Raw genomic sequence first — 114,209 nt, forward strand, 5'->3', positions numbered from 1 at the left:
GTTTATCAGTGCCAAATGTTTTATTCAGTGCGGAATGAACAGTCCATGAGTCTGGTTTATTTGAGTTCCTCAGATAATTTGTCCTCTGTCCTTCAATCAATAAGCCATCGCGCTCAAATCGCGGTTCGTCAACTTCAGCAAGCTTGAGTTGGCCGGACTTATTAATATACGTTGCTGTTGAAGCACGTTTAAACTTAACAATCTTGTCGCCTGGCATTGTTATTTCATCGTCACCAATAACAATCTTTTTATAAGATGGCGAAAAACCCGTAATCATATCCAGCGAATCGTTAAACGGTATCCACACATCAGGCAGCGGCGGCACTATATTCGCATAGGGCTCTGCAGTCACTTCCGCTGCGGCTTCTGCGCGGTCTGCCGCCTTTTCAGCTCGTGTCGCTGCCGACAGAGCCTCATCCTTTTTCTGCCCGGCCTTTGTTGCGTCTGCTGCGGCCTCCCGCGCTTTTGTGGTGGCGACTCCGGCATTTTCAGCGGCTGACTCTGCATTACGGCGGGAAGCCTCTTCACTGTCTGCGGAGGCTTCTTCTGACGCACGGGCATTTGTCTCTGAACGTTCTGCCGCTGTTGCTGCGTTTTGTGCGGCTGTTTTTGAAGAAGCTGCCGCTTTCGCGCTGTTACCTGCATTCGTCTCTGATGTTTTCGCCGCGTTCTTCGATGATGCCGCTGCAGTTTCGGATTTCTTTGCCGCCGCTGCGCTCTGAGAGGCGGCTTCAGCGTTGCGTGCCGCTTCTTCCACCATTTCCTCAAAACGACGCAATGCCTCCGGCATGACATCATCTTCCGTCATGGCACCGAGAAAATCATTCAGCGTACCTGGTCTGGAACCTTCATAGACGGTAATGGTTCCGGCATGTGAAGGCGGAAAACCTTCAACCAGCAGGGTGACGCTGTACTGGCCATACTCAACATCCATGCTGTAACGCCCGGCTTCATCCGGATTTTCAGAGGCCACTGTGTTGACCAGTACCGTGGTGCTGTTACGCTTTGCCTTCAGTTGAATAGTGCAGTTCTGTATTGGTTTTCCCGCACCATCTTTCAGCACACCTGAGATTTTTACTGCTGCCATATCCACTCCACAAAAAAGCCCGCCTGAACCGGCGGGCTGTCATAACACTGTGTTACCTGGCTAATCAGAATTTATAACCGACACCAACGATGAAACCGTCAGTGCGCCAGTCGCCACTGCCGGAACCTTCATAAGCAATATCAATGGCCACGGATTCGGTCGGGTTAAACTGCACGCCAGCCCCCCATGCCAGAGACGTGTCGCTGTGGCGACCGTCATCACTTCCGGTCAGCACATCGTGCGTTTTCCCCTTGTTGTCAGTTACGCGGATATAATCTCCGGAGAAAGTCGAAACACGGCTGTAAGCCATACCCGCCATCGCATACGCGCTGAACCATTCATTCACGCGCACAGACGGCCCCGCCATCACGCTGAACCAGCGGTTACGCACGGAATCTTCATGCCAGCGGATATCGCTGTAATGCGTTTTTTGCTCATCTTTGGCATTGGCATAACTGAATGACGTCACCAGCCCCAGCGTGTCCGTAAACTCATAACGGTATTTCACGTTAATCCCGTTCAGATCATCGCTGCCGGGAACGTTCGTCGAGGCATGAAGATACCCCGCGCTCAGCGTGGACTGATGTTCAGACGCCCATGCAGACGCACCGGATACGGCCAGACAAATGGCTACGGACAAAATGGCGGCATAAAGTTTACGCATAATTACCTCTCGCTTTTCTGCAATAAAAAAGGCGTCATTTCTGACGCCCGTTATGGGTTATAAAATTCAGCTGATACTGATGCCTGCGGTGGCTTTCTTCATCACCACAACCAGCAAATCGCTGATACTTGCTGTGGGATACCAGTCATTTACCAGCCATGCTGACACCGAAAACTCCAGCGTCATGTGGCCGTGACCAGCTGGCATATCAATAACGCCACTGTAAATCAGCGTATTATCCAGCGCGGTACGGTTATAAATTTCAGCACCGTTTTTCCGCACTATCAGACGGCATGAGGAGTAAATATCAGTATGCTCTCTCTCATGTTTAGCACCGCTGAATGCCACCGCCGGAATAACAATCTGCCGGTCAAACGGCTGATCGTCATAAATCCTGACGGTAATGGTCCCTGATGGCCACCGCTCCGGTGCCCGGGAGTCCCGCGGGAAAGCCTTACCCACTGTTTTGACAATATCGCCTTCAATCTGGTTGGCTGACAGTTTCCCTTTAATCTGACAGTTCTCATTTATCGTAACGTTGTTGAGCGTCCCGGCGTTCGCATTCACACTGCCACTGATATCCGCATTTTTCGCCGTCAGTCGCCCGTCCGGTGTCAGGGAAAATGCCGGAGGATTACCGCCGCTGGTAATGGTGGGAGCCGTCAGATATTTCAGGAACACGTCATTCATGAATATCTGATCGCCCTGACCAACAAACATCGGCTTTGTGTTGCCATTCGCAGGATTAATCATCGCAATCCTGTCTGCCGCCAGCAGCACCTGACTCTGCATGCCGTCGGGGGTGTTCTCAATACCGGCACCGATACCCGCAATATAAAGGCGTCCGTCCTGCATCTGCTGCAGCTTCACTGCCCACATGCTGTTCAGGTTATTATTTGTATCAACCTGAACCTTCTGTATCTGCTGGATCGCTGCACTCTGGTCTTCCAGTTTCTTATTGACGGTCTGTGTTATTTCATTGCTGACATCCGTTATGGACGTCCTGATTTCAGTCAGGTCAGGCGCAAGCTGACCGTTATCAATCTGCGTCCACAGCTCCTGAGCCAGATGGGTTTTCCCTATCTTGCCTTTGAAAAAATCCAGATAGCCGGATGCATCATCACTCGGCTGACCAACAGCCTCCACGAATGCCGATTTGCCAACGGTGTTCACACTGCGAACGTAAAAATAATAATCATGGCCCGGTTTGATATTGATACTGGCGGCTATCCAGTACAGCGCCGTACCAAGATAACGCGCGCTGGTTTCAACCTGCCTGATATCAGCAATCCGTTTTTCCGAGAACCAGAACTCAAACTGTACCGTCGGATCATAAACCGCAAGATGCGGCGTGGCGGTTATCTGAAAATAGCCCGGCGTCAGCTCAATCCGCGACGGCGCTGCCGGTGCGGCAATCCGGAACGATACCGACGCCGGATCGCCCTGCTGCCCCCACGCATTTACTGCCCGGACTGTCAGCCTGTAGTTCCCCAGAGCCAGTTGTGTGAAGCGGTAAGTGGTTTCCGTCGTCCGGGCCGTGCTGACCAGCCGCTCACTGCCGTCATCCGCTGCCACGGTCAGGCGAAGCAGGAAGCTCACGCCCTTCACCACCTTCGGTGTGTCCCATCGCGCCAGCACCTGATATTCCCCGCTGTCTGCAGTGACTTCTGCGGTCAGGTGCTGCACTGCTGGCGGCGTGACACCATTCACCGTGCCGCTCTGGTCACCGTCAAAGTGCGCCCCGTTATCCACGATGGCTTCTTTCTCCGGTACATGCTGCACGGCAGTGATGGCATACGTACCGTCATCGTTCTCACGGATACTCACACAGCGGAACAGACGCTGGCGCAGCGTCGGCAGCTTCAGCCCCCATACGCTGTATTCAGCAACACCGTCAGGAACACGGCTCACTTTTACCTTCACGCCGTCGGTGACGGACTGAACCTCCACGCTGACCGGATTGCCACTTCCGTCAACCAGGCTTATCAGCGTGGTACCGGAGGATGGCAGCGTGATTTCACGGTCGAGCGTCAGCGTCCGGGTCTGGCTGTTCACCGCCAGCACGCGACCACCGATGCTGATACCGGCATAGTCATCATCACAGATTTCAATGACATCGCCCGGTACATGGCGAAGCCCTTCTGCGCCCACGCTGAAGTCCACGGTCTGCGTTTCCAGCAGTTCCGTTTTAATCAGCCACAGCCCGGCGCGGTGCGCCTGCCCCCGGCTGGTACAGCCAAAAGCATCCATCTTCGTGACGTTACGACCGTAACGGGCAATGGCCTGCGTGTCCTCCACAAGCTCTGTTGCCGTTTCCCAGCCGTTATCCGGGTCAATCCAGTTCACTTCAACGGCATTATGGCGGTCCTTCAGGGCGCTGAAGCTGTAGCGGAACGGCGCGCCATCATCCGGCATCACCACATTACTGCGGTTATAGGTCCACACCTTATCCGACGGTCGGTCCTGCACGAACGTCAGCGTCTGCCCGTTCCATACCGGCATACAGCGCATCGCCGAGCAGAAATCACTGAGCACATCCCACGCCTTGCGCTGTGTGGTCAGGTACGCATTACAGGTGATGCGCGGCTCCGTGCCGCCAAAGCCGTCCGGCACTGACTGGTCGCAGTACTGGCCGATGACATACAGCGCCCATTTATCCACATCCGCCGCACCAAGACGTTTCCCCATGCCGTAGCGCGGATGGGTCAGCATATCCCACAGACACCAGGCCATGTTGTTGCTGTATGCTGGTTTTAACGTTCCGTCCCAGATACCGCTGTATTGTCGCGTCTGCGGGTTATAGTTCGACGGCACCTGCAGAATGCGCCCGCGAAGATGATAATTACGACTCACCTGCTGGCTGCCGAACTGCTCCGAGTCCACCTGTACGCCGACCAGTGCCGTGTTCGGGTAGCACTGTTTCACATCGATGATTTCGGTGTATGACGACCAGAGCGTTTTGTTCTGCAGCTGGTCTGTAGTGCTGTCCGGCGTCATCCTGCGCATCCGGATACTGAACGGGCGCGGCGGCAGGTTACCCACCACCACCGAGGCCAGATACTGTGAGGTGGTTTTGCCCTTAATGGTGATGTCTTTTTCCGTCACCCAGCCACCGTTACGTTGTATCTGAACCAGCAGGCGGACTTCCGACGGATTCCGGTCACCCTTTGAGGTGGTTTCCACCAGTGCCTGCACACCAAAGGTAAAGCGCAGACGGTCGATATTTGCAGACGTGATGGTGCGGGTTATCGGCGTGTCGTATTTCACTTCCGTACCCAGCACCGTCTCGGAGCCGGAGGATTCAAAACCCTCCGGCGGTGTCTGCTCCTGCTCACCTGCCCGGAACACCACCGTGACACCGGCGATGTTGGTATTCCCTTCGCTATCCAGCACCGGCGTACTGTTCAGCAGCACGCTTTTTAATCCATCCACCGGACCTTCAATCGGCCCTTCGCTGATGGCATCGATCACACTCAGTAACTGCGTGGATTTCAGGTTGTCCTTCGCTTCGCGCGGGGTATGCCCCTTACTGCTGCCTTTACCCATTCCTAACGCTCCATAAACGACAAAACCGCCCGGAGGCGGTTTCACATAAAATATTTTGCATCAGCGACCAATCACCACAACCTGACCACCGTCCCCTTCGTCTGCCGTGCTGATCTCCTGAGAAACAACACGTGACCCCACACGCATTTCACCGTACAGAACCGGTAACGGATTACCCTGGGCAATCATATTATCCAGCGAAGAAAAATAGGTATTCTGCTTGCCGTTATCCGTTGTCTGTGTACGGGGGGTTTTGGGTTTAGGAGCCAGCATCTGTGCAACACCGCCAAGCGTCATACTGGCACCGAGAGAAAACAGCAGATTACTCGCCATTATTCCTACCCCCGGCATCCATATAGCAACCGCCATAACAGCAGCTCCCAGCACTGCCTGAAACACACCGCCACTTTTGGCTCCTGCCAGACGCGGCACGATGTGGATCACTGCTCCATTCGCCAGCGGTTCATTAAGACGAGCTGATAATTCGTTTTCGCCTGCATCACGCCCGGCAATGCGCACCTGATACCAGCCGTCGCTCAGTTTCTGACGAAACGCCGGAAACTGCATAGCCAGCGCCCGGATGGCTTCGGCTCCCGTTTTCACACGCAGATCGATGCGGCGACCAAATCGTTGTAAATCCCCGTAAAGGCAGATGCGTGCCATGCCCGGTGACGCCAGAGGGAGTGTGTGCGTCGCTGCCATTTGTCGGTATACCTCTCTCGTTTGCTCAGTTGTTCAGGAATATGGTGCAGCAGCTCGCCGTCACCACAGTAAATGGCGGCATGATTCGGCACCGATGAACCAAAACAGCACAACAGCACATCGCCCGGTTGTGCTGATGACAACGGCACCTGATACAGCCCCGTGGCCTCCAGATTATCCAGATAGAGATTCTGACCGTTACGCCACCAGTCATCCCCGCGATGAAAATCCGGCATCTCAATCCCCGCCAGATGATAAGCATCCCGGAACAGCGTGTAACAATCCGTCACCCCGTGCTCAAAGCGCCGCCCGGTGAGATGCGGCACACAGCGGAACTTATGAATCGTCCCCCGGCAGACCAGCCACCACGGCAAATCACTCTGCACCTGCAGCCGCCGGTCGGCCTCACTCAGCCAGGGCAGACCACCGGGGTGGCTGTGGACCAGCGCCACAATCTCACCCTGCATTTCTGCCTGCAGCCAGTCTTCCGGCGACAGCCTGAAATACGCCTCCGGCTTACCGGAGATATTCACACAGGGAAAATATCTTTCCCCTTCCGGCGTTCTCACCACGAAGCCGCACGACTCCGCTGGCGCACATCGCCGGGCGTGCGCCAGAATCGCTGATTCTGTCTCTGTCATGGGTTTACTGCGAAAGTTTGTTAATGGAAAGGAAGCCGCCAAAGTTGCCGACGTTATTGCGGAACTTACATCCGCTCAGGCATTTGCTGCATTTATCCTTCGTGATATCGGACGTTGGCTGGTCATATTCATCCGCGACCGCCGGACCGTGATAACCGCACTCATCGCCGCGATAGGTCCAGGTGCAGGTGTTGGCCAGCATGATACGTCCCGGAAAAACAGCGCCGTCCGTTTCCGTCGACGTGGCCAGTACAAAGGAGGCACTGACCGCGCTCAGTTCGCTGCACTGCTCGATGCGCCAGTGGCTGATCACCTCCTGCTCCGGATCGGCGTCGCTGTTTCCGTTGACGAAGTTCACCGCATCCAGAAAACGGGCGTAAACCTTACGCCTGACCACCGTTCCGCCGACCAGACTCTGCAGGTCTTCCGCCATCCCGGTGACCATGCCGTGCAGGTTAGAAACCGTCAGTGTCGGACGGGCAGCACTGCCCTTGCCGTTCAGTTCAAATCCCGTCCCCTGAATGGGATATGCCTGATACTGCCGCCCCTGCCAGGTAACCGGCTCACCTCTTTCATTCTGCTCATTGCAGAAAAAGTAGCGATCCCCGCCTACCTCTGTCAGGTCGATTTCCCAGAGCACCACGCTGGCCGACTGCTCCGCCCGAATGCATTCATTCAGTGTTTCCTGTTGTATGTCCTGCATCAGATCACCACTTCGTCAAACTGACACGAAAAATCGGTATAGGTGATATGTTCTGTCGCTGACCACGTTCGACACACCACTCTGATTTTTCTGTTAATACCCGGCGGGCGCCAAAAAAAAGATTTATAGCCTTCATGCCGGGCTAAAAATTTTTCAAATGAATCACGTTCATTCGCCTCAACTTTGAAATCACAGGTAAAAACGCGCAGAGAATGATTAAGTCCATTTGGACTTCGTTGCTCATAACCATCGCCAAGTCTTACAATTTTTATCGATGGTTTATTTTCTGTTTTCATTCCATCCTCTGGTAACCAGTGAAATTCTTCCGTATTAGCCACTTAACATTCCCCCATCACGTCGCATATTTAACAGAGTGCCCTGCACCCGCTGATCAACCATCCCCATAAGTGCTTTTATTGCCTGAGGGCCAACCTCTCCATTCTGGCCGTCATTTTGAATAGTGATTTGGTATACAGGGGCATAGGTAATATCTCCGCCTCCATTACCACTTTTACTATTAATAGCTCTGACACCAAGAGAACCATCGGAAGTTCGTGTTAATGGCATAATGGCTTCCGGTCCAGCCTCACCAAAAACACCCGCCCCTTTTGCAAAAGCAAAAAATTGCGGGGAATCATAAATACCGTTCGAATACGTGCTCAATGACGGAGACTCATAAACACCGCCCTTTGCATTCGGAATAAATTTACTAATAGCACTCCCGATAGTTCCTAAAATCCCCCCAGAAGAACTGTTACTAATGCTGTCGAAAATCCCAGTAATTGAAGCCTTTAATGCTATTCGACTAAGATCCGAAATCACGGAAGTAGCGAAAGAACGAAAATTTGCCTTGCCTGTCGTGACAAAATCACCCAGCGCATCGGTCATCCCATCAAACATCTGAGTCGTGGTTGATTTTATCTGCTCACTGATATCCTTAGTGTCATCCAGCCAGTTATTGAATCCCTGGGAGGCACCACTAACCCAGTCTCCTGCCTGAATATCGACCTGCTCGTTTTTCTGTCTGACAATTTCTTTTTCTCGTTCCAGAGCATCATTCAGAGCCTGCATTTTCTCCTGAAAAACATGATCTGACATTCCACGGGATTTATCTGCATAGTCACGTTCAAGTTGCAGACGCTGGTTGTTATATTCACGTTCAATCCGCAGTAATTCCTGCTGACGTTGCTGATTTTTATCGCCAAGCCCATAACCAGCAATCTGAATATCATACCCCTGCTGACGATTATCAATCGAAGCCTGCAATGAATCACGCCATGCGGCTATTTCGGTTGATTCCTTGATTAGCCTGTTATTTTTTTCAATCGCAACATTTTTCTCCATCAACGCGGTTATTTCTTCCCGGTGTAAGAGAAGCGATTTCTGATCCTGGGTTAATTTCGATGACGGTCGTGACTCCAGGTCGGCAATCTGCTGACGCCACTTAACCAGTTCCTGTTCAGAGGAACTTAATTTAACGGTCAATTCAGCTTGTGAACTTAGTAACGCATTCTGTTGATTCAGATGATCAATCATTCGTTGGGCAGCATCATCCGAATAACCTTTCGCCTTTGGTAGCTTTGGATCTTTATAACGCTCATTTATTTGAGCGACAAGATTATTATATTCTTCCTTTGAATACTGACTCTTTAGCTTTTCCAGTTTTGCAAGTTCACTGGCTCTCTGCTGCTCCCGGGTCTGATATTGTTTTGAAAAGGCATCTGCTTTCTGTCTGAGTTCAATTCCTTCCTGTTGTCGCTTGTTGTAATCGGTTATTGATGAATTTAGTACGTCCTGAGCAATTTTTTCTGCTTGAAGTACGCCCAATTGCTGCTTTAATCGTGCCAGCCTTTTATTTTGAGCGCCGCCATCCCCAATGCCACCTAACCCGAAAGCTCCGGGTCGGGTATTTTTTTCTATTTCATCAATTTGATGGAGAACATCTGAGATTTTTTGATCAAGGGAGGCATCACGACCAATATCCAGCATGGAATCCCATGCCCATTTTGCGGACTCAGCGACAGCTTTCCATGCAGTCTCAAGATAACCAAGATTTTCTTTAATCTGGTTGGTGCGCTGGATCATTGAGGATGAGTATGCTTCTGTCGCAATGCGGGCGGCCTCCTGCTGGTTCCCTTCATCCTGTAGCGCCTTAATCTGGTTATAAGTCGCAATTGTCAGAAAATGGTACTGATCATTAAGTTTTGATATGGCACTGACAGGATCCTTTGCAATTTCATTGAAGTCATTAACCAGTTGTTCGGTTGATATTCCTGTTACTTCGCTCGTTTTTACTATCGCTGTCGTCACTTGCTCCAGCGAACTGCTCGCTACCTTTCCCGAACGCACAAGCTGGTTTAATACTGCCGCCGCAGCGCCAGTTGTCGAATCAGCCGCATTCCCGGCACGTTGAGCTATATCGGCCAATTGCCCGCTGGTTGTCCCCAACTGATTTCCGGTAAGAATAAGAGATTTATTAAATTCGTCCTGCTCCTGAGAGCCTTTATAGTAAGCCAGCCCTAAGACGCCAACGGCTGCTGCGGCCAGGGTAAAAGGATTAATTAATCCCAGCACATAAGAACCAACACCTTTGATCGCCGGGCCAATCCCACCGAACATATCTTTTAGCTGGCCGCCCTGCTGCATTAACACCATAAAAGGCGACTGACCAGTGGACAACCCAACAACAATATCCGTCATTTGTGCAGGCAACATGCGCATAGCAAAAGCCGTTTGTTTTGCCGACATTCCGGTTTTGCTTAATTGAGATTGAGTAACCTCAAGCTCACTCCGCATAGCACGAAGTTTTCCAGAAAGTTCCTCATACATTTCAGGAGAGAGCATCCCCTTAGCTTTTGCTTCATTGAGCTGTTTCTGTTGTTCTACCAGACGATTAAAAGCAGTTCCGACAGGGTCAAGTTGAGCAATCAGACGTTGCAAAGCAGCAACCTGTTCATCATGCGCTTTTGCTGCTTCTCGCTCTGCCTGAGCCTCTCCGGTAAGCTCTCGCCGTGTTTCCTGTATTTTTCGGCTATAATTCTCAAACTGAGAACCATTTATTTTCCCGGATGCAAACGCAGCATTAAGTTCATCCTGCTGTTGTTCAAGATTTCTTAGCGCCGCAACCAGAGGGTCGATCTTGTCCAGCATTCTTTGAAAGGCCTGAGCCTGCGATTCCTGCTGGGCGGCAGCAAGTTTTCCGGCCTTCTCGGCTTCTCTCTGCGCTTGCGCAACCCCGCTCAATTCCTCTGTGGTTTCATTAAGTTTACGGACAAGAAATTCATATTCTTCTTTATCAATAAGCCCTTTATCGAAAAATTTCTTTAATTCAGAATAGCGTCGACCGACAGTATCAATTGCGGCACCAACTGGATCAATAGCTGCTTTTAATTTTGCGAGCGCGTTCTTCTCATCTTCTGTTGCCTTAGTCACTTTCCCTGCGCTATTTGCAGCAGTTTCCCCGGCCTGCGTCATTTTGACTAATGAGGAGGTCAGATTGTCAGCATTATTTTTTGCTCCAGTGCTATCAATAATTATTGCGAGACGCGAGGTTTGCTCTGCCATTTATTAAAACTCCAGACAACAAAAAGCCCACCGAAGTGGGTTTCAGGCGACATAATAGTAGATATAGCGATTACGAGGCCACGCAATGCTTTTCTCCAGGAGCATCATCGATTTAATTAAAGACACCATCACATCTCTGTAACAGAGTGTACGTAATTAACAACTACACACACTGCTCCTGAAAATACTGGTCATCCAGTGCAAAGATCACTGCTTCAAACTCATCGCGCTCAATCAATACCGGATGAGTGGCTAAATATTCATTTATCTCTGTCAGAGATATAGGCAAAGGCACCCCGGTCATTCCAGCATAACGTCGGGCACGGGATATTACCGAATAGGCGTACAACAATTCCTTAAGCACCGGGTCTATTTCTGGTTCCGGTATCGGTGGCAACCTGAGTTTTTCTCGCTTCCATCTTGCCTTTTCCCCCCTTTCTCCCCCGAACTCCGATAACCACCGCTGGGCGGCTATGGCTTTTTTATCGTATCCTGCTTCTGCAGCTCTTTACCCTGGGCGATGCTGGCTGCTTCTGCAAGGATCTGCCAGTACAACTCTGGATTCTGCTTAAGCAGCGCGATCCCTCGTTCTGGCGTATATTCCAGTGCAACCTCAGCACCATTAACCAGTTCACCAACCCCTTTCCAGTCTTTCAGCAGATAACGAGCAGCATTATCAATGAGTAAATCATCAACAGAATCTACCTCGGAAACCTTTGAAATATCAAACTCCTTCGTTCCGACGTGCAAACTGGCATCCATTTTCTCAATGTGACGACGGATTAATGCATTACGGGAGCGATACTGATCGTTATCGCTGCTTGCCACCAACAGTTTTAACCCGTCTACAGGTTTTAAGTCCTTCATTGGCGTAAACCAGCGTTCTCCACCGATGATAATTTTCTGATTAAGAATAAACATCCATAACCTCATTCAATGCGTCCCCCTGTAGTGCAGTACCACAGGGGGAATAACGGAAAATCAACTAATCGCATCAGCACTGGCTTTTGCGATCACGGCAGTCGGGGAGCATTTTTTTCTGGTTATCGTAGGTGCTTCATCTGCTGCGGTAATGCTCAATTGAACCTGGATAATGTCAGTATTACCCCCATCAGGCCATTCACCTGACACCTGAACCTTCGGGAAACTGAAAGTGTATGCCCCCTCTCCATTCGAAAGCGTGAAGCTGAACGGAACTGTTTCTCCAGTCAGTGTTTTACTCCAGATTTCCCACGCGGCTTTAGACCATGAAAGCGTCACCGTACCGGACGGTGTAAAAGTAGTCGGAATATTTGCTCCTGCATAAGGCGAGCCAGTCCCGATACAACGCTGTGTCTGGAGTTTGTTATCGAACTGAATATCAAAACTGTCGATACAAAAACCGTTACCTCCGGCAACACCATTCAGGCTTACTGCTGAAACCTCCTTAAACGAATAGCGTAACTTTCCTGCACTATCCACAGGTTCGCCTTTGATAAAATTCGTATCATCGGCCTTTGATTCCCAGCCCAGCCCGGCAAAGGTTACGGTCGCTGTAATATCGCCGTCGTTAGGGATCTGCATTTTCCATGAGCCAACCTGCGCTCCTCTGACGACAGAGGCAATTCCGACATCGGACGCATAGGTCGCCAGAGAAAATGTTATTCGCTCATTCCCCATTGTCAGAGAATCGCCTGACCATTCCGCGCCGAAACAGGATGCAAGAAAATCATCATGTTGACCCCAGCGAAATTTGGTACCAACATCACCGCCGACATCCACAGTGCCAGGCGTCGCCCCCTGAGCCATCCGGGAGCCACCAATCTCATTATTTTCGCCTTTATTCTGGGTGGGTTTTACTCCCCAGCTTGTGCGTTTTAATAAACTCCAGTCACCACTTGCTGGCGTAGTGCCTGCAACTGTCTCCCGGATAAATGCCGAGATAACCTTTGCACCTGAACTCACAGGAGCCTCCTATGTCATTAATTGCGCTAGAGCGCGCGATATGGAATTTGAAGATTAAGCTGGAACCAGCCATTCTTTTCGCCGACGGCTATTGAGGAAACAGCCTGGTAACTGAGACGATCGTCATCCTGAAACTCAAACAGTTCCCGCAATTTATCGGCTGTCTCAGTAATGAGTTTTGAACCAGAACCTGCGGGGACAAATAACTGAATAATGATTATCCCCGTGCGATAAACAACCGGCCCCGCGCCAATTTCATTAACTCCAGCCTGCCCGGGAATATTACTTAACCGCGCCCAGATTAACTTACCGGAAGGATCGAACGTTGGCGCGTTCGGATACAATACGTCTTTTCCATCAATAATCGTCTGTGCCGTCATTCTGGAAATAACCGTATTTCTGATTTCAGTAAACGTCATTTGTAAGCCTGTAAAACACCATGAAAAGCGTTGGCATACACGCCAGTTGGCGCTTGTTGTGAATGACCGTTTTCAAGAGCCTCTGCATAAGGAAGGTTATTCTGGATATAAATAACTCCGTAATTTGCAGCTTTCGAAATAACCCCGATCCCACGCTGAACAGCAATCGTACCGTTCGGATCCACGTTATCAGATATACCAAAATCGGGATGCTGTAACGACACCAGGTTGTTATTTCTGAAACGTCCGGTATCAACCGGAGCAGCAATATCAATAGCAGTAAGAATCTGAATAGCGATGTAGCGAATCTTCAGCCCTACATCTTCCTCAATCATCCCGGCAAATATTGACGGTTCTATATCCCATGCCTTTGCCATTTACGCTCTCCTTAACTGGATAGAGTAAACTGATGCGGAAGGATCTACACTTGCTGTAATTACCTCGTATCGTTGTAACTGCCTTGATACAGGATCATAAATCTCAATAATATGGTCGACAGCTGGTTTATCCGTAACCTCGCATACCAGAGCGGTTAATTTAAGGTCACCATGCAAAATATTAATCCCATCAATTCTGCCCAGCTTATAACGTGTCAACACGCCTCGCCCGGTATAGATTTCGGTGGATTCGCCGCCAGTTTCCGTCACAGGATCCCAGTGCCGGTGCGTAACGTAAGAACCAGAAAAATCACTCACGGCGTCCGCTAAATCCTCATCAAAAGCAGCGGCAACCTCTGACTGAATCTCTTCACGAAGCCCCATTATCCCCCCCTCACAACCCTGACTTGTGAGCGACTAAGTCCGTACGGTTTCAGCAGTGCTATCGCAAGCTGTAAATCGGGTTCAAGCAATGCAGTGCTGTTTGCTGGCAACTCAGAAAATGATTTCGATACACTGACCCCGTCAGCCGACACGGCTTTACTGATAACAACGCCAGAATCATTTTTCTGCTGAAACAACTTACCGAATGAGGCAATTCTGGCTGCATATGCTCCCGCAAGTTTTACCTCTTCCGGAATACGGGATGGGTTAATTTTCAGGTTGAAGCCATTAAGCCAGGCATTAGCCATTAAAACAGCTTTATTTTTAGCGTTCTCACTCGTCCAGGCGTTCCCAAACGCATTATCAACGTCATCACAGGTCACGTAAGTGATCATGTGTTACTCCTGAGTTTTCCAGCCCATAGCCTTCCAGTTGTCAACTTCATCAGGATGAACATTAGCGATAGTTGGTGCGCCGGGAAACATCTGATAATCGGTCACCATAACCACTAACTCAATTTGCGTTTTTTGTGCGGCTTCACGCTGTGCTCTTTGCTCTTTAGTTAATCCGGCCATATGCCCCCCATTAAAAATGGGGCCGAAGCCCCGTTTGAATGTTTAACCAAGAATCAGACAACCATGTGCCGGCTTCACTGATGAAACACCCCATGCCAGTCCAACTTCATAGCGCACCTGGCGATACTGACGATACAGTGCAATCTGGAACGTAATCCCTGAAATCGGGTCCGTAACATTCATTACATCATCAGCATTATCGCCACCTTCCGGCATTGCCGGAGTACGGGATGCCAGCAGAAACGCGTTGCGATCAAACGCCATATTTGCAGTAAAGGAGCCAACAACTGTGATTGCAGTATCATCGGCCAGATCCTGACGCAGTCCGGGCGCTGCAAGAGTAATCAGATTGCTGGTCGCTGCTGCCACAACATACTGATTCGGATCGCCAGCGAACGTAACAATCTGACCTGCAGAAATACTCCCCGAACCAGTATCAATGGAAATAAGAACATCGCCTTCTTTTTTCTCGCCATTCACGAGATAACCAGTTGCAGCAACCTTTGGCGCTCGTTTTACACCTGCCGAACTGTGAATATTGAATCCCTCCAGACGCCCCAACACGCCCTCACGCAGTAGCTGTTCAGTGCCGGATTCATTCACTTTAAACAGTACAGACTGTTTTCCGCGCAAATTAGCAATGGCAGTGGAGCCAAGCACCATCTGCAGATCGGTTGTCGGTGCGCCGTTATCCTCCAGAACCTGACGAGCCAGAGCAGCATCAGAAAGATCATCTTTAACACCAAACGGCGTTGTCCCTGCGGTTCCCACGGCGCGGGAAGCACCGAAATACAACGCACCAAGATCAGCCTCAACCTCGTTTGCAAGGGCGCGAAAAGCCTGCTTGAACTGATCAGCCAGAATGGTGTTGTAAGTCCCTGAAGGGCCAAGAGCCAGTTGTTCTTCACCATTCCATTTAACCGGTGCCATTTTGGATTTAGTAATTTTCACATCAACAGTGCCAATATTTTGATCACCGGTATTCGGAGCTGACGGCCCCGGTACGATATCTTCGGTTTTCGCCTCAGGCGCAACTGGCGCGGTTACCGTCTGATCTTTTGCTGCGGCGTCAGCTTTTGCGTTTTTTGCTACCGCAGGGATAAAACCTACCTGCTCACGGGATACAATATCCAGGGCGGTATAAATAGTCGGGATCAACCCGGTCAGGGTATTTCCAGCCATAATTAAATATTCCTTAAAAATTTGCGTAATTGTGAATAGATGGAGTAATGAGCTATCCAGCCCTGACACCAGCTCCCATCCGGAAGCTGACAAATGTGTTAATCAACAATTGTGATACCGTCTTTCAATGCGTTTTGCTTACCTGCAACATCCAGTGCATCAAAAGCAGAGCGTTTCATCGTTTTCTGACCAACATCATGCTGTGTCGGACGGGAGCCGCCGCCATTGTTGCCACTGGCTTTCAGGATGTAGTCTTTCTGAGGGTAATTTTCGACGAGGAACTCCAGCGCCTCATCAAACTGCGCCAGTTCGCCAGGCTTCGCGCGGGAATAAATTTTGTTGCCGGAAGCGTCATAAGCAACGATCTTCCCTTCTTCCACTTTGAATGCCTGCCCGAAGCGGGCTTGTAATAAATCTGCCGGGATCGCAATTTTATCGGCAATATATTTTGAACCCGCAAAACTACCGCCAATCATAGAATCGTAAAGCTGCGTCTCCAGCATCTGAGAGCGTTGCTTTTCTTCATCTAATTGCTGCTGAAAATTTTTCGTAATTTCTGCCTTAACCTGGTCAACCTGTCCCGCATCGATCAGCTTTTTCTGGTCGATTTTTGACAGCATTTCCAGTGCCTCGATCGCCTTCTTCGGGTCTTCGATAGCGGCAAACTTAGCCAGTTTTTCCTCTGCAGCTTCTTTAGCCAGGCGATGATTTTTTGCCTCGCCATTAAGCTCTGTAATTTTTTTTATCGCCAGCGGTGCATCGAAGCCGATTTCTTTACCATCGTCGTGCACATAAACTGGCAGGCCAGCAGTATCAATTTCTGCGTATTGTTTTCCGTTAATCTCGACCGTTTTCAGTTTCATATTAGTACCTGGTTTAAGTCTTCCGACAGTTACGCTGCTCACCATCCGGATCGCAGCAATAAAAAAGGCCACCCGAAGGTAGCCTGTTGTAATAAATGATTTATTTAAATCCCTGCTTTTCTGAATACCTGTGCATCACGCTCACGGAGTTGCTTCAGCGTCAGCCATTCGCCTTTATCGGTGTAAAATTCATCTGGCGACATACCGCCATCCCGAATCAGCTTTGCCCGGGTTTCCCCCACAATCTGTTTTTGTCTGGTGTAAGGCTGACGCAAAAACCATTCCCTGTAGGTTGTATCTCCGGCCACCACGCCATCCATGCTGGCCCGCTCAGCCGGGGAAATATCACGAACATCAATACCCAGTTCCTTCGCTGATTTCAGAATGAACGTTTCCGTTGAGCGGCAGCAGAAATGAATTTTTCCCGGCCCATGCAAATAAGGCACACTGTGACCTACAGGTTTATTATCCAGCGTATATTTGAGGCGATCCCTGATTCGACATTGTGGCGTAGTACGATTATCAAGCGTTGATAACCATTGCTTACCCTTAATCAAATCATTATTCGCGCTGGCAAAACTCTCACGGGCAGTAGCAGCAAGATGTCCAACCGCTGTTTTTGCAATGCTGGCCGCATTAGCCCGGCTCATCTGCAATGCACCATCCTGAAATCCCTTGCTGACATGTCCCCGAATTTTTCTTGCGATCTGCTCATTGGTATCCCCCAGCAAAAAACCCTGACGCACCGTATTTGTTATGCGTCTGAGCCGATCCGCCTCAAGATCCAAGGCCCACTCACTGAGCAGTCGTCCCTGGAATGGTCGCGCCATTGCAGCGGCGTAAAGTGCATCAGAAGATATACCAACCAGAGGGTGAACATCAGCAACAAAATCAGGTAGCAGAGAATCAAACAGACTTAACTGATAACCAGCCTCATAAATTGCCAGCTCGTTCAGCTCTCCGGAGAGACTGGTAAACATGCTGTTAATAGCAGCGCGGTTAACCTCTCTGACACTCGCCAGAAGTGACTCCAGGCGCGTAACGGTAAAACTACCAGGATCGAGGCTGTCCAGTGCTACCAGCAGGCGAGCTGTAAGCTCCGCATCGCTGTCATTCAGTATTTTCACCATTCTGGCAGCCACACCAGTGCTATAGCGGGATATCCAGACTGCATGAGCAATTGATTCATCACGCAGCCGTTCATTCACGGTTTGCATCATTGATTTCCATCAGCATTACACTCTGATTTTTTAATTCATCGATCACTTCCTCTGGACGGGAATCCTGATCGATAAATTTCAACGCCTGCAACACCCGAACCGCATCAATCTGACGTATATCACCGCCCTGACGCAATGACTGAACAGCCAGCGCGGAGGATGAGTCAAACACCTGGGCAGATACATCCAGTTCAGTGCGCACATCCACATTGCCACCGCAACTCTCTCCGCTCCATTCCGCCATTATCTGGAGAATATTATCGAGGGCATCTTCGAGGGAGTTCGCCATTGTATAAAGCGGCGAGTGTTCCTGCATCCGCTCTTCATTAGTCTGATCAACAGATTTGGTGGATGTATTTTCAGCCCGCAGAAGTTTAGCGCCGGCATGACGCATCTGATTTTCCAGCTTCTCAAGTGATGTTTCGCCAGATTCTATCGCTGCGCCACTATGTTCAACATATTCGAGGCCATTTTTTGTTCTGTCCTCAAAAATCGTAGCGGTGGATGCACCAACCGTCAGTTCTTCATTCCTGTCCAGCCCGTAGGCCACCAGCAATGGAACGCGGGCAACATGAAGAATATTGTCCTGCTCGCTCTGGCTTTGCCAGTGCTTGATATTCAGCAAGCCAAGATTAAGCAATGGCGGTGTACCACGCATAAACCCTGTTTTCTTCGTATACAGTGTTACCAGAGGAATATCATCACGGCTGGTATTCCATGACTCATGAAGCATCCAGACAGATTCGCCATTAGTACCTTCGCTGCGTCGATAAATTTCTACTCGACGGGGCATAATATGGCGGATCTGCTCCACCTTCTTCTGCCCGAAATCATCACCATCAATAATGATGACCTCTTTTATACGCAAATCAGTGAGAACAACTTTCCCTTTTTCAACTTTCGATTTCCATCCAATAACCTGGCGTGGATTCAGCATCGTAACGTACGGGCGACCACCGGCCGCGTTTTCATCGGCTTTTGTCCGAATCTCGTTCATATCCGTTCGTGGATAGTCCACCAGCGCATGTGCCACACCATACTGAAATGCGAGACTGAAAAATTGCTGCGCCCACACATCCAGTCGGCTCCCCTCCATGTCGATATTTTCTGCATATTCCCTGATTTTTTCCGGCGTTTCCTCACTCAATACTGTCGGCTCTGCAAATATTCGCCCAATATTTTGTTTGATGCTTTCTTCATACACAGGAAGTAGCGTAGCCACAGACAGGCGTTTTTTATAAGCGTCTTCATCTTCATTAGGCCATTTGGGGAGATAATTTTCCCCCTGCCTGCGCATTTCAAGCGTACCGCCCATCAGTGCGTCGTTAATATCCCACGCCTCCAGCATATCGTTATAGTCGAGGTTGGGTGTTGATATATCAGCCATAATTAAATCCGAAGTGATGTGACTCTTCCGGTCGGTTTGACAATAGGGAATTGCTTAACGATGAAATAACCTCCGGCATCATTCGGGTGATCATTGCCAGATTTTTTATCAGGCTCCCCCTTATCATCCCAGACCTGTTGCTCCAGAGATTCGGCATATACCGGACAACGCTTCACATTAACTTTATAGCGACGCTCACCATTGGCATTGCAGAACATTGCATTCATTGAGTTAACGCGATCTTTTACTGGCGGGTTCGAGCTGTTCACCACAACGTTAAAACCTGCCTGCTTAAGCTGGGCTATATCCGTCGTACTTGCGTTACTTGATTTTCTGGAATCTCCGGAAGCATCTGGATAAATATAAATCTCCCTCACTTTCCGGTAATCATGCCCGTCATACGGCCAGAAGCGTTCTTTAATGATGCGGATCATATCCGGCGTATCGTAGGCATTGATGATTTCAGTTACCGCACATGGAAGCCCCAAACGCAGCACATGGACGATTCCCGCCATCTTTCCAACGTTAAAATCCATCCCAATATAAATCGGCTCCCCTGGCTGCTCCACTTCTTCGCAATTATTCAGTTTCCGGTCAAACTGATGGTAAACAGTACCACTTGTCAGGTTAGTAAACTGTCCTCGCAGATAGGCTTTAATCAGCTCTGGAGGGTATGATTCAAGAAGCGAAGGAATGTAATCTGCTGGCAGGTTCTTTTCATTATCGAAAGTAGATGCCTGCACCAGACCATACAGTGAGGCCAGCTCTGTTTTTTCACGCACGGCTTTAACAAACTGCTCGTAGACAAATTTGAATCCTTCCGGCGTGGTTGTAACGTCAATACCGTTGCGAAGTCCATCAATCTTATAACGCATACGCGCAATTATCTTGCGCCACGCCGTTCTGGCTTTTTCCTTCGGCAAAATGTCCAGTTCATCCACCAACGCATTACCAATTTTGAAACCGACGATCGTTTGTGGCTTCTCCATCGATCTGCAGATAGTGGTTCCCCGATACTGGCGTCCGTAATAAAAGTGAACCTCTTTATTTCCCTCATTAATTTTTACGTTCAATCCCCAGTCAGCAGCAACTTCTTCCACTGTAGGGTAAAAAATATCGCGAATTTGGGGATACGTTGGCGCAAAATATCCCTGATTTATACCTGGATGCTCCCAAATCCCCTTGCATATGCCGCCACACCCAACCCATGTTTTGCCCGAGCCAAAACCAGCAATATAGGCTTTAAATTTATGGGGCATTGAAAGAAATCGCGCCTGAGGCACATTAAGCGTCGGAGAGATCATCTTCATCACTCCTTACTCTGGCATCAACCACATTAATATTGATCGCCACAGGCTGGGGATGTTCATTATCTTCCACCGTTTCGATCTCTTTGCGCAGCTTCTGGTTTTCCATTCTGCGCCGTTCAATTTCCAGTTCCTGTAGCCGCTTATCTGCACATAAAGCCCCGCCAGCAGAAAGCAAACGCAACAATTCACGCCGGGCGGCAGCCTTATCCTCCAGCAGGATCTCAACGCCGAATTTTCCGAATTTTGCCCCTGCATATAATTGCCGCGCATCCCCATCAAGCAGAGTGGTATCAGCCATATAAAGCTGTCCCGTTCCCTCACCGCAGCACTTCGGGCAGTCCGGATTGGGTATGGCGTTATCAACAAAGCCGAGGCCTCCATATTCCGGTTCGGGTTTGCCATCTCTGGAAGCCTGCGCCGCTGCCTTGTCGAATTCTGCTATATCGCGCCACTGGTAGAGATGATTCTCGCCCCAGCAATAACGGCAGTTAACACGGCGAAATTGTGCAAGCTGATTGGGGTCGGCCAGGACAATGGCCATCAACTGACTCACTAGTAAATCCAGGTCTGCGGTATAGCGTTTCTGGTACTGATTGCGGAAGTAGCTGATAGCGCGAAAAACCCTGGCATTTCTAAGCATACGACTGGCGTTGCTGTTAGCTGTCGCACCTTGCCCCTCATAACCGGCTAGTCGGTACGCCTCTGTCGGCTTTTTACCCTGAGCAACAAGCATCGCAAACTTAGCCTGCTGGTCAGAAATGCCGAATTCATCGGGACAGAACGAAAATTCCTCCGCGTCGCCCTCATTCAGGCCCGCATCGAATACTGGCTTTTTTTCCTGAGATTTTTCGTTCCGCTTTTGTGCAGTCTGCGTAGATTTTTTCTGCGCACTTTTTTGCGCAGTTTTGCGCATTTCTGTCTGCGCATTTTTCGGAGTTTTTTTGATGTAACGACGGGCTGTTGCGTAATTCAGTCCCCTTGCTTCACACCATGCCACCGGAGATATACCGGAGCGGGTGTATTCAGCAATATACTCCTGCTGCAACGCCCCCCAGTCCGGTCTGCTCATCAGTTAGTCCTGATTTTTATCCACCCTGAGTAGTTCGCGCAGAGCAAAGGCATCCCCTTTTCTGGCAAGCTTAAACAATGCCGCTCGTAACTCGGCTTCACCTTTCGCTCTGCCCTTACGGATGGCCGCATAAAAATCTGTCATTGCTTCCCGATTTTCTTTCAGTCGGTTCAGATCAACATCCAGAACGTCAGCGATTTGTTGTGCAGTCATCCGGCACGCTGCCAGAGACTCGACTTTCGAATACGGAATCATTTGTCACCCCCATTGATATGCAGGGTGTCTTCTTCCTGTATTTTTCGTGAAGGATTTTTACTGCAGCGTTGTTCCAGGTGACCTGATGGTGAATGCGTTTATGGCTGGCACCCATCAGTGAAATTTTTACGCACGACGGCGCATACATGACGGAGTAAAAACTTTTAACGTAGGTTCCGGAATCCAGATACAGCTCGGTCATTCCGCCGCTGTTTTTCTGCGTCTGTTTCTGCCCTAACTGGACAGCACCGATCGTCATAAACAATTCACCACAGCGACCGAGATTCGTGTACGTATTCACATCCTCGTTAATGCGCCCCATGAATGAGAACGGTCGATCAACCGAACAGATAAAGCTGTTCATTGCCTTGCGTTTCACCCACGAAGCATGGCCGCCATTGTCACCAAGAAAATCCCCGCCCTGCGACATAGCGATGGAAAGAGCAGGTATTGATTCGTAGTACGCCAGCATTTCAGAAAGGATCGCATCCAGTTTCCTTATCGGAAAATAGGCCTGGTCATAGTTGCGATCCACCCGAAACTGGAACTCGTGATAATCATCATCGAGCTGAATGAAGTATTTACACCCGACCAGTTTTGCCAAGTCGAAACAGGCATTACGGGCGTAAAAAATTGAGCGGCGGTCACAGAAATTATCGGCTTCGTCAAAACGACTGGCGATATCGGCTTTGGAAAACACCAGCACCTGTTCACCAAATTCAGCCATGTACTGATGCCGTGTCTTATCTTCATCATCAACAACGATAAAAATTTTCCCGGTATAGCCAGCACGACGCAACGTCCGGTAAGTCAGAACTTTGTCCGGTCGCCCGTGAGTCAGAATAAAGGCGCAAAAATCATCACGCATATTCCTCCTCCTCACCACCATGCATGATCTCCACCATGCGCTGCGTCATCCGGACAAATCCATTTTCAATAGCCTGCTGATAATCAATGATCACCAGCGCCGACTCCTCGAAAAAACACTGAATTTCAGCGGGGGCGTGAGCGTAATAGTCCGCAATTCTGCTGAAATTAAACACCGTGTGACGTTCTGCCGCACACAGGAGGAATTTCTCAATATCAGGCTCAAGGGAAGCCAAACGTATCCGGCTGATCAGCTCCTGCGTTTTCGTATCGTCGTACAGTTCACTGATATCCGGTTTACCGCCCGACGGCTCATAAACAGGCGTATCAATTTTCGTCGTATACGGCTCCTCCTCATTTCCTGTACCGGGCAAAACATCCGTCAACAGTTCATCAATTTCTGTCGGGATGAAGCCTGTCAGGGAGACATCAAAATCAGCATTGATTAGGTCCGACAGCTCCATCCGCAACAGATCTTCATCCCAGCCAGCATTCATCGGCAGGCGATTATCTGCCAGGCGGTACGCCTTTTTCTGCTCATCCGTCAGGCCAGACAGAACAATGACCGGAACAGAATCCATTTTGAGCATTTCAGCCGCCATAACACGACCGTGACCCGCAATAATTTCGCCCTTTTCGTCAATCAGCACCGGATTAGTCCAGCCGAATTGCTTAATACTTTCTACCAGTTGTGCCACCTGCTCAGGGCTGTGCGTCCTGGCGTTGTGCGCATACGGTGACAATTCTTGTAATGGGCGATAGACTATCTTTAATTTCTCGCTCATACATCCTTGCTTTATGAATAAAACGCACCCCAGCAGCCAGTGCTACTGGGGGCGGAGGTGTTGCTGGTAAAGTTAGGTATTGGATCAATGAGTGAGTCAACATAATATTAAACTCACAATTATAAATCAGCCATATATTAGGAGCGCCAAAAAAAACCTGAAAACAATATAATAACAGGATAAATTTCAAGGCGACCAAGAATCATAGCTATGCACATTAAATATTTTGCAATGTCATTAAGCACTCCGAATGACGATGCAGTAGCCCCAAAACCTAATCCCATATTATTAATACATGCAGCCACTGTTGCAAATGATGTAAGAAAATCATATCCCATACCATTTAACACCAGTATAAAAAACACCGTGAAGAGAGTATAAAGAAAAAAGAAACTCCATACAGACCTCATTACACGATCTGTAACTATCTTCCCTCCTACATTTACACTCAACAACGCTCTGGGATGAGAAAGCTGATTTATCTCGTGTTTGCTTTGTTTGAAAAGTATAAGAAATCGAAGTGACTTAATTCCACCACAAGTTGAACCTATACATCCCCCAAAGAAACTTGACAACAGCAAAAACACTATCGTGTGCGTGGGCCAGCTTGCATAATCCTGCGTAGCTAAACCATTATCAGTGAGCATGGAGCTGGCAAGAAAAAACGAATGAATAAAACTTCCATGCAAGTCATACATACCTATATGCCAGACCTGGAAAGAGGTAACAATGATCACCCCTAAGGCTATTAACAGAAAGAAACGAAGTTCAATATCTCTGATTAAAGGTTTTATCGTTTTCCTGCTAATAACAATATACCAAAGAGTGAAGTTGAAAGCCGATAGCAGGGAAAAAGAACCAGCCACCAGCTCAACCAAATAGTTATTAAAATATCCGATACTCTCGCTATGAGTTGAGAAACCACCAAGCGAAACTGTGGAAATCCCGTGACAAATAGCATCAAACAAAGGCATTCCTGCAAGTCTATAACAGACAATACAAGCAATACCTAATAAAGAATAAGTTATCCACAGTGTCCGTGACGTATCGGCCAGGCGGGGAGTGAGTTTGTCATCCTTAAATGGCCCCGGCATTTCTGACTGATAAAGCTTTGCACCACCAATACCCAATAATGGCAATACAGCAACCGCCAGAACAATAACTCCTAAACCACCTATAAAATTTAACTGTGACCGATAGTACAAATATGCCCGAGGTAATGAACTAACATCATCAATTACAGTTGCTCCTGTTGTTGTTATTCCAGAAACCCCTTCAAACAGAGCATCAATGAACGTTAAATTAAGTTCTGAGTCAATCCATAAAGGGAATGCACTAATAACAGAAAACAAAATCCAAAACATTACAATTATAATAAACCCATCACGGGTACGTAATTGAATGCCAGATTTCTTAGTTGTATACCACGCTCCGCCACCAATGCAAAAAAATATAACGAAAGTTATAAAGAAAACGAATAGGCTTTTTTCTTTATAAAACAATGCTACAACCATTGGTGGCAACATTGAAAGACTATAGAGCCAAACCAGGAACCCACACATATGAGTAACAACTCTTACATGAGATGTATTCATATCTAAATATTCTTTCAATTATAACCACCTTGCTGCAATATTATGATTATACTGTATAAAATTTAACTCCTCTTAGATCTTACTTCACTGTTCCTTATGAAACAATCATCAAAATGAATCATATTGTAGTTAAGATTTTACTTTAAACACTGTTCGGTTATGTATTGCTGAGCACCTTCAAGTTGGGCCTGCATCATTACCAGTCGTTCCCGGAGGGTGAAATAATCCCGTTCAGCGGTGTCTGCCAGTCGGGGGGAGGCTGCATTATCCACGCCGGAGGCGGTGGTGGCTTCACGCACTGACTGACAGACTGCTTTGATGTGCAACCGACGACGACCAGCGGCAACATCATCACGCAGAGCATCATTTTCAGCTTTCGCATCAGCTAACTCCTTCGTGTATTTTGCATCGAGCGCAGCAACATCACGCTGACGCATCTGCATGTCAGTAATTGCCGCGTTCGCCAGCTTCAGTTCTCTGGCATTTTTGTCGCGCTGCTCTTTGTAGGCGGTGGCGTTATCACGGTAATGATTAACAGCCCATGACAGGCAGACGATGATGCAGATAACCAGAGCATAAATAATCGCGGCGACTCTGCTCACTGATCTATCCCCCAACAGGCTAATGCGCTTTCCTGGTCACGACGAATAACCTGTCCATAGCAGTTATTTGAACGTATGCGGCAATCGCGCCCACCATCTTTTATCCACCAGCGAATCGCCTCGCATGCACCCTTACGATCACCGGCATTCAGCCGCTTATAAAACGTCGACGGGAAACACTTACCGGGGCCAATGTTATAGGGACAAAATGACGCTATACCCGCTTTCTGTGGTTCGGTCAGTGGTACTTTAATATTGCGCTCCACCCATGCCAGCGCCTTATCACGTTCAATAGCGTTAACCTGGTCGCATTTTTCCTTCGACAGCCTCATTCCCGGTATGACGGGCTTACCATCCACCATTGTGGCACCACGACAGATGGTCCATATACCGGAACCATCGCGGTATGCCGTTGTGTGGTTACCTTCTTTTTCATCCAGAAACTGGTCGAGAATATCAGGCGCAGGCGCACCGACGGCAATCAGTGCCAGAACGGCAGCCGACAGGCCGTATCTGATTTTTGCGTTCATGGATATTTATCAGGATTTATCGGTTTCTGAACCCTGGATATGTTTATCTGTCCCGGCCTGTTGAATCAGGCAAGGAATAGTTAAATACAATAGAGAGGATTGTTTATGGACAATAGCACCATTTCTCTACAGGAGTTGCTCGACTGCATTTCCAAGCTTCGGGATGATGTAAATGCCCTTACTGTCGCATTTTCATATCTGGCATTCTCAATTCCCAAGGAACAAATGCAACCAACACTGGCATCGCTCCAGCTTGAATCACTCAACCCCAAATGGTCCCAGCAACAACAAAATTCTTTCAAGTGGCTGGCGGTATTACTGGAAGAAAAATATGCTGGTGAAATTACCATTTCGGCGGAGTCTTCAGTGAACCAGTAATTCTTCCCGGCAGTTTTCCTTTGTAGGTTATCCACACACCCTGCGCCTCTAAAATTATGGGGCGCTTTTCCGGTGACTGCTCATCCCCTTCACATAACCCTGCAGCAACATCCAGGAAGACCTGTCTGATGCTCCTTCTGGCTGCTGCCTCATAAAACTCCAGCGCGGCACCTTCAACACGGTCCAGCGAGATGTCCAGGTCTAAAATTTCACCGTCAAAGCGTTTTTTGTCCCGTAACGCTAAAGTTACCGTAACTTTATTCTCAAAATTGCGGATCCCTTTCACAATCAGTTCATAGTTTTGAGTCATTGAATTACTCTCCCCGTGCAGCCTTACGCTTATCTTCTTTAATCTTGAAATAAAGATTTGTCAGATACGTCAACAGGCCAAACACCAGACTACCCAGCACACCTATTGCTGCCCACTGTGAGGGCGTGACTCTATCGAGCAACTGTAAAAACCAGTAGCCAGCACTGCCTGCGGAGGTGCCATAGGCGACACCTGTTGTTAACTTATCCATGGATTTCATAACCCCCACCTCGCAGATGCGGGCGCTGTGTAATGGAAACAAAAAATGGCCACCAGCGGCCCGTAAAAAACACCCCGTCAAAAGCACCGGCATCCGCAGATGCCCTTTGCGTGGCGTTATTTGATGCGCGCCAGGTGTGGCGCAAAGAAATGAAATAAGACTTATCGAAAATTAAGGTTAATTTGATGATTTAAACCACTTCTGAAGCTTAGTAGTATGAACATGTCCCCAGAAGGGGCCAATACTTATTATTCTTCATGGACTTTGTCCCGCGGTCTTAATCCGACGACCGCGCTACTTTTCACCCTCTCGCAAATTGCTATCTAAAGGACGTTGTCCCACGAGTATTCCTGTATGCTCGTGTCTTTTTTTGTCCTGAGAAAGGAATAAAAAAAACCGCCAGATATGGCGGTTGGTCAATGCAAGGGATGAATTTTTTAATTGTTATTAAACCGAGGCGTCGGGTGCCTCCCGAAGTATTCCGTGCTGCATGGATACTGTGGTTTCCCGCTAAACCGACTCTTTAAACCACCCTCGCACTGAGGAGCGCCTCTGTGGTGCTTTTACAACACCAAAATGATGCATCACCGACCCTGCCAGGAAATACAAAATCTCCACCGATAATGCACCATTCTGCTGCCGTAAAAAATTAGCACTGAGGCTACACCCGGCCTCAAATCATAGCCAGAGAACAGAATGCTTTTTCAAAACAACCTGCTCCCACGTAATAAAAAAATACGCCAGTGCCGTAATACAATAAGGCTTGTTTTAAATGCTGGAGCGGGTAGCGGGAATCGAACCCGCATCATCAGCTTGGAAGGCTGAGGTAATAGCCATTATACGATACCCGCATATGGTGCCGACTACCGGAATCGAACTGGTGACCTACTGATTACAAGTCAGTTGCTCTACCTACTGAGCTAAGTCGGCATTGGTTCTTCAGGGGAGCGATATCACCGAGCGATATCACCGAGCAAAGAAGAGTTCCCCCTCAGAACCGTTTTCGATGATACGATTTAATATTCCAATCGCAACAACACTTTGCGTCAAGCTATGTAAATTTATTTATGTATTTTTATTTTATGTGAACATTTCACCTTCACTTAAAATATACGCGACAATATATAAACAAATTTATTTTGAAGGCAATATTAAATGTCGTTTCTTATATCACACCATAATAACAACAAAACCCGCTTGATGGCGGGTTCTATTAAAGTTTAATTGCGCTTGATTCGCCTCGCGATACAGCTTTGCGAAGCGTAGCAAAATTGAAGCAGTTTACGCGTAAAAAATCAAGCCGTTTTTTGAGCGAATGATTCTCGCATGGGAATGTATAGCGCATACTCAGCAACGGCCAACCAATTAGCAATTCGCTTTTCGCATGTGCTAAAACACCACTCTGGGTGTGCATCATTTAGCAATTCAGCCATTTTGCGTTTGGTCATCCCCCGCCCCTCATACCGTTGCCGAAGGACGCTAATCAATCCTGGATGCTCTGCCAGCACCTCACTTATGACCCGATCAATACATAACGCCTCTGCATCAGTACAATGCGCCAGCCAGCTCTTTTGCTTGCCGTTGATCATCTCTCTCAAAAACGCTTCCAGCTCAGCTTTCTCTATTCCCGCTTTTTTCATTCTGCGCAGGGCTTCATTGATGGCTGTTTTCGTCAATTTTTTGGATGCCAACAACTGATTGAACATATTTCCTGACCTGCCACCGCCAATATACGACCAGCGCCCCCACATACGCAGTTTGCCCTGAATCCAGACACTTTCCAGCGTGGCGAGACGAAGGTGTTCTCCGCTTTTTCCTGTATTCGTTGGGTAAATCACAAATATCCCTCCTTTCTCCAGATTTCTTGTGTGCGAAAAACACCTTCTGCATGCATCAGGCGTAATTCTTCTTTGGTGTAATCGCTGGTTTTTACCCGCCCGTCGATTAGATCGTGGCATGAGCTACAGGCAATCGCCGCCTGCATATCGTGTGGTTTTGTCGCTATTCCGCACGTTCCCGCCAGTCGGTAATGCGCCAGCACAGACGTTTCCGGATCGTGATTGCAGTAGCCAGGAATTCTGACGGTGCACATCTGCCCCCGCGCCGCTTTACGTAAATCCACCATTACGCAAACTCCAGCAGCTGCGCGGCCACATTTTCGACTTGTTCCGGAGAGGAAAATTTACGGAACAGAATCCAGTTCCACAGCACATTCAGAACAGATTTATAAACCTGCTGAAACTCGGTTTCGTCCATATTCGCAAAAGCGATGGATTTCGCCCGACGCCCATGGCTACCGTCCGGATAAAAATGTTCGGTGTAAAATCCAGCCTGAATGGTTACCCACTCGCGAAAAGCCTCAAACGACTTTAGCAATGCCGTATCCCGAGTTCTGCGTGTCGCAACTGTATTCAGATATTGCTCTGCGGCATCACTCAGGGCTGGCGTGTGTTCCCGACCAACTGATTCGCACAGGTAATCAACGAAACCAGACAGCAGTTCTCGTTCGCGAGGCGTGATCGCCCCACCGACCGGAGTCCAGTAATCGAATCCCAGTTGCAGGAGTTTGAAAAAACGCTTGTGGAATGCGTAGTTACGCACACGCTTAAAGTCTGCGTGTATCCACTCACCTATTTTGATTTGATGCAGAAAATCGCAACTCTCCGGCGTCGCCGGGAGAAGTAAACCAGAAGAAGTTTGTTTGACCAGTTGTATATGCGCCATTTCTCAATCTCTCGATGGCGCAGTGCAGCAGATGCCAGTTGTTCAGGCTGACGTATAAAGTATAAATAAACTGGTTCCAGTGTAAAGCCCCCACCTTAATGGAATAAAAACCAAACAACAGATTGCTGGGATACAAACAACGCTTATTATTAAAAGTGGTTAAACAAATTAAATTTTAATGTTATGCAAATTTGTCAGATCACCATAATATCTCATTTGAAAACCGCTGAAATAACAACCCTATCAGGGTTAATCATATTAAGGTGAGTAAATATGGAAAACAACAAATCTGCACATTACGTTCCTTTTTTATCTGTAATACTTTTTGTTTTATGCTGTGCGTGGGCATTATTTTTATAAAAATATTTACAGATGAAGTAAACCCGCCAATCAGGTTAACTGTGGCTGCGTTGAGGATGCATAATACATCAGAGGTTGCGGGGATTTCTCCCCGCTGGTCCTCTTACTCCCCAAGTTCGTAAGCTTTGAAGACAGCGACCTCCGTCTGGTCGGTTCGGATTCGTACCTCGCAGAGGTCTTTCCTTGCAACCTGCACCGTCATAATAACGGTAAATGTTGAATCGTTCGTAAATTAATCTATACAGATTATTATATAGCTCTCATTACGATTTTGATTACTCTCACTTAAAAATACCGAAAGATACATGATCTTTCGGTAAAGATTGAATTACTTACATTTATTATTTAAATAGACCCTTATGTACTGATCGAGCAGTTTACCTAATTGTTTATTAACTTCGTCATGTTTTTGCGGGCTTCTCATTTTTGACAGATGCCTTTCAAGGAACTTAGAGGGTAACTTCACAACTAATTTATTATGATTATCATAAATTTCTTTTACCCACGTAAGCTCTTTATGTTTTTCTAAATTCTCTGTGTGATCTCTATTTATGATAAAAGCTATCCGCCCATAGTCTTTAAACAAATAGGAATTTACCTGTCTATATTCTGCAGCACCTAATGTTTTATAGTTTTTCACTTCAAAAACAACTTGCCGTGTCTGATAATCTGTCAGAATTCTCTTCCAAACTGGAGTGTCAGCTATATTTGTCGCTATAATATCTCTTTGCTGCAACCCATTTTTATTGGGATGCAACTCAATGTTTGTTAAATTCGTAGCAAATAGTAACTTTATAGTTTTGAGCGCCCATGCTTCAAAATCGACAGCACCTTCAGGTCCTTCAGGTATATTATGTAGTTCTTGGAGCAACGAACCGATTCGTTGTTTCCTCTGCTCTTCGGAAACAGAGCTGACCTCAATATCATATTCATCATGAATATCATCAGCAGCATCGGGAGTCATCTCTGATTCATGAACACTTAATGCTAGCCAGTAGCATGGATGCAATAGCAATTTTGAATCTGGTGTAAATTCTTTTTCAGGTTCCTTACCGTCATGGCAAAATACATATGAAGATGACTGCTGGTTATACAACCCAATAAATCCAACACTGTAAAGTCGTTGAATCACCTGGATTGGCCCTTCAAAAAGAAGTAAATCCTGCATTTTCATCTTGTCAATAACGCCATTGAGATCAAGGGCATATTGTATCTTAGATGACGCTTCAGAAACACTGTAGTAAGGTTTGCTATTAGCAAATTGCGATGTAAATATATCTAATGCAGGAAATACATTCTCATATTCTTTTAACAAATCATTGAGTCTATTTTGTGAAATAGTATTCGCTGTTGCTTGAATGTCATCAATGACAATACGATTACGATCATGTGTGTTTGCTCGCAAGAATGCATTATTTAACAAAACCAAAATATCTCTTGGCCTATATAGAGTCAGTTTCAATGTTTCTTTAAAACCGGTATTAGACTGTAATTCATTTGCGGTGTAAGCATTCCACACCCTCGTGTTGTTCTCAATGGTTGAGTTAAAAGCGACCCTCATTCTATTGCATACAAGATTAAACAAGTTATATTCATCCCAATGTAATCTCAGTACTTGCCCTTCAATATTTCGAGTAAAATCAGGGTCCATTTTTGATATGGCTCGATGAATATTATCTCTAACAAATGCAAAGGCAATAACCTTTTCATTCATATTTTGTTTTATATCAATCACAGCCTGAATGAAACCATCAACTATTGCAACACCAAGATTATCCGGTGTATAGCCTTCATCAAGCCTATCAGCAAAAATAACAAATTGATTATTTGACTTCGAAATTGCTTCTTCTATCACCTCTTCCAATAAGTCAAGTTCAAATTTATCGGATAGTTCGGCTATTCTTGTAGCTGGTTTTATATTTTTGTTATCATCGAGAATAGCGTTCAATTTTTTTCTTATTTTGCTACTTATATTTTGTCTCTTCGGTCCCCAAGATAATAAATGCGACTCTACACTTTTGTAGTCAAGATCGTTTTTCATCTTGTAATGACTTGCGATCTCAGAAAGCAGCTCCATATAAATAGCATATCGCCATGCTAACTTGCTACCGGCTTTTATATGTAAGTAATTTTCACCAAATAAAGAAATAACATCCCTTAATCCAATAATTTGTTCTTCAACCGGACTAATAGTCATCACATAGGTTTTTGGCTTAGCATGCCAATGTTTGGAAAGCATATGCACCAGAGCACTTTTTCCTGTTCCTCTGCGGCCAACAATGATGCATCGATCGTAGGATTCGAGAAGAGCTTTATAATCAGTTGTTTGCCAAAATGAAGCTTCCAACATCTTTTCGTCATGTTCAGCTCGGATATCCCCAAGAATATTACCTTTCATCCAGATTCCTTTTTAACCCATTGAGGTGACAGCACAAATAGTATCTTAACACCTGATGATTTCATCAGAACCTGATAAATAGACGTGATATAAATATGACTAAGATCACATTTCATGAAAAAATTCGACGAGTTTATATTAACTGCAGCGAATACAAATCACCGCAGTTTTCATTACCCCTATCTGAAGAACTCTGCACAACCGATCATATTGGTCACAACTGCAGCAGGATGACTCATATAATCAGGAGTATTTATTTCTCCATACCTGCTGCAATAACTTTATGGACAATATCCCAGTGCTTGTTCAGCTCCCGCAGCGCGGCGCAGACTCGCTCCCACTTCTGGACATGATTCTTCGCCCTACGCAGTTCGCGGTTTGCCATATGCAGCGATGGCAAAATCAAATCATCTTCTCGCGTTGCAGTAAACGATGGCAGCGACTGCACAATGTCCGCTACAGTTTCTGTTTTAATATCTTCCTGTGTTGCATCTTTCTGTACCGGTAACGCAACACCTGCTGGCTGAGGAAAGGCTTTAAAATCAGTTTCCGTTACCGATGCAGCTTTCGGCTCTGCTGGTAAATTATCGCCCGGTATGCAGTAACGAAATTTACCGTTCTGGTTTACGCGAATCAGGCGTCCTTTGCTGATTGCCATTGCCAGCGTTGAAGCAACTTTGCGGGATGTTGTACCGAACAGCGTAGCCAGTTCATCCGCCGTTTGTGGTCCGCGTTGTTCAATCGTCGCGGTTAAATCGCACTCTGAGATTTTCACTACAGTTGCCGTGGTGGTTTCTTCCGGCAGTTCTGCCTGCATTGGCTGTTCCTGCTGAACGTTGTTATCAGCCACACGCCAGGTGTACGCGCTTTTATCAACGAAACCAGCTTTTTTCAGTTCCCATAGTTCGTTCAGCACTGCTTCACGACTGATATCAAGTCGCGCAGCAAGTTCTATGGATGTGGCTTTTCCCATTGCTTTCAGTGCGTCAAAAACAGTCTCCATAAAAATTTCCTCCCGGTAAAAATTACTTCTCAATTCCTAGCTGACCAACATTCGGACGCCAGCTCTCCCAGTTAAAATTCACCCATCGCCCGCCGTTCATGGTCATGCGATCCATAATCCGCTCGCCGAGCAATGTTTTCATGGCCTCATAGTTCAGGTTTGTCAGCATCCCCACGCTACGCATCGACGCTGTCCGGCGATCAACAATCTGGTGCAGCACCACCTGCTCGTTTTTCGTCTCGCGCTGAATGCCAATTTCATCAAGAACCAGCAGATCCACTTCGCACAGTTCCCGCAAAAATTTTTCGCCTGACTGCCCATCGTCATAGCTGGCGTGCAGGGCACTCATAACATCAGCCACGGTAACCACAATCACTGTCTGACCGTCTTTCAGCAGGCGATTCCCGATAGCTGCCGCTAAGTGGTTCTTCCCGGTACCAGGTTTTCCGCTGAACGCAAAATTTGTACACCCGGTCATCAGTTCATCAGCGATGGATTTCGCCTGACTCAACGCGTATCGCTGCGCTTCGTTCTGCACCTGGTAATTCGAAAACGAGCATTTGCGGTGCAATGGCTGGATGCCAGAGCGATTCAGAATTTTTTCCACCCGCAACTGACGATTCTGACGGTTGATCTCCTCACAACGTTTCTGGCCTTCGGAAAGTTGCCACTCGCGCCACTCCGCTACCGTCTTGAATGGCGCGGTTACATGTGACGGGGCCAGTCTGCGGATACGTTCAAGAACGTCGCCTGTCGCAATATTTTTCATGGACAGTTACCCCCTGAAGCCTGGCGGGATCGCACTATCCGGTAACGAGACGGTGTTAACCTGTCGGAGTAACGTCTCAGGTCGAACACCTTTCGGCGCGAACAAGCCCTGGTATTCATTGGCGATGCTGTGTCTAATCACCTGCTCAGGTGAAAAACCCTGCTGGCGGAATTTTTCCAGCTCCCGTATCGCCCCGTTAGCGCCCTGCTCCGTTCGAATCGGTTTTCGCAATGCCTGGCGAAATTCAACCCACTCACGCCAAAGCGAGACAGAAATCCAGTTCGGCAAAGCAATATCCAGAGGGTCAAACTTTTTGACACCTAGATTCCCCCGGGGGGGATTTAGGGGGGGATCTGTTTTTAGATCTTTATCTGTATCTTTATTAGTTGCCTTTGTGTTGACATCATGTTCAAACACCACTTCAACATCTGTTTGAACACCTGTTAAATTTCTCTCTTGTTTTGTTTGAACATCTGCTTCCTTTCTGCTTCTTCTGGCCTGAACAGATGCTTTTCCTGCGGCTGATTTTTTGGTTAATTTTTCCCTGACTGATGCCAGATCTTCCTCAATCCGAAGATGCACCCATTCCTCGCCGTTATCGCAAAAAAACTCCTGCAAGGATGGTTCAACATCAGCCCATCGCTCGTTAGTCAGACGGGCAATTTTTGCCAGCCTGTTTTTAGGTATTGGCTTTCCTGTTTGCCAGTAATTGAACATCAGCAACAAATACGCACCATGCTCCTCTGCTGACAAATGCATGGTGTCAGCCAGGTAATCAGCTATGTACAGTTGCATGTATGGTAATGCGGCCATAATTGCCCCGTATGATGCTGCCCGGTGGCTTAGAATAAGCACAAACAGCATGAAAACTTTTGCTTAATGAACAATGACAGAATCGTCGGAAGACCCGCCGCCGCTGAAATGCGCTTTCCGGTAAACGGCTTGGACTGCATCATCATGCGCATCAATTGCCGTACTTAACGCTTCCTGCGCCGCCAGTAATGCACGGCGTTCCAGGGTATCGAAGATGCAGAGTCGGTGACGCAGCTCGCGCGGAAGGATTGCCAGAATTGCTGGGATCAGCTTCTGAATTTTTTCCCTTTGCGCATTCGTTTCACCTTTCAACCAACGGTGATAGATATTCTGCTGATTGTTCCAGTCCTTGCCTGGAACCAGGGGCAATTCGCCGCCCCCCTGGCGCAGATATTCTTCAGTAATTGCATTGGCTACCCATGCCTGCCCTTTTTCGGCTGCCAGGGCAAACAACACCGATTCGATGTGCTCATGCTTGATTTTCATGAATCATTTGCCTCTTGATGTTTCAGGTATGATCAAATGAGGATTTGTTACTGTCATTTAGTTGCTTCACTGACATATTCTGCGAACAACATGCCGAACGTCGTAAATATGACCAGTCAATATCAGGACGAAGTTCTTCGCACAGCACCTCACCTCTTGTTGCACGTTCAATTGCTGGACATCTCTCGGCAGGCAATTGACGTACCCCTTTGATCCATTGATTTACGCTTGGAGGTGATACACCTAAAAGCCTAGCCATTGCTGTTTGCCCACCGACAACAGCACAAGCTTGCTTGAATGAATAGTTCTCTTTTTTCATCGAATGAACTCCAAAAACACACAGAGATATTAGGCGACGCCTAATACAAATGTCAATAGGCTATGCCTAATACAATGAGAGTAGGGATTGCCTAATGCAATGAGCATAGGAGAATATTAAGCAATGCTTAGTGGTAAAGACTTAGGCCGAGCGATAGAGCAGGCCATTAACAAAAAAATCGCATCGGGATCCGTCAAATCAAAGGCGGAGGTCGCACGCCACTTCAAAGTCCAACCACCATCAATCTATGACTGGATTAAGAAAGGCTCCATAAGTAAAGATAAACTTCCAGAATTATGGCGTTTCTTTGCTGATGTTGTTGGTCCAGAGCATTGGGGGCTTAACGAATACCCCATACCAACCCCCACCAATCCAGATACAAAAAGTGAACTTTTAGATATAAACAACCTTTATCAAGCAGCCTCTGATGAAATAAGAGCGATTGTAGCTTTCCTGTTATCTGGAAATGCTACAGAACCAGATTGGGTTGACCACGATGTTCGCGCCTACATAGCAGCGATGGAAATGAAAGTGGGTAAGTATCTGAAAGCTCTAGAATCTGAACGGAAAAGCCAGAACATCACAAAAACTGGAACTTAAACTTATATGGTCTGACGGAAAACTCCTGGATTCCGTTATTTAACCCCCCCATCACTTTCTCCAGTCGCCATCACCTATTAGGTTACGCTTAAAACATTAGGCATAGCCTATTGACAATCAATTAGGCATTACCTATAGTTCCAGCATACCACCCAACCCGCCCCACAGAACGCCGGGCAATACTTCGAGTTACCAGGCAGTGGTCAGGGGTTAAGTAGCCAGCCCGAGGCGTATGAACATGACGGCGGGATTCAAATTTTGCAGTGCAGCAGTTAGTTCCGCCACCCGGCGTTAAGGGGATAGATAAGATGGTGCATTACGAAGTAGTTCAGTATTTGATGGATTGTTGCGGTATCACTTACAACCAGGCTGTGCAGGCTTTACGCAGCAACGACTGGGATCTCTGGCAGGCAGAAGTCGCTATACGTAGCAACAAGATGTGAGATTCGCAAAATGCAAAAAATCGACCTCGGCAACAACGAATCCCTGGTGTGCGGCGTGTTCCCCAACCAGGATGGAACGTTCACTGCCATGACGTATACCAAAAGCAAAACATTTAAAACCGAAACTGGTGCGCGCCGATGGTTGGAGAAGCACACAGTAAGCTAACGATTAAAACGTCTACTCCTGCTGTTCCAGAATAACTTCATAAAATGGGAGTATTTTTCGGTGACGAGATAATAAGAACAGTTTGCGCTATCACTCTGATGTTGAATGATGCCCTTCCGTTCTAATTTTTTCATAACCGGGTTACGGCAAGGAGAAGTGATAATAAGATTTCCTGTTTTAAGGAAATCTTTAAATACAGCGATTTCTTTCTCAGATAAACGAAGCAATACTCGTTGCTCTGGTAGTAATGAATAATGCTTTTGAATATGTGCTCGCAATCTTGAGAAGGAAATGGCGACCACGAAAGAAAAGGCAAAAACGATAATCTGAAAGAGCCAAGGTATTTCAGTATAAGCATTGAATGCGACAGTAAACTCTTTCGGTATCAGCCAGAGAGTGAGACCAAAAATGATAATCGTATACATAAGTCTTTCGAGTGGCTCGTTAGCAAAAAGTTTCAACAATGGAGTAAATACATCCAACATATCAATAACTCTCAACTGTAAGGGTATTGAAATGTTAACACAAGCTCTCGCTGTAGGGGTATAGCCGAGACCACCGAAGCCCGGAGGTGGTGAAATAAAACCGGGCACAACACGAAGGCGCATTTCCGATATCCATAAAGAGTCGGTCTTGTCTGTTAAATTTAAATGGTGGGAGTGCGCCTCCGGTTGTAAATAACGACATTGCTGTGTGTAGTCCTGGCGGCATCAGTTTTTTTCTTGAAGTTCGGCTGATGTCCGCCCTTTTTAAAGTGAATTTTGTGATGCGGTGAATGCGGCTAAGCGCACGTGGCACAGTTAAAAGTCATGTTAGTCCTTATTGGTTTGGGTGGGAAAGCCGACTGTAATTGTTAACTGGTTGCAGTCACCTGGAGGCACCAGGCACCGCATCAACAAAGTTCATTTGTAAAAATGGAGATAATTATGATTGCACATCACTTCGGAACTGATGAAATACCACGTCAGTGTGTGACTCCTGGTGACTATGTTCTTCATGAAGGCCGGACATATATTGCCTCGGCAAACAATATTAAAAAGCGAAAACTTTATATTCGTAACCTGACCACAAAAACATGCATTACTGACTGCATGATTAAAGTCTTCCTCGGTCGTAATGGTTTACCTGTAAAGGCGGAGTCATGGTGATGACTAAGAAAATAAAATGTGCTTACCACCTTTGCAATAAAGAAATTGAAGAAAGCAAAAGTATTAAAAGACCACTTCATTTCATGCGTGGAGTTATCCAAACGACGGAAATGAAAAAATATTGTAGTGAAAGTTGTGCCGAAAAAGACCAGATGGCACACGAACTTTAATTAACTGACTATGCGAAACTGAATTTATGCCAGCAATGGCAGGGACTCGCTCAACCTTAATTAAGGAGAAAACATGATTACCAGTTATGAGGCCACTGTTGTAACTACTGATGACATTGTTCACGAGGTTAATCTGGAAGGAAAGCGTATTGGCTACGTGATTAAAACAGAAAATAAAGAAACCCCATTCACTGTGGTTGATATCGACGGTCCATCAGGCAACGTTAAAACACTTCACGAAGGTGTCAAAAAAATGTGCCTGGTGCATACCGGAAAGAATCTGCCCGCAGAAAAAAAAGCCGAATTTCTGGCAACTCTAATTGCAATGAAATTAAAAGGTGAAATCTGAAAGAAATAGCCTGCGTATGGCGCAGGCTATGAACAGTGTGTATCCGGCAAGATCATTCACTGAACAAAACGAATTTTAATCTGAGTTGAGGTTAAAAAACAATGAGCACAAAACCACTCTTCCTGTTACGGAAAGCGAAAAAATCATCCGGTGAACCTGACGTCGTCCTGTGGGCAAGCGACGATTTTGAATCGACCTGTGCCACTCTGGACTACCTGATCGTTAAGTCAGGTAAAAAACTGAGCAACTATTTTAAAGCTGTTGCCACAAATTTTCCTGTCGTTAATGACCTTCCCCCTGAAGGTGAGATCGATTTTACCTGGAGTGAACGCTATCAACTCAGCAAAGACTCCATGACATGGGAACTAAAACCGGGAGCAGCGCCAGACGACGTTCACCACCAGGATAATGCTCAAGAAACCAACGAACTGGCGGGAGGCCAGGAAGAAAACGCGCAGGCAGACGCCCACGAGGATTGCCAGGATTGCGAAGTCTCTGTAGCCACTTTGCGGTTCACACAGCGTCTTCTGCACATTTTTACGTATGCGGCCGGGGATCGGAAATACCTGCATCATGCCACCCGAGAACAACGCGAACACATTACTGCTCTTGAGATGGATCAGGAAAACAGCTATGTCCAGAATCTGCTGTTGGCCATACGCGGCATGGCAGAACCGACAACTCTGGATAATGCCGCCCTGCTCCACCTGACTGATGCAATTAAGGCAGTTTTCTCTATCACTAAAAAACATCAGCCCTATGAATTTAAGAATTTCATTTCAGCCTGGCTGGATACCGAACACATTGATCGCGGTCTTCTGACAAAAGAATGGCGAAAAGGGAATCGTGTTTCACGCATCACTCGCACGGCTTCCGGTGCTAATGCTGGCGGCGGGAACCTCACAGATCGCGGCGAAGGTTTCGTCCACGATCTGACGTCACTGGCGCGCGATATAGCCACTGGCGTACTGGCCCGTTCAATGGACGTGGACATCTATAACCTTCATCCGGCACACGCTAAACGCATTGAGGAAATTATCGCTGAAAATAAACCGCCCTTTTCTGTTTTCCGCGACAAATTCATCACCATGCCTGGCGGGCTGGATTATTCCCGCGCCATCGTGGTTGCGTCCGTGAAAGAAGCACCAATTGGGATCGAGGTCATCCCCGCTCACGTCACTGCATATCTGAACAAAGTACTGACTGAAACCGATCATGCCAACCCTGATCCGGAAATCGTGGATATTGCCTGCGGTCGCTCCTCTGCCCCGATGCCGCAGCGAGTAACAGAAGAAGGAAAACAGGATGATGAAGAAAAACTGCAACCATCTGGAACAACGGCAGATGAACAGGGAGAGGCTGAAACAATGGAACCGGACGCAACTAAACATCATCAGGACACGCAGCCGCTGGATGCTCAGTCACAGGTAAATTCTGTTGATGCGAAATATCAGGAACTGCGGGCAGAACTCCATGAAGCCCGGAAAAACATTCCATCAAAAAATCCTGTCGATGCCGATAAATTGCTTGCTGCATCACGTGGTGAATTTGTTGACGGAATTAGCGACCCGAACGATCCGAAATGGGTTAAGGGGATCCAGACTCGCGATTCTGTGTACCAGAACCAGCCAGAAACGGAAAAAACCAGCCCGGATATGAAACAACCTGAGCCAGTAGTGCAACAGGAACCGGAAATAGCCTGCAATGCCTGCGGCCAGACTGGCGGGGATAACTGCCCTGACTGTGGTGCGGTGATGGGCGACGCAACAAACCAGGAAACATTCGATGAAGAGAATCAGGTTGAAGCTAAGGAAAATGATCCGGAGGAAATGGAAGGCGCTGAACATCCGCACAATGAGAATGCTGGCAGCGATCCGCATCGCGATTGCAGTGATGAAACTGGCGAAGTCGCAGATCCCGTAATCGTAGAAGACATAGAGCCAGGTATTTATTACGGAATTTCGAATGAGAATTACCACGCAGGTCCCGGTGTCAGTAAGTCTCAGCTCGATGACATTGCTGATACTCCGGCACTGTATTTGTGGCGTAAAAATGCCCCCGTGGACACCACAAAGACAAAAACGCTCGATTTAGGAACCGCTTTCCACTGCCGGGTACTTGAACCGGAAGAATTCAGTAACCGCTTTATCGTAGCACCTGAATTTAACCGCCGTACAAACGCCGGAAAAGAAGAAGAGAAAGCGTTTCTGATGGAATGCGCAAGCACAGGAAAAATGGTTATCACTGCGGAAGAAGGCCGGAAAATTGAACTGATGTATCAAAGCGTTATGGCTTTGCCGCTGGGGCAATGGCTTGTTGAAAGCGCCGGACACGCTGAATCATCAATTTACTGGGAAGATCCTGAAACAGGAATTTTGTGTCGGTGCCGTCCGGACAAAATTATCCCTGAATTTCACTGGATCATGGACGTGAAAACTACGGCGGATATTCAACGATTCAAAACCGCTTATTACGACTACCGCTATCACGTTCAGGATGCATTCTACAGTGACGGTTATGAAGCACAGTTTGGAGTGCAGCCAACTTTCGTTTTTCTGGTTGCCAGCACAACTATTGAATGCGGACGTTATCCGGTTGAAATTTTCATGATGGGCGAAGAAGCAAAACTAGCAGGTCAGCTGGAATATCACCGCAATCTGCGAACCCTGGCTGACTGCCTCAATACCGATGAATGGCCAGCTATTAAGACGTTATCACTGCCCCGCTGGGCTAAGGAATATGCAAATGACTAAGCAACCACCAATCGCAAAAGCCGATCTGCAAAAAACTCAAGGAAACCGTGCACCAGCAGCAATTAAAAATAACGACGTGATTAGTTTTATTAACCAGCCATCAATGAAAGAGCAACTGGCAGCAGCTCTTCCACGCCATATGACGGCTGAACGTATGATCCGTATCGCCACCACAGAAATTCGTAAAGTTCCGGCGTTAGGAAACTGTGACACTATGAGTTTTGTCAGTGCAATCGTACAGTGTTCACAGCTCGGACTTGAGCCAGGTAGCGCCCTCGGTCATGCATATTTACTGCCTTTTGGTAATAAAAACGAAAAGAGCGGTAAAAAAAACGTTCAGCTAATCATTGGCTATCGCGGCATGATTGATCTGGCTCGCCGTTCAGGTCAAATCGCCAGCCTGTCAGCCCGTGTTGTCCGTGAAGGTGACGAATTTAATTTCGAATTTGGCCTTGATGAAAAGTTAATACACCGCCCAGGAGAAAACGAAGATGCCCCGGTTACCCACGTCTATGCTGTCGCAAGACTGAAAGACGGAGGTACTCAGTTTGAAGTTATGACGCGCAGACAGATTGAGCTGGTGCGCAGCCAGAGTAAAGCTGGTAATAACGGGCCGTGGGTAACTCACTGGGAAGAAATGGCAAAGAAAACAGCTATTCGTCGCCTGTTCAAATATCTGCCCGTATCAATTGAGATCCAGCGTGCAGTATCAATGGATGAAAAGGAACCACTGACAATCGATCCTGTAGATTCCTCTGTATTAACCGGGGAATACAGTGTAATCGATAATTCAGAGGAATAATTCAGTCTGGCGGTGTAATGCACCGCCAACTTGAAATATTTTTTATGAGAAAAATTATGAGATATGACAATGTTAAACCATGTCCATTTTGTGGTTGTCCATCAGTGACGGTGAAAGCCATTTCAGGATATTACCGAGCGAAGTGTAACGGATGCGAATCCCGAACCGGTTATGGTGGAAGTGAAAAAGAAGCACTCGAAAGATGGAATAAACGAACCACTGGAAATAATAATGGAGGTGTTCATGTATAAAATTACCGCCACTATTGAAAAGGAAGGTGGCACTCCTACTAACTGGACAAGATATTCAAAATCTAAACTAACGAAATCAGAATGCGAAAAAATGCTCTCAGGTAAAAAAGAAGCAGCCGTTTCCAGAGAGCAGAAAGTAAAACTGATAAATTTTAATTGCGAGAGACTTCAGTCCTCGTGAATTGCATTGTATTCAAATTAAAACTTCATAGCTGATTATTAATAATCAACATCGGGCGTCAATTTCAGTCTAACATTGGCGCCTGCCAGAGGTGATGCGATGGCACAAGTAATCTTTAATGAAGAGTGGATGGTTGAATACGGCCTGATGCTTCGCACTGGTCTGGGGGCCAGACAAATTGAAGCATACCGCCAGAACTGTTGGGTGGAAGGCTTCCACTTCAAACGAGTATCTCCTTTAGGGAAGCCAGACAGTAAGCGAGGGATTATCTGGTACAACTATCCAAAGATAAATCAGTTTATCAAAGACTCATGATATGTCTAAATTACCAACAGGTGTCGAGATTAGAGGTAGATACATTCGCATCTGGTTCATGTTTCGAGGAAAACGATGTCGGGAAACATTAAAAGGCTGGGAGATTACAAACAGTAATATTAAAAAGGCCGGAAATTTAAGATCGCTGATAGTTCATGAAATAAACTCCGGTGAATTTGAGTATTTAAGACGTTTTCCCCAGTCCAGCACTGGGGCAAAAATGGTGACAACGAGAGTCATAAAAACGTTCGGAGAACTTTGTGATATCTGGACAAAAATTAAAGAGACAGAGTTAACAACAAACACAATGAAGAAAACGAAATCACAATTAAAAACACTCAGAATAATAATTTGTGAGAGTACCCCGATATCACATATTCGTTATAGCGATATCTTAAACTACCGGAATGAACTGCTGCATGGAGAAACGCTTTACCTGGATAATCCAAGATCCAACAAAAAAGGAAGAACCGTGCGCACAGTTGATAACTATATCGCCCTGCTCTGTTCGCTGTTGCGTTTTGCGTATCAGTCGGGATTTATATCAACCAAACCATTTGAAGGAGTAAAAAAATTACAGCGAAACAGAATAAAGCCTGATCCGTTATCTAAAACAGAATTCAATGCATTAATGGAAAGTGAAAAAGGACAGAGCCAGAACTTGTGGAAATTTGCCGTTTACTCAGGACTTCGTCACGGGGAACTGGCAGCTCTGGCGTGGGAGGATGTGGATCTCGAAAAGGGAATAGTGAATGTCAGAAGAAACCTGACGATACTTGATATGTTCGGTCCCCCAAAAACAAATGCCGGGATCCGGACAGTAACACTACTGCAGCCTGCTCTTGAAGCACTGAAGGAGCAATACAAACTGACCGGGCATCATCGCAAAAGCGAAATCACTTTTTATCATCGGGAGTACGGCAGAACCGAAAAGCAAAAACTGCATTTTGTTTTCATGCCCAGAGTGTGTAACGGAAAACAGAAACCTTATTACTCGGTAAGCAGTTTGGGTGCGAGATGGAATGCAGCAGTAAAACGTGCTGGTATTCGCCGCCGTAATCCGTACCATACGCGGCATACTTTTGCCTGCTGGCTGTTGACGGCAGGAGCGAACCCGGCGTTTATAGCCAGCCAGATGGGGCATGAAACTGCGCAGATGGTGTATGAAATTTACGGTATGTGGATTGATGACATGAACGACGAACAGGTAGCCATGTTGAATGCGCGGTTATCGTAGTTGCAAAGTTTGCCCCCAATTTGCCCCATTTAGTACCAGAGAACTGAAATAATGAAAGAAAATCAACAAATTACAAAGAAAGAACAATACAACCTGAACAAATTGCAAAAACGTCTGCGTCGTAACGTAGGCGAAGCCATTGCTGACTTCAATATGATTGAAGATGGCGATCGCATTATGGTTTGCCTCTCCGGTGGTAAGGACAGCTATACCATGCTGGAGATTTTGCGTAATTTGCAGCAAAGTGCGCCAATCAGTTTTTCGCTGGTTGCCGTTAACCTCGACCAGAAACAACCTGGCTTCCCGGAACACGTTCTGCCGGAGTATCTCGAAAAGCTGGGCGTTGAGTACAAGATTGTTGAAGAGAACACTTACGGTATCGTGAAAGAGAAGATTCCTGAGGGCAAAACTACCTGCTCACTGTGCTCTCGTCTGCGTCGCGGTATCCTTTACCGCACTGCAACGGAGCTGGGTGCGACGAAGATCGCGCTGGGTCACCATCGTGACGATATCCTGCAAACGTTGTTCCTGAATATGTTCTACGGCGGCAAGATGAAAGGTATGCCGCCGAAACTGATGAGCGATGATGGCAAACATATCGTGATTCGTCCGCTGGCCTACTGCCGCGAAAAAGATATTCAACGTTTTGCCGATGCGAAAGCGTTTCCGATTATTCCGTGCAACCTTTGCGGTTCACAGCCTAACCTGCAACGTCAGGTGATTGCCGATATGCTGCGTGACTGGGATAAGCGTTATCCGGGGCGAATTGAGACGATGTTCAGCGCGATGCAGAATGTTGTGCCGTCTCATTTGTGCGATACCACTCTTTTCGATTTCAAAGGCATTACCCACGGTTCCGAAGTGGTTAACGGCGGTGATCTGGCGTTTGATCGCGAAGATATCCCACTACAGCCTGCGGGCTGGCAGCCTGAAGAAGATGAGAATCAGCTGGATGAATTACGGCTGAATGTGGTTGAAGTGAAATAACCAGGATAGCGCCCGATGCGCAAGATTATCGGGCAACTGTTGTTTAGGCCGGATAAGACGCAACCAGCGTCGCATCCGGCATTACAACATTTCATTATTTTAATAACCGCACCCGGCACGTTTTCCCTTTAATCTTCCCGCCCTGTAACTGCTTCCATGCCTTATGGGCAACACCCTGACGCACTGCGACATAAACATGCGCCGGATGCACAGTGATTTTGCCAATATCTGCGCCATCAAGACCAATATCGCCCGTCAACGCACCTAACACATCACCCGGTCGCATTTTGGCTTTTTTCCCGCCATCAATGCACAACGTCGCCATCTCTGCTTCCAGCGGCACAATGGAACTACTGGCTGGCGGCGTTTGCCAGTTAAGTTTTATCTGCAACATGTCAGAAATGATATTGGCGCGCTGTGCTTCTTCCGGGGCACAGAAACTGATCGCCAGTCCGCTATTTCCTGCACGCGCTGTACGCCCGATGCGATGTACATGAACTTCGGGATCCCACGCCAGCTCAAAGTTCACTACCAGTTCAAGAGATTTGATATCCAGACCGCGCGCTGCGACATCGGTCGCTACCAGCACGCGGGCGCTACCGTTAGCAAAACGTACCAGGGTCTGATCGCGATCACGTTGCTCCAGGTCGCCATGTAACGACAATGCACTTTGCCCTACTTCATTAAGCGCGTCACACACAGCCTGACAATCTTTTTTGGTATTGCAAAACACCACGCAAGAGGATGGCTGATGCAAACTTAATAACCGTTGCAACAGCGGAATTTTGCCTTTGCTGGATGTCTCATAAAATTGTTGTTCAATGGGTGGCAGAGCATCTGTTGAGTCAATTTCAATCGCCAAAGGATCGCGTTGAACACGACCGCTAATCGCGGCAATTGCATCTGGCCAGGTCGCCGAAAACAAAAGCGTCTGACGAGAAACCGGTGCAAAACGGATCACCTCATCAATGGCATCACTAAATCCCATATCCAACATGCGGTCGGCTTCATCCATCACCAGCGTATTCAACGCATCCAACGATACCGTGCCTTTTTGCAGGTGATCCAGCAAACGACCCGGCGTTGCCACGATAATATGCGGCGCATGTTGCAGCGAATCACGCTGCATACCGAACGGTTGACCACCGCACAAGGTCAAAATTTTGGTATTCGGCAGAAAACGCGCCAACCGACGTAACTCCCCGGCAACCTGATCCGCCAGCTCACGCGTAGGACACAGTACTAAAGCCTGGGTCTGAAACAGCGACGCATCAATTTGCTGTAACAACCCGAGGCCAAATGCCGCCGTTTTGCCGCTGCCGGTTTTCGCCTGCACGCGAACGTCTTTTCCGGCAAGGATCGCCGGAAGCGCGGCGGCCTGTACCGGTGTCATGGTTAAATAACCCAACTCATTAAGGTTAGTGAGCTGGGCGGGAGGCAAAACGTTCAGGGTAGAAAAAGCGGTCACAATCTATTCTCGTGGTCATCGACGCAAAATTAGCAGGCGCGTATCCTCGCAGATCTACGCTCACGATGCGACAATTTAATCGGTTCTTCATCTGGCGGCGGGTCGGGCATAGGTTGCGGACGAGGAATCGGATCAGGCACAGGAATGGGATCGCCAGGAATCGGTTCAGGGACAGGAATTTGCAAATAAATGAGTGTCGTCATATTTCCCTCCGGTCATTGGGTGGACTCTTAAAGGGTAGACGCTGACAAATAACAGGCAAAAAAAAGCCGACTCATCTAAGTCGGCGTCGTACGAATCAATTGTGCTATGCAGTAATTCAAAAAAGGAAGTAAGACAATATGGAGCGCAACGCCCATCGCTTGACGTTGCATTCACCTGCGAGGAAGATATTGCCCTGAATGGGTAGAGAGTTTATTGACTTCGCTCAAACTTTACGGCGTTTTTGTATACAGGAAGTAGACAAATTTTCTTTTGTTACAACCATTTACTACGATGCAACCATAAAGCAACACCACCAATAAGAACAACTAACAGAATACAAAAAAGCGAAAAACCGAATTGCCATCCCCCGCCAGGAATACCACCAAGGTTGACACCAAATAATCCCGTTAAAAACGTACTGGGTAAAAAGACCATTGCCATCAAGGACATCGTATACGTGCGACGCGCTAAGTTTTCCTGCATGACCTGGGCGATTTCATCCGCCATCACGCCAGTTCGGGCAATACAAGCGTCAATCTCATCCAGACCACGTCCGAGACGATCGGCAATATCCTGCATTCGGCGGCGCTGGTCGTCATTCATCCACGGCAGGCGCTCACTGGCAAGACGAGCATAAACATCACGTTGAGGCGCCATATAGCGACGCATAACAATTAATTGTTTACGCAGTAGCGCCAGGAAACCGCGCGGAGGAATTTGTTGATCGAGTAGATTATCTTCCAGGTCGATAATTTTATCGTGCAGTTGTTCTATAAACTCACTGGAATGATCGGTCAACGCATCACAAACATCCACCAACCAGCCGCCGCAATCGGTCGGACCAGTGCCCTCTTCCAGATCGCTAACCACATCATCCAACGCCAACACTTTACGTTGTCGGGTCGAGACAATTAACCGTCCGTCCATATAAACACGCATGGCCACCAACTGGTCGGGACGTTCATCAGTACTGCCATTAATGCAGCGCAAAGTAATCAGCGTCCCTTCGCCAAGACGACTGACTCTGGGCCGTGTACTTTCTCCCGCCAGCGCATCGCGCACATTATTTGGCAGCAGTGGTGTCGTCGCCAGCCACTGGGCGCTGTCATGGTGCACATAATTGAGGTGGAGCCAGCAAGGATGCGCTTCATCTATCTCATCTGTATTTTCCAGCGGTTTAACGCCACCTTTGCCATCCAGAATCCAGGCAAATACTGCATCCGGGACATTTACGTCCGCTCCCTTAATCACTTCCACAGTTGCCTCCATCATCAACGGATTATTTTGTAGTCTAGTCTTCTGGTCATGTTACGCAAAATCTCATCACCCCATTACCCTGAAATGATTAATAAAATCCTGTCAAAATTAAATACAGAAAGCAAAATACTTTTCCTGATTTGAAAACGTGTAAAGCGTTAAATAGCGTCTATCATTATCAGAATTATCTGATCATTTGTCGTGGCATTTTTGCGATCAGGTAGTAACAAAAGATTGATAAAAATAACGGGATTTCAATGACTACGCACAACTTCAATACTCTGGACTTATTAACAAGTCCTGTCTGGATCGTTTCCCCTTTCGAGGAAAAATTAATTTATGCCAATAGTGCTGCGCGACTGTTGATGCAAGAACGCACTTTTAGTCAGCTACGTACCGGGCTCTATTCCATCTCCTCGCAAAACGAACTGCCAAAATACCTGACAGACCTGCATAACCAGCTTGATATTGTAGAAATCCTCACTGTCCAGCGTAATGGTGAAGATACAGCATTAAGCTGTCGGTTGACCCTCAACGAGATTAGTGACACTGGAAAAGTCATTATATTTGAAGGAATGGAAACACCCGCAACTCTGGGTTTAAAGGCCAGCCGTTCAGCGAATTATCAACGTAAAAAACAAGGGTTTTATGCTCGTTTTTTTCTGACTAACTCCGCGCCAATGTTGTTGATAGATCCCTCGCGTGATGGCCAAATCGTCGATGCTAATCTGGCCGCGCTTAATTTCTATGGCTATAACAATGAAACAATGTGTCAGAAACACACCTGGGAAATTAATATGCTTGGGCGTCGCGTTATGCCTGTCATGCATGAAATTTCACGTTTGCCCGGCGGGCATAAACCCCTCAATTTTGTCCATAAACTGGCAGATGGTTCCGTTCGACACGTACAAACTTATGCTGGGCCAATTGAGATTTACGGTGACAGGTTAATGTTATGTATCGTACATGATATTACTGAGCAAAAACGGCTGGAGGAACAGCTGGAACATGCTGCCCACCATGATGCGCTAACGGGGTTACTTAACCGTCGACAGTTTTACCACATAACTGACCCAGGACAGATGCAGCACCTGGCAATCGCTCAGGACTACAGTTTGTTGCTCATCGACACCGATCGTTTTAAACATATCAATGACTTATACGGTCATCAGAAAGGGGATGAAGTGTTATGCACGCTTGCCCGTACACTCGAAAGCAGCGCCCGCAAAGGCGATTTGGTGTTTCGCTGGGGTGGTGAAGAGTTCGTCTTATTATTGCCCAGAACCCCTCTGGATACTGCACTTTCCTTGGCTGAAACGATCCGCTTGAGCGTGGCAAAAGTGAGCATTTCGGGCTTGCCGCGCTTCACCGTCAGTATTGGCGTGGCGCATCACGAAGGAAATGAAAGTATCGATGAACTGTTTAAACGGGTCGATGATGCGTTGTATCGGGCAAAAAATGATGGACGCAACCGCGTGCTGGCAGCATAAGCCACGGAAGCGTCCCGTGATCAACGGCTGCGTTTAGCGTGGCGCTCCCAGTTTTCCTGCTTCGCCTGCGCCGTTTTACGGAGTGCGACGTAACACGCCCCGCTGCCGCCATGATGCGGTAGCGCGGTACAATATGCCTGGACATCATCAAATTCAGTCAGCCAGCGCGCCACATAGCTGCGAACAATGTTGGCGTGCGATTTATCGTCCCGCCCTTTGCCATGAATAATCAGCACGTTACGTAAACCATCCGCCAATGCCTGTTGAATAAAAATGAACACCATTTTGCGGCACTCTTCCACCGGCTGACGTAGAAGATTCAGGCTGGCCTGCTGCGGATATTTACCGCTGCGTAACTTATCCAGCACCCCATGTTGCAGCCCTTCTCGCCGAAACTCCAGCGGCTGGCTTCGCGGGATGATGTCGAGAAATCCAGTAGTAAGGAAATTATCAAGTTGCAGCGTGTCGATACGCTGCGGCGCACGTTGGTTACGCGTTGGATGCCAGTGGACATCTGTAGCGCGCTTCAGTGGCTGGACATCTTCCATGGCGTCAAGAAACAGCGATTTGTCGTCAAGGTTCATGTAACCTCCTATGCACCTTCACACATCTGATATTTGCGGCATCGTTCACTTCACAGATTGAAACAATACTTTGCTCCATACCTGCTGGTGTCTGCACTGGCGGGGCATTTTATACTAGCCTGGTGACAGTATCGAACAGTTTAGACCGGGTTTAATTCAGCACAGGCATCCGATCAGGGTGATTTGTTCATCGCAGGAGTCAACATAAATGCGATGAGTAACAGACCACTGATTAGCAGAAAGGTATCCGAAAATGCCATAGTTTGTGCCTCCCGCAACATCAATTGACTCAACAATTTGGTTGAAGCCAGTATTTCCGATGTCTGGTCACTTCCACTGCGATTAAAAAATAAAGCACTTCTGGAAATGAAGTCATTCACCGTATGGGGAACAGAAACCATTTTTTCACCCATTCTCAAAAAATGAAAATTAGTTCGGTTATTGAGAATAGTGCCACACAGGGCAATACCAATCGCGCCCCCAAGATTACGTGTTAAATTAAATACACCTGAGGCTAACTTCAGCCGTTCTTTGGGAATTCTTCCCAGCGTTAATGTTACGATGGGAGCCATCGCAAACTGCTGCGAAATCCCTCTGATGGCCTGTGGAAACAGTAACTCCTGCCATCCCCATTCGTGGGTTATAGGGGTAAAAAGATACATTGAAAACACAAATCCCCCCAGCCCCGCCATCAACAGCCATCGCAGATTTATTTTTTTAGTTAACCAGAAGTAAAAGGGAACAGAAAGTAACTGGAAGATACCTGTTGTGCAAACGGCAAAACCTATCTCTTCGGCATTTAATCCGCGAACCCGCCCCAAAAATACAGGTATTAAATATACAGTAGAGAATATCCCAACTCCTCCAGAAAAAGAAAAAAAACATCCCAGCGTAAAATTTTTATCCTTAAAAGCATGAAGATCCATGATCGGATTGGATATTGTAAGTGTACGCGCAGCAAATAAAGTAAAACTCACCAATGCCAGAACTGATGTCAGCAAAATAGTATTGTCATTCAACCATCCCCAGCGCGCTCCTTCTTCAAGGGTATATTCCAGACATCCTAGTGTCAGAGCCAACAGGATAATACCAGGATAATCAGCAACTTTCAGTAAAGAGAGATCAGGTTTATCAAAATTAACCAGAAAAGGAATACTCAAAACTAAATATATGCCCGGTAATATATTGATATAAAATAGCCATCGCCAGTCGAGGTTATCAGTGATCCAGCCCCCCAGAGTTGGCCCTAGCGTCGGTGACAATGAGGCCAGCGCACTGACTACCGCAGCAGCCAACCCCAACTCTTTGCCCTGGTAATAAATAAATGCCGTCGTGAAAACTAAAGGGATCATGGATGCGCCAGCAGCTCCCTGTAAAGCACGAAACAAAATCATGCTCTGAATATTCCATGCAAGACCACAAGCGATACTCATTAAAGTAAATATTCCCGCAGATAGCGTAAAAAGCCAACGAGTGGAAAATACTCGTGACAGCCACCCAGAGAGCGGAATAATAATAATCTCAGCAATTAAATAGCTGGTCTGAAGCCAGGCCATTTCGTCTTTACCTGCGGACAGATCACCACCTATTTCATTTAGGGATGACGAAACAATTTGAATATCAAGCTGAGCAATAAATAACCCAATACACATACTGGCGAAGGCAATATGTTTACGCATAGCCATCCCCATCATCATTTTTCATCAATACTAACAGTGACTGACAGCCCCGGACGAAGGAGTTGCTTTAATTCTGTTGGCCTGTCAAAGGCAATCCGTACCGGAACACGCTGGACAATTTTGGTAAAATTTCCGGTGGCATTTTCTATCGGGATCAAACTGAAACTGGCACCTGTCGCTGGGGCGAGACTCTCAACATAGCCCTTGAACACTTTCCCTTTGAGCACATCTGCGCGGATCTCAGCCTTCATTCCAGGCTTCATTCCCGCTATTTGGTTTTCTTTAAAATTTGCATCAACCCACAACTCACTGACTGGTACTAGTGAAACTAACGATGTGCCGCCCTCCACCCAACTGCCTGTATGGGCGCTGCGGTTTGCGACAATGCCATCAATCGGCGCACGAACAAGGGTATATTCCAGATCCAGTAGTGCCTGAGTCAGAGCGGCCTGAACTTCTTCGATACTCGCACGTGCATTTTCTTCCTGAGCAGATAAAACCGCCAGCCGTTGCTTCTCCACCAGGAAATCGTTCGCGGCTTTGCGCTCCTTTGCTGCGGCCTGCTGGTAGTCAAACCTGGCGTTATCAATAATTTGTTGCGATATTGCCGCTGATTGTGCGAGTTTTTCATAACGTTCAGTATCTCGCAGGCGCTTTTGCGCCTCATGTTTTACTGCCTGCCATGTTTCACTGGCACTTTGAATTATCGACTGCTGCATCGCAATAGTGGCTTGAATACTTTCGAGATTGGCTTTGCTACTTTTTATTTTTGCCTCAAGCCTGGCGACATTTGCACGATAATCCCGATCATCGAGACGCAGGATAATATCGCCTTTTTTTACGCTCTGATTATCGAGCACCTCTATAGCAGAAATATAACCAGAAACTTTACTTGCCACCGTGGTGATATTACCACCAATGTAAGCATCATCCGTCGTCTGTATAAATCTTCCTTTGCTTACCCACCAGATAAAAAAGACAACGCCAGCCAAAAGAATACCGATCGCAACCACCCCAATAAGCTGTTTTTTAGAAATTATCATCACTCTTTACACCGTATATATCCGGAAACTTGCATACGTCATATTTAAAATTTAACATGGCTTATTTGATGATTTCTGACAAAATACCTACTGTAAATGACAATCACACTGCAACCCAAAGCATCACCAGGGCATCACATTATCGGACTGGATTCGGAACATCTGAATGGAGGCACAGTTCCCTGGCATAAACATCTCTATGCCCAGTTGCTTTACCCGGCTGAAGGCGTCGTTCGTGTATGGGCTGGAGAAAGCGTCTGGCTAGTCCATGCCAGCAGCGCGCTTTGGCTGCCTCCACAAATGCCGCATAAGTTTGTTGCGACGGGCAACGTACTTTTAAAAACCGTACTGGTTTCAGAAGCGGAAAGTGAAACGCTGGGAAAAGTTTGCTTCATGACCGGTATTTCACCCCTGTTAAGGGAATTACTAATTGCAATTAACCAACTTCCACCGTCGCAAAATACCACAGATAAACAACAGTTACGTTTTTCAGCCCTCGAGACACTGATACTTCAGGAAATAAAAATGGGGGTGAAAATGTCACTTGAACTCCCCTGGCCAAATGATGAGCGGCTACAGCAGCTTTGTGAGAATTTGCTAAACAACCAAGGGTATCTGCCAACACTGGATAATCTGGCGGATAAAATTAACGTCAGTAGCCGTACACTCATGCGCTTATTTGTTAAAGAAACGGGATTAACATTTCGCCACTGGGTTCAGCAAATGCACGTTATTTCTGCAGTAACGCTTCTTGATGATGGATATTCGTTGGCCAAAATTGCCCATCGTCTGGGCTATGCCTCAGCCGAATCGTTCGGCAATATGTTTAAGCGTCGAACGGGTTACTCGCCCGGTAAATTTACCAGTCGATTAGCGATGCATGATTATGCAATCACGAGACGAATGATTTAACTTATATTTTCGTGAAATCTGTCACTGAAGAAAATTGGCAACAGATGGGCAAAACCGTTATAACACTGTCACCGGTCACCAGGAACCCAGGCCGGATTTAAGACGCGGATGCACTGCTGTGTGTACTGTAGAGTCTGGCGGATGTCGACAGGCTCTATTTTTTTATTCATTTTTAGCTCTGTAAATAACCACATTCTCGCCGGGATTGGGTGATGAATGACGAGATCAGTGGTGCCTGGCGGCTATCACGCTGCTGAATCAAATAACAGGTCGCCTTCGGTAAAATTTCGCTGACTGGAATTATTCCAGCCTCGATCCATGTGAAGGATTGCCCTCATTTCTTCAGGCTGAAAAATCAAAAAATCGCTTTATGCTACCAGACTGCGACAAACCAGACGCGAAACCAGCTACTTACTCTTTGTTAGTCTTAATCTTTTTGGTGGTATGGCTGCTAATGTTGCTGGCGTGGTATCTTATCGGTCTGCCTATTGGTTCGGGGATTTACCCACGTTTGTCTTAAGCCTTAAGAGAGAACGGATGCTGAGATTACTTGAAGAAAAAATTGCCACGCCACTGGGAACGCTGTGGGTGATCTGCGATGAACAATTTCGTCTGCGGGCGGTTGAATGGGAAGAGTACAGCGAACGCATGGTGCAGCTGCTGGACATCCATTATCGCAAAGAAGGTTATAAGCGCATTTCTGCCACCAACCCAGGTGGTTTAAGCGACAAGCTTCGTGACTATTTCGCCGGGAATCTTAGCATTATTGATACGCTTCCTACCGCCACGGGAGGCACGCCATTTCAGCGCGAAGTCTGGAAGGCACTGCGCACTATCCCCTGCGGGCAGGTAATGCATTACGGTCAACTGGCTGAATATCTGGGTCGACCAGGTGCAGCGCGTGCCGTTGGCGCAGCAAATGGCTCTAATCCGATCAGCATCGTCGTCCCTTGCCACCGGGTTATTGGACGAAACGGCACGATGACAGGATATGCAGGCGGAGTGCAGCGAAAAGAGTGGTTATTGCGCCATGAAGGCTATCTGCTACTGTAAACCTTAAACAATTTGTGCCGATTTTTTCACAGTTTTATGTAAAGTTACCCTTAACAATTTAAAGCTTTTCAAAGGGATAGACATAAATTTACATCTATTATCGGAATTCTCCGCTGTTAAGGTTTGCTTAGACTTACTTGCTCCCTAAAAAGATGTTAAAATTGACAAATATCAATTACGGCTTGAGCAGACCTATGATCCCGGAAAAGCGAATTATACGGCGCATTCAGTCTGGCGGTTGTGCTATCCATTGCCAGGATTGCAGCATCAGTCAGCTTTGCATCCCGTTCACACTCAACGAACATGAGCTTGATCAGCTTGATAATATCATCGAGCGAAAGAAGCCTATTCAGAAAGGCCAGACGCTGTTTAAGGCTGGTGATGAACTTAAATCGCTTTATGCCATCCGCTCCGGTACGATTAAAAGTTATACCATCACAGAGCAAGGCGACGAGCAAATCACTGGCTTCCATTTAGCAGGCGATCTGGTAGGTTTTGACGCTATTGGTAGCGGTCATCACCCGAGTTTCGCCCAGGCGCTGGAAACCTCAATGGTATGTGAAATCCCGTTCGAAACCCTGGACGATCTGTCTGGTAAAATGCCGAATCTGCGTCAGCAGATGATGCGTCTGATGAGCGGTGAAATCAAAGGCGATCAGGACATGATCCTGCTGTTGTCGAAGAAAAATGCAGAAGAACGCCTGGCTGCTTTTATCTACAACCTGTCCCGTCGTTTTGCCCAACGCGGCTTCTCCCCTCGTGAATTCCGCCTGACGATGACTCGTGGCGATATCGGTAACTATCTTGGCCTGACGGTAGAAACCATCAGTCGTCTGCTGGGTCGTTTCCAGAAAAGCGGCATGTTGGCGGTCAAAGGTAAATACATCACCATCGAAAATAACGATGCGCTGGCTCAGCTTGCTGGTCATACGCGCAACGTTGCCTGATTTTTCCGCATAATCAACTATCCTTCTGTCATATCATTAAATTTTTCTGATTTATTGATCTGGCAGAAGGTTCATCACTGTTTCATTCACCAGATATGGGTTAATCTTTTAATTACAAACTGCGTTGACAGTTGTTGTAAGGAGACCCTGTATGGCTATGTATCAGAACATGCTCGTTGTTATCGATCCTAACCAGGACGATCAACCGGCATTACGGCGAGCTGTTTATTTACATCAACGGATTGGTGGCAAAATTAAAGCCTTTTTGCCGATTTATGACTTCTCATACGAAATGACCACCCTGCTCTCCCCGGACGAACGTACCGCGATGCGTCAGGGCGTCATCAGCCAGCGTACTGCCTGGATCCATGAGCAGGCAAAGTATTATCTCAACGCTGGCGTCCCGATTGAAATTAAAGTGGTATGGCATAACCGTCCTTTCGAAGCCATCATTCAGGAAGTGGTTAGCAGTGGGCACGATCTGGTGCTAAAAATGGCGCACCAACATGACCGTCTGGAAGCGGTTATTTTCACCCCTACCGACTGGCACCTGTTACGCAAATGCCCAAGCCCGGTGTGGATGGTGAAAGACCAGCCGTGGCCGGAAGGTGGTAAGGCGCTGGTGGCGGTGAATCTCGCCAGTGAAGAGCCATATCATAATGCGCTCAATGAAAAACTGGTGAAAGAAACGATCGAGCTGGCGGAACAGGTAAATCACACCGAAGTCCATCTGGTTGGCGCCTACCCCGTAACACCTATCAATATTGCCATTGAACTGCCGGAATTTGATCCAAGCGTTTATAACGATGCCATTCGTGGACAACATTTGCTGGCGATGAAAGCCCTGCGGCAGAAATTCGGCATTAATGAAAACATGACGCACGTTGAAAAAGGTCTGCCAGAAGAAGTGATTCCAGATCTGGCCGAACATTTGCAGGCAGGGATTGTCGTTCTTGGCACTGTGGGACGCACCGGTATCTCTGCGGCATTCCTTGGTAATACGGCTGAACAGGTGATTGATCATCTCCGCTGCGATTTGCTGGTGATTAAACCTGACCAGTACCAGACGCCTGTAGAACTGGATGACGAAGAAGACGATTAATTGTTTATCAATTAATTGCAAGGCCCGATATCTCGGGCCTTTCTTTTATTTACTTCTCATCACCACCGAGGAAATAAATTCCCAGCGGGATTGCCAGCAATACAGTAAAGACCAGACTATAAACAAGAATCATCGATGACTGAATCACATACATTGATGTCGTCCAGTCAGAAAGCGGAATATTATATTGTTCGATAACACCGCCGATAGTCGCGCGAGTCACAACTGACGCCGCAATAATGAAAACCGCCAACAGACCAAAGAGAAACTTCTTCCCCTTTGCTGACTTCAGCTTCGCCATGATCATGATGTAATCCTTATGCAGATAAACCCTTTGTTACTTGTGTGTAACAATATCATGACATTTCCTCGTTGTCTGCCCCGAAAGCACGAGATTGTTGTCGTTCAAATCATCAACCCATTGATAAATTCGCTAATGTTGCTACTTCCTTCCCTGTCTATTGATGATATGAATGAATTATCGCGATAAAATACCCCCGCCAGGGGTTTCCGGCATGACATCAATTATCTGGAGGAGCCTGATAAAACAATGATCGCTGAACTGTTTACAAATAATGCGCTTAATCTGGTCATTATTTTCGGTAGCTGCGCAGCATTGATTCTGATGAGCTTTTGGTTTCGTCGTGGAAATCGTAAAAGAAAAGGATTCTTATTCCATGCGGTTCAATTTTTGATCTACACCATAATTATCAGTGCTGTCGGCAGCATCATTAATTATGTTATTGAAAATTACAAACTCAAATTTATCACCCCAGGCGTTATCGATTTTATCTGTACGTCACTGATTGCGCTTATTCTGACGGTTAAGTTATTTCTCCTGATTAATCAGTTTGAAAGGCAACAGATAAAAAAAGGTCGAGATATCACCAGCGCGCGGATTATGTCGCGCATCATCAAAATCAGCATTATCGTGGTGATTGTTCTGCTTTATGGCGAACATTTCGGCATGAGCCTTTCCGGTTTGTTGACCTTTGGTGGTATTGGTGGTCTGGCTGTCGGTATGGCCGGTAAAGATATTCTGAGTAACTTCTTTTCCGGGATTATGCTCTATTTCGATCGCCCCTTTAGTATTGGCGACTGGATCCGTTCACCGGACAGGAATATCGAAGGCACAGTAGCAGAAATTGGCTGGCGTATTACAAAAATCACCACCTTTGATAATCGCCCACTGTACGTACCAAACTCGCTTTTTTCGTCCATTAGCGTAGAAAACCCGGGGCGAATGACCAACCGGCGTATTACTACTACCATTGGTTTACGTTATGAAGATGCCGCAAAAGTTGGGGCTATTGTCGAAGCCGTACGTGAGATGCTGAAAAATCACCCTGCTATCGACCAGCGACAAACCTTACTGGTTTATTTCAACCAGTTTGCCGATTCGTCATTAAATATTATGGTCTATTGCTTTACTAAGACCACGGTCTGGGCCGAATGGCTGGCCGCCCAGCAGGATGTTTATTTGAAGATTATCGATATTGTGCAGTCGCACGGCGCGGATTTTGCGTTCCCCAGCCAGACGCTGTATATGGATAATATTACACCTCCCGAACAGCTTAAATAAAACTCAACAAAACCGGATGACGATAATAATATTCGACATCCGGTTTTATTTATTACCTCAATTTACCGCAGCCAGAGCGACATTATTCTCACCCGCTTTAAACTGGGCATACTGTTCTTCAGTACCAAAGAATACTTCTGACTCTGTGCTGTGACCAATGCCTGGCACCTTTTCGTTTCCTGAATATTGCCAAAGTGTCCAGGGATTACGCCCCTCAAGCTTCACACCAGCTTGTCCCCAATACCCCATCCACACCATATACTGGTCGAACCGACTGTCCATGAAATGGGACAAATTATTATGATTGCCATAAAATATTGGTATTTTATGGTAATTTTTATATATCAGGGCAGCAAAACGTAAAATATCATTCCGTGCATTCACCATTCCCGATTTTTTAAAACAAGCCAGTTGGGTTGTATCTTCACCTTCTGGATTCACCAGTAAAATACCGGGAGGCAACATTTTCGGGTCTTCAGGCAGCAGGCTTTTTGCTGTTTCCAGTTGCGCCTCAGGAGTGCGGCAAAAATCAAATTTAAAATAGCCTCCGCGATCAAATTTTGAATCTGCTAATTGCTTCCAGTGAGCCTTAAACGACGAGTCTGGCCCTCTCCAGCCAACCACTCTCACGTAGACAAAACGCGCAGGTGATTTCTCCTGAAACAATTTCCAGTCGATTTCGCCATCGTTAGACGAGATATCATGGCCACTGATCGGGTAAATATCCGGTGTTTTGAAGATACGGATATCAGGTCGGTTGGGAATTGCACTTACGGGGCCATAAGGAATTTCAATAGGTATTATATCTTTGTTCTTTGGTTCATCTGGCGCAGTAGGCGGTTCTTTAATAGAATATGCGGTCTTATCAACATTCGTAAATTCATCTGCATTCCCGGCTGATAATTGTGTTTTTTTATCCAGATGACTGACCGCAGGATCGTTAATAAAGAAGAATCCACCCGGTCCGGCTGGGTTTTCTGTTGCTCCTATCCAGGCATCACTAAGATGTATTCCTTTCCCTTCCTCGTCCAGTTTTTCATTGATTTTTATATATTGGTCGTTCACATAGATAAACAAACTTAATGTTCGGGTAATGCCCGCGTAGTATTCCTTTTTACCATCAATTTTTACCATATACGATTTCCCGAAGCGTTCGTCGGCAACGCCATCAGCAACTCCTTTTATAAGGGTATCAAAAAATACACTGCCTTTATCTTTTTCCAGGGAATAAACTTCTGTTTTATCATCACCAGCGGCTATCGCATACGCACCTGGTTTACTATACGCGTTTGAATTCCCTGCGCCATCTGTCATGCCAAAAAGACCTGAACCAAAACAAGCATTGACTAAAGTCAAAATATGGAAATAACGCTTTGCCAGAATGTTGAGTTGAGCATTCAAAGCTGGCATTTCATACATGCCTTTTGAACCATCAATATCTGTAGCATTACTCAAAACAAATGCCGGTGCCTTATCAGAATTACCATTTTGAGTGCCAAAACGCCCATGACCTGAATAAGCAATTAACAAGCGAGCTTTCTTATCAAACATCATCCCTCTGGCAGGGAGATATTCTTTCAGAAAATAATTAATGTTATCCAGTGACGCATCCTGATCTTTCAGTAAAATAACCTCATCAAACTTTTGCCCATTAATAAGAAAATCAGCCATTCTTTGACCGTCTACTGCAGCTGCTGGAATATCTGCATGTAACAGTGGATATTTTGAAATTGAAATAATCAGCCCAATCGCGCGGGTTTTCGCTGCATCCTGATCTGGTATTTTTAACGCATCACTGATTCTGATATCCAGTTTACCAGGAGCCTCAGGCCCATAATGGATAAAAAAACGACAATACTCATCAGGAACCATTGCACCATTTTTACAAATATCATCTGCACGTGCATCTGATATTCCCTGTGATATTCCGGCAACGAATAGCCCCAGAACTGATATACATAAAGTAAGCCATCGTCTGTTCATAAGTTAAAATTCCTGCACGCCCAAAGTGGTATAAAATTCAGCAATTGGACCTTTATAAATACTGGCATCAAACTTCTTACTCGATCCTAAATTAAGCTGTGCTGCGTCGGTGAACTGCCAGATCGCCCATTTTGTCTGGTTGATTGAACGCGGGGTTTCACTGGCCTGAGCCTGATTAGAGTAATCAGCCAGCCACAGTTTGTGATCTGCAACCTGGGCAAAACTATTTTCCCCACCAACGGCATCTTTCCACCAGGCTCGCGCAGTGTAGATAACCGGTTTACGCCCTAAATCGGCTTCGACCTGTGCGGTAAACGCCTTGATCATCGTTATAATTTCAGCAGGTTTACGCTTTTGCCAACGATCCTTACCCGTTGATGAGTCCACATCCCACTCCACATCCACCGCCGGTGGCATATCCGTTGCGCGTAATCCCCCGTTAGCTTTAATAATTTTAACAAACGTCATCGCCTGCTTACGTCCCCATGTTTCAGCGTCGTCTGCCGGAGTGCCGCTGGAAAGAAAATGATATGCTCCACGGTGTAATTTTACCCCCCGTTCCGTATCCCCGGCCCGTTGCCAGAAACCGGAAAATTCGGGATCGACATAACGCGTTCCTTGACTGGACTTCATATACAGAAACACAGACTTATTTTTTGCCAACAGTTCGATTGGAAAATTCTTACCGTTATGATGGCTGATATCCACTCCAAATAAAGAACTTGGTCGCGGTTGATTTAATACCGAGTCATAAGAGACATCAGTCGGAAATTTAAAGTATTTTTTTACTGCGAACGTGTCATATTCCATTTCACGGGAAAGATCTGATCCCAGGATTTTTACAAATAACTCCTGTCGTGAGAGATCATGAGTTAAGTTTTCCAGTCCCAGTGATGCGGCATCGGGAAGCGGCTCTGCGGCCAGACTAAAAGAAGAATAATGAGAGAGGAATAGAGAGATAACTAACGGAATAGCAGAGGCTTTTTTCATTTTACCACCCCATTTTTAGCTGTGTGTTTATTTTCAAATGAAGATGTTTTACAAGTGATGAAATGCATTCACGTTGTAAAAAAAAGTAAAGCACAGCTTATATTTGGAGTATGTAATACAGCAGACAAATAAAATTTATGATTAGAGTTTGTACTTAATATAAACTGGAAATTTCACAGTCTCATCTTGAGAGCAATCTTTTATAGGGTAAATTTAAAAAAGAGAGAAATTTTATCGGGGTTGTAAAATCTGGCGCAACTTTTGCGCCAGATGAGAACATAATCAATGTTTTACAATATACATAGTCCGGCTATAAGCCACATCTTCCGGGTTATTAATGGGATAACCTTTCAGCCACGGCTTGATTAGCCGTCCATTGGTATATTGATAAATTGGCGCAATCGGTGCTTGCTCCATGAGGATTTTCTCTGCCGTGTTGTAATCGGCGTTGCGTGCTTTAACGGTGTTTTCAGTCGATGCCTGAGTCAGCACTTTGTCGTATGCCGGATTGTTAAAGCGGGAAATATTTCCTGAGTGCGTTGACGTTAACAGCGTCAGGAAGGTTGATGGTTCATTATAATCCCCAACCCACGAGGCGCGGATAACATCAAAATTGCCGGTATTACGGCTGTCGATATAGGTTTTCCATTCCTGATTTTGCAGTTTGACATCTACGCCAAGATTCTTTTTCCACATCGACGCCACAGCGATGGCAATTTTCTGGTGATTTTCCGAAGTGTTATATAACAGTGTAAGTTTTAACGGCTTCTGTGGACCATACCCGGCGGCGCTCAACAATGTTTTCGCCTGGGCATTCAGTTCTTCCTGACTCATTTGTTCAAACGGCGAAGGTTCTGGCGTAAATCCGGCAGTAACATCTGGCGTGAAATGCCATGCTGGTTTTTCACCTGTACCCAGCACTTTTTCCGTCATCAGGCGGCGATCAATCGTCATACTTAATGCCAGACGCACTCGTTGATCTGCCGTCGGCCCTTTTTGCGTGTTAAATGCATAATAATACGTCCCCAACTGTGGCGGCGTGTAAACCTGCCCAGGAATATCCCTCAACAGTTTCTGGTACATATTTTTCGGGAAGGATTCAGTGATATCAATATCGCCTGCAAGATAACGCTTAGTGGCTGCGGATTCCTGATTAATTGGCAGGAAGGTCACTTTTTGCAGCACCGTTTTGGCGTTATCCCAATAATGGGTATTCGGCACCACGACCAGTTTTTCATTAACTACGCGCTCTTTAAGAACATAAGCGCCATTGCCGATCAGATTTCCGGGTTTCGTCCACTCTTTACTGCTTTCTACGTTGGCTTTTTGCACCGGGAAGAAGGCAAAGTTAGCGGTTAAATTCACAAACCACGGCAATGGTTTATCAAGCTGAATTTTCAAAGTATGGGCATCAACTGCGGTGACGCCAAGCTGGTCAGGCGTGGCTTTACCATCAATAATCGCTTGTGCGTTGTTGATTCCCGCCAGCGCGGCAAACCATGCAAATGGCGACAATGTTTTGGGATCCACCAGACGTTGCCAGCTATAGACAAAATCTTGCGCCGTTACCGGTGTGCCATCCGCCCATTTTGCGTTATCGCGCAGGGTAAAAGTCCAGATACGATTGTCATTACTTTTCCACTGAGTCGCAACGCCGGGGACAATCTCCCCTTTCTCGTTTTGATTCACCAGACCTTCAAACAAATCGCGAATGACCTGAATCTCCGGCAGGCCCACTGCTTTGGCGGGATCTAACGACGCAGGCTCATCTTTAATGTGGCGCACCAGCTCCTGCTTCTCTGCCAGTACTGTGCCGCTCGGAACTTCTGCAGCATACGACAGGGAAATGCTGCTGACCAACAGCGCACAACACGTGACTGAAACAGAGTGCTTCATAAGTTACCCTCAAACCTGCGTTAATAATGATGCGTAATTATTTGTTTCTCCTTGAAGAAATGCAAATAACTTCCGGCAAAAAAGTGATAAAGGATCGATAACATATCGTTGTCGAAAAGGATTTGATAATCCGCAAAATTTGCACAACACTGCCTGTAATACTTCTTATATTCGAGACGATTATGACCGTGACCCGCCCGCGCGCCGAACGGGGCGCTTTTCCGCCAGGAACCGAACATTACGGACGTTCATTATTAGGTGCGCCGTTGATCTGGTTTCCGGCTTCTGCCGCCAGCAGCGAAAGTGGTTTAATCCTGGCTGGCACCCACGGCGACGAAAATTCTTCCGTCGTCACCCTCTCCTGCGCATTACGCACGTTAACACCGTCTCTGCGCCGCCATCATGTCGTCCTCTGTGTGAATCCTGACGGTTGCCAGCTTGGTCTGCGGGCTAATGCCAATGGTGTGGATCTAAACAGAAACTTTCCGGCGGCGAACTGGAAGGAAGGTGAAACGGTGTACCGCTGGAACAGTGCCGCCGAAGAGCGCGACGTGGTCTTGCTGACCGGCGATAAACCCGGCTCCGAACCTGAAACTCAGGCTTTGTGCCAGCTCATTCATCGTATCCACCCCGCCTGGATTGTCTCTTTTCACGATCCGCTGGCTTGTATTGAAGATCCCCGACACAGTGAATTAGGTGAGTGGCTGGCTCAGGCATTTGAATTGCCGCTGGTGACCAGCGTCGGATACGAAACCCCCGGCTCCTTCGGCAGTTGGTGTGCGGATCTGAACCTGCACTGTATTACCGCCGAGTTTCCGCCCATCTCCTCCGATGAAGCCAGTGAAAAGTATCTCTTTGCAATGGCGAATTTACTGCGCTGGCATCCTAAAGATGCAATTCGCCGGTCGTAAACTGTAGCGCCGGCTCCACATCCACCGCCAGCCAGGTCGGTCCATCAAGATCGGCAAAACTGACCTGCGGCACCAGCGGTAAAGCGGCGCTAATAGCACGAGAGGTACACAACATGCAGCCCAGCATCAGACTAAAACCTTGTGCACGCGCTTCGGTCGCCAATGCCAGGGCTTCGGTCAGCCCCCCCGTTTTATCGAGTTTGATATTAACCATCTCATAGCGCCCTTTCAGCGCCTTCAGATTGCTACGGGTATGACAACTTTCATCAGCGCAAATGGGTAACGGATGAATAAAATTCTCCAGCGCCGCATCGTCCTGTGCGGGAAGCGGTTGTTCCAGCATCGCGATGCCTAAGTCAGCCAGCAACTGACATCGCGCTGCCAATCCTTCTGCGCGCCAGGATTCATTCGCATCAACAATCAACGTCGCATCGGGTACAGCCGAGCGAATTGCCACCATCCGCTCGCTAATAAGATGGTTATCCAGTTTCACTTTCAGCAATTTCGCCCCTGCTTGCCATAGTGCCGCAGCACTGCTGGCCATTTGATCAGGCGTACCGATGACAACCGTCTGTGCAGTGGTAATGGTGTCGGGAAGCGTTATACCGATAAATTCAGCCAGCGTCTGCTGCTGTTTACGTGCACAGAGATCCCACAATGCACAATCCAGCGCATTACGCGCCGCGCCCGCTGGCAGTATTTTTTGCAGTTCTTCACGTGTCAGCCCTTTTTCCAGTTGCGGCACAACACTCATAATTTGCGCCATTACTGAAGCGTCACTTTCACCATAGCGCGGATAGGGAGTGCATTCCCCAGCACCTTTAACACCATCTTCTTCCAGTTCAACAACCACCACGCGCGCTTCACTGCGGCTGCCACGAGCAATTACAAACGGGGTATGTAACGGCCAGGCTTCCTCAAATACCTTTACGGTTCTCATCTTTACTCCTTGTTGCCGCGATGGACTGCGGATAAAGCGCAAATAGCGATTGCTGTGTTATTGACAGTTAGCATAAACTAGGTATGACGTTAACTATATGTAAACAGGAAAGATAATCATGTCACAAATCGTTCATTTCCAGGGCAACCCGGTTACAGTCGCCAATTCCATCCCGCAAGTGGGTAGCAAAGCGCAGACTTTTACTCTCGTGGCAAAAGATCTGTCTGACGTCACCCTCACGCAGTTTGCAGGTAAACGCAAAGTGCTGAACATTTTCCCAAGTATTGATACCGGTGTTTGCGCCGCATCAGTACGTAAGTTTAACCAACTGGCGACAGAAATCGACAACACCGTTGTACTGTGTATTTCCGCCGATCTGCCGTTCGCCCAGTCTCGTTTCTGCGGTGCGGAAGGTCTTAACAACGTCATCACCCTTTCCACTTTCCGTAATAGCGAATTTCTGCAAGCTTACGGCGTTGAGATCGCTGAAGGCCCACTGAAAGGTCTGGCTGCGCGCGCAGTTGTCGTAATTGATGAAAATGACAATGTGATTTTCAGCCAGCTGGTGAATGAAATCACCACTGAGCCGGATTACGAAGCAGCTCTGGCGGTACTGAAAGCGTAATTTATTATGCCTGATGGTATTGCGCCATCAGGCATTTTACGTGTTTACTCTTCGCTCTTTTTCTGGCTCAGGCCGTATTCACGCAATTTGTTGGCAATCGCGGTATGTGAAACGCCCAGACGTTTTGCCAGTTTGCGCGTGCTGGGATAATTGCGATAAAGCTGGGTTAACACCGAACGCTCAAATCGACTGGTGATTTCATCCAGCGAACCTTCCATCGCATCTTCGCCCACGGCAACGGTTGTCGCGTCATAATCTGGCAGCAAAATGTCTTGTGGACGCAGTTCGTAGCCGTCCAGTTGGGTGAGTGCACGATAGACAGCATTTTTCAACTGCCTCACGTTACCCGGCCAGCCATAACGTGTCAGCACGGTATTCAGATCGGCAGCCAATTTCGGCCGGGGTACTCCCTGCTCGTCAGCAAAGCGGGCGACGAACAATTCGGTTAACGGCATGATATCCTGCGGACAGTCTCGCAGCGGTGGCAGATTCAGCGTCAACACATTCAGGCGATAATAGAGATCTTCCCGAAATACGCCTTTTTGCACCAACTCAACCAGATTCTTTTGCGTCGCGCAAATCACCCGCACATCGACATGTACCTCGTGATCTTCGCCAACCCGACGGAAAGTGCCATCATTAAGGAAACGCAGCAATTTAGCCTGCATTCGCGGCGACATCTCACCAATCTCATCCAGCAGCACTGAACCGCCGTTCGCCTGCTCAAAGAACCCTTTCTTCCCTTCCGGGGCATGTCCAAACAGTTCGCTCTCAACGGCATCTTCCGGTATAGACGCGCAGTTCAGCGCCAGGTAAGGTTTACCGGCGCGAGGGCTGGCCTGATGACAGGCGTAAGCAAAGAGATCTTTACCAGTACCCGTGTCACCCGTAATCAGCAGTGGCGCGCTTAACATCGCCAGTTTCTGAGCCTGCTCGACAACGTGTTTCATTTTCGGGCTAACGGCGACAATCTGACTAAAGGCGCTGACATCCTGCGCAGCCACATTTTGCAACTGACGCCCCATACGAATCGTCGAGCGCAGCATCACTACCGCACCGGTCAGGACGTGTTGGTCGTGTTCATCCTGCAAATAAACCGGCGTTATCTCCATCAAGAAATTTTGCCCGTTAATCACCACATGTTCGTTATGCGAATCCTGCGGGTCACTCTCCAGCCAGCGTAAAAAATTAAATCCGTTAATCAATTGCGCAGCGGTATGATTGCGTAAACGATCAAGTTTTTGACCAAATAGCTGACAGCTCGCCGGATTCGCCATATCCACTTTGCTTTTCATATCGACCGAAAGCACGGGTTCAGGCAACGCCTCAAGCAATGCGCTCAACGCCAGATGTTCGCGCTCGGAAGGCATCCATGACACAGTGCGCACATCGGTAACACCTGCAATACGGCGAATTTCCGCCATCAGGCTGCTGAAACTGTCAAAATCCAGTTCGGCAAAATTGAGGTAAATCCGCCCGATTGGGTCAATCTCAATACCGCGTAAATCGATGCCTCTTAGAACCAGTAGATCGAGTAATTCGCGGGTCAGACCGAGTCGGTCTTCACAAAAGACTTCCAGACGCATGGGAACCTTCACCTGAGAAAAGAACAATTAATATGATGATATGACACTATTCGAGTGGCAGGAAGATTTCTGTCAACAAAGATTGACACAACGACGGATAATCGGGCACTTCGGCGTAAAGATATCCGATCAGCACCCGATATTGCGTTATTATTCGCTGGTCGTTTTGCCCTTTTGCAGCGTCTCCTTTACCTGACCGATAAGCTGGCGACGAAAATCCCCCAGGCGAGGTTTGTCATCGTCGATCCACGGCAGCGGACGGCAAAGTTCCATAGCTTTAATTCCCAGTCGCGCGGTCAGGAGTCCGGCGCCAATCCCCTGGGCAGCACGCGTTGACAAACGAGCAGCGAGATCTTGTGACATCCAGTCCATCCCCACTTCACGCACCAGCTCGCTAGCACCGGCAAAAGCGATATTCAGCAATACCAGTTTGAACAGGCGCAAACGGCTGTAATAACCCAGTTCAATGCCATAGAGCGTAGCGATACGATTAATCAACCGCAGATTACGCCAGGCAATAAACGCCATATCCACCAGTGCCAACGGGCTTACGGCAATCATCAGGGTAGATTCTGCCGCCGAACGGCTGATTTCTCTGCGCGCCTGCGCATCCAGCACTGGCTGAACCAGATGTGCGTACAGACTGACGACTTCACGATCGTTCTGCGTTTCATGGATTGAGGCATACCAGCGTTGCAGCGCCGGATGCGACTGATCAATACCGGCCTGCTGCGCCAGTTTCTCGCAAAATGCGCGCCCTTTGCCAGTGCCGTGACTATGCAACAAATCGCGCGCTTCATCGCGTTCGTGCGCACGCTGGCGCAAGCGCCATAAGCGTCGCCACTCTGTTACCACTGAGCCAACGCCAGCCCCGATAATCAATGCCCCAGCGGCACAACCGCCCAGTGCTACCCAATCCTGAGTTTGCCAGGCATTCATCGTCCACTGCACGCCCTGGCCAACAACGCTCGCGCCAAACAGCGCCACCCCACCCATGACCATTTTACGCCACAGACTGCGTTTCGGACGCAGCGCCGCATCCATTACCGCTTCGACTTGCCCCTCTTCTTCCGGCACATCGTCGAGCGTTGCCGGGGCAAAATTTTGCGCCTGATTTTCATCAAAGGTCTGCTGCGCCTTAAATTTAGGGTTCTGATCGACTTCCAGCGGACCGTCGAAATCAATACGTGGTTTTAACGGTTCGGTCATCGCAATTTATCTCCTATTAAAAATTCCAGCGCGGCATCAAGGCGAATATGCGGCAGCGGTTTATCGACATCCATCACCTGCGGGCGAAACGCTTCAAACTGGAAGCCTTGCTTATCCCAGAACGCCTGACCGGGCAAACGCGCAGGAACTTCACCAGGGTAAACGGTGAGCGGTGCGCCATCGCTCAGTCGATTACCGCGCAGAGCCGGGATTTTCTCGCCGTTGACGTCGATAATGCCGCTGGTGGTCGCCTGTACGGAGGCCAGCCCCAGACAATCCATGCTGATCCCTTCAAACGCCGCATTTTGCCAGGCATCCTGAATCAGTTGTTGCAGTAATGAAACCATATTGGCGTGCTGATCGATGGTCACATGATCCGCTTTCGTCGCGGCAAACAGCAATTTGTCGATAACCGGCGAGAACAAGCGGCGGAAAAGCGTACGTTGCCCGTAGTGGAAACTTTGCATCAACTGCGTCAGCGCCAGACGCATGTCATTAAATGCCTGCGGTCCACTGTTGAGCGGTTGCAGGCAATCCACCAGCACAATCTGGCGGTCAAAACGCAAAAAGTGGTTTTTATAGAACCCCTTCACCACTTTCTCGCAGTAATAATTAAACCGCTCGCGCAGCATTCCGGCGTTGGTATGCTTATCGGCCTGTGCCAGTTTAGACTCGCCCCAGGCATCGACATCCGGCCACGGGAAGAATTGCAGCGCGGGTGCGCCTGCCATATCCCCCGGTAGAACAAAGCGCCCAGGCTGAATAAAGTGCAGCCCCTGCTGTTTGCAGTGGTGGAGATAATCGGTCCACGCGGCGGCGATATCTGCAAGACGGTTTTCGTCGGCAGGCGCTAACGGATCAAGTCCTTCGCACATCATCCGCCATTTTGCCGACCACTCGCCGCGCTGACCATTAAGCAAGCCCGTCATCTGGCGTGACCAACTTAAATAGTCCTGCGCCAGCATTGGTAGATCGAGTAGCCACTCGCCGGGATAATCCACAATCTCCAGATACAGCGTGGAGGTGTCTTTGAAGTGACGCAGTAGCGAATCGTTCGATTTATAACGCAATGCCAGGCGGATTTCGCTGACACCACGCGTTGGCGTCGGCCAGGCGGGAGGGTCGCCGTACAGCTGCGCTAACCCTTCGTCGTAAGTAAAACGTGGGATGCCAAAATCACGTTGAGGAATACGCTTCACACCCAGCAGGCGCTCTTCACGCACCGCGCTTAACAGCGGCAAGCGTGCTCCTGCATGAATATTGAGCAACTGATTGACCATCGCGGTGATAAACGCCGTTTTGCCACTACGGCTAAGTCCGGTTACCGCCAGTCGCAGGTGCCTGTCGACGCCACGATTCACCAGCGCGTTAAGTTCATTTTTGAGTCGCTTCATTGCTGTCCTGTGCCAGAAAGCTGTAGAAAGGATGAGATGCTGGAGATAATAATGTGGGTTAATTTTGATTTATCAAATGAATAAGCGGCGTTATTTACACCGCTCAATAAGTAATTTGTTAACCTTTGACCTTCGGCATCGCAATGTCTTTAAGACCACCGGCGTTCTCAACGTGGGTATATCCCATCTCGCTAAGGATTTCTTTTGCCTGCCCGGACTGGCGTCCGGCGTTGCAATACACTTTCACGGTGTCGTTTTTATCCGGAACGGCGGTGGCAATGCGCTCTTTCACTTCCTTCAGGGGAATATTGATGGCTCCCTGAACGTGTTCTTGCTGATACTGTTCTGGAACACGAACATCGATCCAGTGTTCAGCGGCGAAAACAGGCAGTGAAAACGCCAGCGTCAGCGCAAGTAAGCCTTTTTTAAACATGTAAGCGTCCTTCTATGGATGAAAATTGCCATCCATTATACGCCTGAGATTTAACAATTTTTGCGAAACTCCCCTCACCTTTTATAACGCTGCGCCAGTTTATTGGCAGCCCGACTTAACAGCGGTTCCAGCGCCACAGCCAACAACATTTTCAGCGGTCGGCGAGCAACAGATTTTATCGCCCAACCCGCCACACCCGCCGGGCCGTAGCGCAGAGCGGTGAGAAGAACCAGCTTGCCTGCTAATTTGAAACCAGGCTTCACCTTTTGCCCAGCTTGTTGCCAGCGAGTATTCATAACTTTCCTCACAATTGACGGAAACGGCTACGCAGCGTGAAGGTATCGGAAGTGACATAACGTTCCATCTCGCGTAAACGCGTTTCACTGGCCGCCAGTTCACGATCGACTTCATCCAGCAATTCGCTGCTGGAAGGTTGTTGTTCACCATACGCCATGTTGTCCGGCATCGGGTCAAGAGCAAATGACAAAATGATGTAAGCAACCAAGGTAAATAGCGCCAGGCCGAAGAAAATCGACAGCACCACGAGGATACGCACCAGTTTTACCGGTACATCAAAATAATTAGCAATCCCCGCGCAGACGCCGCGCACCATGCCCTGCTGTGGAATACGCCATAATTTTTTATTGAGATTAATGCCCGCCATTAGCGATCCCTCCAGTTCGGATGTTCTGCATCAAGAATGGATTCCAGCGCCTGAATACGCTCGCGCATCCGCTTTGCTTCATCAGCCAATTGCGCTAATCGCTGCTGTTCGCTTTGCGAAAGCTCCCCACGACTGGAGCGGTTGCTGTAATGCAGCCATAACCAGATCGGTAAAACAAACAGCACAAAAATGGTTAACGGAATAGCCAGAAATAGCGCGCTCATAAGTACTCCTTAGACGATGAGCGGCGGCGCGTTCGGACGCCGCCTGGATGTTATTATTGATTGTCTTGCTTCATTTTGGCTTTTAATTGTGCCAGTTGCTCACTGATTGCATCATCGGCTTTCAGTTCGGCAAACTGATCGTCCAGCGATTTTTGTTTGCCGAAGCTGTGGCTTTCGGCTTCCGCTTCCATCTGGTCGATACGACGCTCGAAAGATTCGAAACGCGCCATTGCTTCATCCAGTTTGCCACTGTCCAGTTGACGACGCACATCACGCGACGAGTTTGCAGCTTGATGACGCAACATCAATGCCTGCTGGCGAGCGCGAGTTTCGCTCAATTTGTTTTCCAGCTCGCCAATCTCTTTCTTCATACGCTCCAGCGTATCGTCCACCAGCGTCACTTCATGTTCCAGGCTCTTAATCAGATCGGTCAGTTTCTGTTTTTCAATTAGTGCCGCACGCGCCAGATCTTCTCTCTCTTTCAGCAGCGCCAGTTCGGCTTTTTCCTGCCACTCAACTTCACGCGCCGACGCTTGTTCAATACGGCGAGTCAGCTGTTTCTTTTCCGCCAGTGCACGCGCCGAGGTAGAACGCACTTCAACTAATGTATCTTCCATTTCCTGGATCATCAGACGCACCAGTTTCTGCGGATCTTCCGCTTTCTCTAACAGGGCGTTGATGTTGGCGTTCACGATGTCGGCAAAGCGAGAAAAAATACCCATAATGTTGTCCTCTTGATTTCTTCGTTCAGGATTGTCCTGCTGAACTGTTAATACAATTTGCGTGCCAATTTTTTATCTTTTTGATTTATAAAGATCTGATTGAAGATTCGACAGCAACATGCCAGGATGAATTAGCGAATTACACTAACAAGTGGCGAATTTCATCATGGCAGAATACAAAGATAATTTACTCGGTGAGGCGAACAGCTTTCTTGAAGTGCTGGAACAGGTTTCGCATCTCGCGCCGCTGGACAAACCGGTTTTGATTATTGGCGAGCGCGGCACCGGTAAAGAGCTGATCGCCAGCCGTTTGCATTATCTCTCCTCCCGCTGGCAAGGGCCGTTTATTTCCCTTAACTGCGCAGCGTTAAATGAAAATCTGCTGGATTCCGAACTGTTTGGTCACGAAGCCGGTGCGTTTACCGGAGCGCAAAAACGCCATCCGGGACGATTTGAACGTGCCGACGGCGGTACGCTATTTCTTGATGAACTCGCTACAGCACCGATGATGGTGCAGGAAAAATTATTGCGTGTGATTGAGTACGGTGAACTGGAGCGCGTTGGCGGCAGCCAGCCATTGCAGGTGAATGTGCGGTTGGTATGCGCGACGAATGCCGATCTCCCGGCGATGGTCAATGAAGGTACTTTTCGCGCTGACCTGCTCGACCGGCTGGCTTTTGATGTAGTGCAACTGCCGCCACTACGCGAGCGTGAAAGCGACATTATGCTGATGGCGGAGCACTTCGCCATCCAGATGTGTCGGGAAATAAAACTGCCTCTGTTTCCTGGTTTTACCGAGCGCGCCAGAGAAACGTTGCTGAACTATCGCTGGCCGGGAAATATCCGTGAATTGAAAAACGTGGTGGAACGTTCGGTGTATCGCCACGGCACCAGCGATTATCCGCTTGATGAGATCATTATTGATCCCTTTAAACGGCGTCCACCTGAAGACACTATCGCCGTTTCAGAAAACACCTCGCTTCCAACGCTGCCGCTGGATTTACGTGAGTTTCAAATGCAGCAGGAAAAAGAGTTACTGCAACTCAGTTTGCAACAGGGGAAATATAACCAGAAGCGCGCGGCTGAATTGCTGGGGTTAACCTATCATCAGTTCCGCGCATTGCTTAAAAAGCACCAGATTTAGTGGAGTTGGGCAATGTGGCTTGCCGGATGAGGCGATCAAGCCTACAAAATCAATACGTCGTTTGCAGGCCTGATAAGCGCAGCGTATCAGGCATTATTGCGTTGGGCTCCGCTTATGCGTATTAATCTCTCAGCGCATCCTGCAAAATTTTCATTGCCGCATCGAATTGCGCATCCGGGATGGTCAGCGGATACAGGAAACGAATCACGTTGCCGTATGCGCCACAGGTCAACAGTAACAGCCCCTGCGCCAGCGCGCGTTGCTGAATTTTCTGCGCAATGGCGGCTGACGGCTCGCCCGTTTGCGGGTCGTTAAATTCTGCCGCAATCATCGACCCCAGACCGCGTACCGCAGCAATGGCCGGAACGCTTTCTTTGGCCTCAATCAGCGTTTGCGTCAGGCGCTGACCGAGTTGATTCGCACGGTCGCAAAGGGATTCTTTGTCGATAATGTTGAGCACTGCGTGCGCGGCGGCAACTGCCAGCGGGTTACCGGCGTAAGTGCCGCCAAGCCCGCCCGGCGCGGGCGCGTCCATAATGTTGGCATTACCGACCACGCCCGAAAGCGGCATCCCGCCCGCGAGGCTTTTCGCCATCGTCATTAAGTCCGGCTTATCGGCGTAATGATCCATGGCAAACAGTTTACCGGTACGCGCAAAACCGCTTTGCACTTCATCAGCAATCATCACAATGCCGTGCTCATCGCACAGGCGGCGAATGGCGGCAACCAGCTCTTTTGGCGCCACGTTAAATCCGCCCTCGCCCTGTACCGGTTCGAAAATAATGGCCGCGACCTGTTTCGCTTCGATGTCTGATTTAAACAAGCGTTCGATGGCGTCGAGGGAATCTTGCGTCGAAACGCTATGCAAATCTGACGGATACGGCACGTGATACACCGAACCGGGGAACGGGCCGAAACCAATTTTGTACGGTGCAACCTTTCCAGTTAATGCCATGGTCATATACGTGCGACCGTGGAAGCCGCCGCTGAACGCAATCACGCCAGGGCGTCCGGTATGGGCGCGGGCGATTTTCACTGCGTTCTCAACCGCTTCCGCACCGGTGGTGAAGAACGCGGTCTTAGCCTGACCACTGACCGGGGCAAGGGCGTTAATTTTCTCCGCCAGCGTGACATAGCTTTCGTATGGCACAATCTGATACGCCGTGTGGGTAAACTGTTGCAGTTGCTGTTCCACCGCTGCCACCAGTTCAGGATGGCGATGTCCGGTGTTCAGCACCGCAATGCCTGCGGCAAAATCGATGTACTCGTTGCCTTCAACATCCTTCAGCGTGGCGTTTTCAGCCGACTGGGCGAAGAAGTTACACATTACGCCGACCCCGCGCGGGGTGGCAGAAAGACGACGCTGATGGAATTCATTGTTGCTCATGTTTCACACCTTTTGACTCTTCACGGTTAATCGGAAATTAAACGCCCAGACGATCGCGCAGGCTGTAATAAGCCGCGCCCATCGCGGTAAATGGCACGCGCAGCGTGCGCCCGCCGGGGAACGGGTAATGCGGCAGATTGGCGAACGCGTCGAAACGCTCGGCATCTCCGCGCAGCAGTTCAGCAATTAAACGCCCGGCGAGATGGGTACAGGTAACGCCGTGGCCGCTGTAGCCCTGCATGTAGTAAATGTTTTTATCGAGGCGACCAAACTGCGGCATACGCGACAGGGTCAGCAGGAAGTTGCCCGTCCAGCGGTAGTCGATTTTTACGCCCTGCAACTGCGGGAAGGTTTTCAGCAGTTTCGGCACCACCAGGCGCTCAACGTCATCCGGGTCACGTGCGCCATACACCACGCCACCACCGTACAGCAGGCGGTTATCGGCAGTCAGGCGGTAGTAATCAAGCAGATAGTTACAGTCTTCGACACAGTAGTTTTTCGGGATCAGCGAACGGGCTAAATCATCGGAAAGCCGCTCGGTGGTGATTACCTGCGTGCCGCACGGCATACTGCGCTTCGCCAGTTCCGGCTCCACTTTATCGCCCAGATACGCATTCCCGGCGACAATCACATACTTCGCCGTTACCTGACCTTTGGCAGTCCGCACCACGGCTGGCGTGGTGTGCTGGATCTGCGTCACCACAGAAAGCTCATACACACGTCCGCCGTTCAGACGAATGGCGTCGGCTTCACCAATAGCGAGGTTCAGCGGGTGAATATGCCCGCCGCTGTGATCCAGCAGCGCACCGGTGTAGCGATCGCTGGCAACTTCACGGCGAATGGCACTGGCGTCCAGCAGTTCGAGTTGATTGTTACCATAGCGTTCCCAGTTCTCTTTCTGCTCTTCAAGAGTCGCGAGCTGCTTATCATTCATCGCCACAAACAGGCCGCCGGGGCGGTAGTCGCAGTCAATCTGATAACGTTTGATGCGCTCGCGAATGATCTCGCCACCTTCAAACATCATGCTGCCGAGCATACGGGCGGTGTCCATGCCGTAGCTTTTTTCGATTACGTCGATGTCGCGGCTGTAGGAGTTTACAAGCTGACCGCCGTTACGCCCGCTGGCGCCAAAGCCGATGCGTGAGGCTTCGAGTACCACCACGTCAAAGCCCGCTTCCGCCAGATGCAGTGCAGAGGAAAGCCCGGTGTAGCCGCCGCCAACCACGCAAACATCACACGTGATTGACTCATTCAGCGTGTCGAAAGGCGCATATTTATTCGCACTGGCGGCGTAGTAACTACTGGTATGTTCGGTCATTTCAGGCCTCCAGGCTTATCCAGATGGTTTTCAGTTCAGTGAATTTTTCAAGGGCGTGCAGGGATTTGTCGCGACCGTTGCCGCTCTGCTTATAACCGCCAAACGGTACGGTCATATCGCCATCGTTGTAGTTGTTGACGAAGACGGAACCAGCTTTCAGGCGACGGCTCATGCGGTGCGCGCGGGAGAGATCGCGCGTCCATACCGCCGCACCGAGCCCGTACTGGCTGTCGTTGGCAAGCTGTAGCGCCTGGTCTTCTGATGTGAAACGCGTGACCACCAGCACCGGGCCGAAAATCTCTTCGCGACTTAGAGACGCATTGGGCTCTACGTCGACAAAGATGGTCGGGCCGATGGCCGCAGTCAGTTCAGCGTTACGACCATCCAGCAGCAGTTGCCCTTTGCTTTCGCCTTCACGAATAAAGGTGTGTACCGAGTCGGCATGAGCGCAGTCGATTAAGGTGCCCATCGTGGTTGCAGGATCAAGTGGATGCCCCGGCTGCCAGTTTTGCGCCTGCTGTTTTAACAGGGCTAAAAACTCATCGGCGATGCTCTCTTCCAGCAATAAACGGGTTCCGGCGATGCACACCTGCCCCTGGTTGTAGAAGATGCCTGCGGCGGTCGCGCTTGCCGCCTGTTGCAAATCCGGGCAGTCAGCAAAAACGATGTTGGCGCTTTTACCACCTGCTTCCAGCCAGACGCGTTTCATGTTGCTGTCGCCTGCGTCTTTCAGCAGTTGTTTACCGGTACGCGTGGAGCCGGTAAAGGCGATGGCATCGATATCGTTATGACGAGAAAGCGCCTGCCCCGCCTCATGACCAAAACCAGTTACTACGTTCAGCACGCCATCCGGCAGACCTGCTTCTTTCGCCAGCCCCGCAAGGCGAATCGCACTGAGCGGTGATTTTTCAGACGGCTTCAGGACAACGCTGTTACCTGCCGCCAGCGCCGGGCCGAGTTTCCAGCAGGTCAGCAACAGCGGGAAGTTCCACGGGACGATGGCGGCAATTACGCCGACCGGTTCGCGCACAATCATCGCCAGCTCATGGCTACTGGTGGTCGCCACTTCGCCGTAAACTTTATCGATAGCTTCGCCGTACCAGCGAATGGCGCGCGCCGCGCCGGGAATATCATCACGCAGGCTGTGACGAATCGGTTTACCGGTGTCGAGGGTTTCCAGCAGCGCCAGTTCTTCCGCGTGGGCTTCCATTAAATCGGCGAGTTTATTCAGTACCACTTTGCGTTTAGCCGGAGAAGAGAGCGACCAGTCGCCGCGTTCAAATACGCTGCGTGCCGCACTCACTGCGCGGTCGATATCGGCGCTTTTACCGCGCGCAATATTCGCTAGCGGCGCCTGGGTGACCGGATCAACGGTTTCGAAGGTTTCGTTTTCCGCCGCAGCGGTATATTCACCGTTAATAAATAAGCGGGTTTCAATGGCGAGACTTAACGCTTTATCCTGCCAGTAAGCCAGATGATGAAAATTCATTATGACTCCTGTTTCACGTCTATCAGATATATGCAGTTTGTGAACGTCAGGGCGCAGAGATCCCCGGGCCGTATGCCCGTTTATTTCTGGCGACATTCTTTATAGATTGCCGGGCGCATTGCGCTTACCCGGCTTACAGAGCTAAAAGATTAAAACGTGGTGGGTGTATGGGCGCTGATAATTCGGCAAATGCCTGCCGACGTATTGCTGAAACTGTGCGGGATGCCGGTATTAATGGCATAACTTTGCCCCGCGACGAGGTGATAATCCTGTCCATTAATGGTCAGAACAATTTCACCTTCCAGTACAGTGCCTATTTCCTCACCCTGATGCTTAATTCTTTCCCCAGTGGTTGTGCCCGGCTGGTACGTATCAAAGATCATCGCCAACGTGCGATTCGGGTTACCGTTATGAACCAGCTTCATTGACACACCCTGACTACCCATTTCAATTAAGTCGTCCTGATTAATGACGACCTGCGGCTCATCAGGTTTTTCCGGCTCGGAAAAGAATTCCGAGAGTGACAGTCCATACACCTTCAGCAGCTTTTGCAGCGTACTGATGGCAGGGCTGACTTTATCCTGTTCTATCGTACTGATAGCACTGTGAGTCAGCCCGGAGAGTTCGGCGGCACGACGTTGTGAAAGCCCCTGCTGCTGGCGGATTTCCGACAAGCGTTTTCCTGGCGCCAGTCCCTCATCACTCATATTTGCATTTCCTTAAACTGTAGTGGTCAGAGTCGCTGTTTTTCAGCGATATGGTGCTGACAAGCGGTGATAAAGCCCTCGAACAATATACGCGAAAGCGCGTACTCGCTACTGTTCCATTCCGGGTGCCACTGTACGCCCAGCGCAAAAGGATGATTGATGACGCTCACCGCCTCAACTAAGCCATCCGGCGAGCGAGCTTCAACACGCAACCGTGGGCTAACAACCTTCGCCCCTTGTCCATGCAGAGAGTTTACCCAAAAGTTGCTACATTCAGGTAACAGCGCAGACAGTAATCCCCCCTCTTCAACCTGAACTTCATGCGACGGCGCATATTGCTGCTCCACCGGCAGTTCGGGATCTTCCCGATGTTCCAGCAATTCAGGCTGTTCGCACAGCTTGCGATGCAACGAACCTCCGGTTGCCACCACCAGTTCCTGTAAACCCCGGCAGATGGCGAAAATGGGGATGCGCCTTTCGAGTGCAGCGTTAATTAACGCCATGCTCAGAAGATCACGCCCGGGATCGGCGTCAGGCTCATCGCCGTTTTCACCATATAGGTGCGGCTGCACATTGCTGGGGCTACCAGGAAGATAAATGCCATCAAGTTTCGGCAAAAGTTCTTCAAGTAATGACGGCTCAGCCAGCGCATGGGGAAGCGCAATCGGCAAACCACCTGCGTGAATGATGGCATTCAGGTACTTTTCTTGCAGAGTCTGGGTCTCATGACCCTTAAGCCTGTTCCTGCACATTACGACACCGATAACAGGATTGTTCATTATATTTTCCATGCTCAATCTCACAAAGTGGACTAAATTATCGCCATTACTGCGGTTTAAATGACCATTCTGTTCAATATTTTTTCAATCTAGCAGTGAGTTTTCTTTTTTGCAAACTTAATTTAACATTTGACAAACATTTAGTTTGCATACAGATTCGAGGAGTGGTCATTATATTTTACGCTCTGATAACGAGTGGAAAACAAAACCAAAGGCGAAGAATCATGGAAACCAATATCGTTGAAGTAGAAAACTTTGTTCAGCAGTCAGAAGAGAGGCGGGGTAGCGCCTTCACGCAGGAAGTGAAACGCTACCTGGATCGCTACCCGAATACGCAATATGTTGATGTTTTACTTACCGATCTGAATGGCTGTTTTCGTGGAAAACGCGTCCCCTTCTCCAGCCTGAAAAAACTGGAGAAAGGATGCTACTTCCCGGCTTCGGTGTTTGCGATGGATATTCTGGGCAATGTGGTAGAAGAAGCAGGGCTAGGTCAAGAAATGGGCGAGCCAGATCGTACCTGTATCCCTATTCTCGGTTCTTTAACCCCTTCTGCCGCCGATCCTGAGTTTATTGGTCAAATGCTTCTGACCATGGTCGATGAAGATGGCGCTCCCTTTGACGTTGAGCCGAGGAATGTACTCAACCGCCTGTGGCAGCAGCTACGCCAGCGCGGATTGTTCCCGGTCGTAGCGGTAGAGCTGGAGTTCTATTTACTGGATCGCCAGCGCGACGCCGAAGGGTATCTGCAACCGCCCTGTGCGCCAGGCACCGATGACCGCAATACCCAAAGCCAGGTCTACTCTGTCGATAACCTCAACCACTTCGCCGATGTGCTCAATGATATTGATGAACTGGCGCAATTACAGCTGATTCCGGCAGATGGTGCGGTCGCCGAGGCTTCGCCAGGCCAGTTTGAAATCAACCTTTACCATACCGATAACGTGCTGGAAGCCTGCGATGATGCATTAGCCCTTAAACGCCTGGTGCGCTTGATGGCGGAAAAGCATAAGATGCACGCCACTTTTATGGCGAAGCCGTATGAAGAACACGCGGGCAGCGGGATGCATATCCATATCAGTATGCAAAATAATCGTGGCGAGAACGTGCTTTCTGACGCGGAAGGCGAAGATTCGCCGCTGCTGAAAAAGATGCTCGCCGGGATGATTGACCTGATGCCGTCATCAATGGCGTTGCTGGCACCAAACGTGAACTCGTATCGCCGCTTCCAGCCAGGTATGTATGTACCGACGCAGGCGTCGTGGGGCCATAACAACCGTACCGTCGCCCTGCGTATTCCGTGCGGCGACCGTCATAACCACCGCGTGGAATATCGCGTGGCGGGTGCCGATGCCAACCCATATCTGGTGATGGCAGCGATTTTTGCCGGTATTTTGCATGGCCTTGATAACGAGCTGCCGTTACAGGAAGAAGTCGAAGGCAACGGCCTGGAACAGGAAGGCTTACCCTTCCCGATTCGCCAGAGCGATGCCCTGGGTGAGTTTATCGAGAATGATCACCTGCGCCACTATTTAGGCGAACGTTTCTGTCATGTGTATCACGCCTGTAAAAATGATGAGCTGTTGCAGTTTGAGCGCCTCATCACAGAAACAGAAATTGAGTGGATGTTGAAAAACGCGTAATACCCCTTGCGGGGTTGTTTCATCGGCCTGAGCGGAGCCAGGCCTGACATTTGCTGGTAATCCAGACATTTCCCGGATGTCGCGTTATGGAGCGCAGGCGGCAACGGGCTTCCGTTAACGATTAAGACTGTGACGAGGAAATGAGATGATGCCGATGATTAAATCCCCGCATGGCGAGGGAGGCTGCGTATGCGCCCCTCCTGCGACTGACTGGACTCCGCCCCCTTTGCTTCCCTTGCTAAACAGGTTTGATTTCAGGTCGACACGACCGCAAACCTTATTACGCAGGGGAGGCAGCAATTATGGCTATTAATTCACCACTGAATATTGCTGCGCAACCCGGCAAAACCCGTCTGCGAAAATCACTGAAATTGTGGCAGGTGGTGATGATGGGTCTGGCCTATCTCACGCCGATGACCGTATTTGATACTTTTGGTATTGTATCTGGCATTAGCGACGGTCACGTTCCGGCGTCCTATTTGCTGGCGCTGGCGGGTGTGCTGTTTACCGCTATCAGCTACGGCAAACTGGTTCGCCAGTTTCCGGAGGCCGGTTCGGCCTATACCTACGCGCAAAAGTCGATTAACCCGCACGTCGGCTTTATGGTCGGCTGGTCATCGCTGCTGGATTATCTCTTTTTGCCGATGATCAACGTTTTGTTGGCGAAAATCTATCTCTCCGCCCTCTTCCCGGAAGTGCCGCCGTGGGTGTGGGTGGTGACCTTCGTCGCCATTTTAACCGCCGCGAATCTGAAGAGCGTCAATCTGGTTGCTAACTTCAATACCCTGTTTGTACTGGTGCAAATCTCCATCATGGTGGTGTTTATCTTCCTGGTGGTTCAGGGACTGCATAAAGGAGAAGGCGTTGGCACCGTCTGGTCACTTCAGCCGTTTATCAGCGAGAACGCGCACCTGATCCCGATTATTACCGGGGCGACGATTGTCTGTTTCTCGTTCCTCGGTTTCGATGCGGTGACCACGCTTTCGGAAGAGACGCCGGACGCCGCACGCGTGATCCCGAAAGCTATCTTCCTGACGGCGGTATACGGCGGCGTTATCTTTATCGCTGCGTCGTTCTTTATGCAACTGTTCTTTCCCGATATCAGCCGTTTTAAAGACCCGGACGCCGCACTGCCTGAAATTGCGCTGTACGTCGGCGGCAAGCTCTTCCAGTCGATATTCCTCTGCACCACGTTTGTGAACACGTTAGCGTCTGGCCTGGCTTCACATGCCAGCGTGTCGCGTCTGCTGTATGTGATGGGGCGTGACAATGTGTTTCCGGAGCGCGTGTTTGGCTATGTGCACCCAAAATGGCGGACTCCGGCACTGAACGTCATTATGGTCGGAATTGTCGCGATGTCGGCGCTGTTCTTCGATTTAGTTACCGCCACAGCGTTAATTAACTTCGGCGCGTTGGTAGCGTTTACCTTCGTTAACCTGTCGGTGTTCAACCACTTCTGGCGGCGCAAAGGAATGAATAAAAGCTGGAAGGATCACTTCCACTATTTGCTGATGCCGCTAGTTGGCGCGCTGACGGTGGGTGTGCTGTGGGTTAACCTCGAGTCAACGTCACTGACACTCGGTCTGGTATGGGCTTCGTTAGGCGGCGCATATTTGTGGTATCTGATCCGCCGCTATCGCAAAGTGCCGTTGTATGATGGTGACAGAACACCGGTGAGCGAAACGTAATAGTCGGATGCGCGGCGCATTATCCTGCCTGAGGGTAATGCACCGCGCCATTAACTATAAAAAGATGTATGACCCGGATCACGAGTGCTATCATCCGCCCTTATGCTTAGCGCATTAACCCCAGGGGCAAATAATGAACCACGATATCCCGCTAAAATATTTTGATATTGCCGATGAGTACGCGACCGAATGCGCAGAGCCTGTCGCAGACGCTGAACGCACACCGCTGGCCCACTACTTCCAGTTACTGCTCACCCGTTTGATGAACAATGAAGAGATCAGCGAAGAAGCCCAACATGAAATGGCTGCTGAAGCGGGGATTAATCCCGTACGCATTGATGAGATCGCAGAGTTTTTGAATCAATGGGGTAATGAGTAATTATTTAATTGCAGACGATCGGTCAGTATCGTTGCCCGGATAAAGCGTTCACGCCGCATCCGGCTAACAATGACACGCACTGCAGCGTGCTTTAATGGGTTTCTCACGATCGTACCGCTCTGCTCCTCGCTAAGTTGTTCTGTGAGTTATAGTTATAGAGAAATCACGGGTACGAATGTTGAACAGATGGCGACGTCACCTGTTCAACGACCAACCACACGGCCCTCATTACGACCCCTGAACACAAACGGTAATGGCAAATGTCATTAAATATTAGTAAGATAGCCTCTTTACATAAAATCCCTTAATATTATGCGCCAGGTATTATCGTCTCTTTTGGTGATTGCTGGACTGGTGAGTGGTCAGGCAATCGCCGCGCCTGAATCCCCCCCGCATGCTGATATCCGCGACAGCGGTTTTGTCTATTGCGTCAGCGGGCAAGTCAACACCTTTAACCCATCCAAAGCGAGCAGTGGGTTAATTGTCGATACCCTTGCCGCCCAGTTTTATGATCGACTGCTGGATGTCGATCCCTATACCTATCGCCTGATGCCGGAACTTGCCGAAAGCTGGGAAGTACTCGACAACGGCGCGACCTATCGCTTCCACCTACGTCGCGATGTTCCGTTTCAAAAAACCGACTGGTTTACTCCCACTCGTAAAATGAATGCCGACGATGTGGTGTTTACCTTCCAGCGAATTTTTGACCGCAACAACCCGTGGCATAACGTCAACGGCAGCAACTTCCCCTACTTCGACAGCCTGCAATTTGCCGATAACGTGAAAAGCGTCCGTAAACTGGATAATCATACCGTTGAGTTCCGTCTGGCTCAGCCGGATGCTTCTTTTTTGTGGCACCTCGCAACCCATTATGCTTCGGTCATGTCGGCAGAATATGCCCGGAAGTTAGAGAAAGAAGATCGCCAGGAGCAACTCGACCGTCAACCGGTCGGCACTGGACCGTATCAGTTGTCGGAATACCGCGCCGGGCAATTTATTCGCCTACAACGTCATGATGACTTCTGGCGCGGTAAACCGTTAATGCCGCAGGTGGTGGTGGATTTAGGCTCCGGCGGCACCGGACGTCTGTCGAAACTCCTGACTGGTGAATGCGACGTTCTGGCCTGGCCTGCTGCCAGCCAGCTATCCATTTTGCGTGACGACCCGCGCTTGCGTTTAACGCTGCGTCCTGGGATGAACGTCGCCTATCTGGCATTTAACACCGCCAAACCGCCGCTAAATAATCCCGCTGTCCGCCATGCACTGGCACTGGCGATTAATAACCAGCGCCTGATGCAATCCATCTATTATGGTACGGCTGAAACGGCGGCCTCTATTTTACCGCGCGCCTCGTGGGCCTATGACAACGAGGCTAAAATTACTGAATACAATCCGGCGAAATCGCGCGAACAGTTGAAGGCTTTGGGGCTGGAAAACTTAACGCTGAAACTGTGGGTGCCAACACGTTCGCAGGCGTGGAACCCCAGTCCACTGAAAACTGCCGAACTGATTCAGGCAGATATGGCGCAGGTTGGCGTAAAAGTGGTGATTGTGCCGGTAGAAGGTCGCTTTCAGGAGGCGCGGTTGATGGATATGAGCCATGATCTGACGTTATCCGGTTGGGCGACTGACAGTAACGACCCGGACAGTTTCTTCCGTCCGTTACTGAGCTGCGCGGCAATTCATTCGCAGACCAACCTCGCCCACTGGTGCGATCCGAAATTCGACAGCGTATTGCGTAAGGCGCTCTCCTCGCAGCAACTGGCGGCGCGCATCGAAGCCTATGACGAAGCGCAGAGTATTCTGGCGCAGGAATTGCCCATTTTGCCGCTGGCGTCGTCATTGCGTTTGCAGGCCTATCGGTACGATATCAAAGGTCTGGTACTTAGCCCGTTTGGTAACGCCTCCTTTGCTGGGGTGTATCGCGAGAAACAGGATGAGGTGAAAAAACCATGATTATCTTCACCTTACGTCGCATTTTGTTATTGATTGTCACCTTGTTCCTGCTGACCTTCGTTGGCTTCAGCTTGAGCTATTTCACCCCACATGCGCCGTTACAAGGCGCGTCACTGTGGAATGCCTGGGTGTTCTGGTTTAATGGCCTGATCCACTGGGATTTTGGTGTTTCCAGCATTAACGGTCAACCGATTGCCGAACAGTTAAAAGAGGTCTTCCCGGCGACGATGGAACTGTGCATCCTCGCCTTCGGTTTTGCGCTGATTGTTGGCATCCCCGTGGGGATGATTGCCGGGATTACGCGCCATAAGTGGCAGGATAACTTGATCAACGCCATCGCCTTACTGGGCTTTTCAATCCCGGTGTTCTGGCTGGCGCTTCTGTTGACGCTGTTTTGTTCACTCACGCTAGGTTGGTTGCCCGTTTCAGGGCGTTTCGATCTGCTCTACGAAGTGAAACCGATTACCGGTTTTGCGTTGATTGATGCCTGGCTTTCGGACTCACCATGGCGGGATGAAATGGTCATGAGCGCAATCCGCCATATGATATTGCCCGTGATCACCCTGTCGGTTGCGCCAACAACTGAAGTGATCCGACTGATGCGTATTAGCACTATCGAAGTATATGACCAGAACTATGTTAAAGCAGCGGCGACCCGCGGTTTGTCGCGCTTTACTATTTTGCGTCGCCACGTTCTGCATAACGCGTTACCTCCGGTTATTCCTCGCCTGGGCTTACAGTTTTCTACCATGCTGACGCTGGCGATGATCACCGAAATGGTTTTTAGCTGGCCGGGTTTAGGCCGCTGGTTAATTAACGCTATCCGCCAGCAGGATTACGCAGCCATTTCCGCCGGAGTGATGGTGTGTGGCTCACTGGTCATTATTGTTAACGTGATTTCTGATATTTTGGGTGCCATGGCTAACCCTCTGAAACATAAGGAATGGTATGCCTTACGATAGCGTATACAGCGAAAAGCGCCCGCCGGGCACGCTGCGTACCGCCTGGCGCAAATTTTATAGTGATGCCTCTGCGATGGTCGGCCTGTACGGCTGCGCGGGGCTGGCTGTACTGTGTATTTTCGGCGGCTGGTTTGCGCCTTACGGCATCGATCAGCAATTTCTCGGTTATCAATTATTGCCGCCGTCATGGTCACGCTATGGCGAAGTTTCTTTCTTCCTGGGGACTGACGACCTCGGACGCGATGTTTTAAGCCGTTTACTGAGCGGAGCTGCGCCAACCGTAGGCGGTGCATTTGTGGTGACTCTTGCCGCGACGATCTGTGGCCTGGTACTGGGCACCTTCGCCGGCGCGACGCACGGCCTACGCTCAGCGGTCCTTAACCATATCCTGGATACCTTACTGGCGATCCCTTCCCTGCTGCTGGCAATTATCGTTGTAGCGTTTGCCGGACCGAGTTTGTCTCACGCCATGTTTGCCGTCTGGCTGGCGCTACTGCCGCGTATGGTACGTTCGATTTACAGCATGGTGCATGACGAACTGGAAAAAGAGTACGTTATCGCCGCCCGTCTGGATGGCGCATCAACGCTGAATATTCTCTGGTTTGCGGTGATGCCTAACATCACCGCCGGACTGGTCACCGAGATCACCCGCGCACTGTCGATGGCAATTCTCGATATCGCCGCGCTGGGCTTTCTCGATCTCGGCGCACAACTCCCCTCACCTGAATGGGGAGCGATGCTCGGTGATGCGCTGGAACTGATTTATGTCGCCCCGTGGACTGTCATGCTGCCAGGTGCGGCAATTATGATTAGCGTGCTGTTGGTTAACCTCCTTGGCGACGGTGTCCGTCGTGCAATTATTGCGGGAGTGGAATAATGCCATTACTCGATATTCGTAACCTGACTATTGAATTTAAAACCGGTGATGAGTGGGTTAAAGCCGTTGACCGGGTAAGTATGACCTTAACCGAAGGTGAAATCCGCGGTCTTGTTGGTGAATCCGGTTCCGGCAAGAGTTTGATTGCGAAAGCGATTTGTGGGGTGAATAAAGATAACTGGCGTGTTACTGCTGACCGTATGCGTTTTGATGATATCGATTTGCTGCGTCTCTCCGCACGCGAACGGCGCAAACTGGTTGGCCACAACGTGTCGATGATTTTCCAGGAACCGCAGTCGTGTCTAGATCCTTCAGAACGTGTGGGTCGCCAGTTGATGCAAAACATCCCAGCCTGGACCTATAAAGGCCGTTGGTGGCAGCGTTTTGGCTGGCGCAAACGGCGTGCCATTGAACTGCTGCACCGCGTGGGGATTAAAGATCACAAAGATGCGATGCGCAGTTTTCCCTATGAGTTGACCGAAGGTGAATGTCAGAAAGTGATGATAGCCATTGCACTGGCGAATCAACCGCGTCTGCTGATTGCTGACGAACCGACAAACTCAATGGAGCCAACAACCCAGGCGCAAATCTTTCGCCTGCTGACGCGTCTCAACCAAAACAGCAATACTACTATTTTGCTTATCAGCCATGACTTACAAATGCTTAGCCAATGGGCGGATAAAATCAACGTGCTTTATTGTGGTCAGACAGTGGAAACCGCGCCAAGTAAGGAGCTGGTGACAATGCCGCATCATCCTTACACCCAGGCGCTGATCCGCGCGATACCGGATTTCGGCAGCGCGATGCCGCATAAAAGTCGCCTCAATACGCTGCCTGGTGCAATCCCGCTTCTGGAACAATTACCCATTGGTTGTCGTCTGGGGCCACGTTGCCCATATGCACAACGAGAATGTATAGTGACGCCGCGCCTGACGGGCGCGAAAAATCATCTCTATGCCTGTCATTTCCCGCTGAATATGGAGAAAGAGTGAGATGATCGAAACGCTGCTCGAAGTGCGTAATTTAAGCAAAACGTTCCGCTACCGAACTGGCTGGTTTCGTCGTCAGACCGTAGAAGCCGTAAAACCCTTGAGCTTTACGCTACGTGAACGCCAGACGCTGGCGATTATTGGTGAAAACGGCTCCGGTAAATCGACGCTGGCGAAAATGCTGGCAGGAATGATTGAGCCAACCAGCGGCGAGTTATTGATTGACGATCATCCGCTGCATTTTGGCGATTACTCCTTCCGCAGCCAGCGGATTCGCATGATTTTTCAGGATCCATCGACCTCGTTGAATCCGCGTCAGCGTATCTCGCAGATCCTTGATTTTCCTCTGCGTTTGAACACCGATCTGGAACCTGAACAGCGCCGCAAACAGATTATTGAAACAATGCGTATGGTCGGGCTGCTACCGGATCACGTCAGTTACTATCCGCATATGCTGGCACCAGGGCAAAAACAACGTCTGGGTCTGGCGCGCGCGCTGATATTGCGCCCAAAAGTTATTATCGCGGATGAAGCTCTCGCCTCGCTGGATATGTCGATGCGTTCGCAGTTGATTAATCTGATGCTGGAGCTACAAGAGAAACAGGGCATTTCTTATATTTATGTTACCCAACATATCGGGATGATGAAGCATATCAGCGACCAGGTTCTGGTCATGCATCAGGGTGAAGTGGTCGAGCGCGGTAGTACGGCTGACGTGCTGGCATCGCCGCTACATGAACTCACCAAACGGCTCATTTCCGGGCACTTTGGCGAAGCGTTGACGGCGGATGCGTGGCGCAAAGATCGTTGATTTTCTGAACCCGCCTTCCAGATAATTCACCTCATTCTGACAAGGGATTAAATCTTGTCAGAATGAGTGGATGGATAAAATAAAATCAAATGCGCGTTATTTAAGACGCAATCTCACCCCGCAGGAACGAAAGCTCTGGCGATATCTTCGCAGCCGACGTTTTGGTGATTTCAAATTTCGCCGTCAACATCCGGTGGGGAGCTACATTCTCGATTTTGCCTGCTGCTCGGCGCGTGTAGTAGTTGAGCTGGATGGTGGGCAGCATGATTCGACAGTTGCCTATGATACCAGGCGCACACGCTGGCTTGAGTCACAGGGCTGGACCGTGCTGCGTTTCTGGAATAACGAGATTGATTGTAATGAGGAGGCGGTGCTGGAGATTATTCTGCAGGAACTGAGTCGCCTGTCACCCTCACCCCAGCCCTCTCCCTGAAAGGGCGAGGGAGCCGACTGAGTCGGGTAGTTGCTGTGGTGAAAACATGGAGTCGGATGGTGAAGAATATTCGGCAAGGACTGAATCGCCGGTCACCCTCTCCCCAGCCCTCTCCCTGAAAGGGCGAGGAAGCCGACCGAGCCGGGTGGCTGTTGTGGTGAAAATATAGAGGCGGATGATAAAGAATATTCGGCCAGGACTGAACTGCCGGTCACCCTCTCCCTGAAAGGACTAGGGGGCTGTATGTGCCTGTTTGTTGCTGGGGTGACAATATTTGCACAATACGATCCCCTCGCCCCTCTGGGGAGAGGGTTAGGGTGAGGGGAAAAGCACCCACCCTGCCCGCGCCCTGCTCCGGTCGGACCTGGCAACTATAGCCACCCACAGCCAGGTTGATTATAATAACCGTTTATCTGTTCGTACTGTTTATTTAAACGACGAATCGCCTGATTTTCAGGCACAACAAGCATCAACAATAAGGATTAAAGCTATGGGTTTTCTTTCCGGTAAGCGCATTCTGGTAACCGGTGTTGCCAGCAAACTGTCCATCGCCTACGGTATCGCTCAGGCGATGCACCGCGAAGGAGCTGAACTGGCATTCACCTACCAGAACGACAAACTGAAAGGCCGCGTAGAAGAATTTGCCGCTCAATTGGGTTCTGACATCGTTCTGCAGTGCGATGTTGCAGAAGATGCCAGCATCGACACCATGTTCGCTGAACTGGCGAAAGTTTGGCCGAAATTTGACGGTTTCGTACACTCTATTGGTTTTGCACCTGGCGATCAGCTGGATGGTGACTATGTTAATGCCGTTACCCGTGAAGGCTTCAAAATTGCTCACGACATCAGCTCCTACAGCTTCGTTGCAATGGCAAAAGCTTGCCGCTCCATGCTGAATCCGGGTTCTGCCCTGCTGACCCTTTCCTACCTTGGCGCTGAGCGCGCTATCCCGAACTACAACGTTATGGGTCTGGCAAAAGCGTCTCTGGAAGCGAACGTGCGCTATATGGCGAACGCGATGGGTCCGGAAGGTGTGCGTGTTAACGCCATCTCTGCTGGTCCGATCCGTACTCTGGCGGCCTCCGGTATCAAAGACTTCCGCAAAATGCTGGCTCATTGCGAAGCCGTTACCCCGATTCGCCGTACCGTTACTATTGAAGATGTGGGTAACTCCGCGGCATTCCTGTGCTCCGATCTCTCTGCCGGTATCTCCGGTGAAGTGGTCCACGTTGACGGCGGTTTCAGCATCGCTGCCATGAACGAACTGGAACTGAAATAATCGTTCTGTTGGTAAAGATGGGCGGCGTTCTGCCGCCCGATTTCTCTGTTATACCTTTCTGATATTTGTTATCACCGATCCGTCTTTCTCCCCTCCAAACCTTGCGTCAGGATAACGATTTCCTTTACGACCAAGGAGTACCCATGGAACAACGCCACATTACCGGCAAAAGCCACTGGTATCATGAAACGCAATCCAGTACTTCGGAGTATGACGTTTTGCCACTGGTTCCGGGAGCCGCAAAGGTAACCGATCCTTTTCTGCTCGACGTGATCCTTGATGAAGAAACACTTGATCCCTTTCATTCGTGGCTGATCCCGGCGCGTGCTCTTGCTGTAGAGTTCTTCCCCGACCAGCTTGCAGTGACACGCTTACAAACATTCACCGCCTATGAACGCCTGACGACCGCCCTGACGGTTGCCCAGGTCTGCGGCGTCCAGCGGTTATGCAACTACTATTCCGCGCGTCTGACACCGCTTCCCGGGCCAGACTCCTCCAGGGAAAGCAATCATCGGCTGGCGCAAATCACGCAATATGCCCGTCAACTGGCTGGTTCTCCATCTATTATCGACGGTCAGTCCCGCCAGCATCTTAACGATGTCGGGCTTACCGCCTGGGACTGTGTAATTATCAATCAAATCATCGGCTTTGTTGGTTTTCAGGCGCGAGCGATCGCCACATTTCAGGCTTATCTTGAGCACCCGATACGCTGGCTACCCGGTCTGGAAGTGCAAAGCTACGCAGACGGTTCACTTTTTGCTGAAGCATCAACTGGCTGGCGTGCCTGCTACGAAGTGGATAAATATCCGCAAGAGCAAGAGATGAATGCTCTCCGACAGCTACCATCCGAACTCCGCCAACTGATAGCAATATTGAATCTGCACCCTGCCTCACTTTCACTCTTTGTGACGTTGCTATCCAGTTCCTTGGTAACAACAAAATCCAGCCATCAACTTGCTGCCTTACTCAGTGCACGAATTAACGGGAGCGTTACCTGTTTCACCTCTTTAATTCATTCAAATGTTGAATATAAAGAAGCAATATGCATTCTGCTTCAGGGCGAAAACGAAATAAACCAATGGGCTGACCGTCATTCTGTTGAGCGCGCTACCGTTCAGGCGATACAATGGCTGACACGAGCACCCGATCGCTTTAGCGCCGCCCAGTTTAGCCCATTACTCGAACATGAAATATCATCAGCTCAGGTTATCAATCTGCTGGTATGGAGCGGGTTTTGTGGTTGGATAAATCGCTTAAAAATCGCGTTGGGTGAAACACATTAACCTTGCTGCGTCAGGCAGAATCGCGTAAAACTGTCAGCCGCTCTAATGGCCACCAAAATAGACAATTATGTTTCAGGACAACCCGCTGCTAGCGCAGCTTAAACAGCAACTGCATTCCCAGACGCCCCGCGCTGAAGGGGTGGTAAAAGCCACTGAAAAAGGCTTTGGCTTCCTGGAAGTCGACGCACAGAAAAGTTATTTCATTCCGCCGCCGCAGATGAAAAAAGTCATGCATGGCGACCGAATTATCGCGGTGATCCACAGTGAAAAAGAACGTGAATCCGCAGAGCCAGAAGAACTGGTTGAACCGTTTCTGACTCGTTTTGTGGGGAAAGTTCAGGGCAAAAATGACCGTCTGGCCATCGTTCCTGATCATCCACTCTTAAAAGACGCCATTCCTTGTCGCGCGGCTCGTGGCCTGACCCATGAGTTTAAAGAAGGCGACTGGGCGGTTGCCGAAATGCGCCGCCATCCGTTGAAAGGCGATCGCTCATTCTATGCGGAACTGACACAATACATCACTTTTGGTGACGACCATTTCGTGCCGTGGTGGGTAACCCTGGCACGCCATAATCTGGAAAAAGAAGCGCCAGACGGTGTCGCTACCGAAATGCTCGATGAAGGTCTGGTACGTGAAGACCTGACTGCACTGGACTTTGTCACCATTGACAGCGCCAGCACGGAAGATATGGATGATGCCCTCTTCGCCAGGGCGCTGCCGGATGACAAACTACAGTTGATTGTGGCGATTGCCGACCCAACCGCGTGGATCGCAGAAGGCAGCAAGCTGGACAAAGCCGCGAAAATTCGTGCGTTCACCAACTATCTGCCAGGCTTCAATATCCCAATGCTGCCACGGGAACTTTCCGACGATCTCTGCTCCCTGCGTGCCAATGAAGTGCGTCCGGTGCTGGCATGTCGGATGACGCTATCCGCTGACGGCACCATTGAAGACGACATCGAATTTTTTGCTGCCACCATCGAATCCAAAGCGAAACTGGTTTATGACCAGGTTTCCGATTGGCTGGAAAACACCGGTGACTGGCAGCCAGAAAGTGATGCGATTGCGGAACAAATCCGCCTGTTAGCGCAAATTTGCCAGCGTCGCGGCGAATGGCGTAATAACCATGCGTTGGTGTTTAAAGATCGCCCGGATTACCGTTTTATTCTGGGTGAAAAAGGTGAAGTGTTGGATATCGTCGCTGAACCGCGTCGTATTGCCAACCGTATCGTCGAAGAAGCGATGATCGCCGCCAACATATGTGCGGCTCGCGTGCTGCGCGATAAGCTCGGTTTCGGTATCTATAACGTGCATATGGGCTTTGATCCGGCAAATGCCGACGCGCTGGCAGCATTACTGAAAACGCACGGCCTGCATGTTGACGCCGAAGAAGTGCTCACACTGGACGGCTTCTGCAAACTGCGCCGTGAGCTGGATGCGCAACCGACTGGTTTCCTTGACAGCCGCATTCGCCGTTTTCAGTCTTTTGCAGAAATCAGCACCGAACCTGGCCCTCACTTTGGTCTCGGTCTGGAAGCGTATGCCACCTGGACTTCACCGATTCGTAAGTATGGCGACATGATCAACCATCGTCTGCTGAAAGCGATCATCAAAGGCGAAACAGCGACGCGTCCACAGGATGAGATCACCGTCCAAATGGCAGAGCGTCGCCGCCTCAACCGAATGGCAGAACGTGATGTCGGCGACTGGTTATACGCACGTTTCCTGAAAGATAAAGCCGGAACCGATACCCGTTTTGCGGCGGAAATCGTCGATATCAGCCGTGGCGGTATGCGTGTGCGGCTGGTCGATAACGGCGCAATCGCCTTTATCCCTGCACCATTCTTACACGCCGTGCGCGATGAACTGGTTTGCAGTCAGGAAAACGGCACCGTACAAATTAAAGGTGAAACGGTTTACAAGGTAACCGACGTTATCGACGTCACCATCGCAGAAGTACGCATGGAAACCCGTAGTATTATTGCGCGCCCGGTCGCGTAATCCCCTTTCACGGCCCGTTCATTACGGATGGGCCGTTTGCTTTTCCCCCTCCCTTCGCCTTCGTTTTATCTCAGCAGATTTTTTTTAATGACTTCCGTTTGAAAACTGGCGTTTTCCCAAAACTGGATTACAAATAAATATATAAATAAAACAATACGTTTAGCCGACATTAATTTCATGTAAGTCATGTTGAACCTTTCATTTAATGGTGAGCTTCGCCGTTAACCGTAGGGTATGCATCATGAAAACCGTTAGGGAGTCCACAACGTTGTACAACTTTCTCGGCTCGCACAACCCATACTGGCGGTTGTCGGAAAACAGTGATGTTTTGCGCTTTTCCACCACTGAAACAACAGAACCTGAACGTACTCTGCAGTTATCTGCCGAACAGGCTGCTCGTATCCGGGAAATGACGGTCATCACCTCCAGCCTGATGATGAGCCTGACAGTCGATGAGAGCGACCTTTCTGTCCATCTGGTGGGACGAAAAATCAATAAGCGCGAATGGGGTGGCAACGCGTCGGCATGGCATGACACACCAGCGGTTGCTCGTGATTTATCACACGGACTTTCCTTTGCTGAACAGGTGGTTTCTGAAGCACATTCCGCAATAGTGATTCTGGATAGCCGAGGGAATATCCAGCGTTTTAATCGGTTATGCGAAGAATACACAGGGCTGAAAGAACACGATGTCATTGGGCAAAGTGTGTTTAAATTGTTTATGAGTCGCCGTGAAGCCGCGATCTCCCGGCGTAACAACAGCAGTTTTTTTCGTAGTGGCAACGCCTATGAAGTCGAGCGTTGGGTACAGACGCGCAAAGGTCAGCGACTGTTTCTGTTTCGCAACAAATTTGTCCACAGCGGTAGCGGCAAAAATGAGATCTATTTAATTTGTTCCGGCACCGATATCACCGAAGAACGTCACGCCCAGGAACGATTGCGAATCCTGGCTAACACTGACAGCATCACCGGGCTACCGAATCGTAACGCAATGCAGGAATTAATCGACTACGCCATTAATGAGGCCGACGAGGGTAAAGTCGGAGTGGTTTATCTCGATTTAGACAATTTTAAAAAAGTGAACGATGCCTACGGGCATTTGTTTGGCGACCAGCTGTTACGCGAGGTTTCACTGGCTATTTTAAGCTGTCTTGAGCAGGATCAGGTGTTAGCACGTCTTGGCGGCGATGAATTTCTGGTACTCGCACCAAACACCTCGCAAAGTGCCCTGGAAGCAATGGCATCGCGGATTTTGACCCGCCTGCGCCAACCCTTTCGCATCGGTTTAATCGAAGTTTATACCGGCTGTTCAATTGGTATTTCACTTTCACCGCAACATGGCTCAGACAGCGCGGCGATTATTCGCCATGCCGATACGGCAATGTACAGTGCCAAAGAAGGCGGACGAGGACAATTTTGCGTCTTTTCGCCGGAAATGAATCAACGGGTATTCGAATATCTGTGGTTGGATACCAACCTGCGTAAAGCTCTGGAAAACGATCAGTTAGTTATTCACTACCAGCCGAAAATCACCTGGCGGGGTGAAGTACGCAGTCTGGAAGCCCTGGTACGCTGGCAGTCTCCCGAACGTGGCTTAATTCCCCCTCTGGACTTTATTTCCTATGCCGAAGAGTCCGGTCTGATTGTGCCTCTAGGCCGTTGGGTTATTCTCGACGTCGTGCGCCAGGTAGCAAAATGGCGAGATAAAGGCATTAATCTTCGGGTTGCGGTGAATGTCTCAGCACGCCAACTTGCCGATCAAACCATTTTCACTGACCTGAAACAGGTACTCCAGGAACTTAAATTTGAGTATTGCCCTATTGATGTCGAGCTGACTGAAAGCTGTCTGATTGAAAACGATCAGTTGGCGCTTTCCGTTATTCAGCAATTCAGTCAATTAGGCGCACAGGTTCATCTGGATGATTTCGGCACGGGTTACTCTTCTCTTTCCCAACTGGCACGATTCCCCATCGATGCTATAAAACTCGACCAGGTTTTTGTCCGTGATATTCACAAACAGCCAGTCTCGCAGTCGCTGGTACGTGCGATCGTCGCCGTGGCTCAGGCGCTCAATCTTCAGGTGATTGCCGAAGGTGTAGAGAGTGCAAAAGAAGATGCCTTTTTGACCAAAAATGGCATCAATGAGAGACAAGGATTTTTGTTTGCTAAACCGATGCCTGCCGTGGCTTTTGAACGCTGGTATAAACGTTATCTGAAGCGCGCATAAAGAGACGAATATATAAATGTAACAGTATATAATTCCATTACATATCGTATTAATGAATGATAATTAGCCTTTGCCGTTAAACACTTCTCTTTTAGCGGCAATTTTTGCATTATTCATTTTCACTTTTTTGCCTTGAGGATACCCTGATGTCTGAATTTGATGCCCAACGCGTTGCCGAACGTATTGATATTGTGTTAGATATCCTTGTGGCGGGCGATTACCACTCTGCGATCCATAATCTCGAGATACTTAAAGCAGAACTGTTGCGCCAGGTTGCTGCATCTACGCCAGACATCCCGAAGGCACCGTGGGAGATTTAACAATCGTGCTTTCAGGTTTCCCTATTTAAGGATGCCCGGCGCGTCAGCATTTTTTATTTAGTATTATAACGTTATAAGAATTACAGCGATGAATTCCCGACAACAAACTATTCTACAGATGGTCATTGAGCAGGGTCAGGTTAGTGTAACCGATCTGGCAAAAGCCACTGGAGTTTCCGAAGTTACCATTCGCCAGGATCTCAACACCCTCGAAAAACTTAGCTATCTACGCCGTGCACATGGCTTTGCTGTTTCGCTTGATAGTGATGACGTCGAAACCCGTATGATGAGTAATTATACGCTGAAGCGTGAACTCGCCGAGTTTGCCGCCTCACTGGTTCAACCGGGTGAAACCATCTTTATCGAGAATGGTAGCAGTAATGCCCTTCTGGCTCGCACATTAGGTGAGCAGAAGAAAAATGTCACCATCATTACGGTCAGCAGCTATATAGCGCATTTACTGAAAGACGCGCCTTGTGAAGTCATTTTACTTGGCGGCGTGTACCAGAAAAAAAGCGAAAGTATGGTTGGCCCACTGACACGTCAGTGCATCCAACAGGTGCATTTCAGTAAGGCATTTATTGGTATCGATGGCTGGCAACCTGAAACTGGATTTACAGGTCGCGACATGATGCGTACCGATGTGGTCAATGCCGTGTTGGAAAAAGAATGCGAAGTCATAGTCCTGACTGACAGTTCTAAGTTTGGTGCCATACACTCTTACTCCATCGGTCCTGTGGAGAGAATCAAGCGTGTTATAACCGATTCGAAGATTCGCGCCAGCGATACGATGCATTTAGAACACAGTAAATTAATCGTTCACGTCGTTGACATGTAATCATTTTCCTTCCCTACGGATGATTTACCCTGACGCAAATCATCCGCTCTAAGATGATTCCTGGTTGATAATTAAGACTATTTACCTGTTATTAACATCCTAAAGTTATAAACTTATTATCAGCGATATAACAGGAAGTCACTATCACCTGCGTGATATAACCCTGCGCGCGAGAGGATTTCACGGAATTATTTTAACGGATGTATTCTGAACTATTATAGTTATAGAGAGCTTACTTCCGTGAATCATAAATTCAGGAGAGAGTATTATGTTTGTAACGAGCAAAAAAATGACCGCTGCTGTTCTGGCAATTACACTGGCAATGTCTCTAAGCGCCTGTTCTAATTGGTCTAAACGAGATCGCAACACCGCAATCGGTGCGGGTGCAGGGGCTTTAGGTGGTGCAGTACTGACTGATGGCAGCACGCTGGGTACATTAGGCGGGGCAGCAGTTGGTGGTATTATCGGTCACCAGGTCGGTAAATAATCGTAAATAAATGTCGATAAGCGACTCGCAATTATAATACGCTTGACTATGTTCATTACGAAATAACTGAATAGTACACACAGTAAAATAAACGAAAGCCACGGAATATTTCCGTGGCTTTTTTTGTTACCCGCCCGCGAGTTTTACTTTCATTCCTTTCGCTTCAAGGAGTGATTTTAATAAATCACGCTTATCTCCCTGGATTTCGATAATTCCGTCTTTTACTGCTCCGCCGCAGCCGCATTTTTTCTTCAGTTCAGCCGCCAGTTTTGCCAGCTCGGTATCATCGAGATCGACTCCGGTGATCAGGCAAACGCCCTTTCCTTTACGTCCACTGGTTTGACGTTGAATGCGCACCACGCCGTCGCCTTTAGGGCGTACAGGGGCCGCTTTTGGCTCATCAATACGTCCGGTTTCCGTTGAGTAAACCAGACGGCTGTTGGAATCACTCATCATGCACTCCGTTGTAATGAGGCGTTGATCGCTTTCAGCGTTTGCGCTGGATCTGCCGATTGCGTTACCGGGCGACCAATCACCATATAATCAACTCCAGCCGCCAACGCCTGTTCTGGCGTCATAATGCGGCGCTGGTCACCAGCGTCACTCCCCTGCGGACGAATGCCCGGCGTAACCAGTTTGAACTCCTGACCGAATACCTGTTTAAAACGCACAGCTTCCTGAGCAGAACACACCACACCATCAAGGCCACATTTTTGCGTCAATGCCGCCAGACGTTCTGCATAATCCGCTGGTGACAGTGTCACTCCAAGATCGGCCAGGTCGCTGACTTCCATGCTGGTCAATACAGTCACAGCAATTAATAGCGGTGCATCTTTACCAAACGGAACCAGCGCCTCACGTGCTGCGGTCATCATACGTGCCCCACCTGAGGCATGAACGTTCACCATCCACACGCCTAAGTCAGCCGCTGCTGTCACAGCGTGCGCTACGGTGTTGGGAATGTCGTGAAATTTCAGATCGAGGAAAATATCAAAACCGCGATGTTGCAATTCATGCACAAACTGCGGCCCAAACAGCGTAAACATCTCTTTGCCGACTTTCAGACGACAATCACGTGGGTCGATCTTGTCGACAAAGGCCAGCGCGGCGTCACGATTATGGTAATCAAGGGCAACAACGACAGGAGAATTCGTAACAGCGCGGGAAGAAGATGAAGCAGTTAACGTCATGACCAGACCTTCTTGATGATGGGCACCGGAAGTGGCGCGAAACAGGTAAACGGCGAGCATTCTACCCGTGGAAATAAAAAATTAACAGTTGCGATTTCTCCCCTGTCAGGCTTTTCTACGCTGGAGTTGCCGAAGCAAAATGTGAGAGCAACAATAAGGATGTTGTAACTAAAGCTGGATTTTTTTTAGAAGTTACAGTCCATCAAGGCCGCGAATGGGTTTAATGGTTGACCAGGCCCGACATGACGGACAATGCCAGTAGAGCGTATATGCGGTAAAACCACACTTCTGGCAACGATAACGCGGCTTACTACGCACCTTCTCACCAACCATGTCACGCAGCACCATCAGGCTCTCTTTAGCGCGCCCTTCTTCTGCTTCATTCAGGTGGTAATCCATTAACTTGTGGAACACGCGCATGGTCGGGTGACGTTGTAGTTGGCGCGTAATATAGACCTGAGCGGCATCACTGCCCTCGCGCGCTTCGATGATGTCTGCAAGCATCAACTCAGCATCGGCACCGGTATTCTCTTCCACCGCGCGCTGCAGGAACTCTGCCCATTCGGCAGTTTTACCCAGTTGCTGATAGCAGGTTTGCAGCATTTCCAGCGTTTCGCTGACCAGTTCTCTGTCCTGGGAAATGACGCGTTGCAGGCTTTCGACCGCTTTGGCGTATTCTCCTTTCGCCATAAACACACGTCCCATCATGATGGATACGCGGGCGCTGTTTTTATCTGCCGCCGCCCCTTTTCTCAACAAGGTCATAGCGCGATCAAGATCGTCGCTGGCCATATGCTGGAGCGCCAGTTCACAGTAGAAATGGGCAATCTCGACGCGTTGCTTATCTTTGCCCAGCTTCACTAGGCGTTCTGCGACATCAATTGCTTTCTGCCATTCACTGGTAGACTGATAGATTTGTAACAGCTGTTGCAATGCGCCAACACGGAAGTCAGTTTCATCGGTCAGTTGATTAAACATATCTTCCGCGCGATCGTATAAACCCGCCGCCATGTAATCACGCCCCAGTTGTTGAATTGCCAGCAAGCGTTGCTCATAAGTCAACGAGGCACTTTCCATTAAGGTTTGATGAATACGAATCGCGCGATCGACTTCGCCACGCGAACGGAACAGATTTCCGAGCGTAAGATGGGCTTCAACGGTGCCGGTGTCCTCTTTGAGCATATCGAGGAACAGATCAACCGCTTTATCCTGTTGATTACTAAGCAGGAAGTTAACCCCTGCTACGTAATCGCGTGACAGGCGGTTGGCTTCATCTTGCTTGTTTTGTTGCGCACTTCTGCGGCCCATATACCAGCCATAGGCAGCGGCTACAGGCAAGAGCAGAAACAACAACTCCAGCATAGAAAGTTATTCCTTCGCCACTGACGAATCAGGCGCTACCGTCACGCCAGTCGCAGGTGAAAGCTGGTTTTCCAGTCGCTTTATTTTACGTTCAGCGCGCGCCAGAGAAACACGAACTCGCAGCCAGAACAGGCCACAAATCAACCAACCGATAGCAAAACCCGCAGCAAACAATACCGCCAGCAAAGTAGAGATACGATACTCCCCTTGCGCTAACAGATAATTAAATGTTACCTGTTGATCATTCTGCGCACCTAATGTGACGGAAATCACAAAAATCGCTAACACCAGTAAGAAAATGAGTAAATATTTCACATTACTTCCCGTTATGTGGTTAGAGCGAATAAATTATGGTCAACTTACCGCAATAGCCCTTTAAATTACCATTTTCACGACGTCTGCGAAATGGTAGCCACAATCATTGTTGATGATTTGAGGGTTAAATTCAGAAATTCAACCAGTATTAACTTTCTTGTTCTCGTTGCGCTATCTCACGATTTTCTTCCGGTGGTGGTGTTAATGGCCCACAAATACGTTGTGCAAGCCAGGTTGCTACCGCGACCAGCGCCCACGAAATCAACGTAGCCACCACCAGGTCGCGCGGCCAATGCATCCCAAGCAACAGGCGACTTCCCATGACTCCCGTTGCCCAAACCAGCAAGAGTGCAATGGTTACGGTTCGCCGACGCGGCCATAACAGCCCAATGGCCAGCAGAGCCCAACTGGCAGCAAACATTGTGTGACCAGAAGGAAAGGCAAAACCGGTCTCTTTCTGCCAATGAGTTCGCAAATATTGCGGGATATTTTTCTCTTCAGCCAACTGTTCTTTCACTAAATTTCCGCGCTCTGCACGCTTTAAAGTGTAGAACTCATCAACCGGAATATAATGTGTTTTTTCCAGCCAGATAACAAACGGGCGCGGTTCCTGAACTTTGTCTTTAATCCAGGATTTTACCGCTTGTCCGACCAGGATCGCCGTAGCCAGTATGGCAAACAACATAATTGCCGCTTTGATCCGAAAACGCAGGCACCAAAGGAACCAGCCGAATAAAATCAGATGCGTAATAACGCCCCAGGGCTGAGTGACAGTTTCAGTGACCCAAAAAGCCGCCTTTAACACCCCATTCTGCTCTCCTGGTTGCCAACGCCAGCCAGAAATCCATACCGCTACAGACATGATAAGTAATAGTGCAGCTCCAACTGCGGTACGTCTGGCAATCGAACGCATGGTCTCTCCTTTCTTATAAGTCTCACAATCATAACTGAAAATGCCCTGACCTGGAAAAATTGACAGATTTGTGCCATTCAGTGAACGATCGACGCGTCGTGATTAGGTGAACGCCTTCGCGTTATGGCAAAATAAGCCAATACAGAACCAGCATTATCTGGAGAATTTCATGCAGCTTAAACGTGTGGCAGAAGCCAAACTGCCAACCCCATGGGGCGATTTCCTGATGGTGGGATTTGAAGAACTGGCAACCGGACACGATCATGTCGCGCTAGTCTATGGCGATATTTCCGGGCATACCCCGGTACTTGCGCGCGTCCATTCCGAATGTCTGACCGGTGACGCCCTGTTCAGCTTGCGCTGCGATTGTGGCTTCCAGCTGGAAGCGGCGCTGACGCAAATCGCCGAAGAAGGCCGTGGTATTTTGCTGTATCACCGTCAGGAAGGTCGTAACATTGGCCTGCTGAATAAAATTCGCGCTTACGCATTACAGGATCAAGGTTACGACACCGTAGAGGCTAACCACCAGTTAGGCTTCGCTGCAGATGAGCGCGACTTCACTCTTTGCGCTGATATGTTCAAACTCCTTGGTGTCAATGAAGTCCGTTTGTTAACCAATAACCCGAAAAAAGTCGAAATTCTGACCGAAGCCGGGATTAATATTGTTGAACGCGTGCCGTTGATTGTTGGTCGTAACCCCAATAACGAACATTATCTCGATACCAAAGCCGAGAAAATGGGGCATTTGCTGAACAAATAACCCACTTACGTTGTAAAGTTAATTTGCTTGCCGGTTATCTTACTTCCGGCAAGCAAATACTCGTTACTTCAACATATTACGAATAACGTAATGCAAAATACCGTCGTTCTGGTAATAGGTTAATTCCGTCGCGGTGTCGATGCGACAACGGCACGGCACAACTTCCTGGCTACCATCAGCACGCGTCAGCGTCACCGGAACCGTCGCGCCCGGTTGTAGATTTTGCAGATCGACAATATCAATCTTCTCTTCCCCGGTCAGCCCTAATGTTTTACGCGTCACGCCTTGCGGAAATTCCAGCGGCAGAATGCCCATGCCAATTAAATTCGAGCGGTGAATTCGTTCAAACGATTCGGCAATCACGACACGAATACCAAGCAGACGCGGACCTTTTGCCGCCCAGTCACGGCTGGAGCCAGAACCATATTCTTTACCGGCAATCACCGCCAGGGGCGTTTTCTCCTGCTTATAGCGCATCGCTGCATCATAAATAGAAACGACATCGCTGGCAGGTAAATGCCGCGTCATTCCACCTTCAACACCGGGCACCATTTCGTTACGAATGCGAATATTGGCGAATGTGCCGCGCATCATCACCTCATGGTTACCGCGCCGCGAACCGTAGGAGTTAAAGTCTTTCCGCTCAACACCTCGACCTTGTAGATATCGACCCGCCGGACTGTCGGGTTTAATACTGCCCGCCGGAGAGATATGGTCAGTGGTGACTGAATCCCCCAGCATTGCGAGGATCCGCGCACCGTGAATATCTTCCACTGGTGCTGGTGTTGCCTGCATTTCATCAAAGAACGGCGATAAGCGAATATAGGTCGAATCATCCTGCCATCCGTAGGTATCGGATCGTACAACGTTAATTTCTTTCCACTCAGCTGTCCCTTCGAAAACTTCTGCGTACTCTTTACGGAACATTTCTGTAGAGACTTGTGCTACCGCACGGGCAATTTCTTGTGCCGATGGCCAGATATCTTTCAGATATACCGGGTCGCCTTTACGATCATGGCCGATAGGCTCTGAAGCCAGGTTGATATTCATATTTCCCGCTAGCGCATAGGCAACCACCAACGGCGGCGAAGCCAGCCAGTTCGTTTTAACCAGCGGATGAATACGGCCTTCAAAGTTACGGTTGCCGGACAGTACCGCACCGACGGTTAAATCGCCTTTTTTGATTGCAGTTTCGATAGGATCGGGCAACGGACCAGAGTTACCAATACAGGTGGTACAACCATATCCCACAAGGTTGAAGCCAAGTTCATCGAGATACGGAGTCAGTTTGGCTTTTGCCAGATAATCAGAAACCACTTTCGAACCCGGTGCCAGCGACGCTTTGACCCACGGTTGCCGCTTCAGGCCCAGAGTTACGGCTTTTTTAGCCAGCAAGCCTGCGGCCATCAGTACACTTGGATTAGAGGTGTTGGTACATGACGTGATGGCAGCAATAACCACTGCGCCATCAGGCAACTGATACTGATGTCCGTTCATAACATAATCGACCGGTTGGCGATCTTTATGCGTGGCATTCACTTCCAGCTCGTTACTGGCGGCAAAAGCTTTTGGTACATCGGGCAGTGCAACGCGATCCTGTGGGCGTTTTGGCCCCGCCAGACTCGCTTCAACGTCATTCATATCCAGTTCTAACGTACTGGTAAAAATCGGTTCATCGCCCGGGTTACGCCACATGCCCTGCGCTTTAGCATATTTTTCGACCAGTTCGACCTGATCTTCACTGCGCCCGCTTAAACGCATGTAATCGAGGGTGACCGCATCGATTGGGAAGAAGCCGCAGGTCGCACCGTATTCTGGCGACATATTGGCAATGGTGGCGCGATCCGCCAGCGGCAGCGAATCCAGCCCATCGCCGTAAAATTCGACGAATTTCCCCACCACGCCATGTTTGCGCAGCATCTGAGTGACGGTAAGAACCAGGTCTGTGGCGGTGATACCTTCACGTAATTTTCCGCTGAGTTTAAAGCCCACTACATCCGGGATAAGCATGGAAACCGGCTGACCTAACATTGCGGCTTCTGCTTCGATCCCGCCAACGCCCCACCCCAGCACGCCAAGACCGTTGATCATCGTAGTGTGTGAGTCGGTGCCGACGAGCGTATCCGGATAAGCAATCCATTCACCATCCTGCAATTCGCTCCACACTGCTTTGCCGAGATATTCGAGGTTAACCTGATGGCAAATCCCTGTACCTGGCGGCACAACGCTAAAACGGCTGAAGGCCTGCTGTCCCCATTTCAGGAATACATAACGTTCGTGGTTTCGCTCCATTTCCAGACGCACGTTTTCCTCGAATGCCTCATCATCGCCAAAACGATCGACGGTCACCGAATGGTCAATGACCAGATCAACCGGTGAGAGTGGATTCACTTTCGCGGTATCGCCGCCGAGACGTTTTACCGCTTCTCGCATCGCCGCAAGATCCACGACAGCGGGCACGCCGGTAAAGTCCTGCATTAACACTCTTGCCGGGCGGTAGGCAATTTCACGGTCAGCATGGGCATTTTTCAACCAGCCCGCCAGCGCGTGGATATCCTCTTCGATAACCGAGTTACCATCCTGCCAGCGGAGCAGGTTTTCGAGCAGAACTTTGAGTGACTTAGGCAGACGGGTGATATCGCCCAGTGATTTAGCAGCAAGTGGCAGGCTGTAGTAATGGTAAGTTTTATCTTTGGCCTGCAACGTATCCTTACTGGCTTCTCGTAGGGTTGACGACATAGCTCCTCCTTAATAACAGGGTTGCGATGCCCTGATTCTCTTCAGGGTGAATATTAAAGATAACACAAACATTGCGTAACGATTTGATAACAACCCAAATTGATAAAAGAGGAGAAATCTTGCGGATAAGAAAAGAAAAACCTCGCCACAGCGAGGTCAGAGATTAGTGAGCAACTATCCAGATGAGTTCAACCCAGAAGAGCATCGACAGAGAAAATGCGCCCATCCAGGACCAATATTTCATATTTGTGGTGATCATAGGCTACACCCCTCACTTGTTATTACTTTCTGTTGAAATTATTCAACCTTTTATTGCTGTGGTGTATTAAAAACCGTTTAATTCACGAATATATCGGATAATAAGAATGATGATAATTATTGTTTCTGCTGCTCATCTTCAGCAAACATCTCTATAAACGCTTGCTGTTGCGACGTCAGTTTCCAGCCATCCGGAATAACGACTGAACATTCCCGTTTCGTTTCCGTTTCATTGTCACTATGCTGAGACAGTGGCAAAGCAATCTGATGCTGCTCCTGAACGACCATGCTTTACCCCCACACTTTCCAAATTAGCAGTGCAACAAGCACCCAGAAGAGCGCAGAACCAAGAAATACCGCAAGCCAGGCTTTGCGTTTCAATTCAGGGTCCCTGCGGGGTTCCTGATTTCCAGAAGGCATTGCTAACCTCATATAATCGCCATCACTTATCAGTAATACGCTAAACGATTGGTATAATTAATCAACTGATGAGACAAATCCTAATGAAACTTTAGCCAAAAATCCAGCTAATTTACGAATCGTCTCCAGTGAATAATTCAATCTTTTGACCTGAAATAGATATTTGAAGGCTGGAGTTTGCGAGGCAGGTAATTAGACACTACTTTACGTCCGATTTACCATAAAGATTTCAGGGATAATAATATTGTGAGCGGTGTACAAATAAGAAAGAACAGAGAATATATTCCGGCACCCCGAAAATATAAAAGGTGCCGGAAATAATGCAGGTAATTATTTTTCCGGCAATTTGATATCTTTAAACATGATCTCAATTTCTTCATTGGAACGCAGTGCTACGGCGGCATCAACGACATCGCGGGTTAAATGCGGCGCAAAACGCTGAATGAAATCATACATATAACTGCGCAAAAACGTACTGCGACGAAAACCAATTTTGGTTGTGCTATGGCTGAAAATGTCATGCGCATCAACACGAACCAGGTCAGGGTCAGAAACCGGGTCCACCGCCATGCTGGCAATTACCCCAACACCCAGCCCTAAGCGAACGTAAGTTTTAATCACGTCAGCATCGGTAGCCGTGAAAACAATACGCGGCGTCAACCCTGCGCGGTTAAAGGCGGTATCCAGCTCGGAGCGTCCGGTAAAACCGAAGGTATACGTCACCAACGGATACTGCGCCAGTTCTTCAATGGTAATTGCTTTTTTGCCCGCCAGCGGATGGTCAGGTGTCACCACAATAGCCCGATTCCAGTGATAGCATGGCAGCATCACCAAATCTTCATACAAATGAAGTGCTTCCGTGGCGATAGCGAAATCGGCATTACCTTTAGAGACGGCATCGGCGATTTGTGTCGGCGATCCCTGATGCATATGCAAAGAAACGCGAGGATAACGCTCAATGAAACCTTTGATGACATTCGGTAATGCATAGCGCGCCTGAGTATGCGTGGTGGCGATATACAGCGAGCCTTTATCAGGCCAGGTATGCTCTCCGGCGACCGATTTAATAGCATCAACTTTCGACAGAACTTCACGAGCGATACGAATTATTTCCTGCCCGGCTGGAGTAACCTGCGTCAAATGCTTACCGCTACGGGAAAAAATTTGAATACCCAGCTCATCTTCCAGCATTCTGACTTGCTTACTGATCCCAGGTTGTGATGTGTAAAGTCCTTCAGCCGTTGATGAGACGTTCAGGTTATGATTGACGACCTCAACAATATAGCGAAGTTGTTGTAATTTCATGTTAAACCATCCAATTAGACGCCATCAGAACATCGTTTTTTCGTCACTCCTGACGGGTGACTAATACGATTTAATAATAAAAAAGGTGCTAACTATAACCACTATATCATTTATAGCTTTAGTGTATAGGTGTGGAGATAAAATAATATGCAATAAAAAAGGGTCGCTTTTGCGACCCTTTGTTTTAAAAACCAGAAAGAATTAAAGGTTATTTTTTCCCTTCAACCCATTTGCCATCAACATAAAATGCTGACCAGCCAGTTGCCTTTCCGTCTTTTTCCGAAGAGACATATTGCTGCCTGGTTTTCCGGCTAAAACGAACCATTGTCTTATTACCTTCTGGATCTTGCTGTGGCGCATCAGCCAGATAACGCAATTTTTCTGGTAAACGGTCGCGGAAGCGATAAAGCTCTTCCACCAGCGGCGCACGCGTTTCACGTGATTTCGGGAAAGTATTGGCCGCCAGGAACACGCCGGCAGCGCCGTCACGCAACACGAAATAAGCATCCGATTTTTCGCACGGTAATTCTGGCAGCGGAACCGGATCTTCTTTCGGCGGCGCGACTTCACCGTTACGTAAAATCTTACGTGTGTTTTTACACTCTTCATTGGTGCAAGCCATGTACTTACCGAAACGCCCCATTTTCAGGTGCATTTCAGAACCACATTTTTCACACTCAACGATCGGGCCGTCATAACCTTTAATACGGAATTCGCCCTCTTCGATCTCGTAACCGTCGCAGGTTGGATTATTACCACAGACATGCAACTTACGTTTTGGATCGATGAGATAGCTGTCCATCGCTGTACCGCATTTCGGGCAACGACGTTTGGCGCGCAGCGCGTTGGTTTCAGCGTCTTCGCCTTCCAGCACGTTAAGCACTTCGTTTTCCGGCACCAGGTTGATGGTGGTTTTGCAACGCTCTTTCGGCGACAGCGCATAACCGGAACAGCCCAGGAATACCCCGGTGCTGGCGGTGCGAATCCCCATTTTTCGACCACAGGTCGGGCAGTCAATGCTGGTCAGAACCATCTGGTTCGGGCGCATACCGCCCTCTTCCGGATCTTTTTCCGCTTTATCTAACTGCTGGGTGAAATCAGAGAAGAAGTGATCCAGTACAGCTTTCCACTCTGCTTCGTGATTTGCCACCTGGTCGAGGCTGTTTTCCATCTGCGCGGTAAAGTCGTAATTCATTAACTCGCGGAAATTTTCTTCCAGGCGATCGGTAACGATCTCACCCATTTTTTCCGCATAGAAGCGACGGTTTTCCACACGCACATAGCCGCGATCCTGAATGGTCGAAATGATCGACGCATAGGTAGACGGACGACCGATCCCGCGTTTTTCCAGTTCTTTAACCAGTGAAGCTTCGCTAAAACGGGCTGGCGGCTTGGTAAAGTGCTGCGCAGGCGTCAGTTCAACAAGCGACAGGGAGTCACCTTTATCGACAGCCGGTAAAATACGATCTTCATCGCCTTTACGCAGCGCAGGCATAACTTTCGTCCAGCCGTCGAAACGCAGAATACGACCGCGCGCTTTCAGGCGGAAGTCACCCGCGCCAACGGTCAGCGTGGTGGAGTCATATTTCGCTGGGGTCATTTGACAGGCAACAAACTGACGCCAGATTAACTGGTACAGTTTCTGCGCATCTGCTTCCATATCTTTCAGCGATTCCGCCATCACATTGACATCTGAAGGACGAATCGCTTCGTGCGCTTCCTGTGAGTTTTCTTTGCTGGCGTATTGGTTCGGGCTTTCCGGCAGATATTTATTACCAAAATTATCGCTGATATAACCGCGAACCATGTTTACCGCGTCCTGACTCAGGTTAGTGGAGTCGGTACGCATGTAAGTGATATAGCCAGCTTCATACAGACGCTGCGCCATCATCATGGTTTTTTTCACACCAAAACCAAGACGGGTGCTGGCAGCTTGTTGCAGCGTAGAGGTAATAAAAGGAGCGCCTGGTTTACTGGTTGTCGGTTTGTCTTCACGTTCCAGCACGCTGTAGCGCGCTTTTTCAAGCAGACTTACCGCAGCCTGAGTTTGTTCTTTGTTGACCGGGCGGAACGGTTTATCGTTCTGATGAGTCACCTGCAAAGCCAACGCTTCACCAGACGGCGTAGTCGTACTGGCATCGACTTCCCAGAATTCTTCCGGCACGAACGCTTTAATTTCACGCTCACGCTCAACCACCAGGCGAACCGCTACGGATTGCACACGCCCGGCGGAAAGACCGCGAGCGATCTTTTTCCACAACAGCGGAGAAACCATATAACCCACGACGCGATCCATAAAGCGACGCGCCTGCTGGGCATTAACACGATCAATATTCAGTTCGCCGGGTTTGTTGAACGCCTGGCGGATCGCGTTTTTAGTAATTTCGTTAAACACCACTCGGCTATAGCGAGCTTCATCACCCCCAATCACTTCCCGCAGGTGCCATGCAATGGCTTCCCCTTCGCGGTCAAGGTCGGTTGCGAGATAGATGTGGTCGGCTTTTTCAGCCAGTTGTTTCAGTTCAGAGACGACCTTCTCTTTACCAGGCAACACTTCATAGTGCGCCTCCCAATTGTGCCACGGGTCAACCCCCATACGGTTGACGAGAGCGCCACGTTCATCCTTTTTAGGCTTTTTAGCCGTTTTGGTGGAGGTAGAGTCGGCACTCTTTTTAGCAGCTGAGCCACTGGTCGGCAAATCGCGGATGTGACCGACACTGGATTTCACCACGTAGTCACTACCCAGATACTTGTTGATCGTTTTGGCTTTTGCCGGGGACTCAACGATGACAAGAGCTTTACCCATATTCACCTTACCTAATTTGATTCTTCCAGGAATGCGTCGCACATTGATAAACCTTCCACTGGCAACGAGTTACCGATATGGACTCGCTCTCTGCGGATATCAACCCCTTGTCGTGACTCTGTTCACGAAAATTCCGGTGACTGAGTTAACAGGTCTTGGCCTACAGGCGCTATAGCACGACGGAATTTTGGTCGAATGTCAAGCAAATCTATTGCCAGATTGACGAAAGCGTCACACTGTACCTGATAAAATCCGTTACGCAACTTTATTAGCATGCAAAATCCAAAGTTGCCAGTAAGGCGCTCCTGACGCCAGCGTGGTATATTTGTCTGCATGCCATGCCTGGCGTAGACTAATGTCCTTGTTTAAGGAGTAAATAATGAACAAAGAGACACAACCCATCGACCGCGAAACGCTGTTGAAAGAGGCCAACAAAATCATTCGTGAGCATGAGGACACACTCGCAGGAATTGAAGCCACCGGCGTCACGCAGCGTAATGGCGTGCTGGTGTTTACTGGCGATTACTTTTTAGATGAGCAAGGGCTGCCGACAGCGAAAAGCACTGCGGTGTTTAATATGTTCAAACACCTGGCACACGTGCTCTCGGAAAAATATCATCTGGTAGATTAAAGCAAAACGCGAGGCCTGAACCTCGCGTTTGTCTTTTACATCAAAGGCTTTTGCCCACGCTGCCACCAGCGTAGCAACAATCGGTCGACGCTCTCTGCCGCACTGCCGGTAAACCGATCGATTAACCGTTTACGCTGCATATAACGCACATTGACCACTTCTCGACCGTCCATCAGATTAAGAATCACTTCATCACTGGTGTTGATTTCGTCAACCAGGCCTTTCTCTACCGCCTGTTGCCCGTACCAGTGTTCACCGGTAGCCACCTCTTCAATATCCAGAGACGGACGCATACGTTTTACAAAATCTTTAAATAGCTGATGTGTTTCGTTCAGTTCTTCGCGGAATTTTTCGCGCCCTTCTTCAGTATTTTCACCCAGCAATGTCAGCGTGCGCTTATATTGCCCGGCAGTATGCAGTTCAATATCAATATCTTTACTTTTCAGGAAGCGGTTAAAGTTGGGCATTTGCGCTACCACACCGATGGAACCAACAATGGCAAACGGCGCAGAAACAATTTTGTCCGCCACACAGGCCATCATGTACCCGCCGCTGGCAGCCACTTTGTCTACCGTAACGGTTAAAGGAATGTTTTTATCGCGCAGACGCCGCAATTGTGAGGCTGCCAGGCCATAACCATGAACCATACCGCCGGGGCTTTCCAGACGCAAAACAACCTGATCCCGTGGCTTAAATGCCGCGAGTACTGCGGTTATCTCTTCACGTAATGAGTTAACTTCATGCGCGTCCATGCTGCCTTTGAAATCCAGTACCCAGACGCGGGGTTTACTGTCAGTCACCACCTCACCCAGTTTGGCTTTTGCTTTCGCTGCTTTCGCTTCTTGCTTGTGCTTTTTCTTCTGCGCTTTGTGCCACTGCTTTTGCTGATGCGGATCCATCAGCGCTGCTGCCAGTTCTTCTTTCATCTCCTTATATTGTTCGCTGAGATTGTTAACCCGTAACTCGCCACGCTGGCGTTTATTACGTTGAGCAACATTGACAATAATGGCGGCAACAGCCGCAATCGCCACAACAACAGTGACAATTTTCGCCAAAAACAAACCATATTCAGACAACAATTCCACGAGTCCCACCTTGGTTAAACAACGCTTTGCCTCACAGTTTACAACAGGCACGTTAAGCCGTCTCGCAGAGATATTCTTGACGAGAAAGTATGACAAAGTATTCATTTTGCGGCGTTATCGCCCCTGGCTGATTGAAATGCGCCTCTGTTTAAGGCATAACCCCTCAAAGTCATAAAGTACACTGGCAGCGCGACTGATGATGTCGTTGAGGAGTAGCCATGCATTACCAACCAAAACAAGATTTACTCAATGATCGTATTATCCTGGTAACCGGCGCCAGCGACGGCATTGGTCGTGAAGCCGCTCAGACTTATGCGCGTTATGGCGCGACAGTGATTTTACTGGGACGTAATGAAGAAAAATTACGTCAGGTCGCCCAGCGTATATTCGAAGAGACCGGACGTCATCCACAGTGGTTTATTCTCGATTTAATGACCTGCACATCCGAAGATTGCCATCAACTGGCACAGCGCATTGCCGTTAATTATCTGCGTCTGGACGGCGTTCTGCATAATGCCGGATTGCTTGGCGAAGTTTGCCCGATGAGTGAACAAAATCCGCAGGTCTGGCAGGATGTCATGCAGGTCAACGTTAATGCCACCTTTATGCTGACCCAGGCACTGCTTCCTTTATTACTCAAATCGGACGCCGGTTCGCTGGTCTTTACCTCATCAAGCGTCGGGCGTCAGGGTCGGGCTAATTGGGGTGCATACGCTGCCTCAAAATTTGCCACCGAAGGAATGATGCAGGTACTGGCCGATGAATATCAACAGCGCCTGCGCGTGAACTGCATTAACCCAGGCGGTACGCGCACCGCCATGCGTGCCAGCGCCTTCCCGACGGAAGATCCGCAGAAACTCAAAACCCCCGCTGATATCATGCCACTTTACCTCTGGCTGATGGGCGATGATAGCCGCCGTAAAACCGGCATGACCTTTGACGCCCAACCGGGCCGTAAACCAGGAATTTCCCAATGAGTGATGAACGCTACCAACAGCGTCAGCAGCGAGTTAAAGAAAAAGTGGATGCCCGTGTGGCGCAGGCCCAGGATGAACGCGGCATTATTATCGTTTTTACTGGCAATGGAAAAGGCAAAACCACAGCGGCATTTGGTACGGCAACACGCGCAGTAGGTCACGGAAAAAAAGTGGGCGTCGTGCAATTTATTAAGGGCACCTGGCCTAATGGCGAACGAAATCTGCTGGAGCCGCACGGCGTTGAGTTTCAGGTAATGGCAACTGGCTTCACCTGGGATACGCAAAACCGTGAGTCTGATACCGCTGCCTGCCGCGAAGTCTGGCAACATGCAAAACGAATGCTGGCGGATTCCTCACTGGATATGGTTTTGCTCGATGAGCTGACGTATATGGTGGCGTATGACTATTTGCCACTGGAAGAAGTGGTGCAGGCGTTAAATGAACGTCCACATCAACAGACGGTGATTATCACGGGTCGTGGTTGTCATCGGGATATTCTTGAATTGGCGGATACGGTAAGTGAATTACGCCCCATCAAACATGCGTTTGATGCCGGTGTAAAAGCGCAGATAGGGATTGATTACTAATCTGTAAAAATGCCGGATATGACGTCCGGCATACTTTGATTAACCGTTATTATTACGTCCGCCAGAACGACGACCGCCGCTCACCTGACTGTGACGTTTCACCGCACGACGAATCTGATTCGCCTTCATGCGACGACGGTCTTTTTCTACAGCGACTTTAGAGCTGGTTTCTGGCGGTAGCTCCACCAGTTCGCGCAGATAGTTAGTCTGGGCGAGGTCCAGCTCCGTCCAGCCACCGCGTGGCAGACCTTTTGGCAGTGGGATATCACCGTAACGAACACGGATCAGGCGGCTTACCTGCACACCAACCGCTTCCCACAAACGACGAACTTCACGGTTACGGCCTTCGGTCAGAGTAACGTTGTACCACTGGTTGATCCCTTCGCCGCCGCTGAACTTAATGGTTTTAAAGGCTGCCGGACCATCTTCCAACTGCACGCCACGACTCAAATCACGCAGTTTCGCGTCGTCAACCTGACCAAATACACGCACGGCATATTCACGTTCAACTTCACGGCTTGGGTGCATTAAACGGTTTGCCAGTTCACCGTCGGTGGTGAACAGCAACAGACCACAGGTATTAACGTCGAGACGACCTACGGCAATCCACCGTGCGCCACGCAGCTTCGGCAGACGGTCAAACACTGTTGGACGCCCTTCCGGGTCGTTACGGGTACATAACTCACCTTCCGGCTTGTAATAGGCCAGCACGCGACAAATTTGCTCAGCGGACTCACGCACCGAAATCAGGTGACCATCGATACGAATTTTCAGTCCAGGAGTAACTTCAACGCGATCGCCGAGTTTAGCAATTTTGCCATCAACACTCACACGGCCGGCTTCAATAATAGATTCGATTTCACGGCGAGAACCGTGGCCGGCACGCGCCAGCACTTTCTGTAGCTTTTCGCTCATAGAGCTTCCTTTTGGTGTCGCCTTCCCAGGCGTCTGATATGCTTTGTGCAACAGTGAGTCAGAACTTACATCTGACTCACTGATAGTAAAGTCTGTTCGAACTCTTCCGGCCTTAAGTCAACGACATGACGTTTTAACTGGCCTGGCTTTGAGGCGCAACATACTACACTATCTTTAGGGTTAAAGCTTGTTTCGATTAACATCAGCTTGATTACCAGCCACCACCGCCTGCGCCACCGCCACCGCCACCGCCACCGGCACTACTACCGGAATAACTTCGCCCCAACAAACTGGTATTAGCTCCCAGACTCAGGTGCATCTGTAATGAGAATAAAACGCCGCTACGGGCAATTTCCGGAGCGCGAACAGCCGCTGTAAGTGACAGAGTGATACGTGCTGCCCATTCTCTGCCAAGGTTTGCCGAGACCGCCCAACCTAACAAAGTGTAATCCAGTTTCCGTGTTTCCCCTTTCCGCCGCCGCCCACTGTGCGTTGCCGCCTCTTTACGCGCAAGATAGTTGACGATAGCCTCGCCGTGGGCATAACGTTGCTGCCCAGTTTGTGTAAACTGTGGCAGAAAAATATACCCCAGGGCGG

General features: G+C 48.8%; 122 protein-coding genes, 2 tRNA genes and 5 pseudogenes (1 of these 129 running past the window's edge). 45 read left to right on the plus strand and 84 right to left on the minus strand.

The window, feature by feature from the left end; genetic code table 11:
- From A7Z06_RS05895 to A7Z06_RS06035, 28 genes and pseudogenes are all read right to left on the minus strand, one after another.
- A partial coding sequence (locus tag A7Z06_RS05895) for a prophage tail fiber N-terminal domain-containing protein (RefSeq protein ID WP_198599652.1) occupies window positions 1-1,087 on the minus strand: 1,087 nt, incomplete at its 3' end.
- 64 nt (window positions 1,088-1,151) lie between these two features.
- On the minus strand, window positions 1,152-1,751 hold the full coding sequence (locus A7Z06_RS05900) for an Ail/Lom family outer membrane beta-barrel protein (protein WP_001230559.1): 600 nt from the start codon (window positions 1,749-1,751) through the stop codon (window positions 1,152-1,154).
- A 66-nt stretch (window positions 1,752-1,817) separates the two neighbouring features.
- A complete protein-coding gene (gene gpJ, locus A7Z06_RS05905) occupies window positions 1,818-5,297 on the minus strand; it encodes a phage attachment tail tip protein J (protein ID WP_097436460.1) in 3,480 nt (1,159 codons plus the stop codon).
- A 60-nt stretch (window positions 5,298-5,357) separates the two neighbouring features.
- Window positions 5,358-5,960, minus strand: coding sequence for a tail assembly protein (locus tag A7Z06_RS05910; protein WP_050496112.1), 603 nt, complete (start codon window positions 5,958-5,960; stop codon window positions 5,358-5,360).
- The gene (locus A7Z06_RS05915) at window positions 5,897-6,640 is read right to left on the minus strand and encodes a C40 family peptidase (RefSeq protein WP_001530237.1); all 744 of its coding nucleotides are present in this window, start codon (window positions 6,638-6,640) and stop codon (window positions 5,897-5,899) included. The genes A7Z06_RS05910 and A7Z06_RS05915 overlap by 64 nt, the downstream gene beginning before the upstream one ends.
- Window positions 6,641-6,644: 4 nt before the next feature.
- The gene (locus tag A7Z06_RS05920) at window positions 6,645-7,343 is read right to left on the minus strand and encodes a phage minor tail protein L (RefSeq protein ID WP_029305657.1); all 699 of its coding nucleotides are present in this window, start codon (window positions 7,341-7,343) and stop codon (window positions 6,645-6,647) included.
- A complete protein-coding gene (locus tag A7Z06_RS05925) occupies window positions 7,343-7,681 on the minus strand; it encodes a phage tail protein (protein ID WP_029305658.1) in 339 nt (112 codons plus the stop codon). Before A7Z06_RS05925 ends, A7Z06_RS05920 begins: the two co-directional genes overlap by 1 nt.
- Window positions 7,674-10,907 carry a phage tail tape measure protein gene (locus A7Z06_RS05930; protein ID WP_000840628.1) on the minus strand — a complete coding sequence of 1,078 codons (3,234 nt, stop codon included), beginning with the start codon at window positions 10,905-10,907 and terminating at the stop codon, window positions 7,674-7,676. The genes A7Z06_RS05925 and A7Z06_RS05930 overlap by 8 nt, the downstream gene beginning before the upstream one ends.
- A 163-nt stretch (window positions 10,908-11,070) precedes the next feature.
- Window positions 11,071-11,196 (minus strand): hypothetical protein, encoded by a 126-nt coding sequence (locus A7Z06_RS22390; protein ID WP_260840962.1) that lies wholly within the window; start codon window positions 11,194-11,196, stop codon window positions 11,071-11,073.
- Window positions 11,197-11,378: 182 nt separating this feature from the next.
- Window positions 11,379-11,738 (minus strand): protein YdaY, encoded by a 360-nt coding sequence (gene ydaY / locus A7Z06_RS05940; RefSeq protein ID WP_123000852.1) that lies wholly within the window; start codon window positions 11,736-11,738, stop codon window positions 11,379-11,381.
- 150 nt (window positions 11,739-11,888) lie between these two features.
- On the minus strand, window positions 11,889-12,851 hold the full coding sequence (locus A7Z06_RS05945) for a phage tail tube protein (RefSeq protein WP_016232665.1): 963 nt from the start codon (window positions 12,849-12,851) through the stop codon (window positions 11,889-11,891).
- Between the two features lie 26 nt (window positions 12,852-12,877).
- Window positions 12,878-13,270: a phage tail terminator-like protein gene (locus A7Z06_RS05950; RefSeq protein ID WP_000144681.1), complete on the minus strand. Its 393-nt coding sequence runs from the start codon at window positions 13,268-13,270 to the stop codon at window positions 12,878-12,880.
- Window positions 13,267-13,647 (minus strand): hypothetical protein, encoded by a 381-nt coding sequence (locus A7Z06_RS05955; RefSeq protein WP_001029815.1) that lies wholly within the window; start codon window positions 13,645-13,647, stop codon window positions 13,267-13,269. The genes A7Z06_RS05950 and A7Z06_RS05955 overlap by 4 nt, the downstream gene beginning before the upstream one ends.
- A complete protein-coding gene (locus tag A7Z06_RS05960; protein WP_000524262.1) occupies window positions 13,648-14,031 on the minus strand; it encodes a hypothetical protein in 384 nt (127 codons plus the stop codon).
- On the minus strand, window positions 14,031-14,426 hold the full coding sequence (locus A7Z06_RS05965) for a hypothetical protein (RefSeq protein WP_000634214.1): 396 nt from the start codon (window positions 14,424-14,426) through the stop codon (window positions 14,031-14,033). The genes A7Z06_RS05960 and A7Z06_RS05965 overlap by 1 nt, the downstream gene beginning before the upstream one ends.
- A 3-nt stretch (window positions 14,427-14,429) precedes the next feature.
- Window positions 14,430-14,606 carry a hypothetical protein gene (locus A7Z06_RS21860; RefSeq protein ID WP_000908084.1) on the minus strand — a complete coding sequence of 59 codons (177 nt, stop codon included), beginning with the start codon at window positions 14,604-14,606 and terminating at the stop codon, window positions 14,430-14,432.
- A 42-nt stretch (window positions 14,607-14,648) separates the two neighbouring features.
- On the minus strand, window positions 14,649-15,788 hold the full coding sequence (locus A7Z06_RS05970) for a P22 phage major capsid protein family protein (RefSeq protein ID WP_000918483.1): 1,140 nt from the start codon (window positions 15,786-15,788) through the stop codon (window positions 14,649-14,651).
- Window positions 15,789-15,886: 98 nt separating this feature from the next.
- Window positions 15,887-16,651: a DUF6651 domain-containing protein gene (locus tag A7Z06_RS05975; protein WP_000770038.1), complete on the minus strand. Its 765-nt coding sequence runs from the start codon at window positions 16,649-16,651 to the stop codon at window positions 15,887-15,889.
- Window positions 16,652-16,755: 104 nt separating this feature from the next.
- On the minus strand, window positions 16,756-17,868 hold the full coding sequence (locus tag A7Z06_RS05980; RefSeq protein WP_001317036.1) for a phage minor head protein: 1,113 nt from the start codon (window positions 17,866-17,868) through the stop codon (window positions 16,756-16,758).
- Window positions 17,852-19,258, minus strand: a complete 1,407-nt coding sequence (locus A7Z06_RS05985; RefSeq protein ID WP_000763709.1) for a DUF4055 domain-containing protein — start codon at window positions 19,256-19,258, stop codon at window positions 17,852-17,854. The genes A7Z06_RS05980 and A7Z06_RS05985 overlap by 17 nt, the downstream gene beginning before the upstream one ends.
- Window positions 19,259-19,260: 2 nt before the next feature.
- Window positions 19,261-20,562, minus strand: coding sequence for a terminase large subunit domain-containing protein (locus tag A7Z06_RS05990; RefSeq protein ID WP_000625350.1), 1,302 nt, complete (start codon window positions 20,560-20,562; stop codon window positions 19,261-19,263).
- Window positions 20,543-21,637, minus strand: coding sequence for a terminase small subunit (locus A7Z06_RS05995; protein ID WP_000089451.1), 1,095 nt, complete (start codon window positions 21,635-21,637; stop codon window positions 20,543-20,545). The genes A7Z06_RS05990 and A7Z06_RS05995 overlap by 20 nt, the downstream gene beginning before the upstream one ends.
- A 3-nt stretch (window positions 21,638-21,640) precedes the next feature.
- Complete coding sequence (locus tag A7Z06_RS06000) at window positions 21,641-21,850, minus strand: hypothetical protein (RefSeq protein WP_000126788.1); 210 nt, start codon at window positions 21,848-21,850, stop codon at window positions 21,641-21,643.
- Window positions 21,828-22,760 (minus strand): GREB1-related protein, encoded by a 933-nt coding sequence (locus tag A7Z06_RS06005; RefSeq protein WP_001204028.1) that lies wholly within the window; start codon window positions 22,758-22,760, stop codon window positions 21,828-21,830. The genes A7Z06_RS06000 and A7Z06_RS06005 overlap by 23 nt, the downstream gene beginning before the upstream one ends.
- 526 nt (window positions 22,761-23,286) lie before the next feature.
- Window positions 23,287-23,544: pseudogene (locus A7Z06_RS22395) on the minus strand (ParB/Srx family N-terminal domain-containing protein); the annotation flags it as partial.
- A 137-nt stretch (window positions 23,545-23,681) separates the two neighbouring features.
- The gene (gene trkG, locus A7Z06_RS06020; protein WP_024165216.1) at window positions 23,682-25,139 is read right to left on the minus strand and encodes a Trk system potassium transporter TrkG; all 1,458 of its coding nucleotides are present in this window, start codon (window positions 25,137-25,139) and stop codon (window positions 23,682-23,684) included.
- Window positions 25,140-25,276: 137 nt separating this feature from the next.
- Entirely contained in the window at window positions 25,277-25,741 is a 465-nt protein-coding gene (locus tag A7Z06_RS22400) for a lysis protein (RefSeq protein ID WP_000091919.1), read from the minus strand.
- Window positions 25,738-26,271, minus strand: a complete 534-nt coding sequence (locus tag A7Z06_RS06035; RefSeq protein ID WP_000992105.1) for a lysozyme — start codon at window positions 26,269-26,271, stop codon at window positions 25,738-25,740. The genes A7Z06_RS22400 and A7Z06_RS06035 overlap by 4 nt, the downstream gene beginning before the upstream one ends.
- Window positions 26,272-26,376: 105 nt before the next feature.
- Between A7Z06_RS06035 and A7Z06_RS06040 the strand changes: the two genes are divergently transcribed.
- On the plus strand, window positions 26,377-26,649 hold the full coding sequence (locus A7Z06_RS06040; protein WP_000370546.1) for a hypothetical protein: 273 nt from the start codon (window positions 26,377-26,379) through the stop codon (window positions 26,647-26,649).
- On the opposite strand, the gene A7Z06_RS06045 is transcribed toward A7Z06_RS06040, so the two are convergent.
- The 14 genes and pseudogenes from A7Z06_RS06045 to ydaS all read right to left on the minus strand — a co-directional run bounded on the left by A7Z06_RS06045 (window position 26,615) and on the right by ydaS (window position 36,051).
- Entirely contained in the window at window positions 26,615-26,959 is a 345-nt protein-coding gene (locus A7Z06_RS06045; RefSeq protein WP_000193293.1) for a YdfR family protein, read from the minus strand. The two genes, A7Z06_RS06040 and A7Z06_RS06045, sit on opposite strands and share 35 nt — an antisense overlap.
- A 4-nt stretch (window positions 26,960-26,963) precedes the next feature.
- The gene (gene essD, locus A7Z06_RS06050; protein ID WP_000839599.1) at window positions 26,964-27,179 is read right to left on the minus strand and encodes a phage lysis protein EssD; all 216 of its coding nucleotides are present in this window, start codon (window positions 27,177-27,179) and stop codon (window positions 26,964-26,966) included.
- A 776-nt stretch (window positions 27,180-27,955) separates the two neighbouring features.
- Window positions 27,956-28,030: transfer RNA gene (locus A7Z06_RS06055), tRNA-Gly, on the minus strand.
- Window positions 28,031-28,033: 3 nt separating this feature from the next.
- Window positions 28,034-28,109 (minus strand) — tRNA-Thr (locus A7Z06_RS06060).
- Between the two features lie 365 nt (window positions 28,110-28,474).
- On the minus strand, window positions 28,475-29,017 hold the full coding sequence (locus A7Z06_RS06065) for a DUF1133 family protein (protein ID WP_000640107.1): 543 nt from the start codon (window positions 29,015-29,017) through the stop codon (window positions 28,475-28,477).
- Entirely contained in the window at window positions 29,014-29,304 is a 291-nt protein-coding gene (locus tag A7Z06_RS06070; protein ID WP_000228023.1) for a DUF1364 domain-containing protein, read from the minus strand. Before A7Z06_RS06070 ends, A7Z06_RS06065 begins: the two co-directional genes overlap by 4 nt.
- A complete protein-coding gene (locus A7Z06_RS06075) occupies window positions 29,304-29,903 on the minus strand; it encodes a DUF1367 family protein (protein WP_000940314.1) in 600 nt (199 codons plus the stop codon). Before A7Z06_RS06075 ends, A7Z06_RS06070 begins: the two co-directional genes overlap by 1 nt.
- A 463-nt stretch (window positions 29,904-30,366) precedes the next feature.
- Window positions 30,367-30,474, minus strand: a pseudogene (locus A7Z06_RS06080) (Hok/Gef family protein); the annotation flags it as partial.
- Between the two features lie 117 nt (window positions 30,475-30,591).
- Window positions 30,592-32,661: a P-loop ATPase, Sll1717 family gene (locus A7Z06_RS06085; RefSeq protein ID WP_032182078.1), complete on the minus strand. Its 2,070-nt coding sequence runs from the start codon at window positions 32,659-32,661 to the stop codon at window positions 30,592-30,594.
- 253 nt (window positions 32,662-32,914) lie between these two features.
- A complete protein-coding gene (locus A7Z06_RS06090; protein WP_021565077.1) occupies window positions 32,915-33,664 on the minus strand; it encodes a DUF1627 domain-containing protein in 750 nt (249 codons plus the stop codon).
- A gap of 22 nt (window positions 33,665-33,686) precedes the next feature.
- Window positions 33,687-34,433 (minus strand): ATP-binding protein, encoded by a 747-nt coding sequence (locus A7Z06_RS06095; protein ID WP_077526806.1) that lies wholly within the window; start codon window positions 34,431-34,433, stop codon window positions 33,687-33,689.
- A gap of 6 nt (window positions 34,434-34,439) precedes the next feature.
- Window positions 34,440-35,297 (minus strand): YdaU family protein, encoded by an 858-nt coding sequence (locus tag A7Z06_RS06100; protein WP_077526804.1) that lies wholly within the window; start codon window positions 35,295-35,297, stop codon window positions 34,440-34,442.
- Between the two features lie 12 nt (window positions 35,298-35,309).
- Window positions 35,310-35,732: a toxin YdaT family protein gene (locus tag A7Z06_RS06105; protein ID WP_001551045.1), complete on the minus strand. Its 423-nt coding sequence runs from the start codon at window positions 35,730-35,732 to the stop codon at window positions 35,310-35,312.
- Between the two features lie 22 nt (window positions 35,733-35,754).
- Complete coding sequence (ydaS, locus tag A7Z06_RS06110; RefSeq protein ID WP_001551044.1) at window positions 35,755-36,051, minus strand: toxin YdaS; 297 nt, start codon at window positions 36,049-36,051, stop codon at window positions 35,755-35,757.
- A 123-nt stretch (window positions 36,052-36,174) separates the two neighbouring features.
- Between ydaS and racR the strand changes: the two genes are divergently transcribed.
- From racR to A7Z06_RS06125, 3 genes are all read left to right on the plus strand, one after another.
- Window positions 36,175-36,651 (plus strand): DNA-binding transcriptional repressor RacR, encoded by a 477-nt coding sequence (gene racR, locus A7Z06_RS06115; RefSeq protein WP_001551043.1) that lies wholly within the window; start codon window positions 36,175-36,177, stop codon window positions 36,649-36,651.
- A gap of 263 nt (window positions 36,652-36,914) precedes the next feature.
- Window positions 36,915-37,094 carry a hypothetical protein gene (locus A7Z06_RS06120; RefSeq protein WP_001326317.1) on the plus strand — a complete coding sequence of 60 codons (180 nt, stop codon included), beginning with the start codon at window positions 36,915-36,917 and terminating at the stop codon, window positions 37,092-37,094.
- Between the two features lie 10 nt (window positions 37,095-37,104).
- Entirely contained in the window at window positions 37,105-37,260 is a 156-nt protein-coding gene (locus A7Z06_RS06125; protein WP_001169151.1) for a YdaF family protein, read from the plus strand.
- Here A7Z06_RS06125 and A7Z06_RS06130 read toward each other — a convergent pair.
- Window positions 37,257-37,745: a superinfection exclusion B family protein gene (locus A7Z06_RS06130; protein ID WP_001312793.1), complete on the minus strand. Its 489-nt coding sequence runs from the start codon at window positions 37,743-37,745 to the stop codon at window positions 37,257-37,259. The genes A7Z06_RS06125 and A7Z06_RS06130 overlap by 4 nt on opposite strands.
- Before the next feature lie 441 nt (window positions 37,746-38,186).
- On the opposite strand from A7Z06_RS06130, the gene kilR reads away from it, so the two are divergent.
- From kilR to ttcA, 10 genes are all read left to right on the plus strand, one after another.
- Window positions 38,187-38,408, plus strand: a complete 222-nt coding sequence (gene kilR / locus A7Z06_RS06140) for a killing protein KilR (protein WP_000560221.1) — start codon at window positions 38,187-38,189, stop codon at window positions 38,406-38,408.
- Window positions 38,408-38,578 (plus strand): YdaE family protein, encoded by a 171-nt coding sequence (locus A7Z06_RS06145; RefSeq protein ID WP_001551041.1) that lies wholly within the window; start codon window positions 38,408-38,410, stop codon window positions 38,576-38,578. The genes kilR and A7Z06_RS06145 overlap by 1 nt, the downstream gene beginning before the upstream one ends.
- Window positions 38,579-38,651: 73 nt before the next feature.
- Window positions 38,652-38,927, plus strand: coding sequence for a hypothetical protein (locus A7Z06_RS06150; RefSeq protein WP_001314664.1), 276 nt, complete (start codon window positions 38,652-38,654; stop codon window positions 38,925-38,927).
- A 101-nt stretch (window positions 38,928-39,028) separates the two neighbouring features.
- Window positions 39,029-41,680 (plus strand): exodeoxyribonuclease VIII, encoded by a 2,652-nt coding sequence (gene recE, locus A7Z06_RS06155; RefSeq protein ID WP_087601734.1) that lies wholly within the window; start codon window positions 39,029-39,031, stop codon window positions 41,678-41,680.
- Complete coding sequence (gene recT, locus A7Z06_RS06160) at window positions 41,673-42,482, plus strand: recombination protein RecT (protein WP_077526798.1); 810 nt, start codon at window positions 41,673-41,675, stop codon at window positions 42,480-42,482. Before recE ends, recT begins: the two co-directional genes overlap by 8 nt.
- A 56-nt stretch (window positions 42,483-42,538) precedes the next feature.
- On the plus strand, window positions 42,539-42,733 hold the full coding sequence (gene ralR, locus A7Z06_RS06165; protein WP_001317028.1) for a type I toxin-antitoxin system endodeoxyribonuclease toxin RalR: 195 nt from the start codon (window positions 42,539-42,541) through the stop codon (window positions 42,731-42,733).
- Window positions 42,726-42,914, plus strand: coding sequence for a DUF1187 family protein (locus tag A7Z06_RS06170; protein WP_001551036.1), 189 nt, complete (start codon window positions 42,726-42,728; stop codon window positions 42,912-42,914). Before ralR ends, A7Z06_RS06170 begins: the two co-directional genes overlap by 8 nt.
- A gap of 99 nt (window positions 42,915-43,013) precedes the next feature.
- Window positions 43,014-43,229, plus strand: a complete 216-nt coding sequence (gene xisR / locus A7Z06_RS06175) for an excisionase XisR (protein WP_000079604.1) — start codon at window positions 43,014-43,016, stop codon at window positions 43,227-43,229.
- A 1-nt stretch (window position 43,230) separates the two neighbouring features.
- A complete protein-coding gene (locus A7Z06_RS06180) occupies window positions 43,231-44,466 on the plus strand; it encodes a site-specific integrase (protein ID WP_000040859.1) in 1,236 nt (411 codons plus the stop codon).
- Between the two features lie 51 nt (window positions 44,467-44,517).
- A complete protein-coding gene (gene ttcA, locus A7Z06_RS06185) occupies window positions 44,518-45,453 on the plus strand; it encodes a tRNA 2-thiocytidine(32) synthetase TtcA (RefSeq protein WP_000662471.1) in 936 nt (311 codons plus the stop codon).
- Window positions 45,454-45,547: 94 nt separating this feature from the next.
- Here ttcA and dbpA read toward each other — a convergent pair whose 3' ends face one another.
- The 3 genes from dbpA to zntB form a co-directional block, all read right to left on the minus strand.
- A complete protein-coding gene (dbpA, locus tag A7Z06_RS06190; RefSeq protein ID WP_000123764.1) occupies window positions 45,548-46,921 on the minus strand; it encodes an ATP-dependent RNA helicase DbpA in 1,374 nt (457 codons plus the stop codon).
- Between the two features lie 29 nt (window positions 46,922-46,950).
- On the minus strand, window positions 46,951-47,124 hold the full coding sequence (gene ynaL, locus A7Z06_RS21790; RefSeq protein WP_032225105.1) for a proline-rich small protein YnaL: 174 nt from the start codon (window positions 47,122-47,124) through the stop codon (window positions 46,951-46,953).
- A 274-nt stretch (window positions 47,125-47,398) separates the two neighbouring features.
- On the minus strand, window positions 47,399-48,382 hold the full coding sequence (gene zntB, locus A7Z06_RS06200; protein ID WP_016158374.1) for a zinc transporter ZntB: 984 nt from the start codon (window positions 48,380-48,382) through the stop codon (window positions 47,399-47,401).
- 257 nt (window positions 48,383-48,639) lie between these two features.
- Here zntB and A7Z06_RS06205 point away from each other — a divergent pair, with 257 nt between their 5' ends.
- The gene (locus A7Z06_RS06205) at window positions 48,640-49,872 is read left to right on the plus strand and encodes a sensor domain-containing diguanylate cyclase (protein WP_105279361.1); all 1,233 of its coding nucleotides are present in this window, start codon (window positions 48,640-48,642) and stop codon (window positions 49,870-49,872) included.
- Window positions 49,873-49,892: 20 nt separating this feature from the next.
- Here the strand turns inward: A7Z06_RS06205 and smrA are convergent, their stop codons facing one another.
- The 3 genes and pseudogenes from smrA to A7Z06_RS06220 form a co-directional block, all read right to left on the minus strand.
- The gene (smrA, locus tag A7Z06_RS06210) at window positions 49,893-50,456 is read right to left on the minus strand and encodes a DNA endonuclease SmrA (RefSeq protein ID WP_001046841.1); all 564 of its coding nucleotides are present in this window, start codon (window positions 50,454-50,456) and stop codon (window positions 49,893-49,895) included.
- A 232-nt stretch (window positions 50,457-50,688) separates the two neighbouring features.
- Window positions 50,689-52,147 (minus strand): annotated as a pseudogene (locus A7Z06_RS06215) (DHA2 family efflux MFS transporter permease subunit).
- 2 nt (window positions 52,148-52,149) lie between these two features.
- Window positions 52,150-53,178, minus strand: coding sequence for an HlyD family secretion protein (locus A7Z06_RS06220; protein ID WP_000587193.1), 1,029 nt, complete (start codon window positions 53,176-53,178; stop codon window positions 52,150-52,152).
- A 96-nt stretch (window positions 53,179-53,274) separates the two neighbouring features.
- Here A7Z06_RS06220 and A7Z06_RS06225 point away from each other — a divergent pair, with 96 nt between their 5' ends.
- Window positions 53,275-54,090, plus strand: a complete 816-nt coding sequence (locus A7Z06_RS06225) for an AraC family transcriptional regulator (protein ID WP_000156571.1) — start codon at window positions 53,275-53,277, stop codon at window positions 54,088-54,090.
- Between the two features lie 172 nt (window positions 54,091-54,262).
- Here A7Z06_RS06225 and A7Z06_RS22000 read toward each other — a convergent pair.
- Window positions 54,263-54,458, minus strand: a pseudogene (locus A7Z06_RS22000) (LysR family transcriptional regulator); the annotation flags it as partial.
- 20 nt (window positions 54,459-54,478) lie between these two features.
- On the opposite strand from A7Z06_RS22000, the pseudogene A7Z06_RS06235 reads away from it, so the two are divergent.
- From A7Z06_RS06235 to uspE, 4 genes and pseudogenes are all read left to right on the plus strand, one after another.
- A pseudogene (locus tag A7Z06_RS06235) lies at window positions 54,479-54,610 on the plus strand (hypothetical protein); the annotation flags it as partial.
- Between the two features lie 17 nt (window positions 54,611-54,627).
- Complete coding sequence (ogt, locus tag A7Z06_RS06240; RefSeq protein ID WP_000945044.1) at window positions 54,628-55,143, plus strand: methylated-DNA--[protein]-cysteine S-methyltransferase; 516 nt, start codon at window positions 54,628-54,630, stop codon at window positions 55,141-55,143.
- A 194-nt stretch (window positions 55,144-55,337) separates the two neighbouring features.
- Window positions 55,338-56,090 carry a fumarate/nitrate reduction transcriptional regulator Fnr gene (gene fnr / locus A7Z06_RS06245; protein WP_000611911.1) on the plus strand — a complete coding sequence of 251 codons (753 nt, stop codon included), beginning with the start codon at window positions 55,338-55,340 and terminating at the stop codon, window positions 56,088-56,090.
- Window positions 56,091-56,241: 151 nt separating this feature from the next.
- Entirely contained in the window at window positions 56,242-57,192 is a 951-nt protein-coding gene (gene uspE, locus A7Z06_RS06250; RefSeq protein ID WP_001262134.1) for a universal stress protein UspE, read from the plus strand.
- Between the two features lie 49 nt (window positions 57,193-57,241).
- Here the strand turns inward: uspE and A7Z06_RS06255 are convergent, their stop codons facing one another.
- A complete protein-coding gene (locus A7Z06_RS06255) occupies window positions 57,242-57,499 on the minus strand; it encodes a DUF2534 family protein (protein WP_000605087.1) in 258 nt (85 codons plus the stop codon).
- A 243-nt stretch (window positions 57,500-57,742) separates the two neighbouring features.
- Between A7Z06_RS06255 and ynaI the strand changes: the two genes are divergently transcribed.
- Window positions 57,743-58,774, plus strand: a complete 1,032-nt coding sequence (gene ynaI / locus A7Z06_RS06260; RefSeq protein ID WP_000559884.1) for a low conductance mechanosensitive channel YnaI — start codon at window positions 57,743-57,745, stop codon at window positions 58,772-58,774.
- A 57-nt stretch (window positions 58,775-58,831) separates the two neighbouring features.
- Here ynaI and A7Z06_RS06265 read toward each other — a convergent pair whose 3' ends face one another.
- The 3 genes from A7Z06_RS06265 to mppA all read right to left on the minus strand — a co-directional run bounded on the left by A7Z06_RS06265 (window position 58,832) and on the right by mppA (window position 63,643).
- A complete protein-coding gene (locus A7Z06_RS06265; RefSeq protein WP_024165076.1) occupies window positions 58,832-60,757 on the minus strand; it encodes a GH25 family lysozyme in 1,926 nt (641 codons plus the stop codon).
- A gap of 3 nt (window positions 60,758-60,760) precedes the next feature.
- Window positions 60,761-61,747, minus strand: coding sequence for a glycoside hydrolase family 25 protein (locus A7Z06_RS06270; protein WP_105279362.1), 987 nt, complete (start codon window positions 61,745-61,747; stop codon window positions 60,761-60,763).
- 282 nt (window positions 61,748-62,029) lie between these two features.
- The gene (mppA, locus tag A7Z06_RS06275) at window positions 62,030-63,643 is read right to left on the minus strand and encodes a murein tripeptide ABC transporter substrate-binding protein MppA (protein WP_000683030.1); all 1,614 of its coding nucleotides are present in this window, start codon (window positions 63,641-63,643) and stop codon (window positions 62,030-62,032) included.
- A gap of 182 nt (window positions 63,644-63,825) precedes the next feature.
- On the opposite strand from mppA, the gene mpaA reads away from it, so the two are divergent.
- On the plus strand, window positions 63,826-64,554 hold the full coding sequence (gene mpaA / locus A7Z06_RS06280; protein WP_010344731.1) for a murein tripeptide amidase MpaA: 729 nt from the start codon (window positions 63,826-63,828) through the stop codon (window positions 64,552-64,554).
- Here mpaA and ycjG read toward each other — a convergent pair.
- Window positions 64,529-65,494: an L-Ala-D/L-Glu epimerase gene (gene ycjG / locus A7Z06_RS06285; protein ID WP_010344733.1), complete on the minus strand. Its 966-nt coding sequence runs from the start codon at window positions 65,492-65,494 to the stop codon at window positions 64,529-64,531. The genes mpaA and ycjG overlap by 26 nt on opposite strands.
- Before the next feature lie 118 nt (window positions 65,495-65,612).
- On the opposite strand from ycjG, the gene tpx reads away from it, so the two are divergent.
- The gene (gene tpx / locus A7Z06_RS06290; RefSeq protein WP_000078460.1) at window positions 65,613-66,119 is read left to right on the plus strand and encodes a thiol peroxidase; all 507 of its coding nucleotides are present in this window, start codon (window positions 65,613-65,615) and stop codon (window positions 66,117-66,119) included.
- 44 nt (window positions 66,120-66,163) lie between these two features.
- On the opposite strand, the gene tyrR is transcribed toward tpx, so the two are convergent.
- From tyrR to pspA, 8 genes are all read right to left on the minus strand, one after another.
- Window positions 66,164-67,705 (minus strand): transcriptional regulator TyrR, encoded by a 1,542-nt coding sequence (tyrR, locus tag A7Z06_RS06295; RefSeq protein ID WP_010344747.1) that lies wholly within the window; start codon window positions 67,703-67,705, stop codon window positions 66,164-66,166.
- 150 nt (window positions 67,706-67,855) lie between these two features.
- Window positions 67,856-68,914 carry a YcjF family protein gene (locus A7Z06_RS06300; protein ID WP_000138698.1) on the minus strand — a complete coding sequence of 353 codons (1,059 nt, stop codon included), beginning with the start codon at window positions 68,912-68,914 and terminating at the stop codon, window positions 67,856-67,858.
- A complete protein-coding gene (locus A7Z06_RS06305) occupies window positions 68,911-70,308 on the minus strand; it encodes a YcjX family protein (protein WP_000825801.1) in 1,398 nt (465 codons plus the stop codon). Before A7Z06_RS06305 ends, A7Z06_RS06300 begins: the two co-directional genes overlap by 4 nt.
- Before the next feature lie 118 nt (window positions 70,309-70,426).
- Window positions 70,427-70,741, minus strand: coding sequence for a thiosulfate sulfurtransferase PspE (pspE, locus tag A7Z06_RS06310; protein ID WP_000473118.1), 315 nt, complete (start codon window positions 70,739-70,741; stop codon window positions 70,427-70,429).
- 74 nt (window positions 70,742-70,815) lie between these two features.
- Entirely contained in the window at window positions 70,816-71,037 is a 222-nt protein-coding gene (gene pspD / locus A7Z06_RS06315) for a phage shock protein PspD (protein ID WP_001295585.1), read from the minus strand.
- A gap of 8 nt (window positions 71,038-71,045) precedes the next feature.
- Window positions 71,046-71,405 (minus strand): envelope stress response membrane protein PspC, encoded by a 360-nt coding sequence (pspC, locus tag A7Z06_RS06320; protein ID WP_000907390.1) that lies wholly within the window; start codon window positions 71,403-71,405, stop codon window positions 71,046-71,048.
- Window positions 71,405-71,629, minus strand: coding sequence for an envelope stress response membrane protein PspB (gene pspB, locus A7Z06_RS06325; protein WP_001274965.1), 225 nt, complete (start codon window positions 71,627-71,629; stop codon window positions 71,405-71,407). The genes pspC and pspB overlap by 1 nt, the downstream gene beginning before the upstream one ends.
- A 53-nt stretch (window positions 71,630-71,682) precedes the next feature.
- A complete protein-coding gene (pspA, locus tag A7Z06_RS06330) occupies window positions 71,683-72,351 on the minus strand; it encodes a phage shock protein PspA (protein ID WP_000511032.1) in 669 nt (222 codons plus the stop codon).
- Between the two features lie 166 nt (window positions 72,352-72,517).
- Here pspA and pspF point away from each other — a divergent pair, with 166 nt between their 5' ends.
- Complete coding sequence (gene pspF, locus A7Z06_RS06335; RefSeq protein WP_024165077.1) at window positions 72,518-73,495, plus strand: phage shock protein operon transcriptional activator; 978 nt, start codon at window positions 72,518-72,520, stop codon at window positions 73,493-73,495.
- Window positions 73,496-73,616: 121 nt separating this feature from the next.
- On the opposite strand, the gene puuE is transcribed toward pspF, so the two are convergent.
- The 5 genes from puuE to puuD form a co-directional block, all read right to left on the minus strand.
- The gene (puuE, locus tag A7Z06_RS06340; RefSeq protein WP_000069262.1) at window positions 73,617-74,882 is read right to left on the minus strand and encodes a 4-aminobutyrate transaminase; all 1,266 of its coding nucleotides are present in this window, start codon (window positions 74,880-74,882) and stop codon (window positions 73,617-73,619) included.
- Between the two features lie 37 nt (window positions 74,883-74,919).
- Window positions 74,920-76,200 carry a gamma-glutamylputrescine oxidase gene (gene puuB / locus A7Z06_RS06345; RefSeq protein ID WP_105279363.1) on the minus strand — a complete coding sequence of 427 codons (1,281 nt, stop codon included), beginning with the start codon at window positions 76,198-76,200 and terminating at the stop codon, window positions 74,920-74,922.
- A gap of 1 nt (window position 76,201) precedes the next feature.
- Window positions 76,202-77,689, minus strand: coding sequence for an aldehyde dehydrogenase PuuC (gene puuC / locus A7Z06_RS06350; RefSeq protein WP_085460751.1), 1,488 nt, complete (start codon window positions 77,687-77,689; stop codon window positions 76,202-76,204).
- 149 nt (window positions 77,690-77,838) lie between these two features.
- Window positions 77,839-78,396, minus strand: coding sequence for an HTH-type transcriptional regulator PuuR (puuR, locus tag A7Z06_RS06355; protein ID WP_105279364.1), 558 nt, complete (start codon window positions 78,394-78,396; stop codon window positions 77,839-77,841).
- Between the two features lie 26 nt (window positions 78,397-78,422).
- Entirely contained in the window at window positions 78,423-79,187 is a 765-nt protein-coding gene (gene puuD / locus A7Z06_RS06360; protein ID WP_010344757.1) for a gamma-glutamyl-gamma-aminobutyrate hydrolase, read from the minus strand.
- A gap of 212 nt (window positions 79,188-79,399) precedes the next feature.
- Here puuD and puuA point away from each other — a divergent pair, with 212 nt between their 5' ends.
- The 13 genes from puuA to A7Z06_RS06430 all read left to right on the plus strand — a co-directional run bounded on the left by puuA (window position 79,400) and on the right by A7Z06_RS06430 (window position 93,477).
- The gene (gene puuA, locus A7Z06_RS06365; RefSeq protein WP_000449623.1) at window positions 79,400-80,818 is read left to right on the plus strand and encodes a glutamate-putrescine ligase; all 1,419 of its coding nucleotides are present in this window, start codon (window positions 79,400-79,402) and stop codon (window positions 80,816-80,818) included.
- 148 nt (window positions 80,819-80,966) lie between these two features.
- The gene (locus A7Z06_RS21635; RefSeq protein ID WP_120795382.1) at window positions 80,967-81,131 is read left to right on the plus strand and encodes a YmjE family protein; all 165 of its coding nucleotides are present in this window, start codon (window positions 80,967-80,969) and stop codon (window positions 81,129-81,131) included.
- Window positions 81,121-82,506: a putrescine/proton symporter PuuP gene (gene puuP / locus A7Z06_RS06370; RefSeq protein ID WP_001362351.1), complete on the plus strand. Its 1,386-nt coding sequence runs from the start codon at window positions 81,121-81,123 to the stop codon at window positions 82,504-82,506. The genes A7Z06_RS21635 and puuP overlap by 11 nt, the downstream gene beginning before the upstream one ends.
- A gap of 133 nt (window positions 82,507-82,639) precedes the next feature.
- Window positions 82,640-82,885: a YmjA family protein gene (locus tag A7Z06_RS06375; protein ID WP_001015099.1), complete on the plus strand. Its 246-nt coding sequence runs from the start codon at window positions 82,640-82,642 to the stop codon at window positions 82,883-82,885.
- Between the two features lie 312 nt (window positions 82,886-83,197).
- The gene (sapA, locus tag A7Z06_RS06385) at window positions 83,198-84,841 is read left to right on the plus strand and encodes an ABC transporter substrate-binding protein SapA (protein ID WP_001250213.1); all 1,644 of its coding nucleotides are present in this window, start codon (window positions 83,198-83,200) and stop codon (window positions 84,839-84,841) included.
- On the plus strand, window positions 84,838-85,803 hold the full coding sequence (gene sapB, locus A7Z06_RS06390) for a putrescine export ABC transporter permease SapB (protein WP_000583281.1): 966 nt from the start codon (window positions 84,838-84,840) through the stop codon (window positions 85,801-85,803). Before sapA ends, sapB begins: the two co-directional genes overlap by 4 nt.
- Window positions 85,790-86,680 (plus strand): peptide ABC transporter permease SapC, encoded by an 891-nt coding sequence (gene sapC, locus A7Z06_RS06395; protein ID WP_001146163.1) that lies wholly within the window; start codon window positions 85,790-85,792, stop codon window positions 86,678-86,680. Before sapB ends, sapC begins: the two co-directional genes overlap by 14 nt.
- Window positions 86,680-87,672, plus strand: coding sequence for a peptide ABC transporter ATP-binding protein SapD (gene sapD, locus A7Z06_RS06400; RefSeq protein WP_001128858.1), 993 nt, complete (start codon window positions 86,680-86,682; stop codon window positions 87,670-87,672). Before sapC ends, sapD begins: the two co-directional genes overlap by 1 nt.
- A gap of 1 nt (window position 87,673) precedes the next feature.
- Entirely contained in the window at window positions 87,674-88,480 is an 807-nt protein-coding gene (gene sapF, locus A7Z06_RS06405; RefSeq protein WP_000573415.1) for a peptide ABC transporter ATP-binding protein SapF, read from the plus strand.
- Window positions 88,481-88,550: 70 nt separating this feature from the next.
- A complete protein-coding gene (locus tag A7Z06_RS06410) occupies window positions 88,551-88,913 on the plus strand; it encodes a DUF559 domain-containing protein (RefSeq protein WP_000357908.1) in 363 nt (120 codons plus the stop codon).
- 490 nt (window positions 88,914-89,403) lie between these two features.
- Window positions 89,404-90,192 (plus strand): enoyl-ACP reductase FabI, encoded by a 789-nt coding sequence (gene fabI, locus A7Z06_RS06420; RefSeq protein ID WP_000506485.1) that lies wholly within the window; start codon window positions 89,404-89,406, stop codon window positions 90,190-90,192.
- Between the two features lie 143 nt (window positions 90,193-90,335).
- The gene (locus tag A7Z06_RS06425) at window positions 90,336-91,475 is read left to right on the plus strand and encodes a CMD domain-containing protein (protein WP_000437861.1); all 1,140 of its coding nucleotides are present in this window, start codon (window positions 90,336-90,338) and stop codon (window positions 91,473-91,475) included.
- Between the two features lie 67 nt (window positions 91,476-91,542).
- A complete protein-coding gene (locus tag A7Z06_RS06430; protein ID WP_000485025.1) occupies window positions 91,543-93,477 on the plus strand; it encodes an exoribonuclease II in 1,935 nt (644 codons plus the stop codon).
- 65 nt (window positions 93,478-93,542) lie between these two features.
- On the opposite strand, the gene A7Z06_RS06435 is transcribed toward A7Z06_RS06430, so the two are convergent.
- Entirely contained in the window at window positions 93,543-93,665 is a 123-nt protein-coding gene (locus tag A7Z06_RS06435; protein ID WP_000221851.1) for a hypothetical protein, read from the minus strand.
- Window positions 93,666-93,718: 53 nt separating this feature from the next.
- On the opposite strand from A7Z06_RS06435, the gene pdeR reads away from it, so the two are divergent.
- Window positions 93,719-95,704: a cyclic di-GMP phosphodiesterase gene (gene pdeR / locus A7Z06_RS06440; protein WP_000859925.1), complete on the plus strand. Its 1,986-nt coding sequence runs from the start codon at window positions 93,719-93,721 to the stop codon at window positions 95,702-95,704.
- Here the strand turns inward: pdeR and A7Z06_RS22405 are convergent.
- Complete coding sequence (locus A7Z06_RS22405) at window positions 95,686-95,814, minus strand: hypothetical protein (protein WP_225762567.1); 129 nt, start codon at window positions 95,812-95,814, stop codon at window positions 95,686-95,688. The genes pdeR and A7Z06_RS22405 overlap by 19 nt on opposite strands.
- Before the next feature lie 36 nt (window positions 95,815-95,850).
- Here A7Z06_RS22405 and A7Z06_RS06445 point away from each other — a divergent pair, with 36 nt between their 5' ends.
- The 3 genes from A7Z06_RS06445 to osmB all read left to right on the plus strand — a co-directional run bounded on the left by A7Z06_RS06445 (window position 95,851) and on the right by osmB (window position 97,349).
- Entirely contained in the window at window positions 95,851-96,024 is a 174-nt protein-coding gene (locus A7Z06_RS06445; protein ID WP_001288366.1) for a YciZ family protein, read from the plus strand.
- Window positions 96,025-96,112: 88 nt separating this feature from the next.
- Entirely contained in the window at window positions 96,113-96,862 is a 750-nt protein-coding gene (yciT, locus tag A7Z06_RS06450; RefSeq protein WP_001088636.1) for a DNA-binding transcriptional regulator YciT, read from the plus strand.
- Between the two features lie 268 nt (window positions 96,863-97,130).
- Entirely contained in the window at window positions 97,131-97,349 is a 219-nt protein-coding gene (gene osmB / locus A7Z06_RS06455) for an osmotically-inducible lipoprotein OsmB (protein WP_000498252.1), read from the plus strand.
- A 126-nt stretch (window positions 97,350-97,475) separates the two neighbouring features.
- On the opposite strand, the gene yciH is transcribed toward osmB, so the two are convergent.
- The 5 genes from yciH to pgpB form a co-directional block, all read right to left on the minus strand.
- The gene (yciH, locus tag A7Z06_RS06460) at window positions 97,476-97,802 is read right to left on the minus strand and encodes a stress response translation initiation inhibitor YciH (RefSeq protein WP_010344773.1); all 327 of its coding nucleotides are present in this window, start codon (window positions 97,800-97,802) and stop codon (window positions 97,476-97,478) included.
- Window positions 97,802-98,539, minus strand: a complete 738-nt coding sequence (pyrF, locus tag A7Z06_RS06465) for an orotidine-5'-phosphate decarboxylase (protein ID WP_000176262.1) — start codon at window positions 98,537-98,539, stop codon at window positions 97,802-97,804. Before pyrF ends, yciH begins: the two co-directional genes overlap by 1 nt.
- A gap of 192 nt (window positions 98,540-98,731) precedes the next feature.
- A complete protein-coding gene (gene lapB / locus A7Z06_RS06470) occupies window positions 98,732-99,901 on the minus strand; it encodes a lipopolysaccharide assembly protein LapB (protein WP_000891366.1) in 1,170 nt (389 codons plus the stop codon).
- 6 nt (window positions 99,902-99,907) lie between these two features.
- The gene (gene lapA, locus A7Z06_RS06475; RefSeq protein WP_000876289.1) at window positions 99,908-100,216 is read right to left on the minus strand and encodes a lipopolysaccharide assembly protein LapA; all 309 of its coding nucleotides are present in this window, start codon (window positions 100,214-100,216) and stop codon (window positions 99,908-99,910) included.
- A gap of 148 nt (window positions 100,217-100,364) precedes the next feature.
- Window positions 100,365-101,129, minus strand: a complete 765-nt coding sequence (gene pgpB, locus A7Z06_RS06480; protein ID WP_105279365.1) for a phosphatidylglycerophosphatase B — start codon at window positions 101,127-101,129, stop codon at window positions 100,365-100,367.
- A gap of 169 nt (window positions 101,130-101,298) precedes the next feature.
- Here pgpB and ribA point away from each other — a divergent pair, with 169 nt between their 5' ends.
- Window positions 101,299-101,889 (plus strand): GTP cyclohydrolase II, encoded by a 591-nt coding sequence (gene ribA / locus A7Z06_RS06485; protein ID WP_001176295.1) that lies wholly within the window; start codon window positions 101,299-101,301, stop codon window positions 101,887-101,889.
- Between the two features lie 63 nt (window positions 101,890-101,952).
- Here the strand turns inward: ribA and acnA are convergent, their stop codons facing one another.
- The 6 genes from acnA to topA form a co-directional block, all read right to left on the minus strand.
- A complete protein-coding gene (acnA, locus tag A7Z06_RS06490; RefSeq protein WP_085460778.1) occupies window positions 101,953-104,628 on the minus strand; it encodes an aconitate hydratase AcnA in 2,676 nt (891 codons plus the stop codon).
- Between the two features lie 163 nt (window positions 104,629-104,791).
- Window positions 104,792-104,887 (minus strand): small membrane protein YmiC, encoded by a 96-nt coding sequence (ymiC, locus tag A7Z06_RS21640; protein WP_016158389.1) that lies wholly within the window; start codon window positions 104,885-104,887, stop codon window positions 104,792-104,794.
- 116 nt (window positions 104,888-105,003) lie between these two features.
- A complete protein-coding gene (locus A7Z06_RS06500; protein WP_000261429.1) occupies window positions 105,004-105,174 on the minus strand; it encodes a hypothetical protein in 171 nt (56 codons plus the stop codon).
- A gap of 3 nt (window positions 105,175-105,177) precedes the next feature.
- Window positions 105,178-105,318 (minus strand): YmiA family putative membrane protein, encoded by a 141-nt coding sequence (locus tag A7Z06_RS06505; RefSeq protein WP_001234284.1) that lies wholly within the window; start codon window positions 105,316-105,318, stop codon window positions 105,178-105,180.
- 318 nt (window positions 105,319-105,636) lie between these two features.
- Window positions 105,637-106,611, minus strand: a complete 975-nt coding sequence (gene cysB / locus A7Z06_RS06510; RefSeq protein ID WP_000776255.1) for an HTH-type transcriptional regulator CysB — start codon at window positions 106,609-106,611, stop codon at window positions 105,637-105,639.
- A 208-nt stretch (window positions 106,612-106,819) separates the two neighbouring features.
- Window positions 106,820-109,417 (minus strand): type I DNA topoisomerase, encoded by a 2,598-nt coding sequence (topA, locus tag A7Z06_RS06520; RefSeq protein ID WP_024212414.1) that lies wholly within the window; start codon window positions 109,415-109,417, stop codon window positions 106,820-106,822.
- 379 nt (window positions 109,418-109,796) lie between these two features.
- Here topA and A7Z06_RS06530 point away from each other — a divergent pair, with 379 nt between their 5' ends.
- The gene (locus A7Z06_RS06530) at window positions 109,797-110,048 is read left to right on the plus strand and encodes a YciN family protein (protein ID WP_001031530.1); all 252 of its coding nucleotides are present in this window, start codon (window positions 109,797-109,799) and stop codon (window positions 110,046-110,048) included.
- A 35-nt stretch (window positions 110,049-110,083) separates the two neighbouring features.
- Here A7Z06_RS06530 and sohB read toward each other — a convergent pair whose 3' ends face one another.
- Window positions 110,084-111,133 carry a protease SohB gene (gene sohB, locus A7Z06_RS06535; RefSeq protein WP_000422074.1) on the minus strand — a complete coding sequence of 350 codons (1,050 nt, stop codon included), beginning with the start codon at window positions 111,131-111,133 and terminating at the stop codon, window positions 110,084-110,086.
- A gap of 218 nt (window positions 111,134-111,351) precedes the next feature.
- Between sohB and A7Z06_RS06540 the strand changes: the two genes are divergently transcribed.
- Both A7Z06_RS06540 and cobO read left to right on the plus strand, forming a co-directional pair.
- Window positions 111,352-112,110 (plus strand): YciK family oxidoreductase, encoded by a 759-nt coding sequence (locus A7Z06_RS06540; RefSeq protein WP_000559297.1) that lies wholly within the window; start codon window positions 111,352-111,354, stop codon window positions 112,108-112,110.
- Window positions 112,107-112,697 (plus strand): cob(I)yrinic acid a,c-diamide adenosyltransferase, encoded by a 591-nt coding sequence (cobO, locus tag A7Z06_RS06545; RefSeq protein ID WP_001278904.1) that lies wholly within the window; start codon window positions 112,107-112,109, stop codon window positions 112,695-112,697. Before A7Z06_RS06540 ends, cobO begins: the two co-directional genes overlap by 4 nt.
- A gap of 39 nt (window positions 112,698-112,736) precedes the next feature.
- Here the strand turns inward: cobO and rluB are convergent, their stop codons facing one another.
- Window positions 112,737-113,612 (minus strand): 23S rRNA pseudouridine(2605) synthase RluB, encoded by an 876-nt coding sequence (gene rluB, locus A7Z06_RS06550; RefSeq protein WP_001291217.1) that lies wholly within the window; start codon window positions 113,610-113,612, stop codon window positions 112,737-112,739.
- A 211-nt stretch (window positions 113,613-113,823) separates the two neighbouring features.
- On the minus strand, window positions 113,824-114,209 hold the final stretch of the coding sequence (locus A7Z06_RS06555; protein ID WP_105279366.1) for a DUF2207 domain-containing protein. Its footprint extends 1,516 nt past the window's final position; 386 of the gene's 1,902 nt are visible here — the last part of the coding sequence; its start codon lies beyond the right edge, outside the window; its stop codon occupies window positions 113,824-113,826.

Source organism: Escherichia sp. MOD1-EC6819 (genome assembly GCF_002965765.1).
In the GTDB taxonomy this organism is placed as follows: Bacteria; Pseudomonadota; Gammaproteobacteria; order Enterobacterales; family Enterobacteriaceae; genus Escherichia; species Escherichia ruysiae.

Coding starts and splice junctions, on each gene's coding strand:
- A7Z06_RS05900 (WP_001230559.1), bottom strand. CDS start 1,751: ATGCGTAAACTTTATGCCGCCATTTTGTCCGTAGCCATTTGTCTGGCC.
- gpJ (WP_097436460.1), bottom strand. CDS start 5,297: ATGGGTAAAGGCAGCAGTAAGGGGCATACCCCGCGCGAAGCGAAGGAC.
- A7Z06_RS05910 (WP_050496112.1), bottom strand. CDS start 5,960: ATGGCACGCATCTGCCTTTACGGGGATTTACAACGATTTGGTCGCCGC.
- A7Z06_RS05915 (WP_001530237.1), bottom strand. CDS start 6,640: ATGACAGAGACAGAATCAGCGATTCTGGCGCACGCCCGGCGATGTGCG.
- A7Z06_RS05920 (WP_029305657.1), bottom strand. CDS start 7,343: ATGCAGGACATACAACAGGAAACACTGAATGAATGCATTCGGGCGGAG.
- A7Z06_RS05930 (WP_000840628.1), bottom strand. CDS start 10,907: ATGGCAGAGCAAACCTCGCGTCTCGCAATAATTATTGATAGCACTGGA.
- A7Z06_RS05950 (WP_000144681.1), bottom strand. CDS start 13,270: ATGACGTTTACTGAAATCAGAAATACGGTTATTTCCAGAATGACGGCA.
- A7Z06_RS05955 (WP_001029815.1), bottom strand. CDS start 13,647: ATGGCAAAGGCATGGGATATAGAACCGTCAATATTTGCCGGGATGATT.
- A7Z06_RS05960 (WP_000524262.1), bottom strand. CDS start 14,031: ATGGGGCTTCGTGAAGAGATTCAGTCAGAGGTTGCCGCTGCTTTTGAT.
- A7Z06_RS05965 (WP_000634214.1), bottom strand. CDS start 14,426: ATGATCACTTACGTGACCTGTGATGACGTTGATAATGCGTTTGGGAAC.
- A7Z06_RS21860 (WP_000908084.1), bottom strand. CDS start 14,606: ATGGCCGGATTAACTAAAGAGCAAAGAGCACAGCGTGAAGCCGCACAA.
- A7Z06_RS05970 (WP_000918483.1), bottom strand. CDS start 15,788: ATGGCTGGAAATACCCTGACCGGGTTGATCCCGACTATTTATACCGCC.
- A7Z06_RS05975 (WP_000770038.1), bottom strand. CDS start 16,651: ATGAAACTGAAAACGGTCGAGATTAACGGAAAACAATACGCAGAAATT.
- A7Z06_RS05980 (WP_001317036.1), bottom strand. CDS start 17,868: ATGCAAACCGTGAATGAACGGCTGCGTGATGAATCAATTGCTCATGCA.
- A7Z06_RS05985 (WP_000763709.1), bottom strand. CDS start 19,258: ATGGCTGATATATCAACACCCAACCTCGACTATAACGATATGCTGGAG.
- A7Z06_RS05990 (WP_000625350.1), bottom strand. CDS start 20,562: ATGATCTCTCCGACGCTTAATGTGCCTCAGGCGCGATTTCTTTCAATG.
- A7Z06_RS05995 (WP_000089451.1), bottom strand. CDS start 21,637: ATGAGCAGACCGGACTGGGGGGCGTTGCAGCAGGAGTATATTGCTGAA.
- A7Z06_RS06000 (WP_000126788.1), bottom strand. CDS start 21,850: ATGACTGCACAACAAATCGCTGACGTTCTGGATGTTGATCTGAACCGA.
- A7Z06_RS06005 (WP_001204028.1), bottom strand. CDS start 22,760: ATGCGTGATGATTTTTGCGCCTTTATTCTGACTCACGGGCGACCGGAC.
- trkG (WP_024165216.1), bottom strand. CDS start 25,139: ATGAATACATCTCATGTAAGAGTTGTTACTCATATGTGTGGGTTCCTG.
- A7Z06_RS06035 (WP_000992105.1), bottom strand. CDS start 26,271: ATGAACGCAAAAATCAGATACGGCCTGTCGGCTGCCGTTCTGGCACTG.
- A7Z06_RS06040 (WP_000370546.1), top strand. CDS start 26,377: ATGGACAATAGCACCATTTCTCTACAGGAGTTGCTCGACTGCATTTCC.
- A7Z06_RS06045 (WP_000193293.1), bottom strand. CDS start 26,959: ATGACTCAAAACTATGAACTGATTGTGAAAGGGATCCGCAATTTTGAG.
- essD (WP_000839599.1), bottom strand. CDS start 27,179: ATGAAATCCATGGATAAGTTAACAACAGGTGTCGCCTATGGCACCTCC.
- A7Z06_RS06070 (WP_000228023.1), bottom strand. CDS start 29,304: ATGGTGGATTTACGTAAAGCGGCGCGGGGGCAGATGTGCACCGTCAGA.
- A7Z06_RS06075 (WP_000940314.1), bottom strand. CDS start 29,903: ATGGCGCATATACAACTGGTCAAACAAACTTCTTCTGGTTTACTTCTC.
- A7Z06_RS06085 (WP_032182078.1), bottom strand. CDS start 32,661: ATGAAAGGTAATATTCTTGGGGATATCCGAGCTGAACATGACGAAAAG.
- A7Z06_RS06090 (WP_021565077.1), bottom strand. CDS start 33,664: ATGGAGACTGTTTTTGACGCACTGAAAGCAATGGGAAAAGCCACATCC.
- A7Z06_RS06095 (WP_077526806.1), bottom strand. CDS start 34,433: ATGAAAAATATTGCGACAGGCGACGTTCTTGAACGTATCCGCAGACTG.
- A7Z06_RS06100 (WP_077526804.1), bottom strand. CDS start 35,297: ATGCTGTTTGTGCTTATTCTAAGCCACCGGGCAGCATCATACGGGGCA.
- A7Z06_RS06105 (WP_001551045.1), bottom strand. CDS start 35,732: ATGAAAATCAAGCATGAGCACATCGAATCGGTGTTGTTTGCCCTGGCA.
- ydaS (WP_001551044.1), bottom strand. CDS start 36,051: ATGAAAAAAGAGAACTATTCATTCAAGCAAGCTTGTGCTGTTGTCGGT.
- racR (WP_001551043.1), top strand. CDS start 36,175: ATGCTTAGTGGTAAAGACTTAGGCCGAGCGATAGAGCAGGCCATTAAC.
- A7Z06_RS06125 (WP_001169151.1), top strand. CDS start 37,105: ATGCAAAAAATCGACCTCGGCAACAACGAATCCCTGGTGTGCGGCGTG.
- A7Z06_RS06130 (WP_001312793.1), bottom strand. CDS start 37,745: ATGTTGGATGTATTTACTCCATTGTTGAAACTTTTTGCTAACGAGCCA.
- kilR (WP_000560221.1), top strand. CDS start 38,187: ATGATTGCACATCACTTCGGAACTGATGAAATACCACGTCAGTGTGTG.
- A7Z06_RS06145 (WP_001551041.1), top strand. CDS start 38,408: ATGACTAAGAAAATAAAATGTGCTTACCACCTTTGCAATAAAGAAATT.
- A7Z06_RS06150 (WP_001314664.1), top strand. CDS start 38,652: ATGATTACCAGTTATGAGGCCACTGTTGTAACTACTGATGACATTGTT.
- recE (WP_087601734.1), top strand. CDS start 39,029: ATGAGCACAAAACCACTCTTCCTGTTACGGAAAGCGAAAAAATCATCC.
- recT (WP_077526798.1), top strand. CDS start 41,673: ATGACTAAGCAACCACCAATCGCAAAAGCCGATCTGCAAAAAACTCAA.
- ralR (WP_001317028.1), top strand. CDS start 42,539: ATGAGATATGACAATGTTAAACCATGTCCATTTTGTGGTTGTCCATCA.
- A7Z06_RS06170 (WP_001551036.1), top strand. CDS start 42,726: ATGTATAAAATTACCGCCACTATTGAAAAGGAAGGTGGCACTCCTACT.
- xisR (WP_000079604.1), top strand. CDS start 43,014: ATGGCACAAGTAATCTTTAATGAAGAGTGGATGGTTGAATACGGCCTG.
- A7Z06_RS06180 (WP_000040859.1), top strand. CDS start 43,231: ATGTCTAAATTACCAACAGGTGTCGAGATTAGAGGTAGATACATTCGC.
- ttcA (WP_000662471.1), top strand. CDS start 44,518: ATGAAAGAAAATCAACAAATTACAAAGAAAGAACAATACAACCTGAAC.
- ynaL (WP_032225105.1), bottom strand. CDS start 47,124: ATGACGACACTCATTTATTTGCAAATTCCTGTCCCTGAACCGATTCCT.
- A7Z06_RS06205 (WP_105279361.1), top strand. CDS start 48,640: ATGACTACGCACAACTTCAATACTCTGGACTTATTAACAAGTCCTGTC.
- smrA (WP_001046841.1), bottom strand. CDS start 50,456: ATGAACCTTGACGACAAATCGCTGTTTCTTGACGCCATGGAAGATGTC.
- A7Z06_RS06220 (WP_000587193.1), bottom strand. CDS start 53,178: ATGATAATTTCTAAAAAACAGCTTATTGGGGTGGTTGCGATCGGTATT.
- A7Z06_RS06225 (WP_000156571.1), top strand. CDS start 53,275: ATGACAATCACACTGCAACCCAAAGCATCACCAGGGCATCACATTATC.
- ogt (WP_000945044.1), top strand. CDS start 54,628: ATGCTGAGATTACTTGAAGAAAAAATTGCCACGCCACTGGGAACGCTG.
- fnr (WP_000611911.1), top strand. CDS start 55,338: ATGATCCCGGAAAAGCGAATTATACGGCGCATTCAGTCTGGCGGTTGT.
- uspE (WP_001262134.1), top strand. CDS start 56,242: ATGGCTATGTATCAGAACATGCTCGTTGTTATCGATCCTAACCAGGAC.
- A7Z06_RS06255 (WP_000605087.1), bottom strand. CDS start 57,499: ATGATCATGGCGAAGCTGAAGTCAGCAAAGGGGAAGAAGTTTCTCTTT.
- ynaI (WP_000559884.1), top strand. CDS start 57,743: ATGATCGCTGAACTGTTTACAAATAATGCGCTTAATCTGGTCATTATT.
- A7Z06_RS06265 (WP_024165076.1), bottom strand. CDS start 60,757: ATGAACAGACGATGGCTTACTTTATGTATATCAGTTCTGGGGCTATTC.
- A7Z06_RS06270 (WP_105279362.1), bottom strand. CDS start 61,747: ATGAAAAAAGCCTCTGCTATTCCGTTAGTTATCTCTCTATTCCTCTCT.
- mppA (WP_000683030.1), bottom strand. CDS start 63,643: ATGAAGCACTCTGTTTCAGTCACGTGTTGTGCGCTGTTGGTCAGCAGC.
- mpaA (WP_010344731.1), top strand. CDS start 63,826: ATGACCGTGACCCGCCCGCGCGCCGAACGGGGCGCTTTTCCGCCAGGA.
- ycjG (WP_010344733.1), bottom strand. CDS start 65,494: ATGAGAACCGTAAAGGTATTTGAGGAAGCCTGGCCGTTACATACCCCG.
- tpx (WP_000078460.1), top strand. CDS start 65,613: ATGTCACAAATCGTTCATTTCCAGGGCAACCCGGTTACAGTCGCCAAT.
- tyrR (WP_010344747.1), bottom strand. CDS start 67,705: ATGCGTCTGGAAGTCTTTTGTGAAGACCGACTCGGTCTGACCCGCGAA.
- A7Z06_RS06300 (WP_000138698.1), bottom strand. CDS start 68,914: ATGACCGAACCGTTAAAACCACGTATTGATTTCGACGGTCCGCTGGAA.
- A7Z06_RS06305 (WP_000825801.1), bottom strand. CDS start 70,308: ATGAAGCGACTCAAAAATGAACTTAACGCGCTGGTGAATCGTGGCGTC.
- pspE (WP_000473118.1), bottom strand. CDS start 70,741: ATGTTTAAAAAAGGCTTACTTGCGCTGACGCTGGCGTTTTCACTGCCT.
- pspD (WP_001295585.1), bottom strand. CDS start 71,037: ATGAATACTCGCTGGCAACAAGCTGGGCAAAAGGTGAAGCCTGGTTTC.
- pspC (WP_000907390.1), bottom strand. CDS start 71,405: ATGGCGGGCATTAATCTCAATAAAAAATTATGGCGTATTCCACAGCAG.
- pspB (WP_001274965.1), bottom strand. CDS start 71,629: ATGAGCGCGCTATTTCTGGCTATTCCGTTAACCATTTTTGTGCTGTTT.
- pspA (WP_000511032.1), bottom strand. CDS start 72,351: ATGGGTATTTTTTCTCGCTTTGCCGACATCGTGAACGCCAACATCAAC.
- pspF (WP_024165077.1), top strand. CDS start 72,518: ATGGCAGAATACAAAGATAATTTACTCGGTGAGGCGAACAGCTTTCTT.
- puuE (WP_000069262.1), bottom strand. CDS start 74,882: ATGAGCAACAATGAATTCCATCAGCGTCGTCTTTCTGCCACCCCGCGC.
- puuB (WP_105279363.1), bottom strand. CDS start 76,200: ATGACCGAACATACCAGTAGTTACTACGCCGCCAGTGCGAATAAATAT.
- puuC (WP_085460751.1), bottom strand. CDS start 77,689: ATGAATTTTCATCATCTGGCTTACTGGCAGGATAAAGCGTTAAGTCTC.
- puuR (WP_105279364.1), bottom strand. CDS start 78,396: ATGAGTGATGAGGGACTGGCGCCAGGAAAACGCTTGTCGGAAATCCGC.
- puuD (WP_010344757.1), bottom strand. CDS start 79,187: ATGGAAAATATAATGAACAATCCTGTTATCGGTGTCGTAATGTGCAGG.
- puuA (WP_000449623.1), top strand. CDS start 79,400: ATGGAAACCAATATCGTTGAAGTAGAAAACTTTGTTCAGCAGTCAGAA.
- A7Z06_RS21635 (WP_120795382.1), top strand. CDS start 80,967: ATGCCGATGATTAAATCCCCGCATGGCGAGGGAGGCTGCGTATGCGCC.
- puuP (WP_001362351.1), top strand. CDS start 81,121: ATGGCTATTAATTCACCACTGAATATTGCTGCGCAACCCGGCAAAACC.
- A7Z06_RS06375 (WP_001015099.1), top strand. CDS start 82,640: ATGAACCACGATATCCCGCTAAAATATTTTGATATTGCCGATGAGTAC.
- sapA (WP_001250213.1), top strand. CDS start 83,198: ATGCGCCAGGTATTATCGTCTCTTTTGGTGATTGCTGGACTGGTGAGT.
- sapB (WP_000583281.1), top strand. CDS start 84,838: ATGATTATCTTCACCTTACGTCGCATTTTGTTATTGATTGTCACCTTG.
- sapC (WP_001146163.1), top strand. CDS start 85,790: ATGCCTTACGATAGCGTATACAGCGAAAAGCGCCCGCCGGGCACGCTG.
- sapD (WP_001128858.1), top strand. CDS start 86,680: ATGCCATTACTCGATATTCGTAACCTGACTATTGAATTTAAAACCGGT.
- sapF (WP_000573415.1), top strand. CDS start 87,674: ATGATCGAAACGCTGCTCGAAGTGCGTAATTTAAGCAAAACGTTCCGC.
- A7Z06_RS06410 (WP_000357908.1), top strand. CDS start 88,551: ATGGATAAAATAAAATCAAATGCGCGTTATTTAAGACGCAATCTCACC.
- fabI (WP_000506485.1), top strand. CDS start 89,404: ATGGGTTTTCTTTCCGGTAAGCGCATTCTGGTAACCGGTGTTGCCAGC.
- A7Z06_RS06425 (WP_000437861.1), top strand. CDS start 90,336: ATGGAACAACGCCACATTACCGGCAAAAGCCACTGGTATCATGAAACG.
- A7Z06_RS06430 (WP_000485025.1), top strand. CDS start 91,543: ATGTTTCAGGACAACCCGCTGCTAGCGCAGCTTAAACAGCAACTGCAT.
- A7Z06_RS06435 (WP_000221851.1), bottom strand. CDS start 93,665: ATGACTTACATGAAATTAATGTCGGCTAAACGTATTGTTTTATTTATA.
- pdeR (WP_000859925.1), top strand. CDS start 93,719: ATGAAAACCGTTAGGGAGTCCACAACGTTGTACAACTTTCTCGGCTCG.
- A7Z06_RS22405 (WP_225762567.1), bottom strand. CDS start 95,814: ATGCAAAAATTGCCGCTAAAAGAGAAGTGTTTAACGGCAAAGGCTAAT.
- A7Z06_RS06445 (WP_001288366.1), top strand. CDS start 95,851: ATGTCTGAATTTGATGCCCAACGCGTTGCCGAACGTATTGATATTGTG.
- yciT (WP_001088636.1), top strand. CDS start 96,113: ATGAATTCCCGACAACAAACTATTCTACAGATGGTCATTGAGCAGGGT.
- osmB (WP_000498252.1), top strand. CDS start 97,131: ATGTTTGTAACGAGCAAAAAAATGACCGCTGCTGTTCTGGCAATTACA.
- yciH (WP_010344773.1), bottom strand. CDS start 97,802: ATGAGTGATTCCAACAGCCGTCTGGTTTACTCAACGGAAACCGGACGT.
- pyrF (WP_000176262.1), bottom strand. CDS start 98,539: ATGACGTTAACTGCTTCATCTTCTTCCCGCGCTGTTACGAATTCTCCT.
- lapB (WP_000891366.1), bottom strand. CDS start 99,901: ATGCTGGAGTTGTTGTTTCTGCTCTTGCCTGTAGCCGCTGCCTATGGC.
- pgpB (WP_105279365.1), bottom strand. CDS start 101,129: ATGCGTTCGATTGCCAGACGTACCGCAGTTGGAGCTGCACTATTACTT.
- ribA (WP_001176295.1), top strand. CDS start 101,299: ATGCAGCTTAAACGTGTGGCAGAAGCCAAACTGCCAACCCCATGGGGC.
- acnA (WP_085460778.1), bottom strand. CDS start 104,628: ATGTCGTCAACCCTACGAGAAGCCAGTAAGGATACGTTGCAGGCCAAA.
- ymiC (WP_016158389.1), bottom strand. CDS start 104,887: ATGATCACCACAAATATGAAATATTGGTCCTGGATGGGCGCATTTTCT.
- A7Z06_RS06500 (WP_000261429.1), bottom strand. CDS start 105,174: ATGGTCGTTCAGGAGCAGCATCAGATTGCTTTGCCACTGTCTCAGCAT.
- A7Z06_RS06505 (WP_001234284.1), bottom strand. CDS start 105,318: ATGAGGTTAGCAATGCCTTCTGGAAATCAGGAACCCCGCAGGGACCCT.
- cysB (WP_000776255.1), bottom strand. CDS start 106,611: ATGAAATTACAACAACTTCGCTATATTGTTGAGGTCGTCAATCATAAC.
- topA (WP_024212414.1), bottom strand. CDS start 109,417: ATGGGTAAAGCTCTTGTCATCGTTGAGTCCCCGGCAAAAGCCAAAACG.
- A7Z06_RS06530 (WP_001031530.1), top strand. CDS start 109,797: ATGAACAAAGAGACACAACCCATCGACCGCGAAACGCTGTTGAAAGAG.
- A7Z06_RS06540 (WP_000559297.1), top strand. CDS start 111,352: ATGCATTACCAACCAAAACAAGATTTACTCAATGATCGTATTATCCTG.
- cobO (WP_001278904.1), top strand. CDS start 112,107: ATGAGTGATGAACGCTACCAACAGCGTCAGCAGCGAGTTAAAGAAAAA.
- rluB (WP_001291217.1), bottom strand. CDS start 113,612: ATGAGCGAAAAGCTACAGAAAGTGCTGGCGCGTGCCGGCCACGGTTCT.